Genomic DNA, 115,343 nt, shown 5'->3' on the forward strand with positions numbered 1-115,343 from the left:
GTTGAGATCTATTGGTATAGAACATCAACTAGTGGTGGTGCGGAGCATTTCTTTACTACAAAACTAGAAGATGCAACTATAACAGATATTACTCTAGTAAGTCCAAATGCTCAAGACAAGCTAAACAGCGACAAAACAGAGCTTTTCAAAGTTTCAATGAACTATAGAAAGATAGTTTGGGAACACGTAGCTGCAGGCACAAGCGGAAGCGATGACTGGAGAGAAGCTACTAAAAAAGCTTAAAACCAACCTAGGGGTTACCCCTAGGGTTGATAAAATCATCTTCTAGCTAGAAGGACACAGATGAGCCCTTTTTATCTTTATCTTTTAAATTAACATGATATGTGAAATGCGATATGAAACACCTAGTTATAATCATATTTCTCATAACATCTTTATATTCACACGAAGCAAATTGTTTAAATATGTTTGCTGTGATCTTTGATAAAAATACGACCGATGAAAATACTGCTAAATGCGTAGAATACTATATAGATGATCTTGGATGTGATGCAAATATGACTATAAAAATTCCTGAACTTTCAATAAGACCAAATCTATTAGAATATGCTTATGATGCAAATAAAACAAAAACTTTTGATACTCTTTTGGAAAAAGGCACATACGCCAATACTAGCTTGGCAACATCCATAGGAATGAGCTTTTTATTTTTCTTTAGGGAAAATGGTGTTGGTATAAACAATAAAAAAGCAAGCCCTGAGCTATTAGAATTTATAAAAACTCAGAAATATAAAAAATTTAAAGAAGAGAAATTTAAATTAATTAAAAAACTATTAGATTATGGACAGGACCCGAAAGATTATTCTACTTTAAAATCTATTTTAAAAATTTTAAATGATAAAAAGGATTTAGATAATTTATTAAAGAATAGAACTCAAAAGGGATTAGCGCAATGAAGCAATTGGCAATAATCATATTTCTCATAACATCTTTATATTCACACGAAGCAAATTGTTTAAATATGTTTGCTGTGATCTTTGATAAAAATACGACCGATGAAAATACTGCTAAATGTATAGAATATTACATAGATGAGCTTGGGTGTGATGCTAATATAGTCCCAAGTTTCGCTAATGATGGCTCCAATTTACTAGATGCTGCTTATGAAAATAATAAGACTAAAACATTTGACTTACTTTTGAATAAAGATATTACGCCAGATAAATGGCTAACTGCAATTATAGCAACAGAATTCCTAGCCTTTTTTAGAGAAAATAGCGATGGCATAAAAGACAAAAAAGCAAGCCCTGAGCTATTAGAATTTATAAAAACACCGAAATATAAAGAATTTAAAGAAGAGAAATTTAAATTAATCAAAAAACTATTAGATCATGGACAAGATCCTTATCATTATGGTTATTTGAGAGTTATATTAAAGATAGTAGGAGATGAAAAAGATTTAGATAAGCTTTTGGAAAGTGAGAAAAGATGATGGATTTTTTTAACACTAGCAAAAAGAAACTTGATATAAAACATGATAATACAGAACTAAAAAATTTTAATGAAGAAAATAATAAATTTACTAACTCACAAAATGCTATTGATACCTTTACTTATCCTTTCTCAAAAATACCAATTATTGGAGAGATTTTTAAAGGAAATGCAGATGCCGCCAAAAATTATATAGATAAAGATGCCAATCTTAAAGAAAAAATAAATAAAGAAGCTGAACGTGGTGGAATAGAAGAAGAAGTTAATAGATTTTATAATATCAAAGAACCAGAGAAAAAATACTTTAAAAAACTTAGAGAAGAAGAAAACGAAAAAAGATTGAAAGAGCAACAAATGGACAAAAATTTAACATCACCAACATCATCACTAACCAAGCCTGTCATGCTAGCATCTGGTAACTCAGTAGCAACAGATGGCTTTGTGGACTACGGCGTATCTAACGATACCTTCTCAACTCTTCAGATAGTAAACGAGTCAAACGATAAATTTATCGTTACACGTGCAGATATTTATGAAAATTTAGAAAGTATATTTAGAATAGAGTGCTTTGCTTATATAAATTTGGTAAAAAACCCACTTTATGAAAATTTAGACACTATCTACAATAACGATAAAAGCTACTCAAGCATATATAAATATCTTGATAAAAGTATAAAGCTAAGCATAAAAAGGCCGTCTTCAACAAATAAAAATATCGTTCCAGATGGTAGCTCAAACGATATGCACTTTAGTGGAATAGTAAGTGATGTAGAGTATCTTGGTGTAGATGATGAGACTAGTACAAATATAGATAAAAAATACTTCTTTAAATTTAAGCTAACTTCGCCACTATATAGACTAAGCATAAATAGAGCAAATAGAATTTATACAGACCAGAGCATTTTAGAAATAGTAAAAGATATTTTAGCTTTTAATAAGCAAAGGCTAACCAAAGAGCTAGACTTCTCAAATATCAAAAATAACTACAACAAAAGAGAATTTATAGCCCAGTACAATGAGAGCGATCTAGCTTTCATAACAAGACTTTGCCATGATAGTGGTATATATTTTTACGAAGATAATGAAAAAATTTATTTTCATGATACATTTATACTAGCTTATAGCAATCAAAATGAAAATTTTACTTCAAGTGATACAAGTAGTAGCAAGGAAGCTAGAAAAGTAAGCTTTAATGTAAATTTGAATAATAATCTAGCAACCGAGCATATAAATAAAATAACAAAGAGCGAGACGCTAAAAGCAAATAGCTTTACGCACTCTTTTCAAAATACAGCTTATCCAAATGTGCTAGAGAGTAAAAATGAAAAGATATTTGACGAGCAGGTAAATATCTATGATAAGCATATAAATTTAGATGAGTATTCATTTAGTGATACTAGCTTGCTTGAAGTTAGCACCTACCTTAAGAAACTAAGAAGCGATATGCTTTTAAAAGAATTTACCGCTAGCTCAAATGTATTTGCACTAAATTTAAATGATAATATCTCGGTAGCCATTGATGCTAGCAAGGGTGAATATGAGTTTAAAATAATAGCTTTAAAGCATACTTATATTGATGAGAGCGTTTTAGAAAATACTTTAAATTTAGGCGATAATGTCCCATTTAAAGATAAAAAATTTATAAGCTCATACACAAACGAGATAAGCATCATTCCAAGTAGTGTAAAATTTGTCCCAAGCTACAAGCAAAAGCCAAAAGCACCAGACATCACGTTAGGTCTTGTGGTCGGCCAAGATGGACTAAATAGCCAAAATAACACGATCCATACTGATAGCTATGGTAGGGTAAAGGTGAGATTAAATGCTTTTAGTACGCAAGAGATAATCGATAAAGACGATGCCATCAATGCAAGCTATCACAAGAGTGCTTATCTAAGGGTGATAACGCCTATTGCTAGCAATAGCTCAGGCTTTTTTGCCATACCAAGGATCGGCGATGAGGTTATCATCTCGTTTTTACAAAATGACATAGATAACCCAGTAGTAAGCGGTAGCCTATATAATGCCTCAAATACGCCACTTGTAAATGTAGATAGCAACTATCACCAAACATCTCTTAGCTCAAAGACAATCGGCGCAAATGAGACCGGTATAAACGAGATCACTTTATCAAATTTAAAAAATAAAGAGCAAATTTATGTAAAAGCAGAAAAGGACTATGACGAGCTTGTAAATAACGACTTCTCTCAAACAATACTAAACGACAAAAGCTCACAAGTGCATGGAAGTTATACTGAACGAGTAAAAAAAGCCCACATTCAGACGATAGATCTAGCAAAAAATGTAAATGTCGGAGGCGAGTATCTAACAACAGTTGGACTTTCAAAAGATACAGTAGTTGGTGTCTCAAATACGCTAAATGTAGCTGTTGATAACAATACAAGAGTAGGTCAAGATAGTCATGAATTTGTAGGACATGATAAATTTGTAGAAGTAAAATCAAATCTTAATACGACCATACATAATGATGAGATGAAAGAGGTAAAAGGCACAAAAGAGCAGAACATAGATGGTGGCTATAAGCTAAATTCACAAAAAGGCATAAATGAATTTAGTAACGAGCATATTGTGCTTCAGGCAAATAGCTACATTGATATAAATGCTAAGTCAAATTTCACAACAAAAACAGCTGCCCAGCACACTGAGATTGCTGATTCAAAATTTAGCAATATAGAGACGACTTATGAGGTAAATGCCAAAGATAAGATAATCCATCAAGTAGGTAGCACAAAAGTAACGATAGAAGGATCAAGCGTCGTGATAGAAGTAGCTGGCATAAAGGCGATATTTGATAGTAGAGGGCTAAGAGTTATTGGTGGAGATATAAAGGCTTTATAAGATCATATTTAAAGACTTACTTTCTATTTTAGTAGGTCTTTAAATTTTTAAATAAAATCAATTTCTACTAAAATTAATGCTAAGAATTTTAAAGGCAAAGGCTAAATTTTAGGGCTACGATAAAAGATAGTCACACAAATATTTCACATGGTACAATAGACAAGCCCTTCTAAAATTTATATAATTCATTCAAAATTTAAAATACTATAAACAATAAGGAGAACATGATGGCTAAAGAAGCCGGAGTAGTTAAAAGCGTAAATGGAGGAATAGCAAGAGCACTTAATGACTTAACAGGAGAGGTAAGACAATTAAGTGTAGGAGATATTGTATACCAAGGTGAAAAGATAGTTACAGAGGGTTCTAACTCTAAAGTAACAATAACTCAAACTGATGGTAAAGATATAACCTTAATAGGTAAAGATACTCTAACTCTAGATCAAGACTCTAACAATAACGAAACAGTAGCTGATATCTCAGCTTTACAACAAGCCATCTTAAAAGGAACAGATCTTAATGCTCTAGAAGAAACTGCTGCAGGTGGTCCACAAGCAGGTGGTAATGGTGGAGATGGCGTAAGCTTATCTTCTACTAGCTTTGCAGAAGGAGGCCACATTAGTAACATAAATGCTAATGTAGGAAGCATAGATGCTTTATCTCTAGCAGCAGGTGGAGATAATAGCTTTGGTGTAAGTGGTGGAAGTGCTGTTGGGGCTGGAGCAATAGAACCTACTTTACCAGCAGGAAGTATAAAAATTCCTTTGTCAGCGTATGTAGGAGAGAGCACATCTTCTAGACTATTAGCTTCATTTTATAACTCTATACCTAATGGATATCATGTATATAGACATACTGATGGTAGAGATTATCTAACTCCTGATGATCCTACTACTCCTAGTGCATTCCAACACAAAGACGGTTGGTATGTAAGCAATGATGGTAAACTAGCTATTGGTCAAGATGATGCTAAAGACCTAGCAGTAACTAGCACAGCAAAAGCTTCAAACTATCCAGATGATGGCTCAGTAGCTAAGATAGTAAATCCTAATCCAAGTTTAAGAGTGTTTGGATCGGATAATATAGATAATATAACCGTAGACGGTGCACAAATAGCGTCTGTGCTTGGAGGAGTTGGAAACGATAACGTTGATCTCAAAAACGGTGCCAAAGTCTTTGGCGTTTCCGGCGGTTCAGGAAGCGATAATATAACCGTAGAGGGTGGCTCAAAAGTAGATACATTACTAGGTGATAATAAAACTAAAAATGATGTACATGAAAAAGCATATCAAGCAAGCCAAGGAAAAAATATAGATATAGAAGATAACGGTGCTGCTGGTGATACCATAAAAGTAAGCGGAAACGGAACGCAGGTCAGATTCATAGGCGCCGGCAACGGAGACGACGATATAACCGTGGATAAAGGCGCAAAAGTAGGTCTTATACAGGCCGACGAAGGAAACGATAAGGTAACCGTAAGCGATAGCGGAACTTACGTTAGCGGTATAAACGGTAGAGGCGGCGATGACGAGATATTGGTAGAAAAAGGCGCTAAAGTAGACGGTATAGTCGGAAGATGGGGTAACGATAAGATAACCGTAAAAGATACCGGTACCGTCGTAACCGAAAACATAGAAGGCAACGAAGATAGCGATACTATTAAAATTTTAGACGGCGCAAAAGTAAAAGGATACGTTAGTGGCGGACGCGGCGAAAGCCCTAGCATATATGGCGGAGCTGCAGATTCTGATAAGGATAACATTACTGTTGAAAACTCTACTGTTGAGGGAGTTGTAGAAGGCGGTATATGGGGCGGCAATGATGAAATGAAAATTAAAAATTCTCATATAGGCGGAATATCCGGCGGAAACGGCGAAAATAAGATAGATATTTCAAATGTTACTAATTTAGATGCAAAGACTGTTTGGGGTAATAAATTTAAGGATATCATAAATATTGACGGAACGCTCATAAATTCCGAAATTAAAACAATTGAGGGCGAAGATATCGTTAATATTAACGCTGGAGCGACAATAAATAAGATCGATATAAATACGGGAGCTGACAAAGATACTGTAAATATCAATGCTAATATTACTGCTGATGTTGGCAATCAATCAAATATTATGACCGAGGGTGGCATAGATAAAGTAAATATCGCTAGCGGGGTAACGCTCACTAGCACCGTTATTAATACCGGTGCCGGCGAGGAGACTATAAAAATTAACGACGGCAAAACAGCCAACGGCGATCGTATAGTATTTGATAGCTCTTCTTTAAATACTGGAGCGGATAACGATATAGTAGAGGTTACTAATACCACGTTTATGAATAGTAATAATAGAGGTTTATCTGAGTTAAGAACAGACGACGGCGACGATAGAATTACTATAAAAGAGGGAACCATATTCCAAGATGCGTCTTATGTATTTGCTGGAAATGGCAATGATACTATAACGCTAGAGAGCGGCGCTAAATTTATCGGCGGTAACGTATATGCACATGATGGCGACGATAAGGTATATGTTAACGGAGCAGAATTTACAAATGGTGGCGTAAACGGCGGAGCAGGTGATGATGAAATTTACATTAACGATGGTTCAAAATTTGATAATGGCAACATAAGGACCGAAACCGGAAATGATAAGATATTTATCAACAAAGGTGCAAACTTAATGAATAATACAGTTGTCGAAGCTGGAGCAGGCGACGATGAGATCACGATCGAAAAGGGTGCAATCTTGAATGATACAAAAATCGACGGCGGAGCCGGATTTGATACATTAAAAGTAGCTGACAATAGCATAGACTTTAGTCATGTTAAAAATATCGAAAAACTAGATATGACTAATGGAGAAAAGACAACCTTAACTCTTACAGCTGGCAATGTTCAAGATATATTACGTGATAGTAACGAGAATAAGCTAAAAATAGATGGTGATAGCAATGATGAGCTTACTCTTGGAAGTAGCTGGACTAAAGGTGCTAGTTCTGGTGGTTATACTACTTATACTAGTGGTACAACTACAATCGAAGTTCAAGATCAAATACACGTACTTTAATATCTATACTTTTAATCCCAAAGGAAATTCCTTTGGGATATTCTTTCATATCATTAAATTTTTATAAGTGTTTATCTTTTTAATCTATGTAAAATGACTTTCTGTCTATTTTTGTATAAATTTACAAATGCCTAATAATAGTTTTTATGGCTTATGGCCTGGTAAAAGCTATTATAAAGACCTAAGCACTCTATAATTAATCGATATTCCACCTAACCAGCAACCTCCTTTTATCTTCGACGTTTAAATTTATAAAATCGATACCGAAGAGTTTCGTTAAATTTTCACCCTTTAGAATTTGACCCGTCGCGCCGAATTCATATCCTAAGGGACCGTTTAATAGCAAGGTTTTATCCGCCGCCGCAAGCGCGTGATCGGGATGATGCGAGGTAAAGATCACGCAGGTCTTTTGCTCGCTATTTAGCCTTTTGATTAGGCTTAAAACGGCGTTTTGATGAAAGACGTCGAGGTACGACGTAGGCTCGTCCATGACGAGAATTTTAGGCCGTAGTACTAGCGAGCGAGCTATAAGCGCCAGCTGCATCATGCCGCCGCTTAGCTCGTCTACATTTAAATTTAAATACTCGCTAACGCCCGCTATGCTTGCGGCTTCCTCAGCCATCGCCCTATCCTCTGCGCTCGGTCTTGAAAACGTACCGACGTTTGCGTTTACGCCCATTAAAATCAGATCTTTTACCTTAAAGCTAAAAGCGATATTTTCGCTTTGGGGCACGTATCCTATGAACTTGGCGCGTTCTTTGCCGCCAAGAGAGGCATGATCGCGGTCATCGATCAAAATTCGGCCGTCTTTTGCTTTTAAAAGCCCTAAAATAATCTTTAAAAAAGTAGATTTGCCTATGCCGTTTGGACCCAAAATCGCAAGCGTTTCGCCGCTTTTTAGGCTAAGGCTCAAATTTTGCAAAATTTGCTTACGCTCGTAAGAAAAGCTTAAATTTTCTACGCTTAAGACCATCTTTTGCCCTTTTTAACGATGATAACGCCGATCATCGGAGCTCCTATAAGCGCGGTTAGGATACTTAGCGGGATTTCAGCCGAGCTCACGCTTCTAGCCGCGACGTCGGTTAGCATCAAAAATATCCCGCCTAAAATCGCAGAAATCGGAACTAGCTGCGAGTTATCGGAACCGTAAATCAGTCTCGTAACATGCGGCATCAAAAGCCCGACCCAGCCGATGATACCGGCGATGGCTACGCTTGCGGCCGTTATCAGTGTGGCAAGTACGATAAAGATAAAGCCTAAAAATTTACTCTCGCCCAAAATGCTTGCGTGTTCGCCGCCTAGGGATAAAATATTTAGCTTCCAGCCCATTAGGCTCAAAAGCACGAGCCCGCTAACGCAAACGGGAGCAAGAGCTGCTACGTCGCTCCAAGATATGGCACTTAGGCTTCCCATCAGCCAATATACGATGCTAGGTAGCTTTTCTTGCGTGTCGGCCACGTATTTGACAACCGAGATTAGCGCCTCGAATATCGCGCCCGTGATGATGCCCGCAAGCACCAGCATGAGCTTTGAGTTTTTGTTTGCCAAAACGCCCAGGGCGTAAGCTATCATGACGGCTAGAAATCCGAAAACGAAAGCGCCTATTTGCGTGGCTACGGGATTACCGAAAGCTAAAATGCAAACTACCGCGCCAAACCCCGCTCCGCTACCTACGCCGAGAATATTGGGGCTTACCAAAGGATTTGCAAACATCGCCTGAAATATCACGCCCGCCGCGCTAAGGCTAGCGCCTATCAAAAACGCCGCTATCAGCCTTGGTAGGCGCAGGTCAAATATCAAAGCGTAAAGCGTCTCTTTGTCGTTTTGATAATAGTCAATTAGCCCCTCAAGCGAAATCCTACCTGCAAGCAGCGAAAAAACGACCGCAAAGGCTAGAAAAAGCGATAAAAACAGATATTTTTTCATTATCTAAAAAGCTCGTAAAATTTACTCTCTCCGTTTAGATCAAAGCGTAAAATTTGAGCTATCTCATCGCCGCTTAGATCGTAGTCGTAGAGCAACTTGTAGCTCTTTTTCATCTCGTCTTTTAAATTTATATGCGCCTGCCCCGAAAACAGCACGCTAAACCACGCCCAGCCCAGGTGCGATTCGCCCGTAGGCGGCTCCCACATATCGCCTCCCAGAGGCATTTTATAGACGGCTTTTTGCTTGACGGCTTTTACGTTTTTTAAAATTTTATCGTTAAAAAAGTCCCGCGGAGTTAGCTCGTCAAAGTTGCTAAGCAAGATAACGTCCGGATTTTGCGCGAGGATTTCTTCTTTATTTAAAATTCTAAATCCCCCGAAATTCGCCGCGTTCGCTCCGCCGCTTAGTTTTATCTCGTAGTCGAAATACGTCCCGCCGCCCGCGGCCTCGTAGCTTTTATCCCTGCCGAATATAAAAAGAACCTTCGGTTTTTTACTAAGCCCTTTTACGAAATTTTCGATCTTAGCTCTAAGCTCGGCTCTGTTTTGTAAAATTTGCTCCGCTCTTTGCTCTTTTTCGTAAATTTTACCCAGCATCGCAAACCAAAAAAGAGGATCTTCCTCCGTGCCGCTTAAATTTACCAAAGCTACGTTTAGCCCTACTTTTCGCATCGGTTCGATGATCTTTTCGCCTCTCATGCCCCACTGCACGACTAGATCCGGAGATAGTTTTAGCAGCTCCTCGATATTTGGAGTAAAATCCTCTCCTATACCGCCTGCCGGGATACTAGCCGCGCCTTTTATCATTTTTCCGAGCATTCCGCGCTCGATGTTTTTCTTGGCTATCGGATGGACGGAGGCTAGGCGAGATACGTTGTTTTCGACGCTAAGAGAAAACGAAGCCAGCGGCACCGGAAACAGCGCTACGCTCTTAACGGAGCGGTCGAAGCGAAGCTTATTGCCGTTTTGATCGGTAAATTCAAGCGCGCCCAGCGTCGCGGCTAGTAACAATAAAGCAGGTATGATTTTTCTCAAATTTGATCCTTAAATTTGTAAATTTTAGGGTCTTTGAGCGAGCCGGTTTAAAACCCGCTCGGCAAATTTAAATTTTAAAAGCTAGCCTTAAAGCCTAGTTTGAAATTTCTACCCGGATTTATTAGCGGGTTGCTAGCGCTTCTAGGCTGGCTGATTAGCTCGTAGCTTAGGCTTGGGGCGTATTCTTTGTCAAAGATATTTTCGACGCCGAAATTTAGGCTAAAATCTTTTAAGAATCCTAGTTTGCCCAGACTCTTGCCAAAGTATAGGTTATGTACGAAATATCCCGCTCGCTCGCGCTCTACGCTATCATCTATGCGTGTCTTTCTCGCCGCCCAGTCGCCGCTATACTCTATGTAAGAATTTGCCAAAAACTCCGGCAAATAAGAAACAGCCACGCGTCCGCTAAGCGGAGCGATCTCTGGAAGCGGTTTGCCGGTTTGCTTGTTTTTGCCGCGCGTGTAGGCGAGATTTGTTTTAAACTCCAAATTTGATAAAATTTTATAAGCAAGGTCAAATTCCGCTCCGCTTATCTTGGCTCTATTTACGTTTTGCGACTGATAGTAGGTCACGCCGCCGCTTTGCCAGTTTCGCTCGACTATCAGGTCTTTATAATCTCCCGTGTAAAATATCAAATTTGATCTAAGCACTTTATCCGTATAGCGAAGTCCGGCCTCGTAGGTAACGCCTTTTTCGATATTTAGATCAGGGTTCGGTAGATACGCCTCGCTGCCTGAAAACGTAAGTATCGGAGCAACCTCGCCGCTCATAGGGGCTCTAAATGAGGTTGAGAAATTTCCTACGAATTCAAGCCCTCCGACTACGGGATAAATAAGCCCCAGCCCGTAGCTGGCTCTGCCGTCTTTTCTATCGTTGGCGTTTTCGTATAGGGCTTTTACGGCGGGGCTCATCGAGCTATCCATATCAAAGGACGTTTTTATGCGGTCGTAGCGTAAATTTGCGCTCAAAATCGCGTCGTTGCTAAATGCGTATTCAAGCAAGCCAAACCCAGCGACGTCAAGCTGTTTGGTTCTTAGCCTGTTGCGAAATCTAGGACCGTTATTTACGCTTTGATACACGCTATCCCAGTCCTCGTAATAAAAATCTACGCCGTAGGTTTGGGTTAGGTTGTCGCCTATAAATTTACCGATAAATTTGCCGCCGTAGACCTTCGGTCCGTTTACGTAGTTATCGACTTGTCTAGGCGAAAACGAGCCGATGTAAGGCCTTATATTTAGGTGCGTATAAAGCTCTCTGTAATACAAGCTAGAATCTAATATAAATTTGTCGTTTATGTTGCCTTCGTAGTTTAGCGCTACGTATTTTTCTCTAAGAGGCGCTTCTTTTATGTATTTTTGAAAGCCTCTTTTATTCGCCGTTCCGGGAGCACCGACCGCCGTACCGACTACGCCGCGCTCGGACTCCGTATATCTAGTTACGAGCTCAAGCCTGTGAAAATCGGCAAAGCTATATCCGCCTTTAAAATCAAGGCTTCGGTAGTTATACCTCGTATTTGGGATTTTGCCCGCAGGAGTGTCGTAGTCCTTACCGTGCTTGTAGTTTAAGCCCAGCAACGCGTCAAACCCGTGTCCGACTACGCCTAGTTGTAAGCGGTTTTGTACGCCTTTGTTCGCGCTTTGATACTGGGTGCTTAGATACGTATCAGATAGCGCCCAGTCGCCGTGTACGTCCCCGCTAGCTCTTTTAGTGACTAAATTTACTATGCCGCCAAACGCGTCCGTGCCGTAAAGCGTACTAGCGGGACCTCTTATTATCTCTATCCTTTCGATTTGATCGGGCGTAAATATCGAATACTCAAACGCCGGCCTACCTCTAAATCTAAGTCCGTCTACAAACATCGGCACGCGGTAATCAGACGAGCTAAAACCTCGCACGTTTACGGTACCAGAGTCCATGCCTTCGTTTACGATGGATACTCCCGGCGCCTCGCTGATTAGCTCGGGCACGCTTTTGCCGAGCTTTCTTTCTATCGTCTCTTTATCTACTACCGAGACGCTTTTGCTTATCTCGTCTACGCTTTGAGACGATCTTTGCGCCGTGACGGTTACGCCTTCTAGCGATTTTAGCCCTACTTCGTTCTGCGCAGCGGCCAAAACGCCAACCAAAGCAAGACTAAGCGCGATTTTTCTCTGCATTTAAACTCCTTTTAAAATATTTGAGTAATTATATAGAAATATATAATGATTTTCAATATGTATAAAAAAGTGATATCATATTTAAAAAAGCCATAATTGATATATTTATACTATATATTAAGACACTAAAATATATATGTTGACTGATGTGATATTTATGATATGTGCTAAATAGTACACCCCATTGTACCCCAGTACAATAGACATATACTTCTAAAATTTATATAATTCATTCAAAATTTAAAATACTATAAACAATAAGGAGAACATGATGGCTAAAGAAGCCGGAGTAGTTAAAAGCGTAAATGGAGGAATAGCAAGAGCACTTAATGACTTAACAGGAGAGGTAAGACAATTAAGTGTAGGAGATATTGTATACCAAGGTGAAAAGATAGTTACAGAGGGTTCTAACTCTAAAGTAACAATAACTCAAACTGATGGTAAAGATATAACCTTAATAGGTAAAGATACTCTAACTCTAGATCAAGACTCTAACAATAACGAAACAGTAGCTGATATCTCAGCTTTACAACAAGCCATCTTAAAAGGAACAGATCTTAATGCTCTAGAAGAAACTGCTGCAGGTGGTCCACAAGCAGGTGGTAATGGTGGAGATGGCGTAAGCTTATCTTCTACTAGCTTTGCAGAAGGAGGCCACATTAGTAACATAAATGCTAATGTAGGAAGCATAGATGCTTTATCTCTAGCAGCAGGTGGAGATAATAGCTTTGGTGTAAGTGGTGGAAGTGCTGTTGGGGCTGGAACTGGAGCAACTCCTGTTATACCTCCTATTGCTACAATTACAGCTTTAGGCGCAACAAATGCAACAGAGGGACAAGATTGGAATGGCCCAGAGTATAAATTCTCTCTAGGCGATCTAGATACAAATGGCGTAAATAATCTAGCAACTAGACCAACTACATATACCTTTAGTCTAAGTGGTGTAGAAAAGGGCGTAGATTATGAAGAGATAGAAACTCCAGATGGTAATTTTATCTTTGAATATAAAGATGCTAATGGTGACTGGGTTCCAATGTATGGAAATAAGCTTACCGTAAATGATCCTAGAGATATAGAAAACCTAGAGGTAAGAATAGCACAGCTAGCAAATAACTCTATCCAAAATCAAGGAGAGCGTGTAGGGGATGATTCTCGTTTTAGTAGTATTGACGGAGCAGAACAAGGCGTTTATGAAAGAAAAGCTACTGTAAATGTAACTAGCGATAATCCTCAAATAGCTTCGTCAAGCAATACTGGCACTATTACTGATACGGACGATGAAGTATCATTTACTAAGGGCTTAGATGGAAAAACAATAGACACCGAGATAGGTAACGACATTATTAATCTACATGGAGAGATTAAAAACGGTTCTAATGTACAAAGTGGAGATGATGATGACGTTATAAACCTTTATGGAAATCTAACTTCTGGTAGTACCATTAATACTGGTTCAGAAAATATATTTGGAACCAATAGTCACGATACTGTAAATGTTAAGTCTGGAGCATCTGTAGATGGAGCTACTCTAGCATCACAAGGAGTTGCGACCTTTAATATAGAAAAAGGAGCAACGCTAAATAATGCTCATATAAACCACATGTATGGTAGCGATCAAACAGTTAATGTTAATGGCACTCTAAACGAAACAGAGATGAACCTTGGCCGTGGAAACAACAAGATCACCCTTGACGGAGCTACCAGCACAAATAAACTTAGAGTAGAGACTCAAAGTGGTGACGATGATATTGTGATCAAAAACAGCAAAATTTTTGGTGATGAGAATTTAATTGGTAACCATAACGTGATGGATATACGCTCAGGCCAAAATACAGTTACAGCAGAGGATTCTGAGTTATCTCGTCTGGACATCCAAGCAAATGGTGGCGCATCAGATAAGACAACTGTTACTCTAAAAAATACAAAAGGTGAAAGACTCAATATCAATGGTCAAGAAGAAGAAGATGTAGCTAATATTGAAAAAGGCTCTACCCTTAACTCATCTATTGTTAATCTAGGTAATGGCAATAATACTATCAATGTAGATGGTGCTAAGATTACAACATCTAGCCTTATAACTGGAAGCAATGACGATATTATCAATCTTAAAAACGCAGAGTTAAAGAATGTTAATGTTGAGACATGGCATGGCAAAAATGAGGTAAATATCGAAAACGTTACAAGTGACAATACCAAAATCACTCTTGGTGGTGGCTGGAGCAGTGGAGATAATACCGTAAATATTAAAGGTAATTTCGGCGATATAGATGCTAGCTCTTATGGCAAAACCGCAATTAGTTCTTTTGGTAGTGCTGTTGCAAGAGACTTTATCAATATCGCAGATAACGCAAATGTTCATAACGTTAGATTTGATCTAAATCAAAAGTCAGATACTATCACTATTGGTAAGAATGCGACAGTTTCACACTCTCAGTTAATTACTGGGGATGACAACGATACACTTGAGATAGGGGATGGAGCTAATATTAGCAAAGGTACACATATGGATCTAGGATTCCATAGTGATACCGCAAAAATAGGAAATAACGTTACTATAGATGACTCTGATATTTATATGGATGATGGTGATACGACCCACCAAAGTACTTTTGGTAACGATACGGTAACTATAGGAAATAACGTAACGTTTAAAAACTATGCTGATGTAAAAGGTGGACAAGGAGACGATACAATTACTATAGGCAATAATCTAACCCTAGATGGCAATGCCGGTATCTACGGAGACTGGGGCGAAGGCGGCGGCGGAGTAAATAACGCTACTGACGGCAACGATACCATTACTATCGGAGATAATCTAACTGTTAAGAATAACTCTACCGTAAGCGGCGGCGGTGGAGATGATGTTATCTCTATCGGTAAAAATGCAAGTATTAAAGATACTTCGACTATCGACGGCGGAGCCGGATTTGATACATTAAAAGTAGCTGACAATAGCATAGACTTTAGTCATGTTAAAAATATCGAAAAACTAGATATGACTAATGGAGAAAAGACAACCTTAACTCTTACAGCTGGCAATGTTCAAGATATATTACGTGATAGTAACGAGAATAAGCTAAAAATAGATGGTGATAGCAATGATGAGCTTACTCTTGGAAGTAGCTGGACTAAAGGTGCTAGTTCTGGTGGTTATACTACTTATACTAGTGGTACAACTACAATCGAAGTTCAAGATCAAATACACGTACTTTAATATCTATACTTTTAATCCCAAAGGAAATTCCTTTGGGATATTCTTTCATATCATTAAATTTTTATAAGTGTTTATTTTTTTCTCGTTAAGTACACCCCATTGTACCCCAGTACAATAGACATATACTTCTAAAATTTATATAATTCATTCAAAATTTAAAATACTATAAACAATAAGGAGAACATGATGGCTAAAGAAGCCGGAGTAGTTAAAAGCGTAAATGGAGGAATAGCAAGAGCACTTAATGACTTAACAGGAGAGGTAAGACAATTAAGTGTAGGAGATATTGTATACCAAGGTGAAAAGATAGTTACAGAGGGTTCTAACTCTAAAGTAACAATAACTCAAACTGATGGTAAAGATATAACCTTAATAGGTAAAGATACTCTAACTCTAGATCAAGACTCTAACAATAACGAAACAGTAGCTGATATCTCAGCTTTACAACAAGCCATCTTAAAAGGAACAGATCTTAATGCTCTAGAAGAAACTGCTGCAGGTGGTCCACAAGCAGGTGGTAATGGTGGAGATGGCGTAAGCTTATCTTCTACTAGCTTTGCAGAAGGAGGCCACATTAGTAACATAAATGCTAATGTAGGAAGCATAGATGCTTTATCTCTAGCAGCAGGTGGAGATAATAGCTTTGGTGTAAGTGGTGGAAGTGCTGTTGGGGCTGGAGCAATAGAACCTACTTTACCAGCAGGAAGTATAAAAATTCCTTTGTCAGCGTATCTAAACGAAAATATAAACGACGGATTCGTTTTTCATATGCGAAGTCTAGTGCATGATATGTCTTATGCCGGATCTACTTTGAATGGATATAGTATAGTTAGATGGATAGACGGTAGGGATTATCTAGTTCCTAACGCTGGAGTAAATACATTTACCCTTCAAGACGGCTGGTTTAAAAGTAACGACGGCAAGCTAGCTATTGGTCAAGATAATGCTAAAGACTTGGTGCTAACAAGTAGTGCTAATTCAGCAAATCATACTGGAGATGTGACCAAAATAGTAGATCCTTCAAGTGATCTTAGCGTATTTGGCGGAGATAATGGAAGCAAGATTACTTCAGATGGTACTAATATAGATACTAAAATTTATAGCAGCGTAAAGGGTGACGAGATCAATATAACTTCTGACGTAACAGGTACTGGTACATTTGAAATAGATCCACTTACTAGAGAATATATAGGTGGTCAATCTTATATAAGTACCGGTTCAAGTTCAGACAATTTAAATATAGCTCCTGGTGTCACTTTAACTAATACCATAATAAATATGGGTGCTGGAAGCGAAACTGTAAATTTAAAAGGAACCGCTACGGATAAGATTAATTTTAAGGGATCTATCTTGATGACTGGTGCTGATAACGATGTAATAAATATCGAAAACGCTTCGTTTGATGTAACCGATGAGAGGGCTAGTGTGATAGATGGTGGAAGCGGCAATGATACTATAAACGTAAATTCTGGAGCCGAGCTAAAAAAAGGCACCATAATTAGAAGCGGAAGCGGCAATGATACTGTAAACGTAAATTCTGGAGCTAACATTCACGGTACCCGACATGAAGGGGCTGTTATACATATGGGTAAGTCTGTAAGCCCTTTGGATAAAGGCGAACAAGGAGATACTTCTGAGCTAAATGTTAAAAACGGAGCATTTATGTCTAATGCTAAAGTAGAAGCGGCAGCCAAAGAAAATACGATAAATTTTGAAAAAGGAGCTACTACTACGGGCGTTGAAATCGTAGCGGAAGATGCTGGTACAAAAAGTACGATCAATATTAAGACCGATCTAAAAAAATCACTGGAAGGTAGGAGATCTAGTATTAGCACTGGAGCTGGAGATGACATCGTAAATGTGAGCGATAAAGCTGAGCTAACCAGTGTCAAAATGAGATTAGGAGAAGGCCTAAATAAAGTAACTATAAACGATGCTACTATGGATAGCGGTAGTATAGTAAACGGCAATGGCGGCAATGAAATAACATTAACTAATAATGCAGTATTTAAAGAATCTTACATAGACACTGGAGATGGTAAAGATATCATAAATATAAACAGCGGTTCAAAAGTTGAGGGACTAGGTTCTGGTATAAGTACTAATGCCGGTGAAGACGAAATAAATATAAATAACTCTACAGTAGAAGGCGTAGATGAACATAATACCGTAGAAATAGACACTGGTGACGATACTGATATGATAACTATCAAAGACTCTAATATAAAATATACTGATATTAAAACCGGAAACGGCGGTGATATCGTTCAAGTATTTGATGGATCGTCTTTAAATTCTGTAAAAATGGAAACTGGAGAAGGCAATGATATAGTTACGTTTGAGCATCATAGTGAGAATTATGATTCAGATCCGACTCAGCCTTATTCAAAACCTATTGCGACTAAAACCGAGATAAATACTGGCAACGGCCGAGATACTGTACTACTAAGCGGTCTAGGCAATAGCGGTAACTATGCAAATAGAGTATCAGATTTTGACGATGTAAAGATAAATATGGGTGACGGCGATCATAAGCATGTGCAGATACACAAAGCTAAAGTCGAAAAGACTACGATAACTACCGGTAGCAAAGACGATTTGGTACAAATACAAGGCGACTCTTTAATGGAAGGTAGAAACAATATAGAAACCGGTGCGGGCGTAGACGAAGTATATATTACGGATTCTAAGCTTAACGGTACAGCTAGCGCAAAAACGAAGATAGATACCGGTGCGGATGGAGACCACGTAGTTATCAGAAATTCTACTTTAAAGCATGCGGAGATTAACACAGGTACTGGAGTAGATACTGTGGATATCGAAGATGGAATGATATTTGACGATAGCTCTATAAATACAGGTGCAGATAATGACAAAGTAAATATCAATAGTGATATAACTGGAACTATTCAGTCAAATATTCAAACCGGTGAAGGTTCTGACACTGTAAATATTGCTAGTGGAGTAACGCTTACTCGTACAGTTATAGATATGGGTGCCGGAGAGGATACTATAGAAATTAGCGGAAATAGCGCTACTGATCGTATAACATTTAAAGGATCTAAACTATATACAGATGATGCGGGTTATACTGCCAACGATAATGATCATGTAACGATCTCAAACACTACTTTTATGAAAAGTGACGACGGCAAATTGTCTAGTGTAGAAACCGGTGGCGGAAATGATGAAATCACCATAAAAGACGGTACTATATTCCAAGATTTCTCTTATATAGCTGCTGGAAATGGTGTGGATACCATAACTTTAGAAAGTGGAGCTAAATTTAATCAAGCTAATGTATATGCAGATGCTGGCGACGATATAATAAATGTTAACGGAGCAGAATTTAAAGGCGAAAATGCATATAACCATAATGCCGGCGTACATGGTGGAGCAGGAGACGATAAAATTTTTGTCAACTCTGGAAAATTTGATAATGCTAAAGTAGAGGGTGATGCTGGTAATGACACAATACATATCAAATCTGGAGCTAGATTTGAAAATGCTTCTATATATGGTGATAGCATAGATGGTCTAACGACCGGTAACGATACTATCATAGTTGAAAAAGGCGCAACGCTAATTAATACGACTATCGATGGCGGAGCTGGCAACGATACGTTAAAAATTGCCGATAGTAGCATTGATTTTAGTAAAATTAAGAATATAGAAACGCTAGATATAACAGACGTTAATAAAACTTCGGCCGATACAAACGTCGTAACGCTATCAGCTAATGATGTTCTAGATATGACTGATAGTAACAATAAGCTAAAAATAGACGGCGACGGCAACGATAAGCTTAACCTTTCTGGCGGCGGATGGAGTAAAGGAGCTAGCAACGATGGTTATACTACTTTCACTAGCGGTACCGTCACTGTAGAAGTTAAAGACGATATGGTGAATAATGTAATATATTAAACAACGTTTTGTTTAGTGAACTAATTTTAAATACCCCAAAGGTTTATCCATTGGGGTGTCTCTTTTTTTATTATTAAATTTCTCATAGTTATTTATCTTTTTAACTAGCATCAAATCTACAAAATTTTAGTTATTTAATCAGTAAGTCTGGATGATAAACAAAGGCTGAAAATGGATTAAAATTTGGCGGTAAATGTAGATAAATTTACCGCCGCAAGGATAAATTATTTTCCAGTTGGGTCTAAGCCATTTAAGATGTAATTTACTTCATCATCGCTTAGCTCATAGTGTAAAAATTCTTTATAAAATTTCTTTGTCTCAGCTGCTATATCTATATCTTTAAAAATTTCAGGATGTAATATCTTAGCCGCCCATAAAATTTGCAAAGCCCCCTCGGCGCCGTATCTATCCCAGCTAAAAACGCCGGTAGGATTTACGTAAACTCTTTTATTTTTTACAGCGTTAGTATCTGCGTAGATAGGATTTTCGTATATTTTTTTCAAAATTTCTGGAGCTTTAGCTCTGCCTATGATGATCACATCAGGGTTCATATTTGGTATCTCTTCGGCATTGATTTCAAGCATATTTCCGGCTTTTTGAACCGCATTTTGGCCGCCTGCGACCCTTATCCACTCGTCTATGATCGTATTTGTGCCATCAACTTTGAATAAATTTTTACCATCAGCTATGTGAAGCACTTTTGGTCTATCTGACGCAGCGATCTTATCCGTTTTGCTTAGCACTTTTTTAAGGTTACCGTCAAAATATTCGTTAAATTTCTCCGCGATCTTTGGCGCATCGCCTCCTATGACCTCGGCCATTATAGATACGCTTTTTTTCATATCCGCATGATTGGTAAATGACGGATAAAGCACGGTAAAGCCGTTTTTGGTTAGCTCTTCTTTGTTCTTTTTATCGGCGGCTATGACGACGTCCGGGCTTAGTTTAATCAGCTCTTCTACCTGTAAGTCTTTGCCGTTTACGCCGTTTGGGATGCTTGAAATTCTAGGATAAATGTGCGCAAACCATTTGTTGTTTTTGATTAGATCGGTGGTCGCTACTATCTTGTCCGCGCCGCCTAGCATTAATATGATTTGATTGTTCGCATACCAAAGCGTAGCTATTTTTTCTACTTTTGCGGGAACTTTTACGACGTCGCCAGTGATGTCCTTAACATCTCTAAACTCAGCTGCATTAAGCAAAAGGCTTGCAAACAGCACCACTAAAGCCATGAAAAATTTTTTCATTTTTTCTCCTTGTGTTAAATATATATTTTTATATATAAGTGCTAATGCTATATGTTATCGCCTTAATAAACAATATCCTTACAATATAAATTTCTAATTTAGAATTTTAAAATTTATGAGTGAGTGTGAATTTTTATCTATTATTGATAGATTAAATTTATAGCAAGGACTCCCCTTCTTGCACTGGGCAAAAAGGGAGAAAAGAGAGATTATTTCTCGAAAGCTTTTTGTAAGCTAAATGGAAACGCCTGATAGCCCATCGCATTTGTCATCTTTATCTCGATGCTAGGCTCTTTTGCGCCCCACTCAAACTCATCGATGTGCGGGCTAGGAAGTCCTACTGGGCGGCCTTTTGCGATGTCAAACTGCATGCCAGCAACAGCTGAATAGACCATCACGCTATCAAGGTCATCTTGATACTGCGTAAGGCTAGTAACCGAGCTATACCACTCTTTGCCGCGCTCTTTGCCGTACTCCCAGATCTGCTCAACGGTCTTTTTGTTCTCATCGATCTTATAAACGACCGCACGAGAGTACTTCATGCCAGCGATAGCTGGTTGCTCCATGCCCCTTGTGTCGCCGTTGTCAAAGACACTTAGATAAATTTCGCCCTTTTTAGACTTGCTATCTATCCTAAATGCTGTGTGTTGCGTCCATTGCCAGTCAAAGCCACCTTTGTCGCTCTCGTATCCTGGGCATTTTGAGTACTCATCTTCGCAGACGATCTTATTGCCCTTGCTATCAACTGGCTGAAGGAGTTTATCTTTAAATTTATCGCTCCAGCCCTTGTGAGCGCCCATGATCCATTTTACTTGTTTGTCACGGCCGATTTTTATAACTGCGTCTTGGTGGCGGCTTGAAATGATGATGCTATCATCACTTGGGTCGTAATCCACACTATTTACGTGTGCCCAGTTGCGTCCTGGACCTGCTCCTACGATATCGCCCCATTTATCGTGCGTATCCATAGACTGAAGCTCATCAGAGCTTGCTGTGTGGCCTGCTTTTTTAGCGTCTATGTTTAAGCAAACTGCGCCTTGATCAAGTGTTTTTAGTACGATGTCGCGGTAAGGATCGAGGATTTCATATAGTCTAAAGTCATCAACTACGTTGCCGTCGCGGTCAAGCTCAACGATGACGTCGCGCACTGTTCTTACGTTTTTGCCATCAGCCCTTTTATAGTCGGCATTTGCCACGCGCAAGAAGTAGTGTCCGTTTTGTGCTACGTCCATCGAGTGAGAGAAGTCGTTGTAGCTAGCTGGTAGCTCGCGGTTGAAAATTTCTCTACCCATGATGTCGTATTTTGCGTATCTTTGACCATATCCCCAAGTCATCGCGCCGTCATCATTTTGCTTAAAGCCCATCATTACACCAGCGTGAAATGGCTGTTTTAGGTCGTAAATTTTACTTGGCTCAAGATACCATCTAACCTCGCCTTTTGTATCAAGGATGAAGTTATTTGGGCTGTAGTTCCACTCGATCGCACCGCCAGCTGGGTTGTTCCAAACGACTTTTGTGCCCTTGCCTGTTTTATTTACGAAGTTATTTACATAGTAGAGGCGGTTTGCAAATTTAGCACTCGCTGGCTTAGTAACCTCGATCTTGTCAAATAGTGCGCCCTTTTGATTTGGCGTGCCTGAGCTTTCTAGATAGATAGCTGGGGCGTAAATTTTATAGCTCTCTTTTATGTGTTCAGTCTTGCCTTTGTAGCTCTTGTCGTACTCGACCTCAACGGTGTTTTGATAGTCAGGATACATGCCAAAAACTGGGATGCCGCCATGTGTGCGAAGATGCTTGTCAGCCACTTTGTAGCTTATCACCTGACCGCCTTGCTTTGGCACGATAGTGACCTTAGCGTTGCTTAGTGTGTATCCGCCATTTTTGATGACTGCTGTAAGTGGCGCTGTGTCATAAGGATTTACCACTACTTCGCCGATAGCTCCTGTTATAGCGTAGTCAAGTTTAGCCCCGCTTGGACCGCCTATCGCAAAAGCGCTCGAGCAAAGCACAGAGGCTAGTGCAACACAACTCAAAGTCTTTTTCATAACATCTCCTTTAGATAAATTTTATAAACTCTACTCATAAAGCTTATAAAATTTAGAAAAAGCCTTGGAACGCCCAAGGCTTAAAATAGGTAAAAGGAGTAATAAAAAATATTGCGTCCTTCGTAATTGTAATAAAACCTTATAACATAAAAATCACGATAAACTTTATAATGGCTTAAAATCTAAATTTATATTAAAAATTTTTGCCTTTTTGGACCTTAAGCTGGCATTTACGCTTTAGCACTTATAATCAGCCCCAAACAATGGAGTAAAACTTATGACACTAACTTACAATGCAAAGAAAATTTATGAAATTTGGTTTGAATCAAAAAGTAAGCTTGAAGAGAGCAATGCTAGCTTTTTAGAGGATTATTTAAATTTTTTAGGCGATATTAGTGAAGTGATAAATATTGATGAAAAAACAAGACTTTCAGTTATCATCGCCTCTCTTTGCGTGAGTAAAGGCGCAAAAAGCTCATTTAAAAGCTTCGTTAGGGCCGCTTTAAATGTAGGCATATCAGCAAAAGAGATAAGAGAAATTTTATATCAAGCAGTGCCTTATGCTGGGCTTGGCAAGGTAGAAGATTATATATTTTTAGCTGATGAAATTTTTAATGAGCGCTATATAGAGCCTGAAAATATGCCTAAAAAATCAAGAGAAGGCAGAGGTGAACGAGGCCTTGAGATACAAAGAAAACTTTTCCCAGCGGTTGATAAATTTATCGCATCAATGCCAAATGATCAAAGGCATATAATGGAGTTTTTATCGCAAAACTGCTTTGGTGATTTTTATGCAAGAGATGGGCTTAGTTTAGAGCTTAGAGAGCTTTTGACATTTGTCTATATCACGACTCTTGGCTTTGCAAAGCCACAGCTTTTAGGGCACATTGCTGCAAATTTTGGCATCGGCAACGATAGAGCTAAACTAATAAGCGTTGTTACGACGCTTATACCATTTATAGGCTATCCGAGCGCTTTAAATGCATTATCAGCAATAAATGAGATAAGTTCTAGCAAAAATTAAATTTTTAATCAATGCGATATCTTGGAAATTTCAGCCAAAATTTATTCTAGCGTTAAATTTGCGGTTGAGCTTGGTTGTAGAATAACTCAAAATAAATCATCTAAAGGAGATTATCATGAGTTTTCTATCTAAATTTAGCAAGGCTATCTTTGCTGTTGCGGTGGCTGGAGCGATTAGTGCTAGTGCGTTTAGCGAGGGCGAGGACTATGTCAAGCTTGAAAAGCCACTAAGTGTGGGACAAAATACGCTAGTTAAAATTTTTAGCTATGCTTGCCCATTTTGCTACAAGTACGATAAAAGCGTCACTCCAAAGGTAGTTGAGAAAATTCCTGGACTAAAATACGAGCCATTTCACCTAAAGACAAAGGGCGATTATGGCGAGGTTGCGAGCAAGATCTTTGCCGTGCTTATCGTTATGGACGAGGCAAAAGGAGTGAGCTTATTTGATGAAAATTCGCTATTTAAAAAGGCTAAATTTGCCTACTACAAGGCTTATCACGACAAAAAAGAGCGCTGGAGCGATGGCAAAGATACTGAGGGCTTTTTAAAGACTGGGCTTGATGCAGCTGGCGTTAGCAAAGCAGACTATGAAAAAGAGCTGACTAATCCAAAAGTGACTGAGCTACTTAAAAAGTGGGACGAGAGCTACGATGTGGCTAAAATTCAAGGCGTGCCAGCATTTGTCGTAAATGGCAAATACCTCATCATGACAAAATCAATCAGCTCGCTTGACGGTATGGCAGCACTCATCGAAGAGCTTCTTAAAAAATAAGGCGTCACATGAGCTTTTTTAAAAAAATGGCTAAATTTCAAGACTCACGCATCTCTTGGGCGATCCTAGTCTTTGTAAGCGTCGCGCTTGTCGTTATCGCGCACTCGCTCTTTCAAAACTACGCTTATATGCCGCCTTGCGAGCAGTGCGTCTATATACGTTTTGCCTTTTTATGTATGGCACTTGGCGGCGTGATCGCTATGATAAATCCTAAAAATTTACTATTTGCTCTAATTGGCTACGTCTTTGCTTTTTGGGGAGCGGTACAGGGCATAATGTATAGTGTAAAGCTAGCTAAAATTCACGATGCAGTTCATGGTGATGATCCTTTTGGCGTGCAGGGCTGCTCTACTGAGCCGCACTATCCATTTGGTTTGCCGCTTGAAAAGTGGGCACCTGACTGGTTTATGCCAACAGGGGACTGTGGATATGACAGCCCTATGGTGCCTGATGGCGCGGTACTAAGTGATTTGCAAAAGAGTATAGTTGATCTTTATGCCGACGGCTGGTATCTTGTGCCGTCCTCTAAATTTATGTCGATGGCTGATTGTACGCTGCTCGGATTTGGTGTTTGTTTTGTAGTGCTTGCACTTATGCTCGTTTCAAAGCTTTTATCCTTTTTAAAATGAATTTAGTTAGCCCAAATTTGGGCTAACTTAGGATATACTGCACGCATGGGTATTAATTTAAAATCACAAAATATTAAAATCTACGCCATCATCTTGCTTGCTAGCCTTTTTGTAATACTTCTTGGGCTAAATATTTACAGCAATGCCAAAGAGAAAATCATAGAGCTATCTGATAAAAACAATATAGCAGTTAGCAAAAATATCGTAAATAACTTTCAAATTTGGCTTGATGAGCGTATAAATTCACTCATTCGTGCGTCAAAATTTATACAAAATGCAGGCATCGTAGATGACGATGAAAAGATAGCTGGCTTTATAAAGCTCTTTAAACAAAACGCAAAAGAATTTGATCTAATGCAGCTTTTAAGGGATGATGGAGAAATTTTTGTAGATGGAGAAAAAATTTTAGAAGAAGTTATGCCAAAGAGCGAAAGAACAGGGCTTATCTGGTATGTGGAGACAAAAAATACAAATGCCCCAAGCGTAAATTTCATGCAAAAACATAAAATTTTAAAAGGCTCAACTCTAAATTTATGCATTCCAGTCACAAAACAAGCAAAATTTAAAGCAGCACTTTGTGGCGTCGTGCGTATAGAAAATATCTTTAACAGCATTAAAAATTTTAGCCTTGCGCCAAATTCTTACTCATTTTTGGTGACTCATAGCGGTGAAATTTTAACATCGATACCTGATCTTGCTTTAAAAAAAGAGATCGAGGAGAAATTTAAAGAGTTGTTTTTAAAAGATGAAGACATTACAAGCTTAAAAATAGGACAAAATTTAATCCAAGTAGCTGAGATACCAACGATAAATTGGTTCATAGGAGCTGGCACAAATAACGAAGAGGAAATTTCAGCTTTAACAAAAGAAGCTTTAAAAAATGCTCTAAGCTTGCTCTTTGCCTTCGTTGCGCTCACATTTTTGGCAAATATCCTTCATAATTTTATGTATAACAAGATAAAAAAGATACAAGATGAGTATGAAACCTTGCTAACTCATAGAGCTAAAATGAGTGAGGCGGGCGAGCTAATAAGTGGTATCAATCATCAATTCATTCAGCCAGTAAATTCGCTAAAACTAATGCTAAGCTCTTGCATAATGTTAAAAAAAGAAGGTAAATTAAGCGATGAGGAGCTAATAAATTTACTTGAAAAAGGACAAAGCTCGGTCAAACTTCTTTCAAGTACTATTGAAATTTTTAGGAATTTTTATAAAAGCGCTGAAAATGTGAGCGAATTTGAGGTGCAAACAAGCGTTAAAAACCTAATAACTCTCATGCACACAGAGCTAAGTCGTGCAAATGTTAGTGTAAAATTTAGCGGCTTTAACGAACAAAAAGTTCGTCAGATAGAAAACATAATCCAACAAATTTTGCTAATCCTAATACACAACGCAAAAGACTCACTTGTCGAAAGCTACAAAGATGAGCCACTAAAACGTATCATCGATATAAGATTTAGAAGCTTTGAAGATAAATGCTACATCGGAGTTTATGACAATGGGAATGGCGTAAGCGAGCAAATGAGCGAGAAAATTTTTACTTGGCTAAATACCACCAAAAAGCAAGGAAATGGCATAGGGCTTTATTTTGCTAAAAAGCTAGCACAAGAAAAGCTAAATGGTGATGTAAGGCTCGTAAATAACGAAAAGCCAACGGTGTTTGAGCTAAGTTTTGATATAAATTTAAAGGACTAAAATGCAAGAAGTCTTAGAAATTTTAAAAAAGACGTCCGTCTTGGTAGTTGAAGATGATGATATGGCAAGAGAGCTTATTATTAGCGGGCTTAAGCCTTATTGCGAGCAGGTAATCGGTGCTTGCAATGGACAAGATGGCGTGGAGAAATTTAAAAAGCAAGGCTTTGATATTGTGATGAGCGATATTCACATGCCAGTGCTTAATGGCTTTGAGATGATGAATGAGATGAAGCGTACAAAACCGCACCAAAAATTTATCGTCTTTACCTCTTATGATAGTGATGAAAATTTGATAAAAAGCATGGAGGAAGGGGCGATGCTTTTTTTAAAAAAGCCTATTGATATGAAGGATCTTAGAGCAATGCTTATTAGTTTAAGTTTTGAACGAGATGAAAAGCTAGTTTATTTAAGTGATGAGGTGAGTATAAATTTAAAAAGAGAGAAAATTTATAAAAACGGCATTGAAATTTATCTTAGCTTTTTGCAAAATAAGATATTTTGGCTCTTTGCTTATAATCTAAATAAGCTAGTTACTTATGAGATGATAGAAGAATTTGTCTATGAGAGCGATGTTAGCAAGGCGGCTATCCAAAATGTGATACTTCGTCTAAAGCGTGAGCTTGGTGTGAAATTTAAAAATATCAGTGAGAGTGGATATATTTTAATCACAAAATCTGAATGATTTAGAATTATCGCTACCTTGTACCATAGTACAATATACAAAAGTAATTAAATATACTAAAATACCGACAAATAAAAATAAGGAATAAAGATGGCAGCAGTAGCTGGTATAGTTAAAAGTGTTTCATCTGATGTTGTAGCGATAGACCAAAATGATCATGTAAGAGTTTTAGACGTAAATGATAAAGTATATATCGGAGAGGCTATAAAGGGCGAGAGCGAAAGTGCAAGCATTACAATCACTGCAAATGATGGACAAGATATATCAATAAACGGATACGATACTCTTTGGCTAGATAGTAGCGTAGTAAGCGATGATATTGGTGAGTCTAGTATAGATACTGACGCATTGTTTAAAGCACTTCTTGGCAATGATTATGTATCTATTTTAGATCATATAAATGAAAAGGTAGATGATATTCTTAGCGCAACCAATTTAGAGCAAGAAGAGCCAAATGATGAGGCTAGCGTAAATATTAGTTTTAATGAAATAGATCCAAATTTAATAAATGAGCATGGATTAAGAGAAGATGATCTTTTAGCTAAAATGAATGAACATAAAGAGAGCGATAAGCAGATGATAGATCCTAGCTTTGAGCATACAAATCTTAATGCAACTACGATATATATAGATATCGATAACGACTTAAATAAACTTTCATAAATTTGAGCTTTTTGCTCAAATTTCTTCTGTTTTAAAAAACTCAAATTTATCTAATATCCTCTATAATAAGCCAAAAATTTCAAAGGAAAACGATGAAAAAAATTCTAATCATCGCAGGCTCTTGTAATAGCGGCACAGCTGGGCTTCAAGCAGATATAAAAACATGTGCTAGGCTTAATTGTTATAGTGCAACAGCGGTAACTTCTTTGGTCGCTGAGACTACGGATGCTGTAAAGAGTGTAGTTTGCTTAGAGCCTAGTTTTGTCAAAGATCAGCTAAATACGCTTGCGGAAGAATTTAGCTTTGATGCGATAAAAATTGGCATGCTATTTAGTGAAGAGATCATGGAGGTGGTGCGTGAGTTTTTACTAGCTCAAAATACCAAAGTAGTGCTTGATCCAGTTTGCGTCTCAAAAAGCGGACACAAGCTTATAAAAGATAGTGCGGTGACAAAGCTAAAAGAGCTAATGAGCTTAGCTACGGTAACTACTCCAAATTTAGATGAGGCAAATGTGCTTTTTGGTGATGATTATAAAGATTTGCCTTGTGATGTCATCGTAAAAAAACATATAAGCGAAGATAGCAGTATAGACACACTTTATAAAAAAGATGGTTCGCTAAGAAATTTTAAGACCCCACTTGTTAATCCGCTTGTAATGAGTGGAACTGGTTGTAGCTTCTCAACTGCACTTGCTTGCTTTTTAGCAAAGGGCAAGAGCTTAGAGGAGTCTATACAACTTTCAAAAGAGTATATTTGCTCTATCATAAAAGAGAGCATTGATACAAAGCTTGGCAAAAACCGTCTACTTTGGCATGGAGCGAAGTAAAATTTATCCCTCTGATCTTTGCACGGCAGCTGAGTGAGTGATGATGTCGTGCAGATTTAGTTTGTCTTTTCTAAAGAAACAAAGGCAAAGTCCAAGTATGCTAAAGCCAGCAAAGGCAAAGCAAATTTGGCGCAAGATGGTGTGAGAAAAGCTTAGTTTTCTACCGGTTTTTAGGTTTATTAGATAAATTTCTTGTGCTTTGTAGCCCGGAGTTTGTGCTTTTATGCTAAAAAAAAGGCACATTATAAGCGAGATCAGGCTATTTGCACCAAAAATGGCAATTTGGTTATGCAAAAATGCCTCTTTGCCATCAAGCACAAGATATGTTGTCGCATAAAATATTGGCATACCGATGATAAAAAGATCGATGATAAATGCCTTTACCCTAGCCCAAATAGGTGCGATTTTTGCCTTTTGTTTTGCCAAGTCAATTTCCTGTATTTATGAAGATACGGCTAAATTTCTCCCAGTCATATAGATAGACTAGGTTGTCGCTCTCGCCGCTATCATGTGTAACGCAAAGCATAGTAGAGGCACGTGAGACCTTACGCCAGTGATTATAGAGATCAAGTTTTTTGATATCACTTTCTAGTACACCAAAACAGCCTATATATTCATAAATGCTAAGATCAAAAAAGCTCTTATTTTCGGTTCTTAGCAAGCGTTTTTTGCTATTTTCTTGCATTAAACTAGCTCTACACCTTTGCCATTTACTACTTCGCCTATCACGTAGCCATCGCTGCTAGCTAGGACAGCATTGACATTTTCTTTAGGCACAACTAATATCATGCCAACGCCCATGTTAAATGTCCTCATCATCTCGCTATCTTCTACTTTTTGAGCGACGACTTTAAAAATTTCAGGCGTTTTTATAGCACTTTTTTGTACTTTTGCACCAAGCTCAGCAGGAAAGACGCGAGGCAAGTTCTCAACTATACCACCACCGGTGATGTGAGCCATTGCCGTAATCTTATCTTTTAATCTTAAAAAGTCGCTCACATAAATTCTTGTTGGCTCAAGAAGCACGTCGATGAGCTTTTTATCGCCTACTTTTTCATCAAATTTTAGTCCAAGCTCGCTTACCACTTTTCTTGCAAGAGAGAAGCCATTTGAGTGCAGGCCACTGCTAGGAAGCGCGACTAAAACGTCACCAGATTTTACAAATTTGCTCCTATCGATCTCATCAGCCTCAGCGATACCAACGGCGAATCCAGCAAGATCGAAGTCGCCTTTTTCATACATCGATGGCATCTCCGCTGTCTCGCCGCCGATAAGTGCGCATTGCGCCTTTTTGCAGCCATTTGCGATGCTTTTTACCACCTCTTTGGCACTCTCTATCTCAAGCTTTGCAGTCGCGTAGTAATCAAGGAAAAAGAGTGGTGTGGCGAAGTTGCAGATGAGATCATTTACGCACATTGCGACTAGATCCTCGCCCACGCCGTCAAATTTCTTAGCGTCGATAGCTAGGCGAAGCTTTGTGCCAACGCCATCAGTCGCACCTAAAATGGCAGGATTTTTATATCCACTTGGTAGTCTGACCGCTCCTGAAAATGACCCAATGCCGCCTATAACGTTTGGTGTTTGCGTAGATTTTACGAAAGGCTTTATCGCCTCAACAAAGCTATTTCCAGCATCTATATCCACTCCAGCATCTTTATAGCTTATCATCTTTGCCCTTTTTTGTAATTTTTTAAAACTTTAGCCAAAAGTTGCTAAAATTGTCATCAATTTTCAAAAATGGAGCGAGTTTGCAGAAATTTCCAAACGCTTATGTCATTACAGGCTCTATTGCTAGCGGTAAAAGCACGGCTATAAATTTGCTAAAAGAACGAGGCTTTAGCGTGATTGATGCGGACATAATCGCTCATGAGCAGCTTGAAATTTGTAAATGTGAGATAGCGAGAGTTTTTAAAGAGCAAATTTTAGACGAAGTTGGCAAGATCAATCGGCAAAAACTTGGTGCCATTGTTTTTAATGATCCAAAAAAATTAAAAATTTTAGAGCAAATTTTGCATCCAAAGATAAAGGAAGAAATTCTATCTCGCGCTACGAAGCTTGAGTGCTTGGGGCAGGTTTATTTTGTCGATATCCCTTTGTTTTTTGAAAAAGAGGATCGCTACGATGAGTTTAAAAATGTAGCCGTGATCTACGCGCCAAAAGAGCTTTTGCTAAGCCGCCTAATGAGCCGAAACGGTCTAAAATTAGAAGAAGCAAAAGTAAGAGTGGAGCTTCAGATGGATATCGAGCAAAAGCGAAAAAAAGCAAATTTTATCATAGATAATAGTGGTGATAAAGAAAATTTAGAGCAAGAACTAGAGAAATTTCTAAGGCAAATTTGTGGCTGAGTTTATATAAATTTGGCAAAAAGTAGAGCAATTTTAAAGGAAAAATAATGCAAGTGTCAAAGTACAACGCTAGTGGCAATGATTTTGTCATATTTCATACATTTTTGAGCAAAGATAGAAGCGAGCTAGCAAGGCAAATTTGCAGCAGAACGAACGGTGTGGGAGCTGATGGGCTCATCGTGCTTTTGCCTTACGAAAAGGGCGTGAAATGGGAGTTTTACAACAGCGACGGAAGCTACGCGGCGATGTGTGGCAACGGCTCGAGAGCGGCTGCTAGATATGCTTATCTAAACAGCCTTGTTAGTTCAAGCGAATTTGCTCTGCTAACTGGTAGCGGCGAGGTGATGGCAAGCGTAAAATATGAGTGCGTCGAGGTCGTGCTAACAAGTCCAAAAATTTTAAGCGAACCGCTAAATGAAAACGGCAAAACTTGGTATTTTTACGATACTGGCGTGCCTCACCTTGTAAATTTCACACAAAATTTAGATGAATTTGACGTCAAAGAGTGCAGAGCACTTCGTCAAAAATACAATGCAAATGTAAATTTGGCCAAATTTGATGGCGGAGTTTTAAAGGTGAGAACCTACGAAAGGGGCGTAGAGGACGAGACGCTAGCTTGTGGCACTGGCATGGCGGCTTGCTTTTACGGCGCTACATTAAATTTAAACGTAGCGCAATGCCTAAAAGTCTATCCAAAAAGTGGCGAGGAGCTTGGACTTAGACTAGAAAGCGGCAAAATTTTATTTAGTGGAGCGGTGAAACACTGCTTTGATACGAGTATTGAAATTTAGCTATTTAGAGCGAGTTTTATACTTACTCTTGGCTAGTAATGGTAAGCAAATTTTTCAAATTTATATTACTAAATTTGAACCTAGCTGATGAATTAAAATTTTATAGTGGTATTAATTTAAAATTTGAATACAAAATAACTAAGTTAAAAACTCGAAAAATAAATTTTAATAAAAATTTGATAGTAATTTAAAAAAAAGAAGATCTCCGCCGAAGCGGAGAAAAGGTGTTATTTCAAAGCATCTTTTGCTTGTTTTGCAAGTGCCGCAAATGCCTTCGCGTCATTCATAGCTAGATCAGCTAAAATTTTTCTATCAAGTTCGATCTTAGCTTTGTTTAAGCCGTTGATAAATCTTGAATAGCTAATGTCGTTTAGTCTGCAAGCTGCATTGATACGAACGATCCATAAACGTCTGAAATCACGTTTTTTCTGGCGTCTGTCGCGGTATGCATAAACTAAACTTCTCTCTAGTTGCTCTTTAGCTTTTCTAAAGTGTTTATGTCTAGCACTGAAAAAGCCACGTGCTAGCTTTAAAACTTTCTTATGGCGTCTTCTTCTAACTACGCCTGTTTTTACTCTTGCCATATTTATCCTTTTACAAATTGGCGCTCACGAAGTGAGTCTTGCCCCTAAATTTGGGGGAGTTTGAATGACTTTTTGTCAAAAACTTAAAACTACGCTGCTTTATACGCCGAGCATTTTGCGAACGGCTGAGACGTTTGTGCTATCCACATAGTGTGGGCCACGAAGGTCTCTCATGCGCTTACTAGGTTTTTTTGTTAAGATATGGCTTCTAAAAGCAGAGCCTCTTTTTATCTTATTTTTACCTACTTTAAAGCGCTTAGCAGCACCGCGAACGGTTTTCATCTTTGGCATGCTAATCCTTTTTGAAATTTTATACGCAATCGCGTAAGTTTTGGATTATAGCGAAAAATCCTTTAGAAAATTTAAATTTCACTTAGACAAAATTTGCAATAAATTTACATTTAACTTAAAAGAATTTTAAAATTTATAATTAAATTATTAAAAATTGCATATAATCACATGAAGAAATTTTATTTCACTAAAGGAGTAAAGAATGAAAGGCAAAATTCTTGCATCAATTGTTGCTATGAGTGCGATTTTAGGCACAAGTAGCTTGGCATGCACTACCATTTTAGTAGGAGATAAAGCTTCAAACGACGGCTCCATGCTGGTTGCCAGGAGTGCAGATAGTAAGGCTGTAAAGGCACAAGTCTTTTTGATCCATCCGGCCACAAAAAATCAAACTGGCATGCACAGCTCAAAGGCACATGATGGCGCAAATGACTTTACATATCCGCTTCCAAAAGATGGTATGAGATACACAACCATCGCAAACTCTCACACAAAACTTCACGGAGCGGTCGGCTACAATGAAGCTGGCGTTGGACTAAGCGGCACTGAGACCATCTACGCAAAAGACGAGCTTTTAAAGATCGACCCATATAACGAAGAGAGTGGCATCACAGAAGATGACATCCCAGACGTGCTTTTGCCACGTATGAAGAGTGCAAAAGATGGCGTTAAGCTTCTTGGTGAGATAGTGGAGACAAAAGGCGCTGGCGAGGGCTTTGGCGTGGTATTTATCGATGCAAACGAGCTTTGGTACTTTGAAACAGGCACAGGTCACAAGTGGATCGCTACAAAGATCGCTCCAGATGAGTATTTCGTCACTGCAAACCAAGGCAGACTTCACGCTTACAAAGAGAATGATCCAAATTTCATGGGAGCAAAAGATGTCATCAAATTTGCGATCGATAACAAGACTTATGACCCTGCAAAAGACGGAGAATTTAACTTTACAAAAGCCTATACAAGGGACGATGAGAGAGATGTGACTTACAACTACCCACGTGTTTGCTGGGTGCAAAGCATGTTTAACCCAAGCCTAAAACAAGACTTCGCCGATGGTCAGAAATTTCCAGTATTTTTAAAACCAGAGAAAAAACTAAGTGTTGAAGATCTAAAAGCTGCGATGAGAGCCCACTACAACGGCACCCCGTTTGATAACTACGCTAGCAAAGACGAAGATAAGAAAAACGTATACCGTGCTATAAGTGTCTTTAGAACATACGAGTCTCACGTCATGCAGGTGCGCCCATGGCTACCAAAAGAGATCGGCCGTGTGACCTACGTCGCTCTTGGCATGGCTGATCTTAGCGTTTATTTGCCGTATTACGAGGGGCTTGATGGCTTTATAAAAGGCTACTCTGATGGCTCATACGACGCTGATGATACTTCGATTTACTGGGTTTATAGAAAGCTTCAAACCCTTGTTATGACTGACTATGAGAAGTATTCGCCAGTGGTTAAAGAGGCCTACGCTAAATTTGAAAAAGAGTTGGCTGTAAAACAGGCTAAATTTGAAGATGAGTATGTCAAACTTTATAAAAAAGATAAGAAAAAAGCGGACAAACTCCTAAATGAATTTAGCAAAAAAACAATGCAAGAGGCCAAGGATTTAACTCAGGAGCTTACAAATAAGGTCTTTACTATGCTTACGGCTGATATGGACGCTAAGCTAAAATCTTTAAATAAAGGCAAAAAAGATTAAAAACTCTGGGCGTGAAATTTAGTAGCGCCCAAATTTAAACAAAAATTTGGCAAAGAGCGTTTATAATGCGGCAAAAATTCACTACAAAGGAAAAACGCTGATGCCTTGTCCCATGCATAAAGCTCGTTAATCTCGGCAAAAAACATATCAGCGATTTTCAAAAAACACGCAAATTTTTAAACAATTTCACATTTTTTTACATTGAAATAAATCCATTTTTGCTAGCAGGTCCGTTGCATTGTAACTGCATTTTTAATAGCAAAGCTAAGCAGTGTTTGAAATTTGGCAAGGATCTTTTTAGCAGGGTTTTTTATAAATTTTACTTTAGTCTAAGAAGAAGCGGGTGTCATCCACCTCGTTTTGGGTAAGCCAGACTTGTGCGCAGCGCAACAACATCGAATGTGCTGGGGTTTTGGGTTGTAGGGATAAGGGGGCAGTTTCGTAATTCTAACCCTTTGTACCTGCATAAAAATATTCAAAGTTGCTGTGCTTTGCACAGATTTAATTTAAAATAGAAATTTAAAAAGGATAAAAATGATAAAAAGTTATGTTTTAGGTTTTCCAAGAATCGGAGAAAAAAGAGAGTTAAAGCGTGCGTTAGAGGGCTTTTGGGCTGGTAAAGAGGGCTTTAGTGAAGAGAATTTGCAAGAGACTGCAAAGACGCTTCGCCAAAGACACTGGAAATATCAACAAGACGCTGGCATTTCGGCCATTAGCGTTAATGATTTTTCATTTTACGACCTAATGCTCGATAACATCATCGCTTTTGGCGCTACGCCTCCAAGATTTGCAAATTTAAGCGGCTTGGAGCAATATTTTGCTTGCTCAAGAGGCAACAAAAGTGGCGTTGCTATGGAGATGACAAAGTGGTTTAACACAAACTACCACTACATCGTGCCAGAGCTTAGTAGCGAGAGTAAATTCAGCCTAAAAGCGGACAAAATTTTAAATGAATACAAAGAGGCGAAGGCTAACGGCGTAAAAGGCAAGGTAAATTTGATCGGCCCTATCACATTCTTGGCTCTTTCAAAGACGACTGATGGCAGCTGCCCATTTAAGCACCTTGACGCGCTTGTAGGCGAGTATAAAAAGCTACTTGAGCAAATTTCTAAGCTTGATGATGAAATTTTAGTGCAGTTTGACGAGCCGATCTTTGTAACTGACAAAAATGAAAGCGACCTTTTGCCACTTATCACAAAGGTTTATAACGAGCTAACAGGCGTTGCAAACAACATCAAGATCGTGTTTGCGACATATTTTGAGCATGCTATAAAGGCAGTTAGCGAAGTGGCTAAAACTAAAATTTATGGCATCGCGCTTGACTTCATCCACGGCAAGAGAAATTTCGAAGCACTTGAGACTATCAAAAATAGCCATTTGACGCTATTTGCTGGCGTGATCGATGGCAGAAATATCTGGAAAAGCAACATCGACGAGAAAGTAAAACTTGTAGGTGAAATTTCAGAGAAAATAGGCGGCAAAGACTTTTACATCGGCACTTCATGCTCACTTCTTCACGTGCCATACACTCTAAAATATGAAGAAAATTTAAACCCAGAGATTAAAAGCTGGCTAAGCTTCGCGGTTGAGAAGCTTGATGAGATCAAGATCATCACAAAACTAGCAAATGGCGAGAAGCTAAATGATGCTGAGGCAAAAATTTATGAAGAAAATAAAAATGCCGTTAAAACTCGCGCCACTTCAAAGCTCATCCACTCTGAAAGTGTTCAAAACCGCATTAAAAATTTAAGCAAATTTGAGCGTGATGAGAAATTTGAAGATCGCATCAAAATTCAACGCGAAACACTAAAATACGGTATCTTACCAACAACAACGATAGGCAGCTTCCCTCAAACGGTTGATCTTCGCGTACTTCGCCAAAATTTTAAAAAAGGCGAGATCGACGCAGCCGCTTATGAAGCTGGCATCAAAAAATACATCGATCACTGCGTGAAATTCCAAGAAGATATCGGCCTAGACGTGCTAGTACATGGCGAGCCAGAGAGAAACGACATGGTTGAGTACTTTGGTGAGCAGATCAGTGGATACGCATTTAGCCAAAATGGCTGGGTACAAAGCTACGGCAGCCGCTGCGTCAAGCCACCACTTCTCTTTGGTGACGTAAGCCGCCCAGAGCCGATGACTGTTAAGTGGATGAAATACGCTCAAAGCATCACAAAACACGTAATGAAGGGCATGCTAACAGGTCCTGTGACTATGCTAAACTGGAGCTTTGTGCGTGATGATCTGCCAAGAAGCGAGGTAGCAAAACAGCTCGCACTTTGTATCTATGACGAGATCGCAGACCTTCAAAACGCAGGCATCAGAGTGATCCAAGTCGATGAGGCAGCGTTTAAAGAGGGCTATCCGCTAAGAGCTGAAAATATCCCAGCTTATGAGAAATTTGCGGTTGATTGCTTCAAGCTTTCAGTAAGCTCGGCTGAAGCAAAAACTCAGATCCACACGCATATGTGCTACTCTGAATTTAATGATATCATCAAGACCATTGAGGCAATGGACGCTGATGTTATCAGTATCGAAACTGCAAGAAGTGGCAACGAACTACTTAAAATTTTCAAAGCCGTTGGCTACAAACAAGAGGTCGGACCTGGCGTTTACGACATCCACAGCCCGCGCGTGCCAAGTGTCGAGGAGATCGTCGCTCAGATCAAAGCTCTGCTTGAAGTCTTGCCAAAAGAGCAGCTCTGGATCAACCCAGACTGCGGCCTAAAAACTAGAAAATGGGAAGAGGTCGAGCCAAGCCTAAAAAATATGGTCGAAGCTGTCAAGATCGTAAGAGGTCTATAATGCAAATTTAGCGTCTAGCAAGCCTAGGCGCTAAACTCCGTTTAAATTTCAAAAAAGTTAGAAAATGTTAAAAGATAAGATCATAAACAATGAAAGTGGCATAGTGCTTTATGGCTTAACGCCTCCAAAGGCTGAATTTGACGAGGTGAAGCTTAAAGAGATCGCTGTAAAATGGGACAAGAGGATTACAGATGTGCAGGCTGATGGCTTGGTGCTTTACGAGATCCAAGATGAAAGTAGCCGCATAAAAAGCGAGCGAACTTTTGAATTTAGCGATACATTAAGCCCTGAAATTTACTACTCAAAATACCTAAATTTAAAGACACCAAGCATCTTTTATAGGGTCGCGAACAAATATAATGAGAGTGAATTTAGAGCAAATTTAGCCAAAAGTAGTAGCGATATAAATGTCTTTGTTGGCGTTGCTTCTGGCAAGGTAGAGCCTAAAATGAGCCTAGAGCGTGCTTATGAGATCGCTAGAGATGAGTTTAAAGAGCTTGTAGTGGGCGGTGTTTGCATAGCTGAGAGGCATGCTAAAAAGGGCGATGAAGAGCAAAGGATGAATCAAAAGGCCAAAATGGGAGCAAAATTTTTCATCTCGCAGGCGGTTTTTGATATAAATTTGGCTAAAAATTTACTAACAAGCGTGGCAAGAAGTGGGTTAAATTTGCCTATTATTTTGACATTTACCACTTGTGGCACGCCAAAAACGCTAGAGTTTATCAAGTGGCTTGGAATAAGCGTTGATGAAAAGAGCGAGAAAAGGATGCTTGAGAGTGATGATTTTTTAGCCACGGCATCGCAAATTTGCCTTGAAAATTTTGCAGAGCTTTATGAATTTGCTAAAAAGCTTGGCATAAATATCGGTGCCAATGTTGAAAGTGTAATGGCAAAAAGAGCTGAGATAGAAGCGAGCTTGGAGCTAACGCATAAGATGAGAGAGGTGTTTTGATAGTTTAAAAGCTATCAAAACTTATATTTTAGATGATTTTAGTAAGTTCTTAGTCTTTTTTAGCTTTAATTATATAAGATTTTTAAGCTCATTTTAAAGTAGATAAAATTTATGACAAATATATTATTATGTGGTGGTTCTGGTACGAGGTTGTGGCCTATTAGCAGGACTTTAATGCCAAAACAATTTATTAAATTATTTGACGATAGGTCACTTTTTCAGCTAACTGCACTACGAAATAGTGAAATTTGTGACAATACATTTGTGATTACAAATATCGATCACTACTACTTGGCGATGGATCAGATAGAAAATTTAAATATTACAAATTTTAAATATCTGCTCGAGCCAGTTGGTAGAAATACTGCACCAGCGATCACACTAGCTTGCCTTGCACTTGATCCAAATGAGATTGTTTTAGTAGCGCCATCGGATCATTTGATAAAGGACATTAAAGCATACCTCACAAGCGTAAAAGCTGCAAAAGAGCTGGCAGAGCAAAATTTCTTAGTTACTTTTGGCATAAAGCCAAGGTCACCTGAGACGGGATTTGGATATATAGAGAGCTATAATGGTGATGTAAAGGCTTTTTATGAAAAGCCAGACTATGAAAGAGCGGTGAAATTTCTAAAAGATCAAAATTTCTACTGGAATTCAGGTATGTTTGTCTTTAAGGCAGGCGTTTTCTTGGATCAGATGAAAATTTTTGCTCCTGAGATATTTGAAGCATGCAAAGTAGCTTTTGACAACGCAAAAAAAGATGAATTTGATATTAAAATAGACACTACCGATATGCAAAATATCCCACAAGATAGCATAGATTATGCTGTGATGGAAAAGTCAGATATCGTAAAAATGGTAGCTTTAGATGCATCTTGGAGTGATCTTGGAAGTTTTGATAGTTTGGATGAGCAGCTACAAAAAGATATCAATGGTAATACAATAAATAGCGATCTTTTGCAGATAAATTCTCACAACAATCTAGTTTTATCTAGTGGCAAAAAAATAGCCTTAATAGATGTCGATGATCTAACTGTTGTTGATACAAAAGATGCTCTTTTAATATCTAAAAAATCATCTAGCCAAAAAGTAAAAAATGTGGTGGAAATTTTAAAAGAGGAGGGCTCTGAGCTTTGTAATGCCCATGTTACGACAAATAGGCCTTGGGGAAACTATACTGTCCTTGAAAATCAAGATGGTTATAAGATAAAGATAATAGAGGTAAAACCTGGCAAAAGACTATCTTTGCAAAAGCATTTTCATAGAAATGAGCATTGGATAGTGCTATCAGGAAGTGCCACTGTGACGATCGGTGAGACAACTAGACTCGTTTGTCCTAATGAGTCTATCTATATAAAAATGGGTGAAGTTCATAGACTATCTAATGAAGGAAAAATTCCTGTGGTTTTAATAGAAGCTCAGGTCGGTGAATATACAGGTGAAGATGATATAATTCGCCTAGATGATGATTTTAAAAGGTGATTTATGGATAAAAAAGTAGCATTAATAACTGGTATAACTGGTCAAGATGGATCGTATTTAGCGGAATTTTTACTAAAAAAGGGCTATGTAGTCCATGGTGTAAAAAGGCGAACGAGTCTTTTTAATACAGATAGGATAGATCATCTTTACCAAGATCCACACGTTGATAATAGAAATTTTTTCTTACATTATGGTGATATGACGGACTCTATGAATTTAACAAGGATCATCCAAGAAGTACAGCCGGATGAAATTTATAACCTAGCTGCCATGAGCCACGTGCATGTAAGCTTTGAAACTCCAGAATATGTCGCAAATGCTGATGGCACAGGCACTCTTAGACTACTTGAAGCTATAAGGATACTAGGGCTTGAGAAAAAAACTAAAATTTATCAGGCATCTACCTCTGAGCTCTACGGAAAAGTACAAGAGACACCGCAAAGTGAGACTACACCATTTTATCCAAGAAGCCCTTATGCAGTCGCAAAGATGTATGCATACTGGATAACGGTTAATTATAGAGAGGCTTATGGTATTTTTGCTTGTAATGGCATATTATTTAATCACGAATCACCAGTTAGAGGTGAGACATTTGTAACTAGAAAGATCACAAGGGCAGCTAGTAAGATAGCGCTTGGGCTTCAAGACAAGCTTTACCTTGGAAATTTAGACGCCAAAAGAGACTGGGGTCATGCAAAAGATTATGTAAAGATGATGTGGATGATACTACAAGCCCCAGAGCCAGAAGACTGGGTGATAGCAACTGGACAAACAACAGCAGTTAGAGATTTTGTAAAATTTGCATTTGCTTATGCTGGCATAAATTTGAGATTTGAAGGGGTTGGCGTAGATGAGGTAGGAGTCGTTGACTCACTAAATTTTGAAAAAGCAAAAGAATTAAATTTAGATATATCACATTTAAGTATCGGACAAACTGTGGTTTGCGTAGATCCAAGATATTTTAGACCAACGGAGGTTGATTTGCTACTTGGAGATCCGAGTAAAGCAGAGAAAAAACTAGGCTGGAAGAGGGAATTTAATCTTCAAGATCTAGTAAATGATATGATGAAATCGGACTTAAAGCTCATGACAAAAGATGTCTATCTAAAAGATGGCGGATATGAGATAATGAGCTATTTTGAGTAAAAAATGGATAAAAATAGCAAAATTTATGTAGCAGGACACAAGGGTCTAGTAGGCTCTGCTATAGTGAAAAATTTAAAATCAAAGGGCTATGAAAATATAATCACAAGAACTCATAGCGAGCTTGAACTTATAGATCAAAAGGCAGTTTGTGAGTTTTTTGAAAAAGAAAAGCCTGAGTACGTGGTGCTAGCTGCTGCAAAGGTCGGTGGAATAGTGGCCAATAGCACTTATAGGGCTGATTTTATATATGAAAATTTACAAATTCAAAATAATGTGATCCACCAAAGCTATGTACATAAGGTAAAAAAACTATTATTTCTGGGAAGTACTTGTATATATCCTAAAAATGCTCCACAACCAATGAGTGAAGATGCACTTTTGACATCTCCACTTGAATACACAAATGAGCCATATGCGATCGCTAAAATAGCCGGGATGAAGATGTGTGAGAGCTATAATCTGCAGTACAGTACAAATTTTATATCTGTTATGCCTACAAATTTATATGGTCCAAATGATAACTTTGATCTAGAAACCTCACATGTGTTGCCGGCGCTTATAAGAAAGATACACCTAGCAAAACTTTTAAGCGAAGAAAAATTTGATGCAGTGATAAAAGATCTAAAAGTAAAAGATCTAAATGAAGCTATGGCTTATCTTAGTAAATTTGGTATTTCAAAAGACAGAGTAGAAATTTGGGGCACAGGAGAGCCTAGACGAGAGTTTCTATATTCAGAAGATATGGCTGATGCTTGCGTATTTTTGCTAGAAAATAGAGACTTTAAAGATACTCATGACAAAAATAGCAAAGAGATAAGAAATACGCATATAAATATAGGAACTGGCAAAGATATCTCTATAAAAGAGCTAGCAAATTTGGTTAAAAATATAATTTGCTTTAAAGGCGAGCTATATTTTAATGATAGTAAGCCTGATGGCACGATGCTAAAACTAACAGACCCTTCTAAGCTCCACTTTCTTGGCTGGAAGCATAAAGTAGAGCTTGAAGATGGAATAAAGGCGCTTTATGAGTGGTATTTGGAAATAAATGATAGATAAAATAATATCATTAAAAAATCATCAAGGCTTTATGAAGTATTTTAAAAATACATCATGGCTTTTTTTTGAAAAAATACTCCGTATTTTTGTTGGGCTTTTTATAGGGATTTGGGTGGCTAGATACTTGGGTCCTGAGAGGTTTGGACTTTTTTCATATGCTCAAAGCTTTGTAGGGCTTTTTGTTGCCATTGCTACGCTCGGACTTGATGGTATAGTAGTAAGGGAGCTAGTAAAGGATGAAAGTAGAACAAATGAGCTAATAGGTACTGCTTTTTACCTTAAGCTCATCGGTGCTATTTTGACGCTATTAGTTTTGGTAATTGCTACCCAGTTTACTTCAAATGATAGGTATACAAATTTATTAGTATTTATCATAGCTAGCGCTACTATATTTCAATCATTTAATGTAGTAGATATGTATTTTCAATCAAAAGTTTTATCAAAATATGTAGTATTTTCTAATATCATCTCTCTTTTTATAAGTAGTATAGTAAAGATTACACTCATTTTAATTAACGCTCCACTTGTAGCTTTTGCATGGGCTATCCTATTTGATAGTATAGTTTTGGCTTTAGGATTTATTTATTTTTTCTTGAAATATTCAATTTCTGAGATTAAAAAAATAAAATTTAATAAAACCATCGCTATATCTCTTCTAAAAGATAGCTGGCCACTTATCCTAAGTGGGGTTGTAATATCTATATATATGAAAATAGATCAGGTTATGATTCAAGATATTTTAGGAAGTGAAGCTGTTGGACAATATGCTGCGGCAACTAGATTAAGTGAAATTTGGTACTTTATACCCACTATTCTTGTTTCTAGTTTATTTCCCGCTATAGTAAACGCAAGAAAGCAGAGTGAAGAGTTATACTATAGTAGGCTTCAAAAGCTTTTTGATCTTGTGGTATGGATAGCTATTATAATAGCACTACCAATGACTTTTTTATCTGATATGATAGTGGATATACTTTATGGCAAACAATATAGTCAATCAGCAAGTGTATTGATGATACATATTTGGGCTTTTTTACCAGTTTGTTTCGGTGTTGTTTTAGGGCAATTTTATATAGTAGAGAATTTAAATTTTGATAACTTAATAAGAAATTTGATAGGAGTTTTTTTAAATGTAATTCTTAATTGCGTTTTTATTTGTAATTATGGAATTAAGGGCGCTGCGTATGCTTCTTTAATTTCATTTATTTATATATCCATGATTCATGCGCTAATAAGAAAACATTCTAGAAGGAATTTTAAATGTATGATAAAGTCGTTAATGTTTTTAAAAATAAATTAAGATATGTAATAAGAAAAATAAACGATATAAGGCTTTTAATCGCTCAAGTTGTATTAAACAAGGATATTATTCCTACTTCAATATATATAGAGCCAACAAATATCTGTAATGCAAATTGTATTTTTTGTGCATATCAATTTTATAAAGCACCAAAGAAAGTAATGGATTTGGATATGTTGGAAGTAATTTTAATCGAAGCTAAAAAACTTCAGATAAAAAGGTTAGATTTAACGCCATTTGCTGGTGATATACTTACAGATAAGAATATATTAGATAAAATTGAATTAATAAAAAAGTATAATTTTGAATCCGTTTGTACATATACAAATCTATTAAATTTGCATAAAATAGATGTTGATAGATTACTATTATCTGGTCTAACAGAAATTTATATTTCCGCTTCACCTTTAGATAAAGATTTGCATAAAAAGATTTTTAGAAATAATAAATATAATTATTTTTTAGACAATTTGGTACTAATATTAGACAAATTTAATAATAATCAACATAAGACTGTTAAAAAGATAAATATAGAGTTTAGATCAAATATTCCTTTGAAGCAATGTTTGGAGTTGCCCGATTATTTAAATAAGGTTAAAAATTTAATTAATAAGGATATTACCGTTGGTTCAATGCAAGTGTTTGATAGTTGGATGGGAGCAATAGACCAAAATGACCTTTTAGAAGGTATGTATATAGCTAAACAAAATGGGATTAAAAGAATACCTTGTAGTAGGTTAAATAATATTCAAATACTGTCCAATGGTGATATAAGGGTATGTGGATGCAGATTTAATAATCAAGCCAAAGAAGATATATTTTTATTAGGAAATATAAAAGACATATCTATATATAAAGCATATAATTCGGAAAAAGTAAGAAATATAAAGAAAAAATTTATAATAGGTGATCCGCCCATAGAATGCCAAAAATGCTCATGGTATTCATAAATATAAAAAGGATTAAAAATGCTAAAAAAAAATATTATAAAATTTTTACCAAAAGCAGTAAAAGAAAAAATTATTGAGTTTAGAAATAATAATTTAGACGGGTATGCTATAAAGTCATATTCTCAAGAGGGTGAAGATATGATTTTGAAAAGGTTGTTCGGAGGACAGAAATTTGGTTTTTATGTAGATGTAGGCGCCCATCATCCCAAGCGTTTTTCAAATACATATTATTTTTATAAAAAAGGATGGAGTGGTATTAATATAGATGCCATGCCAGGGAGTATGATTGCTTTTGATAAATTTCGTCCAAGAGATATAAATATAGAAAAGCCAATATCTGACAAAAAACAAATTTTAACCTACTACGCCTTTAATGAACCTGCTTTAAATACTTTTTCAAAGGAGCTAGCAGTAGAGTATGAAAAGGAAAATTATTTTATAAAATTTACAAGAGATATTGAAACTACAACACTTGAGGATATTCTTGATAGAAATTTACCAAGAAACCAGGATATAGATTTTTTATCAGTAGACGTTGAAGGGCTGGATCTTATGGTCTTAAGATCAAATAACTTTGAAAAATACAAACCAAAAATAGTTTTGATAGAAATTCTAGGAAATAGCTTTAGTGAAATTGAAAACAATAAAATAGCTGATTATTTAAGGCAATATGGCTATTCTATCTTTGCAAAGACTGTTAATACTGTATTTTTTGTAAACAATAGTTTTAAAAAAGATAAGCTTTTATAGACTTGTAGTTTAATATTTGTATTGGTTTATAAGATAATTATATGAAGGATCTGTAAAAGTATATGTGTGGAATATTAGGAACGATACCATCTTCAAATGAAACTAAATTTAAAAGTGCGTTAAATAGATTAGAGCATAGGGGTCCTGATGGTTTTGGGATAGAAACAATTGAAAATAGTATTACATTGGGACATAGAAGACTGGCTATTGTGGATTTGTCAGATGGCGCTCATCAGCCAATGTATGATAAAACAAAAAGATACTGTGTAATTTTTAATGGTGAGATATATAATTTTTTGGAAATTAAGAAAGAGTTAGAAGCAAAAGGGCATGCATTTTGTTCATCATCGGATACAGAAGTTTTGCTTTATTCTTATATAGAGTGGGGTGAAGAGTGTGTCTTAAAATTTAATGGAATGTGGGCTTTTGCTATATGGGATAATCAAAAAAAAGAGCTTTTTTTATCCAGAGATAGATTTGGTAAAAAACCACTTTTTTATGCCTCAACTGATGGTAAATTTATATTTGCCTCAGAAATGAAGGCCATCTATCCATTTTTAAAAGAAATAAGACCATCACAAGATTTTCACTGGATGAAAGATAATATTTTTTCATATGAAGCAACTGAAAAATGTTTGATAGATGGAATTAAAAGATTTCCGTTTGGACATAATGGAATTTATAAAAATGGAAATTTAAAAATAAAAAGATATTGGAACACGCTTGATAATATTGTGGAGCCACCAAAAACATATGATGCTCAAGTAGAGCGATTTAGGGAATTGTTTTTAGACGCTTGTAAGATTAGGATGAGAGCAGATGTATCCATAGGAACAGCCCTTAGTGGAGGGCTTGATAGTAGTGCAACTATTTCAGCTATGGCTCATCTATCAAAATCTTATGTTGATTATGGCAAGAATGACTGGCAACATGCTTTTGTTGCATCTTTTCCAGGTACTCCACTTGATGAATCACATTTTGCAAAAATAGTTGTTGATCATATAGGAATTGAAGCTACCTATATAAACATTGAGCCTCTTAAGTATTGGGATAACCTAGAAAAATATTTTTATATGTTTGAGGATTTATATATAACTAGCCCGATACCAATGATGGCTACATATGGAGCTGTAAAAAAACATGGAACGACAGTGACATTAGATGGGCATGGAGCAGATGAGCTTTTTAGTGGCTATGGACATTTAGTTGAAGCCTTATGGAATAGTAAATTTTCGATAAAAAATAGTATTGACATACTTAATACCTATCAAGAGACATTGGGTAATGGAACACAGTTTGATAGGAATAGTAATTTTAATATATATGTTAAATTTATGATAAAGAAAATAGCAAAAATAATTTTTGGAAAAGAAATTAGGTCAAAAGATGCCAACCATAAAAATTTTAAAAAACTTGATAGCTTTTCTCAGCAACTATATATAATTTTTCATGAAACAATATTGCCAACCTTGCTTAGGAATTATGATAGGTATTCTATGACAAATAGCGTAGAGATAAGGATGCCTTTTATGGATCACAGGATCGTCTCTTTTGTAACCTCTTTGCCGTATTCTAGTAAATTTGGAAATGGCTATACAAAAAAGCTCATAAGAGATGCCATAGATCCTTATATGCCAAAAGAGATAACATGGAGAAAGTCTAAGATTGGATTTAACTCTCCAATAGTTGATTGGATGCAGGGTGATTTAAAGGAATGGTTTTTGGATACGGTTCACGAAAAAGGCTTTATGGAATCTAGCTTGATAGACAATCCATCTGATCTTCAAAGTCAAATTTTGAGTATCGTAAATAAAAATACAAATAGCTATGTGTTGGCTGAAAATTCTTGGAAGAATTTAACACCATATATTTGGGAAAAAGCAATTAAAAAATTTGGAGCCGGCAATAATGCAACAAATTGATATAAAATCGTATAATTTAGCACCAATAGTGCTATTTGTCTATAATAGATTAGATCATACAAAGCAGACTATAGAAGCTTTGCAAAAAAATGAAATTTCAAACAAAAGTGATCTTTTTATATATTCTGATGCGGCTAAAAACGAAGGGTCAAAACAAAAAGTAGCAGAGGTAAGAGAATATATAAAAAGTATAAATGGATTTAAAAATATTACAATCATTGAAAGAGAAAAAAACTATGGTCTTGCAAATAGTATCATAGACGGTGTTACAAAAATTGTAAATGAATATGGCAAAATAATTGTTCTTGAGGATGACTTAATAACAAGTCCGAATTTTTTAAAGTTTATGAACGAGGCGTTGGAAATTTATAAAAATGAGGACAAAGTATACAGTGTTACTGGATATTCTTTTACTGATAATATATCGGATATCGAAAGTAGCTATTTTTTGAAACTTACTAGCTCTTGGAGCTGGGGTACTTGGGCGGATAGATGGCAACAATTTAAACGAGATAAAAAAGATCTGGAGCAAATTATCAGTAGCTCAATACAAGAAAAAAATATTTTTAACTTTGATGATTCTTATGATTATATCAGTATGGCTAAGATGCAGGTCTATGGGAAAATAGATTCGTGGGCGATTTATTGGTATCTATGTTTATTTAAACAACAAGGACTTACATTATATCCTGCTAAGAAGTTGGTGAAAAATATTGGGTTTGATGGAAGTGGAACTCATTGCTCTTTCTCAGAACATGAGGACGAACTAGTAAATTTTTATCCTAGTTTTACAAAAGATATTGTTGAAAAAACAATAAATAGAAATATAGTGTCTAGTATATTAAGAGAAAAAAATAAAACAACCATAAAAAGAAAAATAATAAATAAACTAAAAAAACATTTATCTCAAAAGCAAAAACAGATTTTATTAATACTATTTTCGAAGGCACAATTGCTCTTTCATAAAAAAGATATAGGCAAAAATACATATATTGATAAAACGGTTAATGTATTTGGATGGGAGAGTGTTAGTATTGGTTCAAATACCCTCATAGGAGAGTGGTCGTGGCTAAATGTAAATGGACGAATTAAGAATTTTAAACATATTAAAATAGGCGATTATTGTTATTTAGGACGGAGAAATCTTTTAAGTTCAAGTAAGGAGCTTATTATTAGTGATTATGTAATGACTAATAATGACTGTAAATTTCTTGGAAGTAATCATATATACAAGGATCCAATGGAGCCATATATAGCAACCGGAACAACAAATGACGATACATTAAAAATAGGGGCCAATGTTTGGATAGGTGCTGGCGTGATAGTCCTTGGAGCAGTTAGTGTAGGCCATGGCTCTATCATAGGTGCCGGAAGTATTGTTACAAAAGATATTCCGCCATTTAGCATTGCTGTTGGTAATCCTTGTAGGGCAATAAAAAGATTCGATTTTAAAACAAACCAATGGAGAAGAGTAGAAAATTTTGATATAAATTTAGAGAAACTTATGCCAAGCGAAGAAGAATATTTAAAAATATTACAAAAGAATAGGCCAAATATTAATATGCCTATAATGGCGGCTACTTCTAGATATGGGGATTTGATTTGAATTGTAAAATATGTAATGGTCCTACTAAGAAATTTGATAACGGCTTTATTTTAAATAAATATTATATTGACTACTTTCAATGTGAGAAGTGTGGTTTTGTGCAAACAGAGAGCCCATACTGGCTTAAAGAGTCTTATAGTGATGCTATTAGTGTATCTGATACTGGAGTTATGTCAAGAAATATTATTTTTTCCAAACTAGCTACTATTATGATGTCTTTGTGTGTAAATACAAAACGTGATTTTTTGGATTATGGCGGAGGATATGGCATTTTTACACGGATAATGCGTGATAATGGCTTTAATTTTTATTGGTATGATAAGTATGCTATAAATTTAGTTGCCAGAGGATTTGAAGGCAGCATATCTGAGAAAAAGTATGAAGCTATAACTTCTTTTGAAAATTTTGAACATTTTGAAAATCCGATAGAAGAAATAGAAAAAATATTTAGCTTAACAGATTTTGTACTCTTCTCAACAGAACTAATAACGGTACCTGCACCATCCACTAATAACTGGTGGTATTATTGTCTTGAACATGGACAACATATATCTATATTTTCGAATAAAACATTAGAGTATATAGCTAAAAAGTATGGTTATAATCTTATAAGCAATGGAAGAAATTTACATATATTTTCTAAAAAAAAATTAAATAACAGGATATTTTTATTGGAGAAAATCATTAGAAAGTTAAAGCTTGAAAATTTTTTTAAGAAAAAGCCAAAAACAGATAGCGATATGAATATGATGATTGAAAAGATGAAAATGGTATGAAAAAAATATTAATTACTGGAGCCAAGGGTTTTTTAGGTTCAAGCATAGCAAATCATTTTAAAGCTCTAGGATATCAGACATATGGTATAGGACACGGCGGACTGTCTATAGAAGAGTCAAAAGAGATCGGGCTTGACTATTGGAAAAAGGATGATGTGTCGATAAAGTCAATTTTGGAATTCGAACAAGTCTTTGATGTTATAGTGCATTGTGGCGGTAGTGGCTCTGTCGGTTTTTCTGTTAAATGTCCATACGAAGATTTTAAAAAAACAGTAAATGGTACACTTGAAGTTTTAGAATATATGAGGGTGTACAACAATAATTCCCATCTTATCTACCCATCAAGTCCAGCGGTACAAGGCGAATGTGAGGATAAGCCGATTGTAGAAGAGTATTTTGGAAGACCAGTTTCTCCTTATGGGTATCATAAAAAAATAGCTGAGGACCTGTGTCAGAGTTATAGCGAAAAATTTGATTTAAATATTTCCATAGTAAGACTCTTTTCAGTATACGGAAATGGTCTTAAGAAGCAGTTACTTTGGGATGCTTGCCAAAAAATATTAGATAGTAGTAACGAAGCTGTCTTTTGGGGTACAGGGAAAGAGACAAGGGATTTTATACACATAAGTGATGTTTTGCGTTTAGTTGATATGTTGTTAAAAAAAGATGAGAAATTTTATATCATAAACGGTGGAACTGGTGTAAAGCATACCATAAAAGATGTAGTAGAAATGATAAGAAATCTAGTAAATCCAAATATTAATATAAAATTTAATAATCAAGAAAATGTTGGTAACCCAATATACTACTGGGCGGATACACACAAATTAGAGAAAAATGGCTTTAAGGCGGATAAAAATTTAAAACAAGAGATAATAAACTATGTAGAGTGGATAAAGAGGCTAGATGATTAAAGTTGGATTTATAGGTTGCGTTTCAAAAGAGTGGATGGGTGGATTAAACTATTTTAAAAACTTGCTTTTTGCTATAAATTCTGTAGAAAAAAAAGAGCTTGAAGTATTTGTTTTTGTTGGTAAAAAAATAGATATAGAAACAAAAAGAATGTTTCAAGAATATGCAACTGTAATAGAAGATAGCGTATTTGACAGAAAAAGTATAAAATGGTTTCTTAGTAAAATAGAAAAAAAAATATTTAAAACGAATATTTTGCTCGAAAATATCCTTAAAAAACATAATATACAAATACTTTCTCACGCAGCTATAACAAATTTAAAAAATGTAAAAACTATAAATTGGATACCTGATTTTCAACATATTCATTTACCTCAAATGTTTTCTGAAAAAGAGATACGAAATAGGAATAATGATTTTTTAAAGTTAATAAGAGATAGTGATCTAATTGTTCTTAGTAGTTTTGATGCATTAAAAGATATGAAAAAATTTGCACCTAATTATGAAGACAAGGCAAGAGTTTTGCAATTTGTTTCGCAACCAAATAGTAGATATTTTGAACTAGGTGAACATGATAAAAGTTTGTTATTGCAAAAGTATGAAATAAAAGATGATTTTTTTTATATACCAAATCAATTTTGGAAGCATAAGAATCACATGATGATATTTGAAGCCATTAGTGAATTAAAAAAAGATGGCATTGAGATTAATATTGTTTGTACTGGGTATCTAGGTGATTATAGAAATAAAACATATATTGATGATACAAGGGAATTTATAAAATCAAATAATCTTGAAGACAATATAAAACTTTTGGGACTCGTGGATTATGAAGATGTTTTTGCATTGATTAAATTCTCAAAAGCAGTAATAAATCCATCTTTGTTTGAGGGTTGGAGTTCTACCGTCGAAGAGTGTAAAAGTGTAGGAAAAAATATGATCTTGTCTGATTTGGATGTGCATAAAGAACAATATCCAAACGCAGCTTTTTTTAAAAGAGATAGTATTGAGTCTTTAAAAGAAGTACTAAAATTTTATAAGATAGAAAATGAGAGTAATGTAGAGCCATTAGAAGCAAGGACAAAAAAGTTTGCAAATATTTATGTATCAGTATGCAAAGAAGTTTTGAAAATGAATGAGAAAAAATAATAATAGAAAAGATAATTTTAACATGAATTATTTAGAAGCATCTAATAATAAGCCTATGATTTCTATCATAACAGTCGTTTTTAATGGTGAGAAATATTTAGAGCAAACTATTAAAAGTATCATAAATCAGACTTATAAAAATTTTGAATACATCATAATAGATGGTGGAAGTACTGATGGTACTTTAGAAATTATAAAAAAATATGAAGACAAAATATCATATTGGATTAGCGAAAAAGATAAGGGCATAAGCGATGCTTTTAATAAGGGTGTAATGGCTGCAAAAGGTGATTATATAAATTTTCAAGGTGATGGCGATGGGTTTTTATCTAGTGAAACTTTAGAAGAGATTTTTAAAGATATAAAGGTTGGAGAATTATCTATAATAAGCACAAGGATACAAAGAGTGGACGAAGATGGAAATAAAATTTATAGGTCTAAATTTGTAAAGAATTTTGATAAAAGATCACTGCTATTTAGGATGTCCTTGCCGCATCAGGGATTGTTTGTACCAAGGAGCTATTTTGAAAAATATGGACTTTTTGATCTAAATAATAAATTTTGTATGGACTATGAGCATTTGCTTCGAAGTTATCGAAATTTTCCAAGCGTTATAACTAAAGATATCGTTTCTGCCAGATGGCGAGATGACGGCATTGGGAATGGAAGAACTCTGGAGATATTTAAAGAGTATGATAAGATAAAAAGAGATAATAAAGTAGCCAGTGCATTAGTTTTGGATCTAATTAAATATTGGATTTTATTTAAATACTATGTCAAAAGGTTTATTGGGAGATCATGAAATGCTAAATGTATTAAAATATATATGGAATAAAAATAATGGTATATATAAAATAAAATATTTGTTTATTGGCATATCTTTTCAAATTTTTAAAAGATTATCAAAAAAGATAATATCAAAGACCATTTTTAATGGCAAAAATATTTTTTTATATCCTAATTGCAATGTGTCGAGCATGTATGCATATACCGATATACCAGATAGAGAAGAAATTTTACTATTAAGAGAATTTGCAAAGCAAAACAATTGCCAGAAATGCGGTAAAACTATATTTTTAGATATTGGTGCAAATATTGGTTCCTATAGTATCTCAATGATGGATGTTTGTGATAGTATTATAGCCTTTGAGCCACATCCATATACTTCCAAAAGATGTAAAATAAATTTTTTGCTAAATAATTTGGACGAAACACTTGTAAAACAATTGGCTCTATCAGATAGTATAGGTAGTGTTCATTTCTCAGATTATGGCGGGAGTTCAACTGTAAATCATATAATTCAAACGGAAGATGGCATAGAGGTACAAGCAATAACATTAGATAAATTTATCGTTGATAATAATTTTGCCCAAGATGATAGATATATAATAAAAATAGATGTTGAAGGCTTCGAAGAACAAGTGCTAAAGGGAGGAAGGAACTTTTTTACACAATATAATGTTCAAGCTATTGTATTTGAATGTTTTTCTCAAAATAGAGTATTTAATATATTAAAAACGTATGGTTTTACAGAAATTAAAAAATTAAGTGAGAATAACTATTGTGCAACAAAGAGTTGAATGGGTTGATACTTTAAAATTCATAGGAATATTGTCGGTTATATTAGGTCATATAAATTTCCCACTAAATGGCTTCATATATACTTGGCATATGCCGCTGTTTTTTATGGTCTCTGGCTTTTTTATAAAATTTGAAACCCATTTTAAAGATTTTGTAGTTAAAAATTTTAAAAGATTAATGATCCCATACTTTATTTTTTCTATTGTTGGTCTTTTTATAGAGATACTAAAAAGATATCTGCTACATAGAGAGGCTCTAGATTATACACATGAGATCAAGGGAATTTTTATAGATATGGATTTCGCTGGACTTTGCAACACCTATGCTTTCGTGCTATGGTTTTTGCCAGCACTATTTTTTTCAAGAGTATTTTTATATTTGATAAAAAATAAAATACCTAGCTTGCTCTTACAATCACTTGTAGTTGTATTTTTATTTATGGCTAGCTTTTATATCGATCTCCCATTTGGGATTGATAATGCCCTTAACTCATTTATGTTTGTCTATGTGGGGAATATTATTTTTGAAAAAAGATTGCCTAATATATTGGTTTTGCTGTCTTTTACAGTGCTTGTGGCGATCTATCTTTTTGGATTTAACTTAAATTTGGACATGGCAAGTAAGGTTTATTCTAACAAATTTTTAAATGTGATTTGGACTGTCTCTTTCGTCTATGGGCTTATTTTTTGCATAAAAAATATAAGATTAAATAGTAAATTTATCAAAATATGGGGCAGCAACACCATGCTACTTTTTATACTGCACCCATATACTAACAATATCGCTCACATAGTTGTTCAAAAGGCTTTACAATCTGATTACTGGTTGTTTAAATTTATTATTTCTATAGTGTTACTATCTCTTGTAATTTTTATTAAAGAGAAAAATAAAAATTGGTTGGTTTTTAAATATGTATGATTATTTGATAATTACACATATACCAGCTTTTTACAAAGTAAATTTATATAATGAACTGGCAAAAAGATTAAAGATATTTGTGATATTTATCTCATCGGATACTTCAGAAAAACGCTCAAATAATTTTTCTAGCGTAAATGATGTATTGTTTGATTATGAGGTTTTATATCAAGGAAATTTTCAAACAAGAAAAATTTTTAAAAATATACTGGCTATTCAAACCATACTCAGCAGAGTAAAATTTAAGAAGATTTTGGTTAGCGGATGGGATTTGCCAGAATTTTGGTATATAGCTTTTATGAGCAAAAAAGGCAAAAATTGCCTGGCTCTTGAGTCAACTGTCTTTGAAAGTAGTTATAAGGGATTAAAGGGTTTTATAAAAAAGATCTTTTTGTCAAGGATTTCTACTGTTTTTGCCTCTGGTAGCTTGCATTATGATTTGCTAAAAGCATTAAAATTTCAAGGAGAAGTAAAAGTCACAAATGGTGTTGGCATTATAAACAAACCAGAATTTATAAAAACTCAAAAGAAATTTAGTGGTAGATTTTTATATATTGGCAGGATTGTGGATATCAAAAATTTAAAATTTATAGTAGAGATTTTTAATGCTATGCCAAATTTTACCCTCACTATTATCGGTGTTGGGGAGCAGCAGGAGTTTTTGCAGTCTATTTCAAATAAAAATATAATCTTTAGAGGAGCTGTAGAAAATAAATTTATGGGTAACGAATTTGCCAAAAACGATGTTTTCATTTTACCTAGTTTGATCGAACCTTGGGGGTTGGTGGTAGAGGAGGCGTTGTATTTTGGACTACCGGTTTTGGTAAGCGATCGTTGCGGATCTTCTGAATTAATCAAAAATGGTATAAATGGCTTTGTGTTTGATCCTGCTAACAAAAATAGTCTTACGCAAATAATAAGAAATTTTGACGATACATTATTGCAAAATTTATGTAGCAATGCTGATAGCTATGATATTAATGCCAAAGATATACAGCAAATAAGCTCATACTTATGAAAATTCTAATAATCCACAATAAATACCAATCAAAGAATATTGGCGGTGAGGATATTGTTTATAAAAATGAGCTAAACGCCTTGCGCAAAAAGCTGGGATGTGAAAATGTTTTTTACTATGAAGTCTCAAATGATGATATAAATAAATTTAAGCTTTTTTTTGAGATATGGTTTTCAAAAAAATATTACAAAGAGGTTAGAGAAATAATAAAAAAAAATGGTATTGAAATTGTTCATGTTCACAACTTTTTTCCGCTTCTTACGCCTGCTGTTTTTAAGGCAGCTAAAGATAGTAAAACAAAAGTGATCCATACTCTACATAATTATAGATTGTGGTGCATATCTGGGATCTTATATAGAGATGGTTTTGGTATTTGTGAAATTTGCATGCATAAAAAATTTTCTTTGTCTGGCATTTTAAATAGATGTTATAGAAAGTCGCTTTTGCAAAGTTTTGTGGCACAGCTAGCTTTTTGGTTTTATAAATTATCTGGGGTTTTTAAAAACATTGATTACTTTTTTGTTTTAACAAATTTTCAAAAAGATAAGATTAAAAGTCTTGGAGTAGACGGGGACAAGCTTATTTTAAAGCCAAATAGCTTACAAATGAGCTTTAATACGGAGACACAAAAATATGGCTATGTATATGTAGGGCGGATAGAAGAGTCAAAGGGAATTTTGAGGCTTTTAGAAATTTGGGATCGGCTGGACGAAAAGTATATTTTAACCATTGTTGGTGGCGGAGATATTGAAGCGCAGCTTAGACAAAAATATAAAAAGCCAAACATAATATTTAAAGGAAAGTGCTCAAGGGAAGAGACTATGACTATCGTCTCACATTCAAAGTATTTGTTGCAGCCATCACTTTTGTATGAGACTTTTGGTTTAACTATTATCGAAGCTATGAGTATAGGAGTGCCTGTTATAGGATATGATATAGGAACTCGTCAAGATTTTATAGAAGACGGCATAAATGGATTTTTAAGTAGGCCTGATGAGCTAAAAAGCGTGATAGAAAGATCATATGACTTTGAGAGCTACGATAGACTTTCAACGGCTGCAAAAGAGAGTGTAAAGCAATATGAAAATGAGTATGTTATTGAAAAGCAGATTGAAATTTATAAAAATATTCTGGAGAACAAAAATTGAAAATATCAATCATAACGGTAGTATGGAACAATGCAAAAACTATAAGAGATGCTATAAATTCTGTTTTAAATCAAAGCTATAAAGATGTAGAGTATATCGTTGTAGACGGAGCTAGTACTGACGGTACTATTGAGATAGTTCAAAGCTATGGCGATAAGATCAAATTTATCAGCGAAAAGGATAATGGTCTATACGATGCTATGAATAAAGGCATTAGGATGGCTACTGGGGATATTGTGGGTATATTAAATAGTGATGATTTTTATGCCAGTGATAAAATTTTACAAATAGTGGCTAATGAGTTTTTAAATAGTAATACCGATAGTGTATATGCAAATCTTGAATACGTATATGCAAATAATCCAAAAAAAGTTATAAGATATTGGAAGTCAAAAAAATATCAAGATAGCCTTTTTAGGTCCGGTTGGCATCCTGCACATCCTACCTTTTTTGTTAAAAGTGAAATTTATAAAAAATATGGAATGTTTGATCTTAGCTTTAAAATCGCCGCTGATTATGAGCTCATGTTAAGATTTTTTGAAAAATATAAGATCACAAGTAGCTATGTTGATGAGGTTTTTGTCAAAATGAGGATGGGTGGTGAAAGTAACAAAAGTATTAAAAATATTATAAAAGCAAATATTGAGTCATATAGAGCGTGGCAGGCCAATGGGCTTTATATAAATCCATTAATGTTTCTTCTAAAACCTTTTTCAAAGATAGTTCAGTTTATAAATAAATCATATGAGTAAAAGTATTTCTGCTCTAATGCTTGTCAAATATCGCTAGAATACCTTAAAACAAAAAGCTTATACATATTTCTTAAATTTTAAAAACTAAAATTTATTATTTTATCTTTAGTATTTCTATAAATTTTGTCAGTTTGGATTTATCTTTATCTTTATAATATAAATTTTTGTATTAAAAAGCTTTACGTAAGAGATAAAATTAGGCAAGATTAAAATACTTACCTGATTTACTGGAAAGCTTAAACTCTGCCCCACTAGCTAGTTTTGTATTATTCTTATCAGCCTTTTGTTTTAAAAATTCCTCTTCATCTTTTGTAGAGTTATACTTATCTTTGAAAAATTTTTTCTCAGTATTATAATTTTTTGCTCTAGTATCTTCTTTTCATAAATTTTTATATATTGGCTTCCAGTATTCAAGGTAATTTCCAAAGCTAGTGCTATGTCCTGCATCATAGTGGCAGCTTGCACGTTTTGGCTCTTTATCGCTATCAAGGAGTTTTTATGACGACATGTGAGTTGCAGATATTGACTAGGTAGTTTTCATCTTTACCGATAACTGCGAAGCAAGCGTTAGCTAATTCTAAATTTATCCATTGCATTTACTGCTTATAAATAAATTTAATTACTAAAGAATTAAGCTAAATAAAATAGAAAATAAAATATAATCCCAAATCTTTGGTCCCGTAGCTCAGTTGGTAGAGCACTACCTTGACATGGTAGTGGTCGATGGTTCGAGTCCATTCGGGGCCACCACTTCTAACAAAACATCCCAAACAAGAGATTTAAAAATTAATTATTAGTAAATTTTATAAAGATGCGGTAAAGACTTATTTTAAATAATCTTTCACATCATACTTTTTACCAGCATCGTGATCTTTTAAAAGCTTTGCCACAATAGGGCTTAAAATGATGATGGCAATTAAATTTGGTACGACCATCAAGCCATTAAACATATCTGCTAGGCTCCAGACAAAATCAACCTTTTGCAAGCTTCCCAAAAAGACAAAAACGACCACTAAAATTTGAAAAGCTCTGACCGCTTTTGCCCCAAGAAGATATCTTACGTTGATCTCAGCAAAATAGTACCATCCAAGAATCGTTGTAAATGCAAAGAAAAATAGGCAAACAGCTACGAAACTATATCCGCCAACCTTGCCAAAGATATGCGATGAGAAGGCCTCTTGTACCAAGGTTATGCCTGTAAAGACCGCCTTGCTGTTTTCAAAGCTAATAACATTTGCAGTGAGCACTACAAAAACGGTTATATTTAAAACGATAAAAGTATCTACAAATACACTCATTATGCCAAGTACTGCTTGATCGACTGGGTGTTTGACATTAGCTGCGGCGTGTGCGTGCGGAGTTGAGCCCATGCCAGCTTCATTGCTAAAAAGACCCCTTGCGATGCCGTATCTCATCGCAGCTGCTATGCTAGCTCCAGTCGCTCCACCCCACGCAGCTGAAGGATCAAACGCTGCTTTGTAGATAAGCAAAACTGCATCTGGGATTTCGTGAAAATTTAAAGCGATAATGATTAGTCCAACACCTACATAAAGTAAAGCCATCAAAGGCACGATCTTTTCAGCCACTCTTGCGATCGCCTTTACGCCACCTATAAAGATGACTGCGCAGATGATTGCTAAAAAAGCTCCAGTTATCCACTGAGGTATACCAAAGGCACCTTTAAAGCCGTCTGAGATCGAGTTTGCTTGCACCATGTTGCCGATAAAGCCAAGTGCGATAATGATAGCGATAGCAAAAAATCCAGCTAAAATTTTTGCCCATTTCCCCTTTAATCCACGACTTATATAAAATGCCGGGCCGCCTATCGTGTGCCCGCTATCGTCTTTTGTACGGTAAATTTGAGCTAGGCAAATTTCAGCAAAATTTGTAGCCATACCTAAAAATGCAGCGCACCACATCCAAAATATTGCTCCAGGACCGCCCATGATAAGAGCCGTTGTCGCACCTACTAGATTGCCAGTGCCAACTTGTGCGGCGATTGCGGTTGCAACTGCTTGAAACTGGCTCATGCCAGCCTTGCCAGCAGCTTCGCCGTGAAGTGAAAAATTTCCAAAAAGCTCTCTTAGGCCCATTTTAAACTTAAAAATTTGAACAAACCCAAGCCTAATAGTAAAAAATAGTCCAGTGCCGCAAAGTAGGGTAATAAGGAAGTATGGACCCCAAAGAAATGAATTTATACTTTCAACACAATTATTTAAAATTTCAGCAAAATTTGTAGGCATTTTCTTGACTTTCATTGGTGTAGTTTAGAGAGCGAGTATATTTAAAAAAATATAAAATTAGAATAAATAAGAAAAATTTTTTAGCTTGGCTTAAAATTTCATGCTAGTTTTCGGCTTACTCGCGGTGAACTTGCTTTTACTAGCAAGATTTTACGACCAATATTTTTACGCTCTAAGGCGTTTTTTGATTGATAATTTCTAAATTTATTTCACAATGAAGGTTTAGAATGGCTAAAATTATTTCTTGATTTTTGGATTTTAAAATTAGGTTTTTGCGTTTTTTAGAAGGCTTTTACGATAAATTTGCAATCTTTCTTGTACGGATATAACTTGGCAAAACGTATTTGGCTATTGGTTTTGTTGAAAATTTTATCAAAGGCGTTTAAAAGGCTTTGGCGTTAAATTTTGCTTCATTGTTATTTGCTGGATTTGCCATATTTTGTCCGCTATTTGACTTGCCGGTAGTCAATCTTTGCGTCAAATTTTTCTCGCAAATCGCCGCTCAAAGCTGTTTAAAAATTTCTGGAAAGCTGCTTGCTCTGCCATAAGCCGTCGTTAATCTATCCCAAGGCACGTATTCTATCTTTAAATTTGCGATGTACGCTAAATTTTGCTAGTTTATTTACATTTCTTTTAAAATTTGCTCCATAAATCCGACAGAGTAAAGCCTAATATTTAACCCTTGGATTTTATTTTCTCTAGCCACTCATTTAGCGTTTTTTCAAAGCCTATGCCCTTGCTTTTGTAAAAAACAAGCGGTTTTTCTAGGTATTTTTGCTCGACCCAGCCGCCAAAATCATGCGGATAAAGGTAGTCTTTGCTCTCTTTTGTGTGATTTTTTAGATATGGTGGAATTTTTAAAATTTCCTCGCTTTGCACGTATCTTAGGGCGGCATTTATCGCGTTGTAGCTGGAGTTTGACTTTGGCGAGCTAGCTAGATAGACGGCGCACTGAGCCAGTATGATCCTAGCCTCTGGAAAGCCTATCTCTTTTACCGCACTTAGTGTGCTTGCGGCTAAATTTAGCGCATTTGGGTTTGCGTTGCCGATGTCTTCGCTGGCAAATATCGCCATCCTTCTAGCGATAAAGTCCGCACTCTCGCCAGAGTCTATCAGCCTTGCTAAGTAGTATATAACGGCGTTTTCGTCGCTTCCACGCAGGCTTTTTATAAAAGCGCTTGCTAGCTCATAGTGCGTGTCATCCTCTTTTGCCCCCTCTTTTAGGGCGTTTTGGCGAAGTGTTTTTAAATTTTCTAGACTCACATTTTCATCAAGCGTGATGGCAAATTCTAGTAAATTTAGCATAGCTCTTGCGTCGCCACCGCTACTTTTAAATAGATATTCTTTGGCTTCCTCGTCTATGCTAAATGAAATTTGCTCTCTTATCTTGCCAAGAAGCTCCTCAAAATCGCCACTGCTAAGCGGCCTAAACTCAAAGAGCATAGAGCGACTTCTGATGCCTGAGCTTAGCGTGAAAAAGGGATTTTCCGTGCTAGCACCGATGACTAAGGCTTTGTAGTTTTCCATGGGGATGAGCAGCGCTTCTTGCTGGGTTTTGCTTAGGCGGTGGACCTCGTCTATGAAAAAGAGTGGCTTGTTTAGGGCGTTTTCGTAGTTTTTTAAAATTTTGCGGAAGTCATCTATCTTTAAATTTCCGCCATCAAACTCGTAAAAGTCGTAGTTTGCGCCGCTTGCCACAGCCCTTGCAAAGCTCGTCTTGCCACAGCCTGCTGGACCATAAAAGATGGAGTGCGGGATTTTGTTAGCGGCTATAAATTTTAAAAATGCCGCTTTAACCGCCTTTTGTCCACAAATTTCATCTAAGCTTTTTGGTCTAAACATCAGTGCAAGTGAGCTCAAATTTACTCCTTTAATTTGCTGGTTTTGGCAAAATTTTAGCTTTTGCACTAAGACTTTCTATCTTAAACTCATAAATTTTAGTGATCTTTAGCCCATACTGAGCCGCTGTTTCAAAGGTGTTCATCGCATAGGCTGTGTATTTTAGGCTGAGAATTTTTAAAATTTCATATTTTTTAGCTTCGTTTGTGATCTCGTAAACTCTAGTTTTTGCGATGGCACTTTTGTACTCTGTCGTAAAAACCTTGCCTCCAAGTGCTTTGCCATCGTCTTTTATCGCCTCTAGCTCGCTATCATTTAGATGCGGGACCTTATTAAAGCTTACGCAGACAAACTCTACTTTTCGTCCATCTTGAAGTAGCTTTGCTTTACAGCCAGCGGTAGCTCCGTGTATAAAAATGCTTTCGCCAACTCTAACAGGCGAGATCGGTACGCTAAAAATTTCTCCCTCATCATCCACGCATGAAATTACCGCATATTCACATTCATCTATGATTTTTAAGCCATCTTCGCGGCTTAGCTCTCTATCTTTTCGTCTCATTTTTTATCCTTTTTTTGAAAGAGCATTTTAAAATTTAAGTGCTTAAAGGCTAGTATAACGCAAAAATTTCAAGGAAAAACATGAAAAAAATAGCTATTTTTGCCATTTTACTTGGCGTAAATTTAGTCTATGCAAACGATGTTTGCAATGAATATATCAAGCAAAGTAGGCTCTATCTTGACGAGCTCTATGCCAAAGAGAGCAAGCGACTCGCAAACGATGAAAAGGCGTTAAGGCTTTTTGAGCTTAAATTTGATGAGTTTAAACAAAGGCAAAGCGGCCAAGAAGCCATAATTTTGCAAAACAAAGATGAGAAATTTTGCAAAAGAAAGCTTGAAGAGACAAACAAACTTTTAAATGATCTAAAAAAATAGATCAAATTTTTACGTTTAGATCCCAGTCTATTGGCGTTTTACTGTGATTTGCTAGGTAGATATTTGCCTTTGAGAAATGACGGCAGCCAAAAAATGCGCCACGAGCCAGTGGGCTTGGATGTGCTGCCTCTAAGATGAGGTGCTTGCTGGTGTCAATGAGCGGTGCTTTGGCTCTAGCTGGGTTGCCCCAAAGCATAAAAACTACGTTTTGTAAATTTTCGCTTATCCTTTTTATTACAGCATCAGTAAAGCCCTGCCAGCCAAAGCTTGCGTGGGAATTTGCCGCTCCAGCACTAACGCTTAAAGTTGAGTTTAGTAGCAGCACGCCTTGCTTTGCCCACTTTGTAAGATCGCCGCTATTTGGCTCTTTTATGCCAAGATCAGCGTAAATTTCTTTATATATATTCACAAGACTTGGCGGGACTTTTACGCCACTAGGCACTGAAAAGCTTAGTCCCATGGCTTGATTTGCGCCATGGTATGGATCTTGGCCTAGGATGACGACTTTGACATCGTGAAATGGCGTTAGGTTAAATGCATTAAATATAAGCGCACTTGGCGGATAGACGGTGCCAGTGCTCTTTGCTTTTAAGAAATTTTCTTTGATACGCGCGAAATTTTCACTCAAAAACTCATCTTTTAGCACCTCTTTCCAACTTGGCTCGATCTTTATGTCGTCTAAATTTATCTGCATTTTCCTGCCTTTTATAAGTTTTAGCTGTATAATTTTAACTAAAATTTATCCAAAGGAAAGAGCTGTGTCTGAGCAAATTTTTAATAAGATTCACGATCTTCTTAGCAATAATGAAGCCAAATTTAAAGTCCTAAATCATGAGAGTGCCACCACTTCAGAAGAGGTGGCAAAACTTAGGGGAACAAAGATGAGCCAAGGCGCAAAGGCTCTAGTTTGCTCTATAAAAGGGGTGGATGAGGAGAGGTTTAGGCAAATTTTTAAAGATGAAAATGTGCTAAATGATTATTTGCTAAGCGATGAAAAGCCAGCGATGAAGGCTGGTAAAATTTATATCTTGGCTATTTTGCCGGCTAATATGCAGGCAAATCTTGATAGCTTGACACAAAAATTTGACGGCAAAAGAGCAAGCCTAGCTAGTCCAGATGAAGTTTTGGCATTAACAGATTGTGTTTTTGGTTCAGTGCCACCATTTAGCTTTCATAAAAATTTACACATTGTAGTTGATGAAAGGTTGCTACAAAGAAACGATGAGATCGCGTTTAATGCGGGGCTACTTGATAGATCAATTATTTTAAATACAAAAGATTATACAAAGATAGTACGGCCAACGCTAATAAATTTTGCAGAATAAAAAAGTGCTAGGCTAACCACTTCCTAGCACTAAATATTGTCGGGAGAAAAATGAATTTAAATAATGCAAAGACGAGAAATTGCTAAATTCATTTCAAGAACAAATATTATCAGGCATAATCTTAAAGTATAATAAATTATATAAATAAAAAGCTTTAAATTTAGGGATTTACACATTTAAATATAAATATATATATTTTATAAATAAATTTATAGATCAAAGCTTGTGGATTTAAAAAGAATTTATAAAAATTTGCTTAGTAAATATTAAGTTTAGCTTAAAGCCCATTTAGATAAAATCCTTAATCGTTCTTTTATCGTAAAAAAGACAATTTGATATAAGGAAAAACAATGAGCGATATCATCGCATACAAACTAAATGGCGAAATAGTCGATACACAAAGTATCGCAGGGCGTGAAAGTGGTGCTGAGCCTATCTATTTTGACAACTCAAAAGAAGCACTACACGTTATCAGACACTCCTGTGCACACCTCATGGCACAAGCTATCAAATCACTCTATCCAAAGGCGAAATTCTTTGTCGGACCAAACGTAGAAGATGGATTTTATTATGATTTTAGAGTTGATGATGAGGGCACGAAGCTAGGCGAGAGCGATCTAGCAGCGATCGAAGATAAGATGAAAGAGCTTGCTGAGAAGAAATTTGACATCGTTAAAACCTGCTCAACCAAAGCTAATATTAGTGAGAAATTTAAAAACGACGATCTAAAACAAGAGGTCTTAAAAAGAATTCCAGATGGCGAAGTGAGCAGCTACGCACAAGGCGATTTTGAAGACCTTTGCCGCGGACCACACGTACCAAATACTAAATTTTTAAGATTTTTCAAGCTTACACGCGTGGCTGGCGCATATCTTGGCGGCGATGAGAGCCGTGAGATGCTAACTAGAATTTATGGCACAGCATATGCAGATAAAGAGAGCCTAAAAGAGCACATCCACATCATCGAAGAGGCCAAAAAACGTGACCATAGAAAGCTTGGTACCGAGATGAAGCTATTTACTTTTGATGAAGAAGTAGGTGGTGGCTTGCCGATCTGGCTACCAAATGGCGGACGCTTGCGCTCGAAGTTAGAGCAAATTTTATACAAAGCTCACCGCGACCGTGGCTACGAGCCAGTGCGTGGGCCAGAGCTTTTAAAGGCTGATGTGTGGAGAAGAAGCGGTCACTACGCAAACTATAAAGAAAATATGTACTTTACGACGATCGACGAGACAGAGTATGGCATCAAGCCGATGAACTGCGTTGGTCACATCAAAGTCTATCAAAGTGATATCAGGTCTTACCGCGATCTACCGCTTAAATTTTTCGAATACGGCGTCGTACATCGCCATGAAAAAAGTGGCGTTTTACATGGACTTTTTAGAGTTCGCGAATTTGCACAAGATGACTCACATATCTTTTGTATGCCAAGTCAAATCAAAGAAAATATCCTAGAAATTTTGAAATTTGCTGGCAAAATAATGGAAAATTTTGGTTTCCACTACGAGATGGAAATTTCAACCAAGCCTGCAAAAGCGATCGGCGGAGATGAAATTTGGGAAACTGCGACCAAAGCGCTAAAAGAAGCGCTTGACGAAAACGGCTTTAAATACGGTATCGACGAGGGCGGCGGCGCATTCTACGGTCCAAAAATCGACATCAAAATCACCGACGCGCTAAAACGAAAATGGCAGTGCGGCACGATCCAGGTCGATTTTAACCTACCTGAGCGCTTTGATCTGGGCTACATCGACGCAAATAACGAAAGACAGCGCCCCGTAATGCTTCACAGAGCTTTACTTGGTAGTTTTGAGAGATTTATAGGAATTTTACTTGAGCACACTGCTGGCGAGCTACCATTTTTCATAGCTCCTACGCAAGTCGTCATTGTGCCGATTAGCGACGCACATTTAGACTATGCAAAAGAAATTTCACGCGAGCTAAGAAAGATCAACGTCGATAGCGAGATCGCAAGTAAAAATGAGAGTTTAAATAAGAGAATAAGAACGGCAGAAAAACAAAGGGTGCCTATGATAGTCGTGCTAGGAGACAACGAAGTAGCGAACAAGAGCGTTGCGCTACGCGACAGACAGGCTAGGACGCAGAGCGATATGAGCTTGGCGGAATTTATAAATTTAACGAAGGAGAAACTTAGTGAGGTACATTTTTGAGTAAGGAAAATGAAGTATTGCTCAATGAGGACATAAGGGCGAGAGAGGTAAGATGTATAGGGGATGATGGCACAGCATACGGTGTCATCTCAAGAGAAGAGGCTTTAGAGATCTCAAATAAGCTTGGGCTTGATCTAGTTCTTATAGCGCCAGATGCGAAGCCACCAGTTTGCAAGATAATGGACTATGGTAAATTCCGTTATCAGCAAGAGAAAAAGCAAAAAGAAGCTAAAAAAAAGCAAAAAACCATCGAGATAAAAGAGATAAAACTCTCTGTCAAGATCGCCCAAAACGATATAAACTACAAGGTTAAACACGCAAGCGAGTTTTTGCAAGATGGCAAACACGTTAAATTTCGTGTCTTTTTAAAGGGTCGCGAGATGAGCACGCCAGAAGCTGGCGTAGCTATGCTTGAGAAGGTCTGGGAAATGATAAAAAATGAAGCTGATCGCGATAAAGAACCTATGATAGAAGGTCGTTATGTAAATATGCTTGTAACTCCAAAAAAGGGTTAAATTTTCACAAAGAGCAGGCTAGGGTTTGCTCTTTGTTACATTAAATTTTTAATACAAAAACTTATAAATAATTATTTTCCAAAAATCCTATCATTTTTATATGTGTTAAATTTACGCAAAGGTGTTGCGGTTGATGTGGCTTGTGAGTTTGTAAATTTAAGTGTTTGCGTGAGTGTTTGAAATCAAATTTTGTCTAATTGCAGGCTAAATTTGGCAAAAAACTTGATTATTTGCAGCTTAAATTTAGCAAAATTTAAATTCCCTTGTCAGAATTTGATTATCTTGCTGTCACTCGCAAAAGTGCTGTGCCTAAAAACTTCTTGTGGGTTTTAAATTTTATTTTTTATATGCTTGCGTGAGAGTTTTTAAGCTAAATTTTGCCTATGAGCTAGCTAAATTTGGCAAAGAGAATATCGCTTTAATAATACTTTTTACAAAAGCTTTGATTACTTTTGGTTTTATTTGATAAGCAAATTTGGTAAGAAACTTGATTATTTGTAGCTTAAATTTAGCAAATTTTAATCTTTGCTTAGCAGAATTTAATCATTTTGACATCGCTAGCGTGGGTTGCTTTGTTGAAATTTGACCAAGTAAGCGCCACCTATTAGAGTAAATTTGAACTTCTTGCGAGTTTATAAATTTATGGTGCGTGTGCGAGTGTTTTAAGCTAAATTTGGCAAAAAATTCGTTTGTTTGTAGTTTAAATTTATAAAGGAGAATTTAGCTGAGCTAAGCTTAAATTTACTAAATTTCATAAGCCATTTCTTGTCAAAAAAGTGTTTTTTATCTGCTTGAGAAATTTTAGGTCTTGCTCGCTTTCTGGCAGGATTTTGTTATTTAGCTTTACTATGTCGAAGTTGCAAGCGCTATGAAAATTTCTCGTTTGCGACACACCTGCTACAAAGCTTCTTATTACCAAGTAGTCACGCATAGACCGCACCACTCGTGTAATAGAGCAAAATACCTACAGGATGCTCCACGGCAAAAACTTTCAATTTTACTGCTCAAACCTTGCCGCTCCACCATTTGCCGCCGTATCAGCTCTTTTGACAAAATTTCTATTAAAAGCTCTAAAAAAGTGGTCTGCTCGCCACTTTAGTGAAATTTAGTCAAGTTTTAAATTCCACATCCGCCACGCCAGCAAAAAACGAACGCCGCATAAAATGCTTCAAAGCAGCATAAATTTGATAGCTTGCTAGTAAAATTTGCCGTGCAAAAGGCAAATTCTATTTTAGCTAAAACCCCAGCCAGCCTTATATTGATTTACGTCCAAATTTAGCTTGGACGTAAAATTTACAGAGCAAATCAGCCTACACATATCCTTGATCTATCATCGCGTCAGCCACTTTTCTAAAGCCAGCGATATTTGAGCCAAGCACCAAATTGCCCTCATTGCCAAACTCTTTACTTGTCTCGTAGCTTAGTTCAAAGATGTGGTTCATGATGCCATGAAGTCTGCGATCGACCTCCTCGAAGCTCCACGAAGTCATGCCGGCGTTTTGCATCATCTCAAGGCCACTTGTGCCCACGCCACCAGCGTTTGCCGCTTTTGCTGGAGCAAAGTGAAAGTCTTTTTGCGCAAGCATAAAATTTATCGCATCAAGCGTGCTTGGCATGTTTGCGCCCTCAGCTACGAAGCGGCAGCCATTTGCGTAAAGCACTTTTATGTCAGCTAGGTGAAGCTCGTTTTGTGTCGCACACGGGAAGGCTCCGTCGCATGGCACGTCCCAGACGCCATTTCTGCCCTCTTTGTATTCGCTCACGCTTACGTATTTTGCATTTGGTCTAAATTTGGTGTATTCGCTAAGGCGAGCGCGCTTGACCTCTTTTAACTCTTTAAGCACCGCTAGATCGATGCCCTCTGCGTCGTAAACGTATCCGTTTGAATCAGAGACTGTGATAGGCAGCGCGCCTACTTGATAGAGCTTTTCTACCGTGTAGATGGCGACGTTTCCGCTACCGCTTATGCTGCATTTTTTGCCCTCGAGGCTAAGGCCCGCTTTTTGCAGCATATTTTGCGTAAAATACACTAACCCGTATCCGGTCGCCTCCGTGCGCGCTAGGCTGCCACCCCAGTTTAGCCCCTTGCCCGTTAGTATGCCGTCAAACCTGCCCGTGAGTTTTTTATACTGCCCAAACATATATCCGATCTCGCGCGCGCCAACGCCGATGTCGCCTGCGGGCACGTCCACGGTGTTGCCGATGTGGCGGTAAAGCTCGCTCATAAACGCTTGGCAAAAGCGCATTATCTCGCCCTCGCTCTTGCCTTTTGGATCAAAGGTGCTGCCGCCTTTTGCGCCTCCGATATTTACGCCCGTGAGTGAGTTTTTAAAAATTTGCTCAAATCCTAGAAATTTTAGCACGCCAAGATCCACGCTAGGGTGGAGCCTTAGACCGCCCTTGTATGGACCGACGGCTGAGTTAAACTGCACGCGGTAGCCGTTATTTACCTGCGGTCTGCCGTCGTCGCCCGTGTACGTGACGCGAAAGATCACCGTGCGCTCGGGGATAACTATGCGCTCTAGGATCGCGTGTTTTTGGTACTTGCTCTCTCTTTTTATAAGCGGCTCGAGGCTGTTTAAAACCTCGGTCGCAGCCTGGACAAAGACGCCTTGACCCGGATTGGTCTTTTTTATCCACTCCATCGTTTTTTCGATGTACTCGCTCATTTTGGCTCCTATTCGTCAAATTTTCGTAGTTGAATATTAACTCTCCTAGAAAAAATTTTTATTTAAATTTATTTTTATATTTTTATTTTAGGCGATGAGCGTTACATATCGAAACTAAATTTATAAAAAGTGATTTTATTGGTTTTGATTTGATTTTATGTAGATAAATTTTTGTGAATAAAATTTATTAAATTTGAAGTAACTCCTGCCAAAAGTCAAAGGCTCTATTAGTACGAGTGCTATCTGTTTGAACGAATTTAAGTATTTCTTCGGCCTTTGGCATGGCTTCATCATTTAGTCTTGCTATATAGGTGCTGGCAAGCGCTATGAAAAATTTCTCAAAGTCGCTTGCGATGCATCTACCGCAAAGCTCCTCATCTCCAAAGAGCCATGCATAGACCGCGCCACTTGTGCAATCAAGCAAAAATATCCACGGATCACCCACGGCAAAAGCTATCAAATTTAAAGGGCGAGCCTCGCCACTCCACCATTTGCCGCCGTACTCATCTACGATATTTAGTCGTACTATCTCGCTTGCATAGTCGCCTCTGGAGCCAAATTTGACATTGCAAATTTCAAAATTTCCAAGGTCAAATTTGCTTAAAAGCTTTGTAAATTTAGCTGGGAAATTTACGCCAAGAGCTTCTTGTGAGTTTTTAAGTGCTTGTGTGGTAGCTTTAACATCATTTTGAAGCAAGAGTCTCATGCCAGTCATACCCTCTTGCTCTAGTGGCAAGAAAATTTGATCTAACTTTTGAGCTATCTGGTTTAACTTTAAAAACATATCAGTCCTTTAATCTGCTAAATTTTGGCAAATTTTATCAAATTTAACTCGGTGCGCTTTTAAATTTGACCCATTTGTCGCCAAATTTAGACCACAATCTTCATAAATTTAAGAAGCTGGCAGAGATAACTAAGAAAACTAGCAATCACTAACTGTGAGATGTTATAAAGGATTAATGATGAGGTAAATTGGCTTTGTAAAGCCGCGTAGCCCATAAAAGAGATTTATAACGACGCTAAAACATACGAACTTGAGGGCTTTGCGTACGAATGAGCTCGCCACTTATAGTGGAGTGTAAAGAAATTTTAAGCGGCGCAGCATTCAAAAGTGGAGCAAAAGATAAAAAATTTAAATGAGAGTGTGCCGCCTAAAGACATAGTACAAGAATAGGCAAAACCATCTGGCGGCTAAAGCTTGGCGCATATCTCTACACGCCAGTTTGCCTGCATGAGGGGAGTATTTTACTTTGGCACAGCTGGCAAGGGCGGAGATCTCTATGCCGTGGATGCAAAAAGTGGCGAAGTGATATTTAAGTTTAAAACCAGTGACATGGAGCATTTTGCTTTAGTTGATGGCCAAATTTTGCTCGCAAACCGTAAAAATAAGCCAGTTTTGATAAGCGCTAAAGATGGCTTGCTATTAAAAGAGATAGAGTTTGAGAAATTTAGCCTTAGTGCAGATCAGATCATGTTAGTAAGCGGTGGCAGGCTCTACGCCGTGCAAATGACGGAGCCAAGATGTGCGCAGTTCGCGCGAAAATTTAGCTTTGGCGAAATTTATCGCCAAAGCTGCAATGAGATAAATTTATCTCTTCTTTTTATATCTTTTTATCGCCTCTACGATGACCTCTTCTAGATCGTCGTTTGGCTCTTTGTTCATATCATCATAGGTGTTTTCAAGGATGGTTTTTAAGTTTTTCTCAACGTAGCTAGTATCGAAAAATCCTCGTCTAAACTCCTTACTTTTGCTGATCGTTAGCAAAAATGGGATGATCGTTCGCACACCCTCAATGGTAAATTCTTCAAGTGCTCTTTCAAGCTTATTTACCGCTAGATCGTAGTCGGTCGCCTTTACGATCAGTTTTGCGATCAAAGAGTCATAAAATGGCGGTATGGTGTAGTCTTTATAGACGTGGCTATCGACGCGCACAGATGGACCAAGTGCTGGATAGTAGCCCTCGATAGTGCCTGGTGCTGGGATGAAATTCTCCCAGACATTTTCAGCCGTGATCCTAGCCTCTATCGCGTAGCCGCGTGGTTTGATGTCGCTTTGCTCGATCTCTAAAATCTCGCCAGCTGCAATCCTTATTTGCCTAACGACTAAGTCGTGGCCGGTGATCTCTTCAGTGATGCCATGCTCCACTTGGATACGGGTGTTCATCTCCATGAAGTAAAAGTTATTGTAGTCATCTAGCAAAAACTCGATCGTTCCTACGTTTGAGTAGCCCACAGCCTTTGCAGCAGCCACCGCGGTTACGCCCATTATCTTTCTTAAATTTTCGCTAATTGATGGGCAAGGTGCGATCTCGATGATCTTTTGGTGGCGCCTTTGGATAGAGCAATCACGCTCGCAAAGGTGGATGATGTTGCCGTAGTTGTCGCCTAAAATTTGAAACTCGATGTGACGAGGATTTACGACAAGCTTCTCCATAAAGACTTCATCGTTGTTAAAGTAGGTCTTTGCTTCTCTGGTGCACGACTCAAAGGCATCTTGCATATCTTCTTCTTGCCAAACCTCTCTGATGCCACGTCCGCCTCCGCCTCCACTTGCTTTTAAGATGACTGGGTAGCCGATACGTCTAGCGTGCTCTTTTATGGCGTCCATGCTCTCGTCATTTAGCTTTTCTGTGCCTGGAACGATTGGTATGCCGTTTCTCTTCATTAGGTATCTTGCGATATTTTTATCACCCATTTTTCTTATCACTTCAGCCTTTGGACCGATAAAGATAAGCCCAGCGTCCTCGACCGCCTTTGCAAATTCGTAGTTTTCGCTTAAAAAGCCGTATCCTGGGTGTATCGCGTCAGCCCCGCACTCTTTAGCAAGCTTTACGATCGCTTTGGCGTCAAGATAGCCTTTGATCGGATCTTCGCCCACTTGATAGGCCTCATCAGCGATCCTCACATGTAAGCACTCGCTATCTGGCGCTGTGTAAATCCCTACGCTTTGAATGTGTAAATCCCTACAAGCTCTGACTATCCTAACTGCGATCTCACCACGATTTGCGATAAGAATTTTATGTATCATAGGCTATCCTTTTTGAGTTTTTCCTATCATATAACTATTCGTTTTATTTTTAGATAAATTTATTAAGTCTAGTTTTAAAATTTGAGCGCAAAGGCTAAATTTACACTCAAATTTTTCTATCTATTGATGATTTGTGGAAAAGGGGTGGCTAGGGCTTTTTTGCTAAAATCTTGCGATTCAATCGTGAAATTTGTAGCAAATCTTTGAATGCCCTCTTTTTTATAAGCACGCCTTTGGATGGTAAAAAGGACTAAATTTCCGCCTTGTTTGGCGTAGCGATATATCGAGTGCTCGGCTGTTGGCACGCCATTTAGGTTTGAAAATATTGTGATATCAAGATAAATTTCATTTGCGAGTGAGCCTTTTTTGTAAGCCACTTTTAGCCCTTTTGCTTTTAGTTCTTTTAGATCATTTATCTTTTGCTCGACTGCTTGCTCTGGCGTAGCGTCAAATTTAAGCGTATTTAGCGAGAGCATGTAGCTAAAACTATCTAGCTTTTCGCCAGGTAGCAAATACTCCTGCGTGAACAAATTTGGCACAGGTTTGGCTGAATATGCTAGTGAATATAGTCTGTTGTCAAATTTTATCTGCACCGGCTCAAAGTACTGAGTCGCTGCAAGCAAGAGTGCTGGTAAAGCGATAAATGCTAAAAATTTCTTCATCAAATTCCCTTAAAATGGATTTACTATCATGACCCAGATGATGATGAGCATCGCGATAGTTGGCACTTCGTTGTAAGCTCTAAAGAAGATGCCACTTTTGTTACAGCGTTTTTCTTTGAGCTGCTTCATGTAGCGTCCAAGGTCTAGGTGATAGATAGCCATTAAGATGACAACTAAAATTTTAACATGGATGTGACCAGTTTTTATAAGATCAGGCATTGCAATAAGTATCAAAATACCAGTGACAAATGAGCCGATGAGCGCGACCCAGCCGATGTAGTGATACATCTTATACTCCATCACTTCGACCACTTTTACAAAGTCTGGTTTGTCCATATTTTCTACGTGATAAACGTAGAGCCTTGGCTGATAAAACAGCACTGCCATCCACGAGATGAAAAACAAATAGTGGAGGTATTTTAAGTAAAGATAATATTCTGCCATAACGTCTCCTTATCTAAAAAGTATCTCTTTTCTAGCTTCAAATTCAGCCTTGCTGATCGCACCACTCTCAAAAAGCTCGTAAAGCCTTTTTAAGTCATCTTCTTTGTCTTTTAGTTTTAGTCTCTCTTTTAGTTCGACTTTTTGTAAATTTTTCTCGACATAAGCACCAACTAAAAATGCATCGATAAGCCACCAAATGCCCCAGATAGCTAAGAATGGTATGCCTATAATGAAATAAAACGTAGAGTAGCCAACAAAAAATAGTCCCATCATCAAAAAGCCAGTGATAAATTTACCAAGGTAAATTCTATGCGCTCCAAGCCAGCCAGTAAGTAGCCAAAGCGCGTATGCGACGTAGATATTATTTCCCACTCTCTCTCCTTTTTCTAAAACTTTGCCAAAGTATCATCACCACGCAAAGATCGATCGTTACGTCGGCGAGGTTAAAGACCGCAAAGTTAAACCACTTGTGCCAAAAGACGTAATCCACGACACCGCCATGGATAAATCTATCTGTGATATTTGAGCTGCCAGCTCCTAGCAAAGCTCCAAGCCAAATGGCATGCGAGCAAAGCAACTTTTTTTCAACGACTAGATAGGCAAAAACGCCTAAAATAAGGGCAATCTGGATAAATTTCAGCCACTCATCTAAAAAGGCAAACATCGAAAATGCAACGCCTTTATTATATGTAAGAACTAGCGAAAAAAACTCTCCGTCCCACGAAAAACCATCTATAAATATCATCTTTATCGCTTGATCAACGATAAAAATGATAAAAAATGCGATGAAAAATTTAACCAAATTTTTACGCATTTAGGGCTTTTATGAAAAATTTTTCAACTTCATCCATGCGTTTTTCAACTAAAGTTTGATTTTTGCCTTCAAGTAAAAGTCTGATCAAATTCTCAGTGCCAGAGTATCTAAAGAGCGACCTTATGCCCTCTTTTGCAAGGCTAGCCTCAAGCTCTTTTAGCCCCTCTATCTTATCAAGTGGCTTTTTCTCTGTGATCTTTAAATTTAGTAAAATTTGCGGATATGGCTTTAGCTCTCCAAAAATTTCACTAGCTTTTTTGCCTTTTTTAAGCATCATTGCAACGACTTGCATCGAAGTAACAAGACCGTCGCCAGTCTTAGCGTAGTCGTTAAAAATGACGTGTCCGCTTTGCTCGCCGCCAAAATTTATGCCATTTTCTTTCATCATCTCAAGCACGTATTTATCGCCTACGTTTGAGCGAAGTAGTTTGATCTTATGAGCTTTTAGATAGTCATCAAGTGCGGCATTACTCATCACCGTAGCCACAATGGCTCCACCTTTTAGCGCCTTTTGCTCGTGTAAAAATGCAGCCAACGAGCCAAGTATCGCATCGCCATGCACAACTTCGCCGTTTTCATCGACAACTACAAGCCTATCAGCATCGCCGTCAAATGCAAAGCCAATGTCAGCACGAAGCCTTTTTACCTCGCTTGCTAGATCTTCTGGGTGGAGCGCACCGCAGTTTTGATTGATGTTGCTACCATTTGGTTCGTCGTTTATAACGATGACATCGGCTCCAAGCTCGCTAAATACAGTTGGTGCGACCTTGTAAGCAGCTCCGTTTGCCACGTCTAAAACTACTCGTAAATTCTTTAAATTTAGCTCTTTTGGGAATGAATTTTTGATTTGCACGATATATCTGCCGATAACATCGTCGATCCTCTTGTTTGCACCTATTTCTGTCATTGTCTTTTGGGCATTCGCGATGAGCTCGTCATCGTAGAAAATTTTCTCTATTTCAGCTTCTATTTTTTCATCAAGTTTGTTGCCAAAGCTATCAAAAAATTTGATGCCGTTATCGTAGTATGGGTTGTGCGATGCGCTTATCATGATACCAGCGTCACAGCGCATATTTTCTGTTAAAAATGCGATCGCAGGTGTTGGCATAGGGCCTATTTGAAGGACGTTGTAGCCAACTGCAGTTAGTCCTGCAACGATGGCGGTTTCTATCATATAGCCGCTTTTTCTTGTATCTTTTCCAACCAAAATCACATTTGTCGCTGAAGTCTTTCTAAAATAAATTCCAGCCGCCATTGCAAGACGCATAGATGTTTGAGCTGAAAGCTTCTCGCCAGCTTTTCCACGAACTCCATCCGTTCCAAATAGTTTCATAAATTTATCCTTTTTATTATAAAATTGTGCTATTTTATCAGAATTTACCTAATTTAAAATCTAAAATTTTACTTTCATTAAGGATGACTTAAATTAAGGTCAAATTTATTATATCTTTAATATAATCACCGACTAAAATTATTCAAAAAGGTATATTATGGCAAACCATAAATCTGCTGAAAAAAGAGCTAGACAAACTATAAAAAGAACTGAGAGAAACAGATTTTACCGCACTAGACTTAAAAACATCACAAAAGCAGTGCGTGTAGCTGTAGAAGCTAAAGATCTAAATGCTGCAAATGAAGCTTTAAAAGTTGCTAACAAAAGCATCCATAGCTTCGTAAGTAGAGGCTTTTTGAAGAAACAAACTGCTGCTCGCCGCGTTAGTCGCCTTGCTCAATTAGTAAACACTCTAAAAGCTGCTTAATCTATAAATTTTAATGTTTGCTGATAAACTTCATCCATTTTTGGATCGCTATAATGAAATTTCTGCGCTTCTTAGCGATCCAAATATAGCAAACGATATCGAAAAGATGACAAAGCTCTCAAAAGAGCAATCATCTATCGAACCAGTCGCAACTGCCTCAACAAAATATCTAGAAATTTTAAAAGACATCGACGAAAATAAAGCCCTACTTGAGGACTCTGAATTCGGAGAGCTAGCAAAAGAAGAACTTAAAGATTTAGAAATTTCAAGAGAAAGGCTTGAAGAAGAGATCAAAATTTTACTTCTTCCAAAAGATCCAAACGATGATAAAAATATATTTTTAGAAATTCGTGCAGGTACTGGTGGAGATGAGGCCGCGCTATTTGTTGGAGATCTTTTTAATGCTTACATCAGATATGCAGAGCTTCGTGGATATAAATTTGAGATCGTTAGCCAAAGCGAAGGCAATACTGGCGGCTTTAAAGAGATCATAGTGCTTATAAAAGGCAAAGGTGCTTACTCAAGACTAAAATTTGAAGGTGGCACGCATAGGGTTCAGCGTGTGCCAGAGACCGAGAGTCAGGGCAGGGTGCATACTTCGGCTGTGACTGTGGCTATCATGCCAGAGGTCGAAGATAGCGAGATCGAGATCAACCCAAATGATATAAGAGTCGATGTGATGAGAAGCTCGGGCCATGGCGGTCAGTCAGTAAATACAACTGATAGTGCCGTTAGGATCACGCATATACCAACAGGCCTTGTTGTCACAAATCAAGATGGTAAGAGTCAGCACAAAAACAAAGAAGCTGCGATGAAGGTGCTAAAGGCTAGACTTTATGAGCTTCAAGAGCAAGAGAGACTTGCAAAAGAGACTAGTGAGCGAAAGAGCCAAGTTGGCACCGGAGATCGTTCTGGCAGGATAAGGACATACAACTATCCGCAAAACCGCATAAGTGATCACCGTATAAATTTAACACTTTATCGCCTTGATGCGATTATGGCTGCGGGATTATTTGACGAGATCATCGAGCCACTTATTACGCATTATCAAGCTGAAGCTATGCTAGAAGCTGGCATTTAAACTTTCAAATTTTTACTTCAAATTTTATAATTTATTTCTTTACCTTAAAATACTTTTAAATTTACCAAACTTTAAAGTCAAATTTACAAGATTTTTACAAAAATAGATATTTAGAAGTAGTAGCTAGTAATATTTTTTCTCATTTTTTTCAAAATAATATAAATTAAATTTTTAGATTTTATTTCTAAAATAACGATTTTTAGGGTATTTAAAAGTATAAAATTTTTATTTTTGATATTATAATTTTGTATAAATATCTTTTAAGTTTTGCTTAATAATTCTACCTTACAATTTCACCATAATTTAATTCAAAACAAGGAGACAAAATGTCAATAAGTGCAAGAAATCAACTAAATGTTGAGATCACAGAGGTAAGAACAGGTGCGGTAAATTCGCTAATATCTGCTAAGCTTGCAGGCGGTGAGGTGCTAAAAGCAACTGTTACGGTTGATAGTGAAAAAGGTCTTGATCTTAAGGTTGGCAAAAAAGCTATCTTTTTATTCAAAGCTTCAAGCGTTATCGTTTCAAAAGATGATAGCATCAAGCTTAGCGCTACAAACCAAATCAAAGGTGTTGTTAGCGAGATAAAAGACGGAGCTGTAAATGCTGAAGTTATTATCGATGTAAATGGCAGTAAAATTTCTGCTATCATCACAAGAGAGTCAGTTAGCAGCCTAGCTTTAAAAGCAGGAGATAAAGTAACTGCAATTATCAAAGCAACTCAAATTATAGTTGGTGTTAAATAATTTATGGAGCAATTTTGCTCCGTTCTTCTAAATTAAATTCTATTCTTAAGCTAAAATCTAAAATACTCTAAAATTTATCAACAAAATTATAAATTTAAATAAGTCGTAGTGAATATTTTTTAGAAAATTTATAGCTAAAATTTATATTATTTTTTACTTTTATATCCTATCCGTCATTTTACGCAGAGTGTAGCATACCAAAAGTTTATCATACAAAGGGTGGCCTAAATATCAATACAAAAGCCCAAGTCACAAGCTCTCAAATGGCGGCTATGCCTATACCAAATTTATATACATCTGGCGAGAATGTAGGTGGCGTTCATGGTGCTAGCCGTCTAGGGTCGTCGTGATAACTGACCGCTTGACATTTAGCATGATTACTGCTGAGAGTATCAGTTAAAAAGATGTGGCAGGCGTTTGCTCACCACTATAAATTTTTAAATCTATAAACTCCGTTTTTCACTCGCTCGAAAATTTTCTTCTCTTCAAGTAGCTTAAAGGTATTTATTACGGTTGGTTTGCTGACATCTAGCTTTTCACAAATTTCTGAAATTTTTACTACAATAAAGCCATTTTCATCACAGCTTTTAACTAGCAAATTTATAATTTCTACCTTTTTCTCGCCAATGATTGCCTTGTAAATTTCTTCATTCATGCTAGCTCCAAATTTTATATCCTATTGCCACGAACCAAAGCGCGCCACATAAGAAATTTGCGATCATCACAGCTGCACTTCCTGCGTCCTTTGCCGCCTTTGCTAGGGCGTGATAGTCTGGGCTTGAAAGATCAGTTACTCGCTCTAAGCCAGAGTTTAGGCACTCGCAAACTAGCACAAATGCCATGCTAAAGATCAAAAATAGATTAAAAACAAGGTCAAAATTCCAAAAAAATAGCGAGATCGTAGTTACCAAAAATATATAAATTTCTATTCGAAAGCTCTTTTCATTTTTAAAAATTTCAGCCAAACCCTCTCTTGCGTAGCCAAAATTTTTAAAAAATTTATACTCTGGCCGGTTTCTCATAATTTTCCTTTTTTGCGATTTTTGGCATAATTATAATTAAAAAAAGGATGAAATTTGAAACTTATTAGCTGGAATGTAAATGGCCTTAGAGCACTTGTAACAAAAGATGGTTTTGCATGGCTTACGGAGCAAAAGCCTGATTTCTTAGCGCTTCAAGAGATCAAGGTCAAAGAGGATGACGTGCCAAAGGAAATTTATAACCTTGGCTTTAAAGATATCAGTGTAAACTCAGGCGAGAGGGCCGGATACTCTGGCGTGATGAGCCTAGCAAATTTTGACATTTCTACACAAAAGGCAGCCTTCTTTGACGACACGGAGGGGCGTGTTTTGGAGCATAGATTTAATGATATCGTGCTTTTTAATATCTATTTTCCAAACGGCCAAAAGGATGACGAGCGCCTAGCCTATAAAATGGATTTTTATGAGAAATTTCTAGCTTACTGCAAAGAGCTTATAAAAAGTGGCAAAGAGGTGATATTTTGTGGCGATGTAAATACCGCTCACCGTGAGATCGACCTTAAAAATCCAAAAGCAAATGCCAAAACTTCCGGCTTTTTGCCTATTGAGCGAGCGTGGATAGATGAGGTGCTAAAAAGTGGCTTTATAGATACTTTTAGAGCCATAAATGGCGATATTACGGACGCTTACTCGTGGTGGAGTTACCGCTTTAACGCAAGGGCAAAAAATGTCGGCTGGAGGATTGATTATTTCTTCATCTCACAAGGATTAAAAGATAGGCTAAAAGACGCATTTATTTTGCCAGAGATCACAGGCAGCGATCACTGCCCAGTTGGGATAGATATAGAAATTTAGCTACTATTCCATTCTACGAGGCTTGCCCAGTAAGAAACCTTGTGCGTAAGGTATTCCAAAATTTTTGATTTGGTTTAAAATTTCTTCTGAGCTTGCGAACTCGGCTACTATTTTGTAGCCTTGTTTTTTTGCAAAGCTTACGATGGTTTCTACTAGAACTCTAGCATTTTCGTCAAATGGAAGCTTTTTGATTATTGAGCCATCTATCTTTATGGTGTCTATATCAAGCTCCAAAATTCGGTAATAGTTTGAGTATCCTGAGCCAAAGTCATCAATCGAAATTTTACATCCATAGCCTTTGACGCGTTTTATGAAAGAATTTACCGCAACATAGTCGCTAAGCTCTTCACTCTCTAGCATTTCAAAGCAAATTTTATTAGGATCTTTGCACTCGTTTAGCTTGCTCTCTATAAGCTCTCTCATACTAGCATCAGCGATATCGGTAATTGATAAATTTATCGAGAACATATAATCTGGATATCTTTTAGCTAGATCAAACGCAAGACTTATCACCTTTTTGGTTATTTGCGGATATAGTTGCGTTTTCATGGCAATATCTAAAAATTCGCCCGGATAGTGTATCTTCCCATTTTGGTCGATTATACGAACCAAAACTTCATAATACTTTGCTTCAGTCTCATTTTCTTCTAAGTTAAAGATACCTTGTGCTTCTACGATGACTCTATCGTTTTCTAACGCATCTTCGATTAGCTGAACTGCTAGCTGGTTTTTGTGATATTTCATCTCAATGGCGTCATTTTCTAGATAGTAGTAAATATTGCTACCATTTTCTATTGCGAGCTGATTTGCAAGGACTGATTGCATTAGACGGTTAGTTTGTGGGGTATCGTTTGGCAATGAAACACCAAATACCATCTTTATGCCTGGTAAATTTTCAAATTTTTCATCAATAGCAACATTTATTCTATTTGAACCAAAATATTCTCTAATATACTCAATATCTCTTACGATATTATCGCCTTCATACCACATATAAAATGCGTCATCTTGAAATCTAAATAGCTTTGCTTTTATCTCAGAAGTATCTATACAAAGCTTTAGTGTATCAGCTACTGCTTTTAGCATTGCATCGATAATCTTGGTTTGATAAAAGAATCTTAAAATTTTAAAATTTTTAATGCTTAAGCAAATGAGCACTCCATCTTTTTGCGCGTCTAAAATTTCAGTTAAAGCAAAGTAGTTGCCAAAGCCTGTTAGCTTATCGATTGAAGATTGTATTTTTATTTGTTCATTTTTTTGAGTTAACTCGTTTAATATCAGTGTCTCTTTAGTCCTATCAAGCTTTACCGCTATATAGCCCTCAAATTTATTTTTAAAGAAAAATGGTGAAAATTTTACCTTTTCATATAAAAAATCACCACTTTTTGTTCTGCTTATAAGCTCATCACTCTCCCAAGGTAGAGATTTTTGCAGAGCATCTTTTATGGATTCATAAAAGCTTTGTGGGTGCATATATGATTTTAGTATTCTAGGATTTTTACCGATTACATCCTTTAGCTTGTAACCAGTTTTTTCTTCAAAGGTTTTATTTACATATGAAATTCTATTGTATTTGTCGCAATAGACAATAGAGCTATGATCATTTTCAATTGTAGAACTTAGAAGTTTGATCTGCCTTAAGCGCTCTGAGGTCATTTTAATTTGATATAGGCCAAATGCACAAAATATTATAAATGCAAGCAAGCAAATTGTCTGAGCTATTTTTGTGTTATCCACTGCGTCAGAGTGAATTTCTAGAACTTTGTTTCTAAAATTTTCTATTAGAATATCAAGATGTAGTTCTTTTGCACTATTTGAGATTGTATGTAAAGTTTTTGTAGCTTGAGCTGCATAAAGTATCTTGTCTAATACGCTTTGAGCTTTTTGGTTATCTTTATACTCGTTTTTATACATTTTTATTTGCTTTGAAATTTCATCTATTACTTCAGGACTAAGCATCAAAGCACCTTTTATCGCATAAAATATAGGCTCAAGCTTATTTGGAAGTGCGAGATTTTGTATTTCATATTGACTTATTTGGATATAAGAATCTATAGATGAGTTTACATAAGCTGATCTTTGTAAAAAAAATACTTTTTTACTAAATACATCTCTTATGTTTTGTAGGTCTTTTTTTATTTCATTTTGATGAAACAACATCATCTCATCGCTAAGCATTGAAAGGTTGCTCAAATTTGTATCAAAAGAATTTATGTCAGCATTGAGTTTGTCGTAGTTTGAGATATCATAAATATTATTTAAAGAAAAAGTTATCTCATTGTCTATAAATTTTAGATTTAGAATTCCATCATCAAATTTATGAGCCGTATCAATGGCTATATTTGCTTTATATATAAAAAGTGCACTAATGAAAAATATAGCTGTTAAGACGCTAAGTATGGTTTTTATTCGTTTAGTACTCATTTAGTATCCTAGGCTTTTTACCATTTAATGTTAGAAAAAATGAGTATAAAGCATCAATTTCATCTTTGCTAAGAACGTATCCTAGCTGATAGTTACCAATAAAGTTTATAGCCTCTTTTAGATCGTTTATCTCTCCATGAGATAAATATGGAGCAGTTTTTGTAATATTTCTTAGTGATGGCACTCTTCTTAATCTTTTGCTTGTATCTAAGGCAGAAATTTTTTCTCGGCCAATATCTTGTGTCAAATTTCCTCCCAAATTTCTGCCATTGTGACAAGCGGCACAGCCTATATTATTAAATATCTTAAATCCTTTCTTTGCACTATCATCTATGGCATTGTTATCACCTGATATAAAACGATCAAATGGCGAATCAACACTTAAGACAGCCTTTTCAAACTCAGCTATTGCATCTGCAATATTATCAAAATTAATGCCGTCATTATAAATTTTTTTAAATAAAATTTTGTACTCAGAGATGTTATTTACAGAATCCACTATCTTATCGTTATCTGAGTTTAGTTCTATTCTAGAAGTTATGGACTCTTTTACTTGATCTTTTAAATTGCTAATCTTTGCATCGCTATAAAATAGATAGTTTGCTGCAGCATTTAATATGGTTGGAGGATTTAAAGTGCCTTTTTCCATGCTATCTTGGTTGCTTCCGCTTAAATTCCAGTACAAGTTGTGACAAGTTTGGCAAGAGTAGTTTTCATTTGGGCTTAGTCTTTTGTCAAAAAAGAGTTTTTTGCCAAGCAAAGCCTTTTCTTCATTATATTTTACTACTGTGAGAGGTTTGTAGGATTCATATTTGCAAAATGAAATCGTGATGATAAATAGACAAAGTATAACGCCCTTCATAACGCCCCTAATTTTTAATTTTCTTTTTTATATCGGCAAATTTTTGATTTTTTATATAGTACATTATTTTATTGTTTTTTTGAAATTTATGATACAATTCGCTCGATTTAGAAAATATTTATATTTCAGGGAGGAGAAGTCATGAAAAAAGGCTTTACGATGATTGAGTTGATCTTCGTGATCGTTATATTGGGTATATTAGCCGCGGTTGCTATACCAAAACTAGCTGCAACAAGGGATGATGCAGAGATAGCAAAAACTGCTACAAATATACAAACACTTATTGCTGATTTGGGTTCTTACTACACTTCACAAGGCGAATTTGCTAGTAATTCGGATATTAAAGAAGCTGTCAAAAAAATGTCAAATGTAAAAATACCAGTAAAAGCAAAAAATGATGAGTGTTTAGAGGTACGTCCTGGAAATAACACTAGTGGTGAAATAGGCATTACTATAAAAACAGGTGGTCTTTGTGAACAAGTTTGGGGATTGCCAGGACTAGTAGATGTTAAAGCTCTAATCGAAAGTAGCGACAATAAGACAGCTAATACGCTTAAATTTGGCGGCATGGGCATAAAATATAAATAAAATTTTTAGCAAGGTTTTTCCTTGCTTTTTATAATTTTTGGCTTACTAAATTTTTAATACAACAAAGACTGATAGAAATACAAATTTTTTACACAAATAATTTATATACATAAAAATAAGCTTTCTAAGATTTAATGCGTTGCCAAAAGATATCAATCATAATTATGCTAATGGGTAATGGCTTTTTATTAAATTTAATTGATTTTATCCTTTACAAATTTTAAAGATAAAAAACGTAAAATCAAGCCATGGATTTACTAAAAGACCCGTTAAATAAGCTCATCATCTCGCTCTCGCTTCCAGCTGGCACCGCAATGATGTTTAATACTCTTTATAACGTTACTGGCACATTTTTTGCAGCAAAAATTTCTACCCTTGCCGTAGCTGGTATGGCTATGAGCTTTTTGCTTTATCTAAGTATTGTAGGCATTGGGCTTGGTTTTGGCTCAGCACTAACTGCGCTAATAGGCAATAGTCTTGGAGCAGGAAAAGTAAAAATGGCTAAATTTTATGCGGCAAATGGAATTATCTTTGTATTAGTATTTGCTATTTTTATGGGGTTTTGTGGCTATTTTTTAGCACCAAATTTACTCACTTTTTTAGGAGCTGATCATCACTATTTAAAAGAGGCACTTGATTACGCGGGTGTTATCTTTCTTGCTGCACCATTTTTCTTGATTATCAAATCTCTAAACGGAGTGCTTGTAGCGCTTGGAGATACAAAAAGTTACCGCAATTGGCTATTTTATGGCCTTTTTATCAATGCATTTTTTTGCTACTTTTTTGCATTCATTTTGGATCTTGGCGTAAAAGGACTTGCTCTAGCAACAGCTAGTGTTCAGCTTTTGGGTATGATCTACCTTTTTGTAAAAGTTAAAAAGGCTAAGATGATCGAGCCAAGAAATTTAAGCTATTTTGTGCCAAATTTTAGTATTTGGGCAAAGATTACAAAACAAGCTCTACCAGCTTGCTTAAACTATCTATCGATGTCACTTGGCTCACTTGTGCTTTTAAAATTTATAAGCTACTATGGCGTAAATGCCGTAGCAGGATATGGTATAGCCTTAAGGATAGAGCAAATTTTGGTATTACCGACCATTGGTATGGCTGCAGCAGTTTTAAGTATCGTTTCAAGAAACTATGGCGCTAAAAATTTTAAAAGAGCTAAACAATGCTATAAAATTTCGCTTCTTTTTTTACTTATTTATTGTGCATTTGCTTGCGTTTTTATTAGATTTTTTGGTGAAGATATGATAAGAATTTTTGATGATACGCCGGCAGTTTTGGAAATAGCAGGGCTTTATCTTGGTATAAATTCTCTTGCTTACGTAGCTTATGGCACGATAAATGTCTCAGGCAGCACTCTTCAGGCCATAAAACGCCCAGTGGCCATCTTTTTGCTAAATGGATTTAGGCAATTTGTACTTCAAGGATCACTTTTTTACGCAGTAGTTTTCTATTTTGGTCTTGAGATAAAATTTATATGGCTAGCTCTATTTTTTAGTGTCTATCTTACAGCCATTTGCTTCGTCTTTTGGACGCTTCATCAGTTAAGAAGGGCTACTGGCGTAAGCTTTTAAATTTAAAACAAAATGCAAAAAAGCAAAGTGAAGCAACTAAGATTATGCTAGCTCCGCCTGTTAGGTTAAAATAAAAGCTAATAAATAGACCACTAAAGCAAAAAACGACTGAAAAGATAGTGGAGATTAGCATCATCAGCCCCAGTCTTTTAGCAAAAATTTGTGCTAAATATGGGGGTATAGTAAGAAGAGCGATGACTAAAATCAGCCCCACAACACGAATCGTAGCCACCACACAAAGTGCCATCATACATACTAATAAATAGTGAAAAAATGTTGTATTTACGCCGCGCAACTTTGCAAACTCTGCATCAAAGCTAATAGCTACAAATTGACGATAAAAAAGGGCAATGAGCGCCAAAAATAAGATATCTAAAATACTCATAAATGTTATATCTTGCCCACTCACTGCTAAGATAGAGCCAAAAAGATAACTCATAAGATCTGCATTGTATCCCGGAGTTAAATCGATAAAAATGATGCCAATAGCCATGCCAAATGCCCAAATAGCGCCGATAACTGAGTCGATGTTGGTTTTATCTTTTAGCGTGATAGTGGCGATTACGAGAGCTAAAAAGAGTGAGAATATGCTAGCTCCAAGAAGTGGTTCGAGCGAGAAGAAAAAGGCAAGTCCTATGCCGCCATATGCTCCATGCGCAATGCCGCCAGCGATAAAAGTCATTTTATTTATAACAACGAGTGAGCCTATGAGCCCACAAATGATACTAACTAAAATGCCAGCAATAAAGGCATTTTGCATAAAACTTAACTCTAAAATTTCACTCATTTTATCTCTTTAGCTTAAAAACATTACTTTTGATTTTGCACTCACATTCGCCAAGTGCGATCTCAACGTCACAAAAATGGCTATGAGATTTTGCTAAATGCTCTATAAATTCTCTTTTTGCAGTATCTTCATGAGTTTTATGAATATGTAAATTTTTACTCACATAGGCGATTTTTGTAGCATAATTTAGCACGATATTTAGATCGTGACTTACCAAAACTATGCCAACACCGCTTGCATTTATACTTTTTAAAATTTCATAAATTTCAGCCTGGCCCTTTGTATCGATACTGGCTGTTGGCTCGTCTAAAACGAGAACTTTTGCATTTGCACAAAGCGCTCTTGCGATATATACACGCTGTCTTTGGCCACCGCTTAGCTCACCAATTCTAGCACTTGCAAATTCTTTCATGCCAACTTTCTCAAGGGCGGCAAGAGCCATTTGTTTCTCATCTCGCGAATAAAAACCAAAAATTTTTTTATCGATTAGCCCCATTAAAACTACTTCTAAAACCATCATTGGAAAGCTTTGATTTGAGAGAAAATTTTGAGGCACATAACCTATAAATTTACTGACTTCGCTTGGCTCTTTTCCAAAGAGTTTTATCTCGCCACTTTGAGGCTTAAGTAGTCCTAAGATAAGCTTTAAAAGTGTGCTTTTACCACCACCATTTGGGCCAATGATAGCCAAAAACTCATCGCTACTATAATCTAAATTGATACCTTCTAAAACCACTTGTTTATCGTAGCTAAAGTTTAAATTTTTAATTTTTATAATTTCTTTCAAAACAGACTCTTTTGCGTAAATGTCGTAGTAAAAATAAAAAGTCCAAGCCAAAGCATAACGCTAAGAGCCATAAATTCGGCATAGATTTTAAACTTTTTTAACTTAATGTTTGTGCTCTCATTTATCTTGGCTCCAAAAACAGCCGCTAAAAATATCACTGCGCTCATGCCAAGCGCCATAAATAGGCCACTTATAACGCCTGCAAAGTAGCTACCTAGCTCATTTGCTAGCACAAAGACAAGTATCGTGCCAGGACAAGGAATAAGTGCTGCAGCGGCTGCAATCAGCCATTCTTCTTTGCTTTTTGGTTTTTTTGTGGTACAGATATTACAGCCACAGTCGCTAGTAAATTTTGTATTTTTACTCAAATTTTGGCTTAAACTTGAGCTAAAAATATAAAATTTATTTAACTCTTTTTTGCTTGAAAGATAAATTTTAACCTTTTTATAAAGCATAAAAATCGCTACAAAAAAGATAATAACGCCAGAAAATGCTGTCGTAACGCTTGCCGTATCTTTTGTCAGATCGCTACTGATCTCACGTAATATCATAAAACTAGCAAGCACAAAAATAAACGCACCCACAACATGTAAAAATCCGATCTTTAAAGAGAAGAAAAAGGCTTTGGCGTAGCTTCCACCAGTTGCGGCAAAATAAGAGCTTGTAAGCACCTTGCCATGTCCAGCAGATGCAGCGTGCAAAAAGCCATAACCAAATGATATGAGCGCTAAAAATAGTAGAGTAAGCGGACTTTTTTGATCAAAATTTCTTAGAATTTGCTTTAATCTATCAAGCATGCTTAGACTTGTTTTTGAAACAAGATCAAACTTAGCTTCATCGATCTTATCGATCTGGCTTAAATTTTCATCTTCAAAATTTACTGAGTTTGGCTCTTTTAGAAGCTCTTTTAATGCAGGTTTTTCGTTATGAGCTTTGGCTACAGCTTTACTTGAAAATGTAAAAAATATTAAATTTGCATTTGGATTTGGTATCGTCCAAAACTGATCTGATACCAAAAATGCGTTATTTTGTGTAAATTTAAAATTAAAATATCCCTCTTTATCGTCCATTTCGACAGACACCACAAAGCCATCTTTGATAAGCAAATTTGTCTTAAAACTAACATCAAATTTTAATCTGCCCTCATCAAAATAGAGTTTATACTTTTTTAAATTTAGCTCAAGCTTTGTAGCATTTTCATCTTTGTAAAAGTACTCAATATTCGTTAAATAGTGCCTTGGCACAAGATAATCAAGTAAATTTAAGCGGATCTTTTTGATCTCACTTTCATCTATCTTTTCATCCTGATTTAGGTCAAAATTTTGCCTCATAAGCTCTGAGAAATTTTGTGAAAATGTCCATGAAAAAGCAATTGTAGTGATATTGTTTTCGTTTGAGTCAAATTTTACGCTCACGTGAGCGGTCGGGCTATAAAGCGAGCAAAGAGCACACCCGAAGGCATTTATAGCAAAGAAGCAAATGACAATCAGGCGTGCTAACATTTTTTATAGACTCTTAGCAAAAATTTCTGCTGTTTTTTTCATCTCATCTAGCCAATTTTCTGGGAGCTGATCAATGCTTATGACCTTTGAGCCAGTCTCTTTTGCTACTAAATTCGCAGCCTTTGTTGGAAACTGCGGAGCCACGAAAATGACCTTTACGCCGTGCTCTTTAGCTTCTTCTATGAGCTCTTTTAGCTCAGCTGGCTTTGGCTCTTTGCCCTCTATCTCGATAGCGATTTGCTCTAAGTTATAGCGTTTTGCAAAATATCCCCAAGATGGGTGATATACGATAAATTCGCGAGTTTTAACATCTTTTAGAGTATTTTTGATAAAGCTATCAAGCTCGTCAAGACTAGCTTTAAATTTAGCTAAATTTTCCTCATAGAGCTTTGCATTTTGTGGGAATTTCTCTATTAATGCCTTAGCAATATTATCAGCTTGAGTTTTTACTAAAACTGGATCAAGCCAAATGTGCGGATCAAGGCCATCATGATGATGGTGATGATGTTCGCCAGCTTCGTGGCCATGGTCATGATGCTCGTGATGCTCATGTTTATGCTCGCCCTCGTGCTTGTGCTCGTGATGTTCATGATGTTCATGATGCTCATGTTCATCGCTCATAGCGATCTTTTCGATGCCTTCTTGTGTTTTTACAATATGTAAATTTTTAAAAGATTTTGAAAAACGCTCTAGCCAAGTATCTTCAAACTCAATGCCAATAGCAAAGTAAAGCTCGCTCTTTTCAAGCTCCTTCATCTGTTTTGGCTTTGGCTCATAAGTGTGCGGATCAGCACCTTTGCCAACCATTGTATTTACGCTTAGTGTATCACCAGCGATCTGCTCAACAAAAAATTTTGTAGGCAATATACTAGTCGTAACAACTGGCTTTGCAAAAAGTGACAAAGCGCAAACTGCTAAAAAAACAAAAATCTTTCTCACCATCTCTCCTTTGTTTGAAAAAATATTGCGGAAGTTTAGCAAATTGCAACTTGGTTGCAACTTAAAGAACAAAAGCCTAAATATAGTGCTTTTTAAATGAAATTTAAAACTTTTAGCGTTAATATACAAAAAATAAAAAGGGCAAGGATGAATGCAAGAAATTTCTTAGAAGAGCATAGTATCAAAGCAACTACTTTTCGCATAAAGCTCGTTGAAATTTTGCAAAATGCCAAAACTCCATTAAGTTATGATGAAATTTTAGAAAGCCTTAATGCAAATAAAACTACTTTTTATAGAAGCATAGAAATTTTTGAAAAAAAGGGCCTTGTCATAAAAACTGAAAATAATCATAAAAGCTACTACGAACTAGCAAATGAGGCAAAAGCGTACTTTATCTGCGATATCTGTCATAAAGTCACAAACATCGATATGCCCCATCTAAACATCGCTAAAAATATAAAAAGCGCCGTGATAAAAGGCGTTTGTGATGAGTGTGATCACGAGTAAAGTGCGATGATCTCAGCTGGAATGGCTTTTGGGCGATTTGTTTTTAGATCGATATAGACAAACTCGGTCTTGCCAGTTGCTATTAACTCGTCATCTTTTTTAAACTCAAAATATCTACACGAAGTCGCCTTGCCTTCAGCTTGTGTGTAAGTGTGAATTTCTATCTCATCCATCAATTTTACGCTTTTTATATATTTGGCTTCATTTTTTCTAATGAGCCAGATCTCACCTCTTTTATACTGCGCCTCGACCGTGTCGCCAACCGCTGCTGAGTGTGCAAATGCAGCCTCTTGCATAAGAGTGAAATAATAGACATTATTCATGTGTCCGTGCATATCAATGGCTTGTGGAGGGATTATTACTTTGTAGATAAAATCTTTCATTTCTAGCCTTTTTTGCTAGAATTATAACCAAAAATAAGGAGCTAAAATGCAAAATTTATGGGATAAAAAGGCATCAAATTATCAAAGGTTTGATGGCAAAGTAAGTGCTATTCAGCAACAAATTTTTGCTAAAGCCTTAGCTTGGGGAGTTGATTTTAGCGGTAAAGAAATTCTTGATATAGGCTGTGGTACCGGTGTTTGGACGATATTTTTATCAAAAACCGCAAAAAATATAACAGGTATCGATAGCTCAAAAAATATGATAGAAATTTTAAATGAAGATGCTAAAAGATTTGGGGTGACAAATTTAGCTAGCGAGGTTTGCTCTTGGAGAGAATTTAAGCCTACAAAGCACTTTGATATTGCAATTTGTACGATGAGTCCAGCGATTGCTAGCGATGAAGATTTTGCTAAATTTCATAGTATTGCAAAGCAAAAACTCTATCTTGGCTGGGATAAGCCTAGAAGCTCTGATTTGATTGAGCCATTTTTTAAAAAATTCGGACGAACTCTCTCGCAAAAAAACGTTGTAAATAGACTTGAAGCGTGGCTAAATGAGCAAGGGATCGCTTATAAGAGTGAAATTTTAAATGAGACAAGGATCGCTAGACGAAGTGTACAGGAAGCTGCTGAGAATATCTGCTGGCACCTTGAGATAAACGGAGCTAAAAACTACGATGAAAAGACGGTTTTAGCGATGTTAAAAGAGAGATTTGACGGCGAGTTTATAGATGAAAAGATAGAGTCGCAGATGAAACTTTTTGTTTTTTTAAGCTAGTTTTTATCTATAGAAAAATTTTTTACCAAATTCACTAAAAATAACTCCAAAGATTATTAAGATCGCGCCAAAAATTTGTATGAGTGTTAGCTTTTCGCCAGCGAAAAAATAGCCGATAAAGCCAGCAGAGACTGGCTCAAGACAGAAAAATAAAGCTGCTTTACTGGCTGTTGTATATCTTTGAGCGATGGTTTGAACAAAGTAGCAAAAAATGGTGCCAATAAATGCAGTGATGAAAATTGCTATAAAAAATTCCCTATCGTAATTTGGCACCACACTACCTTCAATAAATGCAAAGACAAATGAGAGTAAAGAGACGGTGAGAAATACCACAAATACAAGCAAATAAAGCTCGCACTTTCTTACAAAGTGGCCATTTAAGCTCGTGTAAAGTGCGTAAAATATGGCACAAAGTAGGGCAAGTGCCTCGCCGCTCCCAAGCGCTAGCGTGGCGCCACTTAAGAGCCAAAGCCCAAAAATGGCAACAAGCGCCCCCAAAATAGCAAAAATGGTTATTTTATTTTTAAAAATGAGTGCTGTCATAAAAGGCACAATCACACACTCAAGCCCTGTAATAAAAGCAACACTTGAGCTAAAAGTAAGCTTTAGAGCGTAAGTTTGAGCAACAAACGAGCCAAAGAGAACTACGCCAAGGATAATGCCATAAACTACACTTTTTTTATCAAAAATTATAGAAAATTTAAATGTTATAAGTCCCATAAAGATAGCGGAAATAAAAAATCTATAAAAGAGCATGACAAAGACACTATTTGTTTTTAGTGCATTTGCCATAGGCAAAAAAGTAGCTCCCCAAACGATGGCAACTACAATGAGTGCGATGTCGGCCCTGTTTTGCGTGCTTAAATTTTTCATTTAAAGATCGAGTCTAGCACCTTTTTGCCGCTATCTAGGCTAAAGCCGCTTCTTAGCCCCTTTTCTTTCTCGCTCATTACGTTAAATAACCCATCTAACGTCTTTCTTGTGATATATGCGTTTAGATCCTCGCCGTCATCTGGCACATACTCACTTGCACCTAAATTTTTAGCTAGGCTCTTTACTGATTTTATCGTTTCATTATTTTTTGCTGAGCTGCCGATGAAAGAATTTAGCCCATTATAGGCAGTCGCAAAGCTATTGTCACTCATCATTTTTTCAATTATCGGCGCAAATGCCGCCTTTAGCTTTTGGCTGGAGCTTTTCTCTAAATATTTTGTAACGCTGTCACTCCCGCCATTAAAGAGCTTTTTGACATCTGCTTCGCTCATATTTTTTATGCTTTCGCTAAAAATTTCAGCAGCCTTTGGCACGGCCGTGGTCGCAGCGTTGTTTATCGACTTGCTAAGCTCCTGCGCCCACTTCTCGCCGCCCACTTTTTTGGCTAAATTTGACGCCATCTCAAGGCTTTTTGGGAGCGGAATTTTAGCTGTGGCGTTGTTTATAAAGCCCTCTTTTGAAAGCTCGCCAACAGCTGCATTTAGCGCCTCACTAACCAAGCTTTTATAATCGCCATTTGAAGCGTGAGTGGCTATTTTGACGCCTTTGTTTATCATATCATCCATGCTTGCGGCTTGTAAATTTAAAGCAAGCGCGCCACAAAGAATAACAAGAGATCTTTTCATCTTCTCTCCTTTTTAAAATTTAGAGCAAAATCATACAAAAAATATCTAAACACTTAAAATAAATTTAATCTTTTTGCACTAGAATTTACCCTTTTTTTAAAGGAAGACTATGCAACTTTTACTTCTTAGCTTCGCTCTTAGTATGGATAGTGCGGCACTAAATATGGCAAATGGTGCAAGATATAAAAATTTAGCTCTTAATAAAATTTTATTTATTGCTTTTATACTTGGTTTCTTTCAGTTTCTTATGCCGCTTCTCGGCTATCTTTTAGGTGTTAGTTTTGCAAAATTTATAAGCTCGGTTGATCATTTTATTGCATTTTTTATACTCTGTTTTCTTGGTTTTAGAATGTTTAAAGAGGCCTGTAGCAAAGAGGAGTGTGAGTATCTTAAGATAGGATTTAAGACCATTTTGTATGGGGCATTTGCTACTAGTGTGGATGCTCTTGCTGTTGGTGTCACACTTAGCTTTGAAGAGATAAACATCTTTCAAAGCTCGCTCATCATCGGTGTAGTCTGCTTTGTATTAAGTTTGATTGCTTTTTATATAGGTAAATTTATGGGTGAAATTTTAGAGAAAAAGGCGCTCTTTTTGGGAGGAGCGATATTAATTTTTCTAGGTTTTAAAATTTTAATAACGCATTTAATTGAAAGCGGCACAGTTCAATAAAAATTTAAAATAACAATTAAAAATAAGATTTAAGATTAACTATATTTTAAAGCTTATATAGATAAGATTTTGATTTTTAGAAGTGGTGACCCATACGAGACTCGAACTCGTGTTACCGCCGTGAAAGGGCGATGTCCTAACCGCTAGACGAATGGGCCACATGTCGGTTATGAAGTTGGGATTATATTTCTTTTATACTTAATTTTAGATTAATAAGGAAAAATTTTTGAAAAATTTTTTATTTACTTTGTTGTCTGTTTTTGTTTTTACAGGCTGCGTGGCTACCAAAACGCCGCAAAATTCACAAGCTTTTCAAGTTACTTTATTTTCTCCGATGATCAAGATAAATGATGTTGGATTTTTCCATAAATATAAAAATGAGCTAAATTTGCAAATTTATAGCTCCGGTGTAAACACCGCAAACATAAGCATAAGAGATAAAATTTGCATAAATAATGCTTGCTTTAACAAGACTAAGTTTAATGAGAAATTTTTTCTAGCCCCACACTATGAGAGCCTTTTTGAAGAAATTTTGCAAAAAGAAAAGATTTATGAAGGCAAAGGCTTGATAAATACGGAGTGTGGTTTTAGCCAAGATCTAAGTTCATATTTTATAAAATATGAGGTTTGCGACAACTACGTCAAATTTGTAGATAACAAAAATAAAATAAGAGTGATAATAAAAGAGTTAAAATGAGATACATAGGAGCTCACGTAAGTGCGGCTGGAGGCGTGTTTAATGCACCTTTAAATGCTGCAAAAATAGGAGCAAATGCTTTTGCGCTTTTTACAAAAAATCAACGCCAATGGAATGCAAAAGAGCTAAGTATAAGCGAAATAGAGCAGTTTAAGGAAAATCTAAAAATTTCTGGCATAAGTACAAAGCATGTTTTGCCACACAGCAGTTACTTGATAAATTTAGGCCATCCGGATGAGGAGGCAAGAGCAAAGTCGCTTGAAGCTTTTGTAGATGAGATAGATCGCGCCAGTAAGCTTGGGCTAGAGCTTTTAAATTTTCATCCAGGCTCACATCTAAAACAAATAAGCGAAAAAGAGTGCTTAGATAATATCGTAAGCTGCATGAACGTGGCACTTAAGCGCACAAGCGGTGTAAAGCTAGTCATCGAAAATACAGCCGCACAAGGCTCAAATTTAGGCTTTAGTTTTAAGCAGATTGCTTATTTGATAGAGCGAGTAAACGATGAGAGTAGGGTTGGTGTTTGCTTTGATACTTGTCACGCATTTGCTGCTGGATATGATCTAAGAAGCAAAGAGGCCTACGCTAAAACTATGGGGGAATTTGATGCGATCATCGGTTATAAATTTTTATCTGGTATGCATTTAAATGATGCAAAATTTGCCCTTGGCTCAAAAAAAGATAGACACGAGAGCCTTGGCAAGGGTGAGCTTGGATTTAGTGCTTTTAAAAATATAATAAATGATGATAAAATAGGCGAAATTCCTTTAATATTAGAGACGATTGACGAGAGTATTTGGGAAGACGAGATAAAAATTTTAAGAAATTTTGAAAAGGAAAAACTATGAAAAAAGTGCTATTAAGCATTATTATGGCATCTACTTTGCTTAATGCTGGAGGTTATAAGGTTCCTGAGCAAAGTGCTGATTCTTTAGGTCTTGCTGCTAGTAACGTAGCCTTTAGTTTTGGGGCTGATGCGGCATATTTTAACCCAGCAAATATGATGTTTTTAGATGGACGCCATCACATAGAAAGTACCCTCGGCTGGTTTCATATAAATAAGCTCGAGTTTAAAAGTGATAGTGGCAAAAGCTACAAGTCAGAAAAATTTGACTCACTAGCTGGTACATTTAGTTTTGTAACGCCAGAAATTTATGAAAACTGGAAATTTGGTTTAGCTCTTGCCGTTCCTGCTGCTGTTGGTGTATCGTGGGAGGATCCAGCTACCGCATTTACCGCTAAAAGGTTTAAGCTGCAAGTTGTTGAGTTAAATCCAACTGTGGCTTACCGCATAAATGATAAACTTGCCGTTGCTCTTGGTGCTAGAGGTGTTTACACCAAAGGTAAGATAGCAAGTGACTTTGGACAGATAGGCTACAGAGAGATAAAAGGCGATGGTATGGGCTATGGCTACAATGTTGCGCTTACTTATAGACCTATTGAGGATTTGAGCTTTGCTGTTACTTACCGCTCAAATGTAAATTTAGACCTCAAAGGCCATACAGATGCTGATTTTAACGGAGCGCTATCTCCTATAAGCTATCATGGCAAAACAAAAGTTAAGATCCCACTTCCTGCACAGCTTGTACTTGCAACTGGATATAAATTTAGCGACTTTACTCTTTTACTAGCTTTTGAGAGGACGTATTGGTCTAAATTTAAAGGCTATGACTTTGAATACATGGATAAAGGTCCAGCTCACTCGCATCCAGCTTTTGCAAGATTCATGGACGATCCAGTTATTAAAAACGCAAAAGATACAAATACATATAGACTAGGTCTTGCCTACGACGTAAATGAAAAATTTAGACTAATGGCTGGCTTTGCTTATGATGAAGATATTACAAGTAGTAAGCATACTGGCTTAGAGCTTCCAAATACTACGTCTAAGGTATATTCTTTTGGAGTAAATTATAAATTTACACCAAATCTTGAAATGGCACTTGGATATGTTTATCAACACCGTGATAAGAAGCGTGCGACAGGTATTACCAACAGTATTGCTACAAAAATGTCAGGGGAATTTGATACTGGTACGATCCAAATCCTTGGTACGACTTTTAAATATACATTTTAGTTAGGGTCAATAATGCGATACTCTTATAATAATTTTTATGAAATTTTAACCAAAGCAGCAAAGGAAAATCCAAATCAAGTAGTTCTTTTTGAAGAAAAAGAGAAGCTAAAATATCGCGAATTAAAGCAAAATGTCGATAAAGTGGCAGCTTATTTGCAGCTTGCTGGAGTAAAATTTGGCGATAAAGTAGCTATGGCGGTTACAAACTCGAAAGAATTTATCATCTCATACCTTGCGATAACCGCAATAGGCGGTATCGCAGTGCCTATGAATACTTTTTTAAAAGTAAATGAGTTTGAATATATCATAAATGATTGCGGCGCAAAGGTGCTTTTTGCGTCTAGCTCGCTTGCAAAAGAGTTAATCGCATTAAATGAGCTTGAAATTTTAAGAAAGATAATCTGGATCGGAGCAATACCAAAGAAGCTTCAAAGTGCTTCAAAAGATGAATATATAGACACTGATGAAGAGTATGGCGAGAGCGCGTATCTTACTTCAACACCTCAAATTTCAAAAGAGGATATGAGTAAGGGCTATGAAAATAATGGCCTTGTTAAAAACATAAATTTTATAGAAACTCTAAATCATAAATACGCTCTTAGTATCACAAAGTATCCGGTAATAGATGATTTAATGCATATAATTTACACTTCAGGCACTACTGGCAAGCCAAAAGGCGCGATGATAAGCTATAAAAATATCTTTTCAAATTTAATTGGAGCCCATGATCGTTTTATAGTGAAAAAAAGCGATCGTTTCATAGTCTTTTTACCGATGTTTCATAGTTTTACACTAACTGCAATGGTGTTGCTTCCGATATTTGCGAGTGCTTCGATGGTTCTTGTAAAGTCAGTATTTCCATTTTCAAATGTGTTAAAACAAACCTTGTTAAAGCGTGTAACTGTATTTTTAGGAATCCCAGCCATCTATACAGCTATCGGTAAGGCAAAAATTCCTTGGTATTTTAGATGGTTTAACCGCATTAGATTATTTGTAAGTGGTGCAGCTCCGCTTGCAAAGCAGACGATAGATGACTTTAGAGTGAAATTTCCACGCGCAACACTTGTTGAAGGATATGGCCTTAGCGAATGCTCGCCAGTCGTAGCTGCAAATTTATATGATAAACAAAAGCTTTTAAGTGTAGGGCCTGTACTTGATGGCTATGAGGTAAAGATCGTAAATGATGAGATGATGGAGCTTCCAGTTGGCCAGATCGGTGAGATCATTGTAAAGGGCGACTGCGTCATGCAAGGCTACTATGGTATGCCAAGCATCACTGATGAGACCATAATAAACGGCTGGTTAAAGACCGGAGATCTTGGAAAAGTCGATGAAGAGGGCTTTATCTATATCGTTGATCGTAAAAAAGACCTTATCATATCAAAGGGCATTAACATCTATCCACGTGAGATCGAAGAGGTTATTTACAAACTTGAAGCAGTCGAAGCAACAGCGGTAATTGGCGTAAAAGACGTACATGCCGATGAAGAGGTCGTCGCTTTCATACAAGTAAAAGAGGGCATGGATCTTGATGAAAAAACAGTAAGAGAGCATTTGAAGAAAAATTTAGCGAATTTCAAGATACCAAAGAGTATCTATTTTGCCGAAGAGTTGCCTAGAAATGCTACTGGCAAGGTGCTAAAACGTGTATTAAAAGAGCAAATAGAGCAGATGAAGGATAAATTTTAGTGAAATACTTGCTTGATTTTTTAAACCAGGACCTCAAAAAAAGTAAAATTTACGAGCTGATAAAGTGCGGCGATGAAGAGGGAGAAATTTTAAAATATCTAAGTAAAGCTTATGTGCAAGGAACGGCTAATATGAGCGTTTTTGAGCTACTTGGAGCAGTCTTTGGCACGCAAAATGATAAGCAGCTTTTGTATCTAAAATTTATAAAAAACTTGCTTGATAGCGGTTGGATTGTACAAAATTATAGTCTTTTTAAAATACCTGAGAGCACGCAAAGGGCTTCAGCTCAAGGGCTTCTTTCGTTGCTTCATTCTGAAATTTCTCTATCAGCCACATTTTTAAAAATTCTTGAAGATGGCAACGCTGACATAAATTTACCAGAGCTTGCGCTATATGAGGATCATTTGGAGTATTTAAAAGATCAGTTTTTAAAAGTAGAGCTTTACTCAAAGGCTGCTATTTTTGGCGATGGCTCAAGTGATGCAAAAAAGCGCATAAATGAGCAAATTTCTGAGCTTACAAAGCGAATCAACGAGCGCGTAAAACTAAGCAAGATCAGCCTAAAGATAGAGCAAATTTTTAAAGAAAACTCACTTGACGAAAAAGAGCAGATTATATTTTTAGCCCTTTTAAAAGAGGAGTACGCGGGAGATTTTGAAAATGGCCGCGACCTAAACACGCTAGTTGAGCTAATAAGCAAAGACGAGCTTGAACGCATCAAAAATCGTACTCTTTTAGAGGAGGGCTCAAGGCTCATCGAAGGCGCGCTAATCGACTACGACGAGGTTTTAAACGCTTATGGCAACGTAAGCAAGAGCTTTTTTATAAATGAAGAAATTTTGCAAAGCATAATGCACCCAAAAAATGACAAAAATAGCAAGAAAATCAAGATCGAAAGCCTGGTAAAAGAGCAAGAAATTTTTGAGCTCATTGAGCCAGTAACGAGCCTAGAAGACGTCGTGCTAAACGAAAAGACAAAGCAGCTTTTAAGCACGATACTAAAGCAAGTCGATAAAAAAGTGCTTGCTAGACTTAGCAGCTGGGGCATAAAAACTAGAAAAAACATAGACGCTAAGATCATCTTTTACGGCGAGCCTGGCACTGGTAAGACGATGAGCGCCGTTGGGCTTGCAAAGAGCCTAAAGAAGCAAATTTTAAGCTTTGACTGTTCAAAAATTTTAAGCAAATATGTCGGCGAGAGCGAGCAAAATGTAAGGAAAATTTTTGATACTTACAAAGAAATTTGCAAAAAAAGTGGCAGCGAGCCAGTGCTCTTACTAAACGAGGCCGATCAGTTTTTAAGCACAAGAGTAGAGAGCTCGAGCGGGGCTGAAAAGATGCATAATCAAATGCAAAATATCTTTTTAGAGCAGATCGAGCGCTTTGAGGGCGTGCTTATCGCAACGACAAATTTCTTACAAAGCCTTGATGTGGCGTTTTCTAGAAGATTTGACTATAAGATCGAGTTTAAAAAGCCTGATTATAACGGCAGGCTCGCCATTTGGCGTAAAATTTTGCCTGAAAATGCGAGCTTTGAAGATGGCTTTAGCGTTGAAAGACTGGCTGAGTTTAACCTAAGTGGCGCGCAGATCGTCCTCGCGCTAAAAAACACCGCTTTGAAAGTGGCGATAAAAGATGATGGGATTTTTACCTTTGAGGACTTCAAAACCACGATAGAGCGCGAGCTAAACTCAAGCTTTGGCGAGGATAAAAAGATGGGATTTGGCTCTTAAGCCTTATCTTATTTTATAAATTTGATTTTACGCTACAAAAATCACTGACGTTTATAAGAAATTTGCTTCACTCAATAAAATTTAGACGAGTTTCGCCGATAAAATCACGGAAAACGCGAGTTAAATTTAAGCTTTGTCGATAAGAAGTGCAGATAAGTGCCGAGAGTGTTAAATTTTGTTTTTATACGGAGCATGCTCCTAAAAGCGATAGGGAAAGTGAGCTAAATTCGAGCTTTGATGAGAATAAAAAGGTAAATTTTGCTCTTAGATTTTTAAAGTATGTTGCAGGTTTTATGCAATCACAAAGACAAAAGCGCGGATATCAAATTTGCTTTTATCTATTAAATTTACAAGAAGCCTGCCACTAAAAATTTATAGAAAACGCAAACAATTTTAATCTTTGATAAAAGTAAAAAGAGGTTTTTCTCTTACGCTTTTTTAAATATACGCTTTACTTCACAAGGCAAAGTCTAAAATATCAGCACTTGCCAAACTAAACGTGAAATTTTTACAATTAAATTTTGGCAAAAACACGGCAGGATAGACGCCTACCCATAGGCTTTTTGCATAAATTTAACTCGCTCGCTTGCCATAAATTTACTACTGCAACCTTTACAAACAAGCAGTTGGTCTCAAATTTTAAAAATTTATCCGCTATCAACTGCCCTACTTTTTCATCTATTGCGGACTTTTTACATTATCGACGATTGCTGATCTAAGTGTGAAATTTTGCTTTTTATTAAATTTGAGCGAAAAACTACAGCTTAACAGATGCCAACTTATAGGCACTAGCATAAATTTACTACCCTAGCCTTTTCAAAATGGTAGCTTTTATCCAAAAAACGCAAAATTTTGAAATTTATCCACTCTGCCTTAAACATCAAGCGTGCAAAGTGCATAACTCTAGTTGCGTATGCTTTTGCATTAAATTTTTTATCTATGAAAATTTACAAAAGCGACAAGCATGATAAATACACTCACAACCGCTTAATGTAAATTTAGCTCATAACTTCAAATTTACTACCACATTTTTATTAAAAAGCCAAAAATTTTAAATTTTATCTGCCGTGTGGAGCGTGGGCGTGACTGCTTTTTATAACGTTTTATCATTTTTTCTAACACAAAAGCCGCCCACTTCATGAAATTTAACCCCAAAAAAACCGGTAAATTTCAAACACGCTTCTGCGATTTTTACATCACTTTTCGCACTAAAAAAAGCAAAATTTATCGATATTTTTAATAATAAAAAATTTAAAAGGCTATGAAATTTTAGTAGTCAAATTTATATAGAATTTTACTGATTGATCTTATCAAGCAGCTCTTCGACCTCTTCAAGCGCAAAGGCCTCTTCTGAGCTTTGTTTTAAAAAGCTCTCCATAAATTCTTTCTTCGAGATCGCAAGGTCAAGCTCTTTGTCGCTACCCTTTTGATATGCACCGATGCGAAGCAAAACTTCATTTTCTTTTAAAAGCGAGTAAAGACGCTTAAATTTCATTGCATTTAGCTTATGCTCTTTGCTGATCACATCGCCCATGACACGCGAGGCCGAGTTTTGGATGTTAATAGGTGGGTAAATTCCAAAGTCCGTTAACTCGCGGCTTAGCACGATGTGGCCGTCTAGGATAGAGCGGCTTTGATCAGCTATCGGATCGCTCATATCATCGCCCTCGACTAGCACGGTGAAAAATGCCGTGATACTGCCTTTTCCCTCCTCTTTGCCAGCGCGCTCCATTAGCTGAGGTAAAAGTGTGAGTGAGCTTGGCGGATAGCCCTTTGAGGTCGGTGGCTCGCCAAGTGCAAGGCCGATCTCACGCTGCGCCATCGCAAAACGCGTCACGCTATCCATGATGAAAAGCACGTCGTTGCCTTGCTGCTTGAAGTACTCAGCCACGCTCATCGCGCAAAATGCGCCGTATTTTCGCATGAGAGAGCTATCGTCACTGGTCGCTACGATGATGACCGTGCCCTCTAGGTCGCCGCCTAAGTTTTTTTCGATAAATTCAGGCACCTCACGGCCACGCTCGCCTATTAGCGCGACTACTTTTATGGGAGCTAGTGTGTTTTTTACGATCATACCCATGAGAGTTGATTTACCCACGCCTGAACCTGCAAAAATTCCTAGCTTTTGCCCCTTGCCACAAGTAAGCAGTCCATCTATCGTCTTTATACCAACGCTAAAAGGCTCGTTTATAAGCCCTCTTTTCATCGCATCTATCGGCGCTCTCATGATCGGCATATGTTCAGTCGTCTCGATCGCTCCTTTACCATCAATGGGCTTCATAAATGGATCTACCACGCGGCCAAGCAAATTTGTCCCCACAGGTATATTCATACCTTGATCACTCTCATAGACGAAGTCGCCTATCCTAAAGCCCTCAACAAAGCCAAATGGGCTGATATAAGCGCCATCTGTCTTTATCTGCGTAACCATGCCAAGACCATTTTTACTCTTATCTTTTGCAACTATACGCACGATGTCGCCAATGCTTGGACGAAGCCCAGTGATCTCGATAGTTGTAGCTGTGATTTTAGTTATGATGCCAAAGGTGTTTGAGAGTTTTACACCCTCTTTAAGCTTTAAATTTATATACTCTAAGCTCAAAAATGCGTTTCCATAGGAGAATTTATAAGCGAGAAAAATTCTCGTCTTGTGTCCGCGTTTTTGATAAAGCAGCCTCTAAGTGCTGAGGTTGTCGTAGTTGAGTTTATCTTTTGTACACCTCTCATCTCAACGCACATATGTCTAGCCTCGACGACGACTCCAACGCCTTTTGGAGCGATCACGTCCTCAAGCGCCTTTGCGATCTGCTCAGTCATTTGCTCTTGAATTTGCAAGCGTCTTGCATAGATATTTACCATGCGTGGAATTTTACTAAGGCCAACGACCTTGCCATTTGGGATGTATGCCACATGCACGCGGCCGATAATAGGCAACAAATGGTGCTCGCAAAGGCTATAAAACTCAATGTTTCGCATGAGAACCATTTCGTTATTTGAGCTAGTAAAAAGTGCGTCACCAAGAACCTCTTTTGGATCTTCATCATATCCGCTAGTTAGAAATTTAAACGCTTTAAAGACACGCTCAGGCGTCTTTATAAGGCCTTCTCTGTTTGGATCTTCGCCTATAATCGTTAGCATGTTTTTAACCGAATTTTCAAAACTCTCTTGCATAAATTTTCTCCATAATTTTATTGCCAGATTCTACGTTAAAACGCCTTTTATATCTATAAAAATTTACAAATTTACAATGAAATAAGGAAAATTCTGCTATATTTTGGGCTAAAAATTTGTATTCATAAAGGAATTAGATGGAAATCAAAACAAAAGCTCTAGATAGCGTAAATACCTTAGCAAGCACGACTATAAGTGCGGATGCTATAAAATCTAGCGTAGAGAAACTAGCAAAAAAAGCAGCAAAAACTATGAAAGTAGATGGCTTTAGACAAGGTCATGTGCCAGTTGCTATTGTGCTAAAACGCTACGAGAAAGAGCTAACAAACGACGCTGAGCAAGATGTCTTAAGAGATGTTGTTGATGAGGCTATAAAACAAGCAGGCAAGAAAAACGATGATCTTATCGGCGAGCCTATCGTTTCAAAATTTGACAGAAAAGATGGCAAGATCGATGTTGAGCTAACAGTTTCATTTAAGCCAAGTGTCGATGTGAGCGGCTATGAGAGCTTGATACCTGAGTTTTCAAACCCACGCGTTTTGAAAAAAGATATCGATGAGAAAAAAGCTGAACTTCTAAAAATGATAGCTCCACTTGAAAAAGTAGAAGGCAAAAGAGGCCTAAAAGTTGGCGATTTTGCTAAATTTGACTTTGAGGGCTTTGTTGATGGCGTTGCATTTGATGGTGGCAAGGCTGAAAACTATGTGCTTGAGATCGGCTCAAATCAATTCATTCCAGGCTTTGAAGATGGCATGGTAGGCATAAAAGCTGGTGGCGAAAAAGATATCGAGGTTAAATTCCCAGAAAACTACGGAGCTGCACATTTAGCTGGTAAAGACGCTATCTTTAAAATAAAGCTTCATGAAATTCAAGAGAGAAAAATTCCTGAAAAACTAGATGAAGAGATGTTAAAAACTCTACTTCCAAATGAAGAAAAACCAACTGAAGAGTTACTTGATGAGCGTATAAAAGAGCAAATCCGCCAAGAGAAAATTTATAAACTTATAAATGATGAGCTTAAGCCAAAATTTGCTGAAGCTGCGGTCGAGAAATTTAAATTTGACGTGCCAAAAAATATCGTTGAGCAAGAGATCGATATGCAGTTTAGAAACGCATGGAGCTCATTTACTCCAGATGATATGAAAAAATTTAGAGAGGACAAAGATGCTCTTTCTAAAAAACGTGACGAGTTTAGAAAAGACGCTGAAAATAGCGTTCGTTTAACTTTTATCATCGATGAACTAGCTCGCGTAAGAGGCGTAAAAGTAAGCGATCAAGAGGTTGTTCAAGCGATCTATTTTGAGGCGTATAGAAGCGGTCAAGATCCAAAAGCACACCTTGAGATGTACCGCAACCAAGGCATGCTTCCAGCTATAAAGATGTCAATGATCGAAGAGAAGCTATTTGGTGAGCTCTTTAACAAAGAAAAAGACGAGAAAAAAGCAAGTAAAAAAGAGAAGGCCGAGTAATGAGCTATTACGTTCCTGTCGTAGTTGAAAGAACTAGTAGAGGTGAGCGAAGCTATGATATATATTCCCGTCTTTTAAAAGACAGGATCGTTATGCTAAGTGGTGAGATAGAAGATGGCATGGCTGCTTCTATCGTTGCTCAGCTTCTATTTTTAGAGGCTGAAGATCCAGACAAAGATATCTATCTATATATAAACTCACCAGGCGGTGTTATAACAAGTGGTTTTAGCATCTATGATACGATGAACTACATAAAACCAGATGTTTGCACGATCTGCATCGGCCAAGCTGCTAGTATGGGTGCATTTTTATTAAGCTGTGGTGCACCAGGTAAAAGATATGCACTACCAAATTCTCGCATCATGATACACCAACCACTTGGTGGTGCTAGAGGACAAGCGACTGATATCGAGATACAAGCTCGTGAAATTTTGCGTATGAAAGAGATTTTAAATGGAATTTTGGCCAAAAATACAGGTCAGAAGCTAAGTAAGATCGTAAAAGATACTGAACGTGATTTCTTTATGAGTTCGGCCGAAGCCAAAGAGTACGGACTTGTTGATAAAATTTTGGAGAAAAGTTTTAAATAAGGCCCAAAGTGATAAAGATAGATAATGCACCAGACCCTAAGAAAAAAGCGGTTGAGGTAAAACATATTCTAGAAAAAGAAAAGGTAGATATCTACAGATTTTCAGAAAATGTTTTGCATGAATTAAGCGACGATAATGTTCCATCTACGCCAAATAATTACTCTATTTATTTTGAGAAAATGCTTGATGGACAGCCTGATGAATTTAGAAAAGAGATCGGTGATATGATAGTTATAAATTCCGAGATCTCAGTACCATCAGGCAGTAATATCTCTATTGAAAAAGAGATAAAGCAAGGATTTATCCAGATAAAAAGCATGCTTCAAGCCGTGGTGTTAATCTATAAAAATTTAGGCATCATGAGAGGCCTAGTGCAAAAGCGCATGGATGCACTCAAAAATAATACAAATATCCTAGCTCTTCAAAATGTTTTAAGCGCATTTAACCATGACTTAATAAAATTAAACAGCCTTATGGACAAGCATCTTGATGTCATTAAAGTAAGCTATGACGAAGTAGCCAAGATGCTTAAATCTATTGAAGAGCAGTCGATTTATGATACGACATATGACGTCTATAATAAAAAATTTCTAGTAGCCACAGTGCAAAGTGAAGTAGAAGCTGTTAAAAGATATGGCTATAACGCATCGTTTTTACTAGTAAGAGCAAAAGATAGATTTACAAATCGTGTTAAAAATTTAAAAGAGCGAAACAATATGTATAAAGCTATATCACAGCTTCTTTTAAGAACTTCTAGAAGAAGTGATATAGTGGCTCATTACGGTGATGGCTGTTTTGCTATGGTTATGAAATATACTGACGAAAATGGCACAAAACAAGCCGGTAGTAGAATTTTAAATATGCTTTCATCTATACCTTGGAAGATAGATGGTGAAGAGTGTAAGCTTGATATCCAAGTAGTTTCAAGCATGATAACAAAGACAAGAAGTGCTGAAGAATTAATCTCTTACTCGTTAGATCAACTAATACTAACACAAGATGATGAGCAGCCTATATTTTTGGGTGAATAAGTAGGAGTTTGGGCTTGATCTTAGAGGTTTTATCTTATCCAAATAAAAAGCTTTACGAAGTCTCAAAAGAGGTTAAAATTTTTGATGAGGAACTTCACAAACTACTTGATGATATGTATGATACGATGATTGCAAAAGAAGGCATCGGCCTTGCAGCTATTCAGATAGGTGTCGCAAAAAGAATTTTTATTATAAATCTAGCCAATGATGAGGGCGTGCAAGATAAAGAAAATTTAATCGAGATCATAAATCCAAAGTTTGAACTACGCGAAGGAGAATGCATCTATCAAGAGGGTTGCCTTAGTGTGCCCGGATATTATGAAGATGTAAAAAGAAATGAAGTTGTGGCCATCAAATATCAAGATCGTTTTGGCAAAGAGCAAAGCTTAAAGGCTGATGGGCTTTTAGCTATCGCTATCCAGCATGAAAACGATCATTTAGATGGACATCTTTTTATAGAAAAAATCGGCTTTAATAAACGCAAAAAATTTGACAAGGAATACAAAAAGCAAAAAAAAGAAAAAGCTTCATGAAGTCTTTAAGGTGTACTACTTACGGCGATGGGCTAAAGATAATTGACGTTGAGTCTATCTTCTCTCGCGGGCTTCCTGGTTTTAGCATCGTTGGGCTTGCAAGCACAAGCATCAAAGAGAGCACAGAACGCGTAAAGGCAGCGCTTCTGGCACTTGATTTTTCTTTTCCAGCACAAAAGATAACCATAAATTTATCCCCTTCAGATCTGCCAAAAAGTGGCTCACATTTTGACCTAGCTATCGCTATTCTTATAGCTCTTCAAAAGGCAAAAAACTTAGAGAAAATTTTTGTATTTGGCGAGCTTGGGCTTGATGGAAGCGTAAAAAGCACAGCAAATTTATTCTCAATCCTTCTTTTTTTAAGCACACAGGTAAAAAACGTAAAAGTCTTAGTACCAAAAGAGATAGCACAAAAAGCTTCTATGATCCCAAATTTAGAGATTTATGCGGTTAGTACTCTAGAGGAAGCGATTAGGTTTTTTAATGACGCAGAATTTGCAAAAAGTATACATTTTACCGCCACTCATGAGTTATTTTCAAACGTGATAGAAATTTCTGGCAAAAGATACGTTCCAAATTTAAACTTCGAGCTTGATTTTAAGGATGTTTTGGGTCAGGATCGCGCAAAAAGAGCCTGCGTTATTGCAGCCGTTGGTATGCACAATATTTTATTTGAAGGCAGTCCAGGTAGCGGCAAAAGTATGTGCGCAAAACGCCTAGTTTATATCATGGCGCCACAAAGCTTAGAAGAGGTGCTAAAGTCTGCCGCTTACCGCTCTTTAAATCTTCAAGATAGTGAATTTACAAGCACTAGAGCTTTTCGCTCACCACATCATACCTCGACAAAAAGTTCAATATTTGGTGGTGGCTCAAATGTCGCAAAGATCGGTGAAATCGCACTTGCAAATGGTGGAGTGCTATTTTTTGACGAATTTCCACACTTTTCTAAACAAGTGATCGAGAGTCTTAGAGAGCCACTTGAAGACAATCAAATCCACATCGCAAGGGTAAATTCAAAAGTGACTTATGAAACGAAATTTATATTTGTAGCAGCTCAAAATCCATGCCCTTGCGGAAATTTATTCTCTCGCAATCTAAATTGCAAATGCAGCGAAAATGAGATAAAAAACTATAAATCAAGAATTTCAGCTCCAGTGCTTGACCGCATTGATTTAAAAGTTGCTATGGACGAGAGCTCGCCAGGTGACAAGGCTAGTTTGAGCTCACAGCAGATGAGTGAGATGGTCTTAAAAGCCTTTATCTTTCAAAAAAAGCGTGATCAAGATGAGCTAAATGGCAAGCTAAATGATGCACAAGTTGAAAAATTTTGTCTATTGGATAATGAAGCTAGAGAAATTTTACAAAAGGCAGCCTCGAAGTACAATCTTTCTCAAAGAGGCATAAAAAGGACACTTAGAGTGGCTAGAAGTATCGCTGACCTTGATGAGAGCGAGCAAATTTTAAAGCCCCATATCTTAGAGGCGCTTAGTTTTAGGGCATAGAATGAAAAATTTATATTTAGACACGAGAGTTTTAGACGAGCGAGCAGGCAAGAAATTTAACCTCAGTGAAGAAATTTTAATGGAAAATGCAGCCGCCGGCATAGCAAATTTCGTACGTAAGAAATTTAAAAAAGGTATGAGAATACTAGGCATTTGTGGAAGTGGCAATAACGGTGCTGACGTACTTTGTGCTTTAAGGATGTTAGAGGGCGAGTTTGAATGCGAATTTATCTTAGCTAGTCAGAATTTAAAGCCACTAGCCATTAAGCAGCTTGAGCGAGCTAAATCTGCTGGCGTGTGTGAAAGTAAAGATGTAGAAAATAGCTTAAATGGTGCAAAATGCGTCATAGACGGGCTTTTTGGTTCAGGGCTAAATAGAAATTTAGACGAAAAGCACATAGAGCTCATCTCAAAAATAAATGCCAGCCTCGCTTACATCATCGCTTGTGACGTATCAAGCGGGCTAAGTAGCGATGGCAAGGTGCTTGGTGCTTGCGTAAAAGCAGACATCACGATCACGATGGGAGCTAGAAAGCTTGGGCTTTATAGCGACGCTGCAAAAGACTTTGTTGGCAAGGTAAAGCTCGCTACTCTTGGCATAAGCGCTCAAAACTATGAGTGCGAAAGCGACTATCATTTGCTTGAAAAATGCGACCTTGTGCTTCCAAATAGAAAAAATCAGTGCGTAAATAAGGGCGACTTTGGCCATGCTTTTATCATATCTGGCGAGCACATAGGAGCTAGTAAGCTTTGTGCAAAGGCGGCATTTGCCTTTGGGGCTGGGCTAGTTAGCATCATAGGCGAGCAGGACTTAAATTTACCAACGCAGATCATGCAAGCAAGTAAGATAAGCGATAAAATGAACGCTGGAGCCGTTGGCATGGGGCTTGGTGAAAATGGTATAGAAAAGCTTGATGCGCAAATTTTAAAGGGTAAAAAGCTAGTGCTTGACGCTGATATCTTTTATAGCTTAAAAGTGCTTGATCTACTAAACGAAAACTGTGTCTTAACGCCCCATCCAAAGGAATTTTGCTCACTTTTAAAGCTTTGTAATATAGCAGATATCGATGTAAAAACATTACAAGAAAATAGATTTGCTTATGCTAAGTCTTGGAGCGAGAAATTTAAGGCTGTGCTAGTACTTAAAGGCACAAATACGATAATCGCTAAAGACGGACAAATTTATATCATGCCTTATGGTAAAAATATACTTGCAAAAGGTGGCAGTGGTGACGTGCTAAGCGGACTTGTACTTGCTCTTTTAGCTCAAGGTTACGAGCCACTGGATGCTGCCATCTCGGCTACACTAGCTCATGCGCTTAGCCTTAGAAATTTTGGCAAAAACAGCTACGCGCTCGAGCCAACAGACATTATAAAAGGAGTAAAATGCTTATGAAAAAAATAGCCGTACTTTTTAGCGGTAGTGGCTCAAATTTAGAAGCGATACTTAAAAAAGTTCATAATCAAATTTTTAATGGTATAAAAATCGAAGTTTGCCTTTGTATCTGCAACAAGCCAGGCGCATACGGCATAGAGCGTGCTAATAAATTTGGGCTTGATACGACGATAATAGAGAGTGCCAAATTTGCAAATAGAGAAGAATTTGACGCTGCAGTTGTGGAGCAAATTTTAAAAAGCGGCGCTGAACTAACAGTGCTTGCTGGATTTATGAGGATATTAACTCCTGTTTTTACATCAAAGATAAAAGCAATAAATTTACATCCTTCCATATTGCCACTTTTTAAAGGCGCTCATGCGATAAAAGAGAGCTTTGAGAGCGATATGATGATAGGCGGTGTGAGCGTGCACTACGTGAGCGAGGAGCTTGACGGAGGTAAACTCATCGCACAAAGGGCGTTTGAAAGAGAAGATGGTATGAGCTTAGAGGATTGGGAGAGCAAAATCCATGCGATAGAGCATGAAATTTTGCCTGATAGCATAATAAAAATTTTAACAAAGGAAGCAAATGTTTGAATGGTTTAGTTCGCCAGAAGCGTGGATATCACTACTTACGTTAACTGGCTTAGAGATAGTTTTAGGCATAGATAATATTATATTTATCGCTATTTTGGTAGGTAAACTACCTCCAGAGCAGCGCGGCAGTGGTAGGATTGTCGGCCTAGGGCTAGCTATGGTGACTAGAATTTTACTTTTACTTTCATTGTTTTGGATCATGAAGCTTACAAAGCCACTCTTTACTATCGCAGAATTTAGCATAAGCGGCCGAGATTTGGTGCTTATACTAGGTGGCCTATTTTTACTTGTAAAATCAACCCTTGAAATACATTCTAGTGTTTCTGGTGAAGGCGAAGAGCATAAAAATAGCAAAAAATCACATGCAAATTTCTTGGTTATTGTAAGCGAGATAGCTGTTTTGGATATTGTTTTTTCTCTTGATAGTGTTATCACGGCTGTTGGAATGGCCGAGCATATAGAGATAATGATCATAGCTGTTATTTTAGCAGTTGGTGTAATGATGGTAGCGTCAAAAGGTATTTCTAATTTTGTAGATAATAACCCAACTATAAAAATTTTAGCACTTGCATTTTTGGTGCTTGTGGGCATGACGCTCGTTGCTGAAGGATTAGGATTTCATATTCCAAAGGGATATATATATTTTGCGATGGCATTTTCATTGGCAGTGGAAAGTATAAATATCTATGCAAAAAAGAAAGCAATAGCTAAATAATATTTTTACGACGATGAAAAGCTAATGATATGATGGATAAAATGTTAATCAAAAAATTTTAGCCCGAAAAGATAAATATGTTTAAATTTGAAGGTAAAATTTTGATAAGCATAAAATGCATAATAGATAATAGGTCGATATTTATTCCTTTGTAATATTAGTTAAAATATTCGTGCCAGGATACTTAAAAATCCGTGAAATAAAGGTTATGCTTTATGGTTGGGTAATAAGATAGAGAAGTATAAAAAGCTGACTTTTGTAAAAAAATTATGTATTTTGTGAAGTATTAATTAATATTTTTGATTGAATTATCTTTTATATATAATTTCTATTAATTTAAGTGTTTTTTAATTGACTTTATAAAAAAAACAAGTTAAAATACGACTTTTTAATGAGGTAGTGGCATAAACTTACAAACACGACTCAGGCGGGGTGTAGCGCAGTCTGGTTAGCGCATCTGGTTTGGGACCAGAGGGCCGAAGGTTCGAATCCTTTCACCCCGACCATGTTAAATGGTGAGTGTAGCTCAGTCGGTTAGAGCATCAGATTGTGGTCCTGAGGGTCGTGGGTTCGATTCCCATCACTCACCCCATTTTGGGCGCTCGTAGCTCAATTGGATAGAGCGACAGACTTCGGATCTGTAGGTTATGGGTTCGACTCCTATCGGGCGCGCCACTTAAAATACTTTATGCGCTCATAGCTCAGCTGGATAGAGCAACGGCCTTCTAAGCCGTAGGCCTCAGGTTCGAATCCTGATGGGCGTACCACTTTATTATTGTTGTGCGGATGTGGTGAAATTGGCAGACACGCCAGACTTAGGATCTGGTGCCCCACGGCGTGAAGGTTCAAGTCCTTTCATCCGCACCATTCTTTTTTATAATCTGAAACAATCTTATGTCATTAAAATTAAGGTTAGCCTTGATTGTAGAAAATATTAGATATTTTTATTGTTCCTTGACATGTAATAATGTTTTTTGTATAATCTCAATTCTTTTTTAAGCAAATGTCTTGCTAGCTCAGTCGGTAGAGCATCTCACTTTTAATGAGGGGGCCGTTGGTTCGAATCCAACGCAGGACACCATTTTTGGGTTTATGACCCTTTCGTCTAGTGGCTCAGGACTCTACTTTCTCTGTGTAGAAACAGAGGTTCAAATCCTCTAAGGGTCGCCAGATGTTTTTAAATTTTTAGGTCGCTTAGCTCAGTTGGTAGAGCGCCACCCTTACAAGGTGGATGTCATAAGTTCGAGTCTTATAGCGACCACCATTTTAGGTGCAGCGGTAGTTCAGTTGGTTAGAATGCCGCCCTGTCACGGCGGAGGTCGCGGGTTCGAGCCCCGTCCGCTGCGCCATCTTTTAAACCTTAGGTTAAGGTCGTGTCTAATAAAGCACCCATTATTGAGTGTCAAATTAAATTTTAAGATTATAAGTTCTAAGATAACACTTTAAGATTTATTATTACTATTTAATCTTGCCTCGTTAGCTCAGTTGGTAGAGCATATCACTCTTAATGATGGGGTCGTAGGTTCGAGGCCTACACGGGGCACCATCCATTTTGGCCCATTCGTCTAGCGGTTAGGACACCAGCCTCTCACGTTGGTAACACGAGTTCGAGTCTCGTATGGGTCACCATTTTTCTAATCCTTGTTACTTTTCAATTTGTTACATAGAAATTTTTATAGAAAATTTCTTAAAAATGTATACTTATTTGCTTAGCAAATTGCTACTAAAAACGTAAAAACCAATTTTTATAATATTGTGCTTAATGAGTGTGTATTAAGCGATAAATTCTAGAAGTTAGCTTGTAGTAAGCTAAAAAATCTTTATAAATATAATAAAAGTACATCATAGAAACGTGATTACATAGCGTTATAAGTTTTTTGCTTTGATCTATTGGACAAAAAACTTATAAGCATTTTTAATTTTTAAGCTTATAAAACATAAAACAGCTATATTTGGTAATAAAATGGCCAATTCTCTTGTTTATGAGAAAGGTACTTAAAATTTTTAAGATCATACCAGCCATGCTCGTGCGTTAAAAATACATTAAGGCTTACGATAAATATAGTTCTTTTTATAATATAAAGAGTATTTGGTGGCAATGTAAAAAATATTAAAGACTCAATTATAAAGAAAGCTCAATTTAAATAGCAAAAATAAAGCCTACTAATTTTAAGCTCAAATATAAAACTAGCAAACAAGCTATCTTTTTGTATTTAGTTTTTGCCTATCATATCAAGCTTAGCTTTGCAAGCATCTTTATACGGGCTTACAAAATTTGAGTCAGAGCACTCATTTAAATAAGTCCTAGCTAACTTAAACTGCTTTTGTCTTATATAAATTTCACTTATCAAATTTAAAGCGTGTAAGCGGTCTTCTGGTCCAAGTTTCATATTTAGTATAAATTTCACCTCATCAAGTGCCTCATCTAGGTTATCTGTCTTTAATAATGCTTCTGAGTAGTTAAAATTTATCTTTGGCGAAAATGTATTTATCTTGGCTTTTGTTTGTAGCTCTAGAGCTTTTTTAGCATACGTTGTAGCTATGGCGTAGTCATTACTTTTCATCGCATAGTCACTTATGGCTGTATATGCTTCGATAATCTTAAAGTCTTGGCCTCTTAGCTGCTCGATAGCGCTTATGGTTGAGATCGCCTCCGTAAAGCGTTTTAATGCAAGCAATGAGTAAAACCTGTCAAAAAGAGATGGTGTTGGATCTGAGTATTCGACTGATGAGCCAAGTGAAAGTGCGTCATTTGCGGCAATGATCGCATGCTCGTAGTCTTTGTTTTTATATAAAATTTTGCTCAAATTTACCAGCCATTCGACTCTATCTTCTAAATTTTCATCCTTTGCATGAGCTTTTGCCAGCTCAAGTGCATCGTTGTAGCGGGCCGTTCTGTAATAGCAATTAAAGAGCTTAAATTGTGGTAATGAGATTTTATTTATATCGTAGTTTTCAAGCAAATTTATAACAGCCGTACAATCATCTTTTATAAAATACTCTTTTGTAAGCTCTAGCGCAGCCTCATTTATCAGCTCCATTGCCTTACTTAAATTTCCATCTTTTGCCATGGTTTTGTAAGATAGTGCATCGGAGAATTTGCGCTCTTTAATATCCAGCTCAAGCTCGCTTATTAGAGCCTTTTGGCTAATATTTGTTCCAGCATATTTTTCAATTAGCTCTTTATATCTTGCATGAAGTGCAGTTGCATTTTTATCCTCTTCTTCAAAGAATAATCCATCTTTTGCCTTGGTGACTTCATCGATATAATCACCATATTTAAACTCTGTCTCATATCTATTTAAGTATTCGTATGCTTTTTTCTCATCTTTTGTTTTGGCTAGATTTAGTGCTAAATTTTTTAAAGCAACTTCATAAAAATCTTTCGTCCTATCGCTATTATTTATCAAAATTTCATAAATTTTAGCAGCCACATCAGGCATATCTTTACTTGCAAATGTGGTTGCAAGATTCATCGACTTTGTTGGGTTATTCATAAAAAATTTTTCATTCGCATTTGCGATTTTTAGTATAAATTTCTTTGCTTCATCAAATTTTTCTTTATCGATATTTGCATCAGCTAGGCTTAGTGCTGCTCTACTTGCAAGGTCGATGTCATTTGTGGAGTAAAGCACTTTTTCATAGTCTTTTAGCGCCTCTTTTTGTCTGCCTATCTTGTAGAGATAATCAGCATAATCAAGCGCTGCAAGTTTTGTAAATTTTGAGTTTGCGTGCTCTTCGTTTAAGATATCAAGCATATATTTTGCATCACTTGCGATGCTATCTTTTAGGTAGGCTCTGGCGATCAGATATAGCACCTCCGGATAGTTTTCATCAGATGGGAATTTTCTGATCCAAGCCCTACCTTCGCTTACGATATCTTTTGGCTCGATCTCTTCAAACTCATTTTTTGTCTCAAAAATTTTATCAAGAGCCCTTAGACGAAATAGTAAAAATTCACTTGAAAAAAGGCTATTTGGATGCCTTTTTATCGCTGTTTGAGTATCTTTTACTACATTTTCATAAGCGCCCTTTTCATAAGCTCTTTTTATGCTTATGTAGATATCAATGTCATTACTATCAAGTCCAGCAATAGGAGCTTTGTTAAGATCAAGCGCTCCGATACTAGGATTTAGCATATCTTTAAAATCAGGTTTAAAATTTAGCCCAGACTTTCTCTTGCTATTTTCACTGAGCGAAGTATCTATAATTATGCTAAAGTGTTTTGAAATGGTTGTTTTTGGGCTATCTTGTACGTTTTGGCTATTATAAAGCTCAGTTTTTATATTTAGCAGTTTTGACGGTGCTTTTGGCATTATGACGATAAAAAGCTTACCATCTTGCTTTTTATATTTTATATCCATTAATGGCAGTGTCGTATCTTCAATTTTTGGCAAAATTTCATCATCAAGCATGCAGACATAGCGTTTGGTGTCGTAAGCTAAAATTTGCTCCACACATTCAAATTCTTGCTCATCGCTTAGCTGAAGAACGCTATAAGGTTTATCACCATTTGCGCCGCTATTTAGGCTAAGATTAAAAGCGGTTAGATAAAGCGGAAAAAATAAAATAATTAAGAGCTTTTTCATGTCGCAATTATAGTTAAATTTTCTAAAATCCTGAAGCAAAGACAAAATGCTCAATAAATTCCAAAATCGCTCCAGAAAATAAAAACGAAAAGGCCGTTCCAGCTACCGCAATGCCAACAATTACTTTTAGCGCCATCGAGATATTTGCAGTGTAGAGATTTTTATCTTTTACGATCGGCCCTTTTAAAAACATAAAGACGATTAGCTTTAAATAGTAATAAATCGCAATGGCAGAATTTATCATGATTATAACGCTAAGAACGACGTAATCAGACTTTATGAGCGATGAGATAAGTACCATCTTGCCCCAAAAGACGCTAAAAGGCGGAATGCCAGCAAGAGCGATCATAAAAATTCCCATTATTACAGCGTAGCTTGGTAAAATTTTTATAAGCCCTGAAAATTTCTCAAATGGGTGCTTAAAGCGCTTATCCCAGCAGACCACATCGTCGCACCTTGCCACCCAAAGCATAGAAAATGCGCCCAAATTTGCAAACAAAAACATGATCCAGTAAAAAAATAAGGCGACATTTGCCTCGTGAGAATTTACCACAAGCGCACAGAGCACGACACCAGCGTGAGCTATGGAGCTAAAGGCGAGCATTCTCTTAACATCTTTTTGCACTAGCGCCATGATATTTGCAAGGCTCATCGTAAGCACGGCGATGATGTAGAGCATATCTTTTATCCATAAAATTTGTGAGCCTTCAAGCATCGAAAAAATTCTTAATGCAACGATAAACGCTGCCACCTTTGGTACAATCGACATATAGCCTGCTAGCGGGGCATTTGAACCCTCATAAACGTCTGGTATCCATGTGTGAAATGGTATGAGTGAGAGCTTAAAACCAATGGCAGAGGCAATGAAAACACAGCCTAATAAAATGATCAAATTTTGATTTAGGCTAAGATCTTTTATCACAACGCCGATACGAGCG

106 protein-coding genes and 13 tRNA genes (2 of these 119 cut by a window edge) are annotated in these 115,343 nt (G+C 36.8%); 79 read left to right on the forward strand and 40 right to left on the reverse strand.

All coding sequences use genetic code 11. The annotated features are described in order from the left end of the window. The 5 genes from CVT17_RS00530 to CVT17_RS00550 form a co-directional block, all read left to right on the forward strand. Positions 1 to 243, forward strand: partial view of an Hcp family type VI secretion system effector gene (locus tag CVT17_RS00530; RefSeq protein ID WP_054195925.1) — the 3' portion only. 279 nt of this gene lie to the left of the window's left edge; only the last 243 of its 522 coding nucleotides appear in the window; its start codon lies beyond the left edge, outside the window; it ends in the stop codon at positions 241 to 243. 182 nt (positions 244 to 425) lie between these two features. Continuing rightward, positions 426 to 917 carry a hypothetical protein gene (locus tag CVT17_RS00535; RefSeq protein WP_196373571.1) on the forward strand — a complete coding sequence of 164 codons (492 nt, stop codon included), beginning with the start codon at positions 426 to 428 and terminating at the stop codon, positions 915 to 917. Continuing rightward, the gene (locus CVT17_RS00540; protein ID WP_230853298.1) at positions 914 to 1,453 is read left to right on the forward strand and encodes a hypothetical protein; all 540 of its coding nucleotides are present in this window, start codon (positions 914 to 916) and stop codon (positions 1,451 to 1,453) included. Before CVT17_RS00535 ends, CVT17_RS00540 begins: the two co-directional genes overlap by 4 nt. Next, positions 1,450 to 4,311, forward strand: coding sequence for a type VI secretion system Vgr family protein (locus tag CVT17_RS00545; protein ID WP_196373572.1), 2,862 nt, complete (start codon positions 1,450 to 1,452; stop codon positions 4,309 to 4,311). Before CVT17_RS00540 ends, CVT17_RS00545 begins: the two co-directional genes overlap by 4 nt. 227 nt (positions 4,312 to 4,538) lie before the next feature. Continuing rightward, entirely contained in the window at positions 4,539 to 7,370 is a 2,832-nt protein-coding gene (locus tag CVT17_RS00550) for a retention module-containing protein (protein WP_107769934.1), read from the forward strand. A 196-nt stretch (positions 7,371 to 7,566) separates the two neighbouring features. On the opposite strand, the gene CVT17_RS00555 is transcribed toward CVT17_RS00550, so the two are convergent. From CVT17_RS00555 to CVT17_RS00570, 4 genes are all read right to left on the reverse strand, one after another. Continuing rightward, positions 7,567 to 8,343, reverse strand: coding sequence for an ABC transporter ATP-binding protein (locus CVT17_RS00555; protein ID WP_107859049.1), 777 nt, complete (start codon positions 8,341 to 8,343; stop codon positions 7,567 to 7,569). Then, positions 8,334 to 9,296, reverse strand: coding sequence for a FecCD family ABC transporter permease (locus CVT17_RS00560; protein WP_107769932.1), 963 nt, complete (start codon positions 9,294 to 9,296; stop codon positions 8,334 to 8,336). The genes CVT17_RS00555 and CVT17_RS00560 overlap by 10 nt, the downstream gene beginning before the upstream one ends. After that, positions 9,296 to 10,330 (reverse strand): ABC transporter substrate-binding protein, encoded by a 1,035-nt coding sequence (locus CVT17_RS00565; RefSeq protein WP_107769931.1) that lies wholly within the window; start codon positions 10,328 to 10,330, stop codon positions 9,296 to 9,298. The genes CVT17_RS00560 and CVT17_RS00565 overlap by 1 nt, the downstream gene beginning before the upstream one ends. Before the next feature lie 74 nt (positions 10,331 to 10,404). Further along, positions 10,405 to 12,486 carry a TonB-dependent receptor gene (locus CVT17_RS00570; RefSeq protein WP_107859048.1) on the reverse strand — a complete coding sequence of 694 codons (2,082 nt, stop codon included), beginning with the start codon at positions 12,484 to 12,486 and terminating at the stop codon, positions 10,405 to 10,407. A 271-nt stretch (positions 12,487 to 12,757) separates the two neighbouring features. Here CVT17_RS00570 and CVT17_RS00575 point away from each other — a divergent pair, with 271 nt between their 5' ends. Together CVT17_RS00575 and CVT17_RS00580 are read left to right on the forward strand one after the other, a co-directional pair. After that, positions 12,758 to 15,700 carry a retention module-containing protein gene (locus CVT17_RS00575; RefSeq protein WP_196373573.1) on the forward strand — a complete coding sequence of 981 codons (2,943 nt, stop codon included), beginning with the start codon at positions 12,758 to 12,760 and terminating at the stop codon, positions 15,698 to 15,700. Positions 15,701 to 15,886: 186 nt separating this feature from the next. Next, positions 15,887 to 19,624, forward strand: a complete 3,738-nt coding sequence (locus tag CVT17_RS00580) for a retention module-containing protein (protein ID WP_107769929.1) — start codon at positions 15,887 to 15,889, stop codon at positions 19,622 to 19,624. A gap of 224 nt (positions 19,625 to 19,848) precedes the next feature. Here the strand turns inward: CVT17_RS00580 and CVT17_RS00585 are convergent, their stop codons facing one another. Both CVT17_RS00585 and CVT17_RS00590 read right to left on the reverse strand, forming a co-directional pair. After that, positions 19,849 to 20,871, reverse strand: a complete 1,023-nt coding sequence (locus CVT17_RS00585; protein WP_107858388.1) for an ABC transporter substrate-binding protein — start codon at positions 20,869 to 20,871, stop codon at positions 19,849 to 19,851. A 209-nt stretch (positions 20,872 to 21,080) separates the two neighbouring features. Continuing rightward, complete coding sequence (locus CVT17_RS00590) at positions 21,081 to 22,916, reverse strand: aryl-sulfate sulfotransferase (protein ID WP_021088977.1); 1,836 nt, start codon at positions 22,914 to 22,916, stop codon at positions 21,081 to 21,083. A gap of 277 nt (positions 22,917 to 23,193) precedes the next feature. Between CVT17_RS00590 and CVT17_RS00595 the strand changes: the two genes are divergently transcribed. The 7 genes from CVT17_RS00595 (at position 23,194) to CVT17_RS00625 (ending at position 29,208) form a co-directional block, all read left to right on the forward strand. After that, positions 23,194 to 23,940: a carboxymuconolactone decarboxylase family protein gene (locus CVT17_RS00595; RefSeq protein WP_107858389.1), complete on the forward strand. Its 747-nt coding sequence runs from the start codon at positions 23,194 to 23,196 to the stop codon at positions 23,938 to 23,940. Between the two features lie 115 nt (positions 23,941 to 24,055). Next, on the forward strand, positions 24,056 to 24,712 hold the full coding sequence (locus CVT17_RS00600; protein ID WP_107858390.1) for a thiol:disulfide interchange protein DsbA/DsbL: 657 nt from the start codon (positions 24,056 to 24,058) through the stop codon (positions 24,710 to 24,712). Between the two features lie 8 nt (positions 24,713 to 24,720). Next, positions 24,721 to 25,341, forward strand: coding sequence for a protein-disulfide oxidoreductase DsbI (gene dsbI, locus CVT17_RS00605; protein ID WP_103560186.1), 621 nt, complete (start codon positions 24,721 to 24,723; stop codon positions 25,339 to 25,341). A gap of 45 nt (positions 25,342 to 25,386) precedes the next feature. After that, on the forward strand, positions 25,387 to 27,036 hold the full coding sequence (locus tag CVT17_RS00610) for a sensor histidine kinase (RefSeq protein WP_107858391.1): 1,650 nt from the start codon (positions 25,387 to 25,389) through the stop codon (positions 27,034 to 27,036). Between the two features lies 1 nt (position 27,037). Beyond that, positions 27,038 to 27,718 (forward strand): response regulator transcription factor, encoded by a 681-nt coding sequence (locus tag CVT17_RS00615; RefSeq protein WP_021090255.1) that lies wholly within the window; start codon positions 27,038 to 27,040, stop codon positions 27,716 to 27,718. 90 nt (positions 27,719 to 27,808) lie between these two features. Continuing rightward, positions 27,809 to 28,381, forward strand: coding sequence for a hypothetical protein (locus tag CVT17_RS00620; RefSeq protein ID WP_107858392.1), 573 nt, complete (start codon positions 27,809 to 27,811; stop codon positions 28,379 to 28,381). Between the two features lie 92 nt (positions 28,382 to 28,473). Continuing rightward, entirely contained in the window at positions 28,474 to 29,208 is a 735-nt protein-coding gene (locus CVT17_RS00625) for a hydroxymethylpyrimidine/phosphomethylpyrimidine kinase (protein WP_107692022.1), read from the forward strand. Positions 29,209 to 29,211: 3 nt separating this feature from the next. Here the strand turns inward: CVT17_RS00625 and CVT17_RS00630 are convergent, their stop codons facing one another. From CVT17_RS00630 to purM, 3 genes are read right to left on the reverse strand one after another with little or no spacing between them, the layout of a single operon-like run. After that, positions 29,212 to 29,634, reverse strand: coding sequence for an RDD family protein (locus CVT17_RS00630; protein WP_107769924.1), 423 nt, complete (start codon positions 29,632 to 29,634; stop codon positions 29,212 to 29,214). A gap of 1 nt (position 29,635) precedes the next feature. Then, on the reverse strand, positions 29,636 to 29,893 hold the full coding sequence (locus CVT17_RS00635) for a hypothetical protein (RefSeq protein WP_107769923.1): 258 nt from the start codon (positions 29,891 to 29,893) through the stop codon (positions 29,636 to 29,638). Continuing rightward, positions 29,893 to 30,876, reverse strand: coding sequence for a phosphoribosylformylglycinamidine cyclo-ligase (gene purM / locus CVT17_RS00640; protein WP_107769922.1), 984 nt, complete (start codon positions 30,874 to 30,876; stop codon positions 29,893 to 29,895). The genes CVT17_RS00635 and purM overlap by 1 nt, the downstream gene beginning before the upstream one ends. An 80-nt stretch (positions 30,877 to 30,956) precedes the next feature. On the opposite strand from purM, the gene coaE reads away from it, so the two are divergent. Then, positions 30,957 to 31,553, forward strand: coding sequence for a dephospho-CoA kinase (gene coaE, locus CVT17_RS00645; protein WP_107769921.1), 597 nt, complete (start codon positions 30,957 to 30,959; stop codon positions 31,551 to 31,553). Between the two features lie 47 nt (positions 31,554 to 31,600). After that, positions 31,601 to 32,344 (forward strand): diaminopimelate epimerase, encoded by a 744-nt coding sequence (gene dapF / locus CVT17_RS00650; protein WP_107769920.1) that lies wholly within the window; start codon positions 31,601 to 31,603, stop codon positions 32,342 to 32,344. A 227-nt stretch (positions 32,345 to 32,571) separates the two neighbouring features. On the opposite strand, the gene rplT is transcribed toward dapF, so the two are convergent. Together rplT and rpmI are read right to left on the reverse strand one after the other, a co-directional pair. Then, positions 32,572 to 32,928 (reverse strand): 50S ribosomal protein L20, encoded by a 357-nt coding sequence (gene rplT, locus CVT17_RS00655; RefSeq protein WP_004317321.1) that lies wholly within the window; start codon positions 32,926 to 32,928, stop codon positions 32,572 to 32,574. Between the two features lie 99 nt (positions 32,929 to 33,027). Further along, positions 33,028 to 33,219, reverse strand: coding sequence for a 50S ribosomal protein L35 (rpmI, locus tag CVT17_RS00660; RefSeq protein ID WP_054195943.1), 192 nt, complete (start codon positions 33,217 to 33,219; stop codon positions 33,028 to 33,030). 202 nt (positions 33,220 to 33,421) lie between these two features. Between rpmI and CVT17_RS00665 the strand changes: the two genes are divergently transcribed. The 21 genes from CVT17_RS00665 to CVT17_RS00765 all read left to right on the forward strand — a co-directional run bounded on the left by CVT17_RS00665 (position 33,422) and on the right by CVT17_RS00765 (position 57,894). Next, a complete protein-coding gene (locus tag CVT17_RS00665) occupies positions 33,422 to 34,918 on the forward strand; it encodes a C69 family dipeptidase (RefSeq protein WP_107858393.1) in 1,497 nt (498 codons plus the stop codon). A gap of 534 nt (positions 34,919 to 35,452) precedes the next feature. Continuing rightward, entirely contained in the window at positions 35,453 to 37,726 is a 2,274-nt protein-coding gene (gene metE, locus CVT17_RS00670; protein ID WP_107769918.1) for a 5-methyltetrahydropteroyltriglutamate--homocysteine S-methyltransferase, read from the forward strand. Between the two features lie 64 nt (positions 37,727 to 37,790). Next, the gene (locus CVT17_RS00675) at positions 37,791 to 38,678 is read left to right on the forward strand and encodes a DNA-binding protein (RefSeq protein WP_107769917.1); all 888 of its coding nucleotides are present in this window, start codon (positions 37,791 to 37,793) and stop codon (positions 38,676 to 38,678) included. Positions 38,679 to 38,789: 111 nt separating this feature from the next. After that, positions 38,790 to 40,160: a mannose-1-phosphate guanylyltransferase/mannose-6-phosphate isomerase gene (locus CVT17_RS00680; protein ID WP_107769916.1), complete on the forward strand. Its 1,371-nt coding sequence runs from the start codon at positions 38,790 to 38,792 to the stop codon at positions 40,158 to 40,160. Between the two features lie 3 nt (positions 40,161 to 40,163). Next, positions 40,164 to 41,306, forward strand: coding sequence for a GDP-mannose 4,6-dehydratase (gene gmd, locus CVT17_RS00685; RefSeq protein ID WP_103582088.1), 1,143 nt, complete (start codon positions 40,164 to 40,166; stop codon positions 41,304 to 41,306). Positions 41,307 to 41,309: 3 nt separating this feature from the next. Beyond that, positions 41,310 to 42,365, forward strand: a complete 1,056-nt coding sequence (locus tag CVT17_RS00690) for a GDP-L-fucose synthase family protein (protein WP_103582087.1) — start codon at positions 41,310 to 41,312, stop codon at positions 42,363 to 42,365. After that, positions 42,355 to 43,662, forward strand: coding sequence for a flippase (locus CVT17_RS00695; protein WP_230853299.1), 1,308 nt, complete (start codon positions 42,355 to 42,357; stop codon positions 43,660 to 43,662). The genes CVT17_RS00690 and CVT17_RS00695 overlap by 11 nt, the downstream gene beginning before the upstream one ends. Then, positions 43,623 to 44,612, forward strand: coding sequence for a radical SAM protein (locus tag CVT17_RS00700; protein ID WP_107769914.1), 990 nt, complete (start codon positions 43,623 to 43,625; stop codon positions 44,610 to 44,612). Before CVT17_RS00695 ends, CVT17_RS00700 begins: the two co-directional genes overlap by 40 nt. 18 nt (positions 44,613 to 44,630) lie before the next feature. Next, positions 44,631 to 45,362, forward strand: coding sequence for an FkbM family methyltransferase (locus CVT17_RS00705; RefSeq protein WP_107769913.1), 732 nt, complete (start codon positions 44,631 to 44,633; stop codon positions 45,360 to 45,362). A gap of 62 nt (positions 45,363 to 45,424) precedes the next feature. Beyond that, positions 45,425 to 47,284 (forward strand): asparagine synthase (glutamine-hydrolyzing), encoded by a 1,860-nt coding sequence (gene asnB, locus CVT17_RS00710; protein WP_107858394.1) that lies wholly within the window; start codon positions 45,425 to 45,427, stop codon positions 47,282 to 47,284. After that, positions 47,271 to 48,890 (forward strand): glycosyltransferase, encoded by a 1,620-nt coding sequence (locus CVT17_RS09440; protein WP_107769911.1) that lies wholly within the window; start codon positions 47,271 to 47,273, stop codon positions 48,888 to 48,890. The genes asnB and CVT17_RS09440 overlap by 14 nt, the downstream gene beginning before the upstream one ends. Continuing rightward, complete coding sequence (locus CVT17_RS00720) at positions 48,887 to 49,666, forward strand: class I SAM-dependent methyltransferase (protein WP_107769910.1); 780 nt, start codon at positions 48,887 to 48,889, stop codon at positions 49,664 to 49,666. The genes CVT17_RS09440 and CVT17_RS00720 overlap by 4 nt, the downstream gene beginning before the upstream one ends. Beyond that, complete coding sequence (locus CVT17_RS00725; protein ID WP_107858395.1) at positions 49,663 to 50,580, forward strand: NAD-dependent epimerase/dehydratase family protein; 918 nt, start codon at positions 49,663 to 49,665, stop codon at positions 50,578 to 50,580. Before CVT17_RS00720 ends, CVT17_RS00725 begins: the two co-directional genes overlap by 4 nt. After that, the gene (locus CVT17_RS00730; protein WP_107858396.1) at positions 50,573 to 51,727 is read left to right on the forward strand and encodes a glycosyltransferase family 4 protein; all 1,155 of its coding nucleotides are present in this window, start codon (positions 50,573 to 50,575) and stop codon (positions 51,725 to 51,727) included. The genes CVT17_RS00725 and CVT17_RS00730 overlap by 8 nt, the downstream gene beginning before the upstream one ends. Continuing rightward, the gene (locus tag CVT17_RS00735) at positions 51,714 to 52,529 is read left to right on the forward strand and encodes a glycosyltransferase family 2 protein (protein ID WP_199906059.1); all 816 of its coding nucleotides are present in this window, start codon (positions 51,714 to 51,716) and stop codon (positions 52,527 to 52,529) included. Before CVT17_RS00730 ends, CVT17_RS00735 begins: the two co-directional genes overlap by 14 nt. Then, on the forward strand, positions 52,516 to 53,307 hold the full coding sequence (locus CVT17_RS00740) for an FkbM family methyltransferase (protein WP_159070924.1): 792 nt from the start codon (positions 52,516 to 52,518) through the stop codon (positions 53,305 to 53,307). The genes CVT17_RS00735 and CVT17_RS00740 overlap by 14 nt, the downstream gene beginning before the upstream one ends. Then, complete coding sequence (locus tag CVT17_RS00745; protein WP_180998614.1) at positions 53,291 to 54,226, forward strand: acyltransferase family protein; 936 nt, start codon at positions 53,291 to 53,293, stop codon at positions 54,224 to 54,226. The genes CVT17_RS00740 and CVT17_RS00745 overlap by 17 nt, the downstream gene beginning before the upstream one ends. 79 nt (positions 54,227 to 54,305) lie before the next feature. Continuing rightward, positions 54,306 to 55,244 (forward strand): glycosyltransferase family 4 protein, encoded by a 939-nt coding sequence (locus CVT17_RS00750; protein ID WP_199906058.1) that lies wholly within the window; start codon positions 54,306 to 54,308, stop codon positions 55,242 to 55,244. Continuing rightward, a complete protein-coding gene (locus CVT17_RS00755) occupies positions 55,241 to 56,392 on the forward strand; it encodes a glycosyltransferase family 4 protein (RefSeq protein ID WP_107769908.1) in 1,152 nt (383 codons plus the stop codon). Before CVT17_RS00750 ends, CVT17_RS00755 begins: the two co-directional genes overlap by 4 nt. Further along, positions 56,389 to 57,144, forward strand: coding sequence for a glycosyltransferase family 2 protein (locus CVT17_RS00760; protein WP_107769907.1), 756 nt, complete (start codon positions 56,389 to 56,391; stop codon positions 57,142 to 57,144). The genes CVT17_RS00755 and CVT17_RS00760 overlap by 4 nt, the downstream gene beginning before the upstream one ends. 674 nt (positions 57,145 to 57,818) lie before the next feature. Continuing rightward, a tRNA-Val gene (locus CVT17_RS00765) sits at positions 57,819 to 57,894 on the forward strand. A gap of 74 nt (positions 57,895 to 57,968) precedes the next feature. Here CVT17_RS00765 and CVT17_RS00770 read toward each other — a convergent pair. Continuing rightward, complete coding sequence (locus tag CVT17_RS00770) at positions 57,969 to 59,387, reverse strand: alanine/glycine:cation symporter family protein (protein WP_107858397.1); 1,419 nt, start codon at positions 59,385 to 59,387, stop codon at positions 57,969 to 57,971. Positions 59,388 to 59,779: 392 nt separating this feature from the next. On the opposite strand from CVT17_RS00770, the gene CVT17_RS00775 reads away from it, so the two are divergent. Further along, positions 59,780 to 59,935, forward strand: coding sequence for a hypothetical protein (locus CVT17_RS00775; RefSeq protein ID WP_159070441.1), 156 nt, complete (start codon positions 59,780 to 59,782; stop codon positions 59,933 to 59,935). A 127-nt stretch (positions 59,936 to 60,062) separates the two neighbouring features. Here CVT17_RS00775 and CVT17_RS00780 read toward each other — a convergent pair whose 3' ends face one another. Then, a complete protein-coding gene (locus CVT17_RS00780; protein WP_230853319.1) occupies positions 60,063 to 61,229 on the reverse strand; it encodes a replication-associated recombination protein A in 1,167 nt (388 codons plus the stop codon). 28 nt (positions 61,230 to 61,257) lie between these two features. After that, on the reverse strand, positions 61,258 to 61,785 hold the full coding sequence (locus CVT17_RS00785; protein WP_107858399.1) for a pyridoxamine 5'-phosphate oxidase family protein: 528 nt from the start codon (positions 61,783 to 61,785) through the stop codon (positions 61,258 to 61,260). Positions 61,786 to 61,865: 80 nt separating this feature from the next. Between CVT17_RS00785 and CVT17_RS00790 the strand changes: the two genes are divergently transcribed. Further along, positions 61,866 to 62,159, forward strand: a complete 294-nt coding sequence (locus tag CVT17_RS00790) for a hypothetical protein (RefSeq protein ID WP_107858400.1) — start codon at positions 61,866 to 61,868, stop codon at positions 62,157 to 62,159. Position 62,160: 1 nt separating this feature from the next. Here CVT17_RS00790 and ung read toward each other — a convergent pair whose 3' ends face one another. After that, entirely contained in the window at positions 62,161 to 62,853 is a 693-nt protein-coding gene (gene ung, locus CVT17_RS00795) for a uracil-DNA glycosylase (RefSeq protein ID WP_107858401.1), read from the reverse strand. 64 nt (positions 62,854 to 62,917) lie between these two features. Here ung and CVT17_RS00800 point away from each other — a divergent pair, with 64 nt between their 5' ends. The 3 genes from CVT17_RS00800 (at position 62,918) to infC (ending at position 66,170) form a co-directional block, all read left to right on the forward strand. Next, a complete protein-coding gene (locus CVT17_RS00800) occupies positions 62,918 to 63,484 on the forward strand; it encodes a YbaK/EbsC family protein (RefSeq protein ID WP_107858402.1) in 567 nt (188 codons plus the stop codon). Positions 63,485 to 63,834: 350 nt separating this feature from the next. After that, on the forward strand, positions 63,835 to 65,655 hold the full coding sequence (gene thrS, locus CVT17_RS00805; protein WP_107858403.1) for a threonine--tRNA ligase: 1,821 nt from the start codon (positions 63,835 to 63,837) through the stop codon (positions 65,653 to 65,655). Beyond that, positions 65,652 to 66,170 (forward strand): translation initiation factor IF-3, encoded by a 519-nt coding sequence (gene infC / locus CVT17_RS00810; RefSeq protein ID WP_107858404.1) that lies wholly within the window; start codon positions 65,652 to 65,654, stop codon positions 66,168 to 66,170. The genes thrS and infC overlap by 4 nt, the downstream gene beginning before the upstream one ends. Before the next feature lie 1,310 nt (positions 66,171 to 67,480). On the opposite strand, the gene gdhA is transcribed toward infC, so the two are convergent. Both gdhA and CVT17_RS00820 read right to left on the reverse strand, forming a co-directional pair. Further along, entirely contained in the window at positions 67,481 to 68,839 is a 1,359-nt protein-coding gene (gdhA, locus tag CVT17_RS00815; protein ID WP_107858405.1) for an NADP-specific glutamate dehydrogenase, read from the reverse strand. Between the two features lie 187 nt (positions 68,840 to 69,026). Beyond that, a complete protein-coding gene (locus CVT17_RS00820; RefSeq protein ID WP_107775739.1) occupies positions 69,027 to 69,623 on the reverse strand; it encodes an SMI1/KNR4 family protein in 597 nt (198 codons plus the stop codon). Positions 69,624 to 70,037: 414 nt separating this feature from the next. Between CVT17_RS00820 and CVT17_RS09290 the strand changes: the two genes are divergently transcribed. After that, complete coding sequence (locus CVT17_RS09290; RefSeq protein ID WP_230853300.1) at positions 70,038 to 70,478, forward strand: PQQ-like beta-propeller repeat protein; 441 nt, start codon at positions 70,038 to 70,040, stop codon at positions 70,476 to 70,478. Here CVT17_RS09290 and CVT17_RS00830 read toward each other — a convergent pair. The 6 genes from CVT17_RS00830 to glmM form a co-directional block, all read right to left on the reverse strand. Then, the gene (locus CVT17_RS00830; RefSeq protein WP_054195976.1) at positions 70,428 to 71,867 is read right to left on the reverse strand and encodes an acetyl-CoA carboxylase subunit A; all 1,440 of its coding nucleotides are present in this window, start codon (positions 71,865 to 71,867) and stop codon (positions 70,428 to 70,430) included. The genes CVT17_RS09290 and CVT17_RS00830 overlap by 51 nt on opposite strands. A gap of 116 nt (positions 71,868 to 71,983) precedes the next feature. Then, positions 71,984 to 72,529, reverse strand: a complete 546-nt coding sequence (locus CVT17_RS00835) for a hypothetical protein (RefSeq protein ID WP_107858406.1) — start codon at positions 72,527 to 72,529, stop codon at positions 71,984 to 71,986. Positions 72,530 to 72,538: 9 nt separating this feature from the next. Beyond that, on the reverse strand, positions 72,539 to 72,973 hold the full coding sequence (locus CVT17_RS00840; protein WP_004317437.1) for a CopD family protein: 435 nt from the start codon (positions 72,971 to 72,973) through the stop codon (positions 72,539 to 72,541). Between the two features lie 9 nt (positions 72,974 to 72,982). Then, complete coding sequence (locus CVT17_RS00845) at positions 72,983 to 73,345, reverse strand: NINE protein (protein ID WP_012000991.1); 363 nt, start codon at positions 73,343 to 73,345, stop codon at positions 72,983 to 72,985. Beyond that, positions 73,335 to 73,787, reverse strand: a complete 453-nt coding sequence (gene lspA, locus CVT17_RS00850) for a signal peptidase II (RefSeq protein ID WP_107769866.1) — start codon at positions 73,785 to 73,787, stop codon at positions 73,335 to 73,337. Before lspA ends, CVT17_RS00845 begins: the two co-directional genes overlap by 11 nt. After that, positions 73,780 to 75,120, reverse strand: a complete 1,341-nt coding sequence (gene glmM, locus CVT17_RS00855; RefSeq protein WP_087585081.1) for a phosphoglucosamine mutase — start codon at positions 75,118 to 75,120, stop codon at positions 73,780 to 73,782. The genes lspA and glmM overlap by 8 nt, the downstream gene beginning before the upstream one ends. A gap of 157 nt (positions 75,121 to 75,277) precedes the next feature. Between glmM and rpsT the strand changes: the two genes are divergently transcribed. The 4 genes from rpsT (at position 75,278) to CVT17_RS09295 (ending at position 77,724) form a co-directional block, all read left to right on the forward strand. After that, a complete protein-coding gene (gene rpsT / locus CVT17_RS00860; protein ID WP_004317319.1) occupies positions 75,278 to 75,547 on the forward strand; it encodes a 30S ribosomal protein S20 in 270 nt (89 codons plus the stop codon). Between the two features lie 13 nt (positions 75,548 to 75,560). Next, positions 75,561 to 76,628, forward strand: coding sequence for a peptide chain release factor 1 (gene prfA, locus CVT17_RS00865; RefSeq protein ID WP_107858407.1), 1,068 nt, complete (start codon positions 75,561 to 75,563; stop codon positions 76,626 to 76,628). A 326-nt stretch (positions 76,629 to 76,954) separates the two neighbouring features. After that, positions 76,955 to 77,374: a TOBE domain-containing protein gene (locus tag CVT17_RS00870; protein WP_054195983.1), complete on the forward strand. Its 420-nt coding sequence runs from the start codon at positions 76,955 to 76,957 to the stop codon at positions 77,372 to 77,374. Between the two features lie 230 nt (positions 77,375 to 77,604). After that, entirely contained in the window at positions 77,605 to 77,724 is a 120-nt protein-coding gene (locus CVT17_RS09295; RefSeq protein WP_230853320.1) for a hypothetical protein, read from the forward strand. Positions 77,725 to 77,801: 77 nt separating this feature from the next. Here CVT17_RS09295 and CVT17_RS00880 read toward each other — a convergent pair whose 3' ends face one another. Next, a complete protein-coding gene (locus CVT17_RS00880; protein WP_072594035.1) occupies positions 77,802 to 78,029 on the reverse strand; it encodes a replication/maintenance protein RepL in 228 nt (75 codons plus the stop codon). A gap of 1 nt (position 78,030) precedes the next feature. Continuing rightward, positions 78,031 to 78,396, reverse strand: coding sequence for a diacylglycerol kinase (locus tag CVT17_RS00885; protein ID WP_107858408.1), 366 nt, complete (start codon positions 78,394 to 78,396; stop codon positions 78,031 to 78,033). A 54-nt stretch (positions 78,397 to 78,450) separates the two neighbouring features. Between CVT17_RS00885 and CVT17_RS00890 the strand changes: the two genes are divergently transcribed. Then, positions 78,451 to 79,209, forward strand: coding sequence for an exodeoxyribonuclease III (locus CVT17_RS00890; protein ID WP_107858409.1), 759 nt, complete (start codon positions 78,451 to 78,453; stop codon positions 79,207 to 79,209). Between the two features lie 3 nt (positions 79,210 to 79,212). Here CVT17_RS00890 and CVT17_RS00895 read toward each other — a convergent pair whose 3' ends face one another. Both CVT17_RS00895 and CVT17_RS00900 read right to left on the reverse strand, forming a co-directional pair. After that, the gene (locus CVT17_RS00895; RefSeq protein ID WP_107858410.1) at positions 79,213 to 81,633 is read right to left on the reverse strand and encodes a bifunctional diguanylate cyclase/phosphodiesterase; all 2,421 of its coding nucleotides are present in this window, start codon (positions 81,631 to 81,633) and stop codon (positions 79,213 to 79,215) included. Next, on the reverse strand, positions 81,623 to 82,495 hold the full coding sequence (locus CVT17_RS00900; RefSeq protein WP_107858411.1) for a cytochrome-c peroxidase: 873 nt from the start codon (positions 82,493 to 82,495) through the stop codon (positions 81,623 to 81,625). The genes CVT17_RS00895 and CVT17_RS00900 overlap by 11 nt, the downstream gene beginning before the upstream one ends. A gap of 141 nt (positions 82,496 to 82,636) precedes the next feature. On the opposite strand from CVT17_RS00900, the gene CVT17_RS00905 reads away from it, so the two are divergent. Beyond that, positions 82,637 to 83,083, forward strand: coding sequence for a type II secretion system protein (locus tag CVT17_RS00905; protein WP_054195989.1), 447 nt, complete (start codon positions 82,637 to 82,639; stop codon positions 83,081 to 83,083). Between the two features lie 248 nt (positions 83,084 to 83,331). Then, on the forward strand, positions 83,332 to 84,663 hold the full coding sequence (locus CVT17_RS00910; protein ID WP_107858412.1) for an MATE family efflux transporter: 1,332 nt from the start codon (positions 83,332 to 83,334) through the stop codon (positions 84,661 to 84,663). Here the strand turns inward: CVT17_RS00910 and CVT17_RS00915 are convergent. Genes CVT17_RS00915 through CVT17_RS00930 form a run of 4 tightly spaced genes read right to left on the reverse strand, consistent with a single transcriptional unit; the run spans position 84,644 to position 88,678 of the window. After that, on the reverse strand, positions 84,644 to 85,450 hold the full coding sequence (locus CVT17_RS00915) for a metal ABC transporter permease (protein WP_107769858.1): 807 nt from the start codon (positions 85,448 to 85,450) through the stop codon (positions 84,644 to 84,646). The two genes, CVT17_RS00910 and CVT17_RS00915, sit on opposite strands and share 20 nt — an antisense overlap. Before the next feature lies 1 nt (position 85,451). After that, positions 85,452 to 86,237: a metal ABC transporter ATP-binding protein gene (locus CVT17_RS00920; RefSeq protein WP_107769857.1), complete on the reverse strand. Its 786-nt coding sequence runs from the start codon at positions 86,235 to 86,237 to the stop codon at positions 85,452 to 85,454. Continuing rightward, positions 86,234 to 87,739 carry a nickel/cobalt transporter gene (locus CVT17_RS00925; protein WP_107769856.1) on the reverse strand — a complete coding sequence of 502 codons (1,506 nt, stop codon included), beginning with the start codon at positions 87,737 to 87,739 and terminating at the stop codon, positions 86,234 to 86,236. The genes CVT17_RS00920 and CVT17_RS00925 overlap by 4 nt, the downstream gene beginning before the upstream one ends. A 3-nt stretch (positions 87,740 to 87,742) precedes the next feature. Continuing rightward, on the reverse strand, positions 87,743 to 88,678 hold the full coding sequence (locus tag CVT17_RS00930; RefSeq protein ID WP_087586741.1) for a metal ABC transporter solute-binding protein, Zn/Mn family: 936 nt from the start codon (positions 88,676 to 88,678) through the stop codon (positions 87,743 to 87,745). 147 nt (positions 88,679 to 88,825) lie between these two features. Here CVT17_RS00930 and CVT17_RS00935 point away from each other — a divergent pair, with 147 nt between their 5' ends. Continuing rightward, positions 88,826 to 89,185 carry a Fur family transcriptional regulator gene (locus CVT17_RS00935; protein WP_107770053.1) on the forward strand — a complete coding sequence of 120 codons (360 nt, stop codon included), beginning with the start codon at positions 88,826 to 88,828 and terminating at the stop codon, positions 89,183 to 89,185. On the opposite strand, the gene CVT17_RS00940 is transcribed toward CVT17_RS00935, so the two are convergent. Further along, positions 89,176 to 89,568 carry an acyl-CoA thioesterase gene (locus tag CVT17_RS00940; protein ID WP_072594025.1) on the reverse strand — a complete coding sequence of 131 codons (393 nt, stop codon included), beginning with the start codon at positions 89,566 to 89,568 and terminating at the stop codon, positions 89,176 to 89,178. The genes CVT17_RS00935 and CVT17_RS00940 overlap by 10 nt on opposite strands. 46 nt (positions 89,569 to 89,614) lie before the next feature. Between CVT17_RS00940 and CVT17_RS00945 the strand changes: the two genes are divergently transcribed. Continuing rightward, on the forward strand, positions 89,615 to 90,346 hold the full coding sequence (locus CVT17_RS00945; protein WP_107769854.1) for a class I SAM-dependent methyltransferase: 732 nt from the start codon (positions 89,615 to 89,617) through the stop codon (positions 90,344 to 90,346). A gap of 3 nt (positions 90,347 to 90,349) precedes the next feature. On the opposite strand, the gene CVT17_RS00950 is transcribed toward CVT17_RS00945, so the two are convergent. Beyond that, positions 90,350 to 91,219, reverse strand: coding sequence for a DMT family transporter (locus tag CVT17_RS00950; protein ID WP_107769853.1), 870 nt, complete (start codon positions 91,217 to 91,219; stop codon positions 90,350 to 90,352). After that, positions 91,216 to 91,965, reverse strand: coding sequence for a DUF4197 domain-containing protein (locus tag CVT17_RS00955; protein WP_107769852.1), 750 nt, complete (start codon positions 91,963 to 91,965; stop codon positions 91,216 to 91,218). The genes CVT17_RS00950 and CVT17_RS00955 overlap by 4 nt, the downstream gene beginning before the upstream one ends. Before the next feature lie 109 nt (positions 91,966 to 92,074). Between CVT17_RS00955 and CVT17_RS00960 the strand changes: the two genes are divergently transcribed. Beyond that, positions 92,075 to 92,635: a manganese efflux pump MntP gene (locus tag CVT17_RS00960; RefSeq protein WP_107769851.1), complete on the forward strand. Its 561-nt coding sequence runs from the start codon at positions 92,075 to 92,077 to the stop codon at positions 92,633 to 92,635. 83 nt (positions 92,636 to 92,718) lie between these two features. On the opposite strand, the gene CVT17_RS00965 is transcribed toward CVT17_RS00960, so the two are convergent. Next, positions 92,719 to 92,793 (reverse strand) — tRNA-Glu (locus CVT17_RS00965). A 68-nt stretch (positions 92,794 to 92,861) separates the two neighbouring features. Here CVT17_RS00965 and CVT17_RS00970 point away from each other — a divergent pair. From CVT17_RS00970 to CVT17_RS00995, 6 genes are all read left to right on the forward strand, one after another. Beyond that, on the forward strand, positions 92,862 to 93,332 hold the full coding sequence (locus CVT17_RS00970; protein ID WP_107769850.1) for a hypothetical protein: 471 nt from the start codon (positions 92,862 to 92,864) through the stop codon (positions 93,330 to 93,332). Beyond that, positions 93,329 to 94,180 carry a deoxyribonuclease IV gene (gene nfo / locus CVT17_RS00975; protein ID WP_107769849.1) on the forward strand — a complete coding sequence of 284 codons (852 nt, stop codon included), beginning with the start codon at positions 93,329 to 93,331 and terminating at the stop codon, positions 94,178 to 94,180. The genes CVT17_RS00970 and nfo overlap by 4 nt, the downstream gene beginning before the upstream one ends. Further along, a complete protein-coding gene (locus CVT17_RS00980; protein WP_107858413.1) occupies positions 94,177 to 95,409 on the forward strand; it encodes an OmpP1/FadL family transporter in 1,233 nt (410 codons plus the stop codon). Before nfo ends, CVT17_RS00980 begins: the two co-directional genes overlap by 4 nt. Positions 95,410 to 95,421: 12 nt before the next feature. Then, entirely contained in the window at positions 95,422 to 97,098 is a 1,677-nt protein-coding gene (locus tag CVT17_RS00985; RefSeq protein ID WP_107769847.1) for a fatty acid--CoA ligase, read from the forward strand. Beyond that, positions 97,098 to 98,831, forward strand: a complete 1,734-nt coding sequence (locus CVT17_RS00990; protein WP_107858414.1) for an ATP-binding protein — start codon at positions 97,098 to 97,100, stop codon at positions 98,829 to 98,831. Before CVT17_RS00985 ends, CVT17_RS00990 begins: the two co-directional genes overlap by 1 nt. A 146-nt stretch (positions 98,832 to 98,977) precedes the next feature. Further along, the gene (locus CVT17_RS00995; RefSeq protein ID WP_107769845.1) at positions 98,978 to 99,199 is read left to right on the forward strand and encodes a hypothetical protein; all 222 of its coding nucleotides are present in this window, start codon (positions 98,978 to 98,980) and stop codon (positions 99,197 to 99,199) included. Positions 99,200 to 99,345: 146 nt separating this feature from the next. On the opposite strand, the gene CVT17_RS01000 is transcribed toward CVT17_RS00995, so the two are convergent. Then, positions 99,346 to 99,492: a hypothetical protein gene (locus CVT17_RS01000; RefSeq protein ID WP_159070442.1), complete on the reverse strand. Its 147-nt coding sequence runs from the start codon at positions 99,490 to 99,492 to the stop codon at positions 99,346 to 99,348. A 191-nt stretch (positions 99,493 to 99,683) separates the two neighbouring features. Between CVT17_RS01000 and CVT17_RS01005 the strand changes: the two genes are divergently transcribed. Next, positions 99,684 to 99,827, forward strand: coding sequence for a hypothetical protein (locus tag CVT17_RS01005; RefSeq protein ID WP_159070443.1), 144 nt, complete (start codon positions 99,684 to 99,686; stop codon positions 99,825 to 99,827). A gap of 298 nt (positions 99,828 to 100,125) precedes the next feature. Here the strand turns inward: CVT17_RS01005 and fliI are convergent, their stop codons facing one another. Then, positions 100,126 to 101,418: a flagellar protein export ATPase FliI gene (gene fliI, locus CVT17_RS01010; RefSeq protein WP_431188776.1), complete on the reverse strand. Its 1,293-nt coding sequence runs from the start codon at positions 101,416 to 101,418 to the stop codon at positions 100,126 to 100,128. A gap of 11 nt (positions 101,419 to 101,429) precedes the next feature. Further along, positions 101,430 to 102,002, reverse strand: coding sequence for a GTP cyclohydrolase I FolE (gene folE, locus CVT17_RS01015; RefSeq protein WP_107858416.1), 573 nt, complete (start codon positions 102,000 to 102,002; stop codon positions 101,430 to 101,432). Between the two features lie 137 nt (positions 102,003 to 102,139). Between folE and tig the strand changes: the two genes are divergently transcribed. From tig to CVT17_RS01110, 19 genes are all read left to right on the forward strand, one after another. Further along, the gene (tig, locus tag CVT17_RS01020) at positions 102,140 to 103,471 is read left to right on the forward strand and encodes a trigger factor (protein WP_085657937.1); all 1,332 of its coding nucleotides are present in this window, start codon (positions 102,140 to 102,142) and stop codon (positions 103,469 to 103,471) included. Further along, entirely contained in the window at positions 103,471 to 104,061 is a 591-nt protein-coding gene (gene clpP, locus CVT17_RS01025; RefSeq protein ID WP_054196008.1) for an ATP-dependent Clp endopeptidase proteolytic subunit ClpP, read from the forward strand. The genes tig and clpP overlap by 1 nt, the downstream gene beginning before the upstream one ends. A gap of 8 nt (positions 104,062 to 104,069) precedes the next feature. Then, positions 104,070 to 105,092 carry a GGDEF domain-containing protein gene (locus CVT17_RS01030; RefSeq protein WP_087577215.1) on the forward strand — a complete coding sequence of 341 codons (1,023 nt, stop codon included), beginning with the start codon at positions 104,070 to 104,072 and terminating at the stop codon, positions 105,090 to 105,092. A gap of 14 nt (positions 105,093 to 105,106) precedes the next feature. After that, entirely contained in the window at positions 105,107 to 105,625 is a 519-nt protein-coding gene (gene def / locus CVT17_RS01035) for a peptide deformylase (RefSeq protein WP_087577214.1), read from the forward strand. Beyond that, the gene (locus CVT17_RS01040; RefSeq protein ID WP_107858417.1) at positions 105,622 to 107,127 is read left to right on the forward strand and encodes a YifB family Mg chelatase-like AAA ATPase; all 1,506 of its coding nucleotides are present in this window, start codon (positions 105,622 to 105,624) and stop codon (positions 107,125 to 107,127) included. Before def ends, CVT17_RS01040 begins: the two co-directional genes overlap by 4 nt. Position 107,128: 1 nt before the next feature. Continuing rightward, positions 107,129 to 108,523: an NAD(P)H-hydrate dehydratase gene (locus tag CVT17_RS01045; protein ID WP_107858418.1), complete on the forward strand. Its 1,395-nt coding sequence runs from the start codon at positions 107,129 to 107,131 to the stop codon at positions 108,521 to 108,523. Further along, positions 108,514 to 109,101 (forward strand): phosphoribosylglycinamide formyltransferase, encoded by a 588-nt coding sequence (purN, locus tag CVT17_RS01050; RefSeq protein WP_107769839.1) that lies wholly within the window; start codon positions 108,514 to 108,516, stop codon positions 109,099 to 109,101. The genes CVT17_RS01045 and purN overlap by 10 nt, the downstream gene beginning before the upstream one ends. Continuing rightward, positions 109,094 to 109,816 carry a TerC family protein gene (locus CVT17_RS01055; protein ID WP_107858419.1) on the forward strand — a complete coding sequence of 241 codons (723 nt, stop codon included), beginning with the start codon at positions 109,094 to 109,096 and terminating at the stop codon, positions 109,814 to 109,816. The genes purN and CVT17_RS01055 overlap by 8 nt, the downstream gene beginning before the upstream one ends. A gap of 428 nt (positions 109,817 to 110,244) precedes the next feature. Next, positions 110,245 to 110,322: transfer RNA gene (locus tag CVT17_RS01060), tRNA-Pro, on the forward strand. A 9-nt stretch (positions 110,323 to 110,331) separates the two neighbouring features. Then, positions 110,332 to 110,408: transfer RNA gene (locus tag CVT17_RS01065), tRNA-His, on the forward strand. 6 nt (positions 110,409 to 110,414) lie between these two features. Beyond that, a tRNA-Arg gene (locus CVT17_RS01070) sits at positions 110,415 to 110,491 on the forward strand. A gap of 15 nt (positions 110,492 to 110,506) precedes the next feature. Then, a tRNA-Arg gene (locus CVT17_RS01075) sits at positions 110,507 to 110,583 on the forward strand. 15 nt (positions 110,584 to 110,598) lie between these two features. Further along, positions 110,599 to 110,683 (forward strand) — tRNA-Leu (locus tag CVT17_RS01080). Between the two features lie 138 nt (positions 110,684 to 110,821). Next, positions 110,822 to 110,897: transfer RNA gene (locus CVT17_RS01085), tRNA-Lys, on the forward strand. 13 nt (positions 110,898 to 110,910) lie between these two features. After that, positions 110,911 to 110,986, forward strand: a tRNA-Glu gene (locus CVT17_RS01090). A gap of 18 nt (positions 110,987 to 111,004) precedes the next feature. Continuing rightward, positions 111,005 to 111,080 (forward strand) — tRNA-Val (locus CVT17_RS01095). Positions 111,081 to 111,088: 8 nt separating this feature from the next. Beyond that, a tRNA-Asp gene (locus CVT17_RS01100) sits at positions 111,089 to 111,165 on the forward strand. A gap of 121 nt (positions 111,166 to 111,286) precedes the next feature. Then, positions 111,287 to 111,362: transfer RNA gene (locus CVT17_RS01105), tRNA-Lys, on the forward strand. 8 nt (positions 111,363 to 111,370) lie between these two features. After that, a tRNA-Glu gene (locus CVT17_RS01110) sits at positions 111,371 to 111,445 on the forward strand. 584 nt (positions 111,446 to 112,029) lie between these two features. Here the strand turns inward: CVT17_RS01110 and CVT17_RS01115 are convergent. Together CVT17_RS01115 and nuoN are read right to left on the reverse strand one after the other, a co-directional pair. Next, positions 112,030 to 114,459 carry a tetratricopeptide repeat protein gene (locus CVT17_RS01115; protein WP_230853301.1) on the reverse strand — a complete coding sequence of 810 codons (2,430 nt, stop codon included), beginning with the start codon at positions 114,457 to 114,459 and terminating at the stop codon, positions 112,030 to 112,032. Continuing rightward, positions 114,428 to 115,343, reverse strand: the 3' portion of a protein-coding gene (gene nuoN / locus CVT17_RS01120; protein WP_107858420.1) for an NADH-quinone oxidoreductase subunit NuoN. The gene runs 575 nt beyond the window's last position; 916 of the gene's 1,491 nt are visible here — the last part of the coding sequence; its start codon lies beyond the right edge, outside the window — the gene reads right to left on this strand; the stop codon is at positions 114,428 to 114,430. The genes CVT17_RS01115 and nuoN overlap by 32 nt, the downstream gene beginning before the upstream one ends.

The sequence above is a fragment of the Campylobacter concisus genome (genome assembly GCF_003048775.2).
Taxonomy (GTDB): Bacteria; Campylobacterota; Campylobacteria; order Campylobacterales; family Campylobacteraceae; genus Campylobacter_A; species Campylobacter_A concisus_I.

Excerpts from the sequence above, each read along its gene's own strand:
- CVT17_RS00535 (WP_196373571.1), top strand. The coding sequence starts at position 426 with ATGTTTGCTGTGATCTTTGATAAAAATACGACCGATGAAAATACTGCT.
- CVT17_RS00540 (WP_230853298.1), top strand. The coding sequence starts at position 914 with ATGAAGCAATTGGCAATAATCATATTTCTCATAACATCTTTATATTCA.
- CVT17_RS00545 (WP_196373572.1), top strand. The coding sequence starts at position 1,450 with ATGATGGATTTTTTTAACACTAGCAAAAAGAAACTTGATATAAAACAT.
- CVT17_RS00550 (WP_107769934.1), top strand. The coding sequence starts at position 4,539 with ATGGCTAAAGAAGCCGGAGTAGTTAAAAGCGTAAATGGAGGAATAGCA.
- CVT17_RS00555 (WP_107859049.1), bottom strand. The coding sequence starts at position 8,343 with ATGGTCTTAAGCGTAGAAAATTTAAGCTTTTCTTACGAGCGTAAGCAA.
- CVT17_RS00560 (WP_107769932.1), bottom strand. The coding sequence starts at position 9,296 with ATGAAAAAATATCTGTTTTTATCGCTTTTTCTAGCCTTTGCGGTCGTT.
- CVT17_RS00570 (WP_107859048.1), bottom strand. The coding sequence starts at position 12,486 with ATGCAGAGAAAAATCGCGCTTAGTCTTGCTTTGGTTGGCGTTTTGGCC.
- CVT17_RS00575 (WP_196373573.1), top strand. The coding sequence starts at position 12,758 with ATGGCTAAAGAAGCCGGAGTAGTTAAAAGCGTAAATGGAGGAATAGCA.
- CVT17_RS00580 (WP_107769929.1), top strand. The coding sequence starts at position 15,887 with ATGGCTAAAGAAGCCGGAGTAGTTAAAAGCGTAAATGGAGGAATAGCA.
- CVT17_RS00585 (WP_107858388.1), bottom strand. The coding sequence starts at position 20,871 with ATGAAAAAATTTTTCATGGCTTTAGTGGTGCTGTTTGCAAGCCTTTTG.
- CVT17_RS00590 (WP_021088977.1), bottom strand. The coding sequence starts at position 22,916 with ATGAAAAAGACTTTGAGTTGTGTTGCACTAGCCTCTGTGCTTTGCTCG.
- CVT17_RS00595 (WP_107858389.1), top strand. The coding sequence starts at position 23,194 with ATGACACTAACTTACAATGCAAAGAAAATTTATGAAATTTGGTTTGAA.
- CVT17_RS00600 (WP_107858390.1), top strand. The coding sequence starts at position 24,056 with ATGAGTTTTCTATCTAAATTTAGCAAGGCTATCTTTGCTGTTGCGGTG.
- dsbI (WP_103560186.1), top strand. The coding sequence starts at position 24,721 with ATGAGCTTTTTTAAAAAAATGGCTAAATTTCAAGACTCACGCATCTCT.
- CVT17_RS00610 (WP_107858391.1), top strand. The coding sequence starts at position 25,387 with ATGGGTATTAATTTAAAATCACAAAATATTAAAATCTACGCCATCATC.
- CVT17_RS00615 (WP_021090255.1), top strand. The coding sequence starts at position 27,038 with ATGCAAGAAGTCTTAGAAATTTTAAAAAAGACGTCCGTCTTGGTAGTT.
- CVT17_RS00620 (WP_107858392.1), top strand. The coding sequence starts at position 27,809 with ATGGCAGCAGTAGCTGGTATAGTTAAAAGTGTTTCATCTGATGTTGTA.
- CVT17_RS00625 (WP_107692022.1), top strand. The coding sequence starts at position 28,474 with ATGAAAAAAATTCTAATCATCGCAGGCTCTTGTAATAGCGGCACAGCT.
- CVT17_RS00635 (WP_107769923.1), bottom strand. The coding sequence starts at position 29,893 with ATGCAAGAAAATAGCAAAAAACGCTTGCTAAGAACCGAAAATAAGAGC.
- purM (WP_107769922.1), bottom strand. The coding sequence starts at position 30,876 with ATGATAAGCTATAAAGATGCTGGAGTGGATATAGATGCTGGAAATAGC.
- dapF (WP_107769920.1), top strand. The coding sequence starts at position 31,601 with ATGCAAGTGTCAAAGTACAACGCTAGTGGCAATGATTTTGTCATATTT.
- rplT (WP_004317321.1), bottom strand. The coding sequence starts at position 32,928 with ATGGCAAGAGTAAAAACAGGCGTAGTTAGAAGAAGACGCCATAAGAAA.
- rpmI (WP_054195943.1), bottom strand. The coding sequence starts at position 33,219 with ATGCCAAAGATGAAAACCGTTCGCGGTGCTGCTAAGCGCTTTAAAGTA.
- CVT17_RS00665 (WP_107858393.1), top strand. The coding sequence starts at position 33,422 with ATGAAAGGCAAAATTCTTGCATCAATTGTTGCTATGAGTGCGATTTTA.
- metE (WP_107769918.1), top strand. The coding sequence starts at position 35,453 with ATGATAAAAAGTTATGTTTTAGGTTTTCCAAGAATCGGAGAAAAAAGA.
- CVT17_RS00675 (WP_107769917.1), top strand. The coding sequence starts at position 37,791 with ATGTTAAAAGATAAGATCATAAACAATGAAAGTGGCATAGTGCTTTAT.
- CVT17_RS00680 (WP_107769916.1), top strand. The coding sequence starts at position 38,790 with ATGACAAATATATTATTATGTGGTGGTTCTGGTACGAGGTTGTGGCCT.
- gmd (WP_103582088.1), top strand. The coding sequence starts at position 40,164 with ATGGATAAAAAAGTAGCATTAATAACTGGTATAACTGGTCAAGATGGA.
- CVT17_RS00690 (WP_103582087.1), top strand. The coding sequence starts at position 41,310 with ATGGATAAAAATAGCAAAATTTATGTAGCAGGACACAAGGGTCTAGTA.
- CVT17_RS00695 (WP_230853299.1), top strand. The coding sequence starts at position 42,355 with ATGATAGATAAAATAATATCATTAAAAAATCATCAAGGCTTTATGAAG.
- CVT17_RS00700 (WP_107769914.1), top strand. The coding sequence starts at position 43,623 with ATGTATGATAAAGTCGTTAATGTTTTTAAAAATAAATTAAGATATGTA.
- CVT17_RS00705 (WP_107769913.1), top strand. The coding sequence starts at position 44,631 with ATGCTAAAAAAAAATATTATAAAATTTTTACCAAAAGCAGTAAAAGAA.
- asnB (WP_107858394.1), top strand. The coding sequence starts at position 45,425 with ATGTGTGGAATATTAGGAACGATACCATCTTCAAATGAAACTAAATTT.
- CVT17_RS09440 (WP_107769911.1), top strand. The coding sequence starts at position 47,271 with ATGCAACAAATTGATATAAAATCGTATAATTTAGCACCAATAGTGCTA.
- CVT17_RS00725 (WP_107858395.1), top strand. The coding sequence starts at position 49,663 with ATGAAAAAAATATTAATTACTGGAGCCAAGGGTTTTTTAGGTTCAAGC.
- CVT17_RS00730 (WP_107858396.1), top strand. The coding sequence starts at position 50,573 with ATGATTAAAGTTGGATTTATAGGTTGCGTTTCAAAAGAGTGGATGGGT.
- CVT17_RS00735 (WP_199906059.1), top strand. The coding sequence starts at position 51,714 with ATGAGAAAAAATAATAATAGAAAAGATAATTTTAACATGAATTATTTA.
- CVT17_RS00755 (WP_107769908.1), top strand. The coding sequence starts at position 55,241 with ATGAAAATTCTAATAATCCACAATAAATACCAATCAAAGAATATTGGC.
- CVT17_RS00770 (WP_107858397.1), bottom strand. The coding sequence starts at position 59,387 with ATGCCTACAAATTTTGCTGAAATTTTAAATAATTGTGTTGAAAGTATA.
- CVT17_RS00780 (WP_230853319.1), bottom strand. The coding sequence starts at position 61,229 with ATGTTTAGACCAAAAAGCTTAGATGAAATTTGTGGACAAAAGGCGGTT.
- CVT17_RS00785 (WP_107858399.1), bottom strand. The coding sequence starts at position 61,785 with ATGAGACGAAAAGATAGAGAGCTAAGCCGCGAAGATGGCTTAAAAATC.
- CVT17_RS00790 (WP_107858400.1), top strand. The coding sequence starts at position 61,866 with ATGAAAAAAATAGCTATTTTTGCCATTTTACTTGGCGTAAATTTAGTC.
- ung (WP_107858401.1), bottom strand. The coding sequence starts at position 62,853 with ATGCAGATAAATTTAGACGACATAAAGATCGAGCCAAGTTGGAAAGAG.
- thrS (WP_107858403.1), top strand. The coding sequence starts at position 63,835 with ATGAGCGATATCATCGCATACAAACTAAATGGCGAAATAGTCGATACA.
- gdhA (WP_107858405.1), bottom strand. The coding sequence starts at position 68,839 with ATGAGCGAGTACATCGAAAAAACGATGGAGTGGATAAAAAAGACCAAT.
- CVT17_RS00820 (WP_107775739.1), bottom strand. The coding sequence starts at position 69,623 with ATGTTTTTAAAGTTAAACCAGATAGCTCAAAAGTTAGATCAAATTTTC.
- CVT17_RS00830 (WP_054195976.1), bottom strand. The coding sequence starts at position 71,867 with ATGATACATAAAATTCTTATCGCAAATCGTGGTGAGATCGCAGTTAGG.
- CVT17_RS00835 (WP_107858406.1), bottom strand. The coding sequence starts at position 72,529 with ATGAAGAAATTTTTAGCATTTATCGCTTTACCAGCACTCTTGCTTGCA.
- CVT17_RS00840 (WP_004317437.1), bottom strand. The coding sequence starts at position 72,973 with ATGGCAGAATATTATCTTTACTTAAAATACCTCCACTATTTGTTTTTC.
- lspA (WP_107769866.1), bottom strand. The coding sequence starts at position 73,787 with ATGCGTAAAAATTTGGTTAAATTTTTCATCGCATTTTTTATCATTTTT.
- glmM (WP_087585081.1), bottom strand. The coding sequence starts at position 75,120 with ATGAAACTATTTGGAACGGATGGAGTTCGTGGAAAAGCTGGCGAGAAG.
- rpsT (WP_004317319.1), top strand. The coding sequence starts at position 75,278 with ATGGCAAACCATAAATCTGCTGAAAAAAGAGCTAGACAAACTATAAAA.
- prfA (WP_107858407.1), top strand. The coding sequence starts at position 75,561 with ATGTTTGCTGATAAACTTCATCCATTTTTGGATCGCTATAATGAAATT.
- CVT17_RS00870 (WP_054195983.1), top strand. The coding sequence starts at position 76,955 with ATGTCAATAAGTGCAAGAAATCAACTAAATGTTGAGATCACAGAGGTA.
- CVT17_RS00880 (WP_072594035.1), bottom strand. The coding sequence starts at position 78,029 with ATGAATGAAGAAATTTACAAGGCAATCATTGGCGAGAAAAAGGTAGAA.
- CVT17_RS00885 (WP_107858408.1), bottom strand. The coding sequence starts at position 78,396 with ATGAGAAACCGGCCAGAGTATAAATTTTTTAAAAATTTTGGCTACGCA.
- CVT17_RS00895 (WP_107858410.1), bottom strand. The coding sequence starts at position 81,633 with ATGAGTACTAAACGAATAAAAACCATACTTAGCGTCTTAACAGCTATA.
- CVT17_RS00900 (WP_107858411.1), bottom strand. The coding sequence starts at position 82,495 with ATGAAGGGCGTTATACTTTGTCTATTTATCATCACGATTTCATTTTGC.
- CVT17_RS00905 (WP_054195989.1), top strand. The coding sequence starts at position 82,637 with ATGAAAAAAGGCTTTACGATGATTGAGTTGATCTTCGTGATCGTTATA.
- CVT17_RS00910 (WP_107858412.1), top strand. The coding sequence starts at position 83,332 with ATGGATTTACTAAAAGACCCGTTAAATAAGCTCATCATCTCGCTCTCG.
- CVT17_RS00915 (WP_107769858.1), bottom strand. The coding sequence starts at position 85,450 with ATGAGTGAAATTTTAGAGTTAAGTTTTATGCAAAATGCCTTTATTGCT.
- CVT17_RS00925 (WP_107769856.1), bottom strand. The coding sequence starts at position 87,739 with ATGTTAGCACGCCTGATTGTCATTTGCTTCTTTGCTATAAATGCCTTC.
- CVT17_RS00935 (WP_107770053.1), top strand. The coding sequence starts at position 88,826 with ATGAATGCAAGAAATTTCTTAGAAGAGCATAGTATCAAAGCAACTACT.
- CVT17_RS00940 (WP_072594025.1), bottom strand. The coding sequence starts at position 89,568 with ATGAAAGATTTTATCTACAAAGTAATAATCCCTCCACAAGCCATTGAT.
- CVT17_RS00945 (WP_107769854.1), top strand. The coding sequence starts at position 89,615 with ATGCAAAATTTATGGGATAAAAAGGCATCAAATTATCAAAGGTTTGAT.
- CVT17_RS00950 (WP_107769853.1), bottom strand. The coding sequence starts at position 91,219 with ATGAAAAATTTAAGCACGCAAAACAGGGCCGACATCGCACTCATTGTA.
- CVT17_RS00955 (WP_107769852.1), bottom strand. The coding sequence starts at position 91,965 with ATGAAAAGATCTCTTGTTATTCTTTGTGGCGCGCTTGCTTTAAATTTA.
- CVT17_RS00960 (WP_107769851.1), top strand. The coding sequence starts at position 92,075 with ATGCAACTTTTACTTCTTAGCTTCGCTCTTAGTATGGATAGTGCGGCA.
- nfo (WP_107769849.1), top strand. The coding sequence starts at position 93,329 with ATGAGATACATAGGAGCTCACGTAAGTGCGGCTGGAGGCGTGTTTAAT.
- CVT17_RS00980 (WP_107858413.1), top strand. The coding sequence starts at position 94,177 with ATGAAAAAAGTGCTATTAAGCATTATTATGGCATCTACTTTGCTTAAT.
- CVT17_RS00985 (WP_107769847.1), top strand. The coding sequence starts at position 95,422 with ATGCGATACTCTTATAATAATTTTTATGAAATTTTAACCAAAGCAGCA.
- folE (WP_107858416.1), bottom strand. The coding sequence starts at position 102,002 with ATGCAAGAGAGTTTTGAAAATTCGGTTAAAAACATGCTAACGATTATA.
- tig (WP_085657937.1), top strand. The coding sequence starts at position 102,140 with ATGGAAATCAAAACAAAAGCTCTAGATAGCGTAAATACCTTAGCAAGC.
- clpP (WP_054196008.1), top strand. The coding sequence starts at position 103,471 with ATGAGCTATTACGTTCCTGTCGTAGTTGAAAGAACTAGTAGAGGTGAG.
- CVT17_RS01040 (WP_107858417.1), top strand. The coding sequence starts at position 105,622 with ATGAAGTCTTTAAGGTGTACTACTTACGGCGATGGGCTAAAGATAATT.
- CVT17_RS01045 (WP_107858418.1), top strand. The coding sequence starts at position 107,129 with ATGAAAAATTTATATTTAGACACGAGAGTTTTAGACGAGCGAGCAGGC.
- purN (WP_107769839.1), top strand. The coding sequence starts at position 108,514 with ATGCTTATGAAAAAAATAGCCGTACTTTTTAGCGGTAGTGGCTCAAAT.
- CVT17_RS01055 (WP_107858419.1), top strand. The coding sequence starts at position 109,094 with ATGTTTGAATGGTTTAGTTCGCCAGAAGCGTGGATATCACTACTTACG.